This is a genomic window from Nonomuraea sp. ZG12 (genome assembly GCF_052068115.1).
Taxonomy (GTDB): Bacteria; Actinomycetota; Actinomycetes; order Streptosporangiales; family Streptosporangiaceae; genus Nonomuraea.
Genome location: NZ_JBQHCW010000004.1, coordinates 55,723 through 168,117 on the forward strand (window position 1 = coordinate 55,723; position 112,395 = coordinate 168,117).

The 112,395-nt window shown below is 71.5% G+C and carries 111 protein-coding genes and 1 riboswitch (1 of these 112 only partly in view); of the genes, 44 read left to right on the plus strand and 67 right to left on the minus strand.

Going from position 1 to position 112,395, the window contains the following annotated elements; genetic code table 11:
- Together ACTMTF_RS14520 and ACTMTF_RS14525 are read left to right on the plus strand one after the other, a co-directional pair.
- A protein-coding gene (locus tag ACTMTF_RS14520) for an ABC transporter ATP-binding protein (protein WP_441111083.1) crosses the window boundary here: on the plus strand, positions 1-508 show its 3' end. Its footprint begins 1,274 nt before the window's first position; the window shows 508 of its 1,782 coding nt (coding positions 1,275-1,782); the start codon falls outside the window, past its left edge; it ends in the stop codon at positions 506-508.
- A complete protein-coding gene (locus tag ACTMTF_RS14525; protein ID WP_441111084.1) occupies positions 505-2,349 on the plus strand; it encodes an ABC transporter ATP-binding protein in 1,845 nt (614 codons plus the stop codon). Before ACTMTF_RS14520 ends, ACTMTF_RS14525 begins: the two co-directional genes overlap by 4 nt.
- Position 2,350: 1 nt before the next feature.
- On the opposite strand, the gene ACTMTF_RS14530 is transcribed toward ACTMTF_RS14525, so the two are convergent.
- From ACTMTF_RS14530 to ACTMTF_RS14550, 5 genes are all read right to left on the minus strand, one after another.
- Positions 2,351-2,770 carry a hypothetical protein gene (locus tag ACTMTF_RS14530; RefSeq protein ID WP_441111085.1) on the minus strand — a complete coding sequence of 140 codons (420 nt, stop codon included), beginning with the start codon at positions 2,768-2,770 and terminating at the stop codon, positions 2,351-2,353.
- A gap of 112 nt (positions 2,771-2,882) precedes the next feature.
- The gene (locus ACTMTF_RS14535; protein WP_441111086.1) at positions 2,883-3,194 is read right to left on the minus strand and encodes a hypothetical protein; all 312 of its coding nucleotides are present in this window, start codon (positions 3,192-3,194) and stop codon (positions 2,883-2,885) included.
- Positions 3,195-3,251: 57 nt separating this feature from the next.
- Positions 3,252-3,581, minus strand: coding sequence for a DUF202 domain-containing protein (locus ACTMTF_RS14540; protein WP_397002374.1), 330 nt, complete (start codon positions 3,579-3,581; stop codon positions 3,252-3,254).
- Between the two features lie 2 nt (positions 3,582-3,583).
- Positions 3,584-3,910 (minus strand): YidH family protein, encoded by a 327-nt coding sequence (locus tag ACTMTF_RS14545; protein WP_441111087.1) that lies wholly within the window; start codon positions 3,908-3,910, stop codon positions 3,584-3,586.
- Between the two features lie 45 nt (positions 3,911-3,955).
- Positions 3,956-4,345 (minus strand): hypothetical protein, encoded by a 390-nt coding sequence (locus ACTMTF_RS14550; protein ID WP_441111088.1) that lies wholly within the window; start codon positions 4,343-4,345, stop codon positions 3,956-3,958.
- A gap of 99 nt (positions 4,346-4,444) precedes the next feature.
- Between ACTMTF_RS14550 and ACTMTF_RS14555 the strand changes: the two genes are divergently transcribed.
- Positions 4,445-4,702: a ubiquitin carboxyl-terminal hydrolase 14 gene (locus ACTMTF_RS14555; protein ID WP_441111089.1), complete on the plus strand. Its 258-nt coding sequence runs from the start codon at positions 4,445-4,447 to the stop codon at positions 4,700-4,702.
- 10 nt (positions 4,703-4,712) lie between these two features.
- Here ACTMTF_RS14555 and ACTMTF_RS14560 read toward each other — a convergent pair whose 3' ends face one another.
- Entirely contained in the window at positions 4,713-5,918 is a 1,206-nt protein-coding gene (locus tag ACTMTF_RS14560; protein WP_441111090.1) for a hypothetical protein, read from the minus strand.
- 227 nt (positions 5,919-6,145) lie between these two features.
- Between ACTMTF_RS14560 and ACTMTF_RS14565 the strand changes: the two genes are divergently transcribed.
- The gene (locus ACTMTF_RS14565; protein WP_397002384.1) at positions 6,146-8,137 is read left to right on the plus strand and encodes an ATP-dependent DNA helicase; all 1,992 of its coding nucleotides are present in this window, start codon (positions 6,146-6,148) and stop codon (positions 8,135-8,137) included.
- Between the two features lie 392 nt (positions 8,138-8,529).
- On the opposite strand, the gene ACTMTF_RS14570 is transcribed toward ACTMTF_RS14565, so the two are convergent.
- The 5 genes from ACTMTF_RS14570 to ACTMTF_RS14590 form a co-directional block, all read right to left on the minus strand.
- Positions 8,530-9,288, minus strand: a complete 759-nt coding sequence (locus tag ACTMTF_RS14570) for an SGNH/GDSL hydrolase family protein (protein WP_397002388.1) — start codon at positions 9,286-9,288, stop codon at positions 8,530-8,532.
- A 132-nt stretch (positions 9,289-9,420) separates the two neighbouring features.
- A complete protein-coding gene (gene aroB / locus ACTMTF_RS14575; RefSeq protein WP_441111091.1) occupies positions 9,421-10,497 on the minus strand; it encodes a 3-dehydroquinate synthase in 1,077 nt (358 codons plus the stop codon).
- Positions 10,494-11,006: a shikimate kinase gene (locus ACTMTF_RS14580; protein ID WP_397002392.1), complete on the minus strand. Its 513-nt coding sequence runs from the start codon at positions 11,004-11,006 to the stop codon at positions 10,494-10,496. Before ACTMTF_RS14580 ends, aroB begins: the two co-directional genes overlap by 4 nt.
- Positions 11,003-12,184 carry a chorismate synthase gene (aroC, locus tag ACTMTF_RS14585; protein ID WP_397002394.1) on the minus strand — a complete coding sequence of 394 codons (1,182 nt, stop codon included), beginning with the start codon at positions 12,182-12,184 and terminating at the stop codon, positions 11,003-11,005. Before aroC ends, ACTMTF_RS14580 begins: the two co-directional genes overlap by 4 nt.
- Positions 12,185-12,228: 44 nt before the next feature.
- On the minus strand, positions 12,229-12,864 hold the full coding sequence (locus ACTMTF_RS14590) for a prepilin peptidase (RefSeq protein ID WP_441111092.1): 636 nt from the start codon (positions 12,862-12,864) through the stop codon (positions 12,229-12,231).
- Positions 12,865-12,959: 95 nt separating this feature from the next.
- Between ACTMTF_RS14590 and ACTMTF_RS14595 the strand changes: the two genes are divergently transcribed.
- Positions 12,960-13,949: a hypothetical protein gene (locus tag ACTMTF_RS14595; protein ID WP_441111093.1), complete on the plus strand. Its 990-nt coding sequence runs from the start codon at positions 12,960-12,962 to the stop codon at positions 13,947-13,949.
- Positions 13,928-15,010: a hypothetical protein gene (locus tag ACTMTF_RS14600; protein ID WP_441111094.1), complete on the plus strand. Its 1,083-nt coding sequence runs from the start codon at positions 13,928-13,930 to the stop codon at positions 15,008-15,010. Before ACTMTF_RS14595 ends, ACTMTF_RS14600 begins: the two co-directional genes overlap by 22 nt.
- On the opposite strand, the gene ACTMTF_RS14605 is transcribed toward ACTMTF_RS14600, so the two are convergent.
- Positions 14,927-15,454 (minus strand): SseB family protein, encoded by a 528-nt coding sequence (locus tag ACTMTF_RS14605; protein WP_397002402.1) that lies wholly within the window; start codon positions 15,452-15,454, stop codon positions 14,927-14,929. The genes ACTMTF_RS14600 and ACTMTF_RS14605 overlap by 84 nt on opposite strands.
- A 100-nt stretch (positions 15,455-15,554) precedes the next feature.
- On the opposite strand from ACTMTF_RS14605, the gene ACTMTF_RS14610 reads away from it, so the two are divergent.
- Positions 15,555-15,755 carry a hypothetical protein gene (locus ACTMTF_RS14610; RefSeq protein ID WP_441111095.1) on the plus strand — a complete coding sequence of 67 codons (201 nt, stop codon included), beginning with the start codon at positions 15,555-15,557 and terminating at the stop codon, positions 15,753-15,755.
- Positions 15,756-15,810: 55 nt separating this feature from the next.
- Here the strand turns inward: ACTMTF_RS14610 and ACTMTF_RS14615 are convergent, their stop codons facing one another.
- From ACTMTF_RS14615 to ACTMTF_RS14625, 3 genes are all read right to left on the minus strand, one after another.
- On the minus strand, positions 15,811-15,969 hold the full coding sequence (locus ACTMTF_RS14615) for a hypothetical protein (RefSeq protein ID WP_397003893.1): 159 nt from the start codon (positions 15,967-15,969) through the stop codon (positions 15,811-15,813).
- Positions 15,970-16,053: 84 nt separating this feature from the next.
- Complete coding sequence (locus ACTMTF_RS14620; protein ID WP_441111096.1) at positions 16,054-17,139, minus strand: FUSC family protein; 1,086 nt, start codon at positions 17,137-17,139, stop codon at positions 16,054-16,056.
- 142 nt (positions 17,140-17,281) lie between these two features.
- Complete coding sequence (locus ACTMTF_RS14625; RefSeq protein ID WP_441111097.1) at positions 17,282-17,956, minus strand: alpha/beta fold hydrolase; 675 nt, start codon at positions 17,954-17,956, stop codon at positions 17,282-17,284.
- Between the two features lie 129 nt (positions 17,957-18,085).
- Here ACTMTF_RS14625 and ACTMTF_RS14630 point away from each other — a divergent pair, with 129 nt between their 5' ends.
- A complete protein-coding gene (locus tag ACTMTF_RS14630) occupies positions 18,086-19,204 on the plus strand; it encodes a ring-opening amidohydrolase (protein WP_441111098.1) in 1,119 nt (372 codons plus the stop codon).
- On the opposite strand, the gene ACTMTF_RS14635 is transcribed toward ACTMTF_RS14630, so the two are convergent.
- On the minus strand, positions 19,201-20,367 hold the full coding sequence (locus ACTMTF_RS14635) for a pyridoxal phosphate-dependent aminotransferase (protein WP_441111099.1): 1,167 nt from the start codon (positions 20,365-20,367) through the stop codon (positions 19,201-19,203). The genes ACTMTF_RS14630 and ACTMTF_RS14635 overlap by 4 nt on opposite strands.
- Positions 20,368-20,423: 56 nt before the next feature.
- On the opposite strand from ACTMTF_RS14635, the gene ACTMTF_RS14640 reads away from it, so the two are divergent.
- The 4 genes from ACTMTF_RS14640 to ACTMTF_RS14655 are packed head-to-tail and all read left to right on the plus strand — an operon-like array spanning position 20,424 to position 23,001.
- Positions 20,424-21,404 carry a DUF418 domain-containing protein gene (locus tag ACTMTF_RS14640; RefSeq protein ID WP_441111100.1) on the plus strand — a complete coding sequence of 327 codons (981 nt, stop codon included), beginning with the start codon at positions 20,424-20,426 and terminating at the stop codon, positions 21,402-21,404.
- On the plus strand, positions 21,364-22,155 hold the full coding sequence (locus ACTMTF_RS14645) for a carbon-nitrogen hydrolase family protein (RefSeq protein ID WP_441111101.1): 792 nt from the start codon (positions 21,364-21,366) through the stop codon (positions 22,153-22,155). Before ACTMTF_RS14640 ends, ACTMTF_RS14645 begins: the two co-directional genes overlap by 41 nt.
- A gap of 10 nt (positions 22,156-22,165) precedes the next feature.
- The gene (locus ACTMTF_RS14650; RefSeq protein ID WP_441111102.1) at positions 22,166-22,612 is read left to right on the plus strand and encodes a hypothetical protein; all 447 of its coding nucleotides are present in this window, start codon (positions 22,166-22,168) and stop codon (positions 22,610-22,612) included.
- Entirely contained in the window at positions 22,609-23,001 is a 393-nt protein-coding gene (locus ACTMTF_RS14655; RefSeq protein ID WP_441111103.1) for a hypothetical protein, read from the plus strand. Before ACTMTF_RS14650 ends, ACTMTF_RS14655 begins: the two co-directional genes overlap by 4 nt.
- On the opposite strand, the gene ACTMTF_RS14660 is transcribed toward ACTMTF_RS14655, so the two are convergent.
- On the minus strand, positions 22,998-24,491 hold the full coding sequence (locus tag ACTMTF_RS14660) for a carboxyl transferase domain-containing protein (RefSeq protein WP_441111104.1): 1,494 nt from the start codon (positions 24,489-24,491) through the stop codon (positions 22,998-23,000). The two genes, ACTMTF_RS14655 and ACTMTF_RS14660, sit on opposite strands and share 4 nt — an antisense overlap.
- Before the next feature lie 70 nt (positions 24,492-24,561).
- Positions 24,562-25,719 (minus strand): CaiB/BaiF CoA transferase family protein, encoded by a 1,158-nt coding sequence (locus tag ACTMTF_RS14665; protein ID WP_441111105.1) that lies wholly within the window; start codon positions 25,717-25,719, stop codon positions 24,562-24,564.
- A 72-nt stretch (positions 25,720-25,791) separates the two neighbouring features.
- Between ACTMTF_RS14665 and ACTMTF_RS14670 the strand changes: the two genes are divergently transcribed.
- Positions 25,792-26,322, plus strand: coding sequence for a uridine kinase family protein (locus ACTMTF_RS14670; protein ID WP_441111106.1), 531 nt, complete (start codon positions 25,792-25,794; stop codon positions 26,320-26,322).
- Between the two features lie 91 nt (positions 26,323-26,413).
- Here the strand turns inward: ACTMTF_RS14670 and ACTMTF_RS14675 are convergent, their stop codons facing one another.
- Positions 26,414-27,091, minus strand: coding sequence for a histidine phosphatase family protein (locus ACTMTF_RS14675; RefSeq protein ID WP_441111107.1), 678 nt, complete (start codon positions 27,089-27,091; stop codon positions 26,414-26,416).
- Between the two features lie 233 nt (positions 27,092-27,324).
- Between ACTMTF_RS14675 and ACTMTF_RS14680 the strand changes: the two genes are divergently transcribed.
- Together ACTMTF_RS14680 and ACTMTF_RS14685 are read left to right on the plus strand one after the other, a co-directional pair.
- The gene (locus ACTMTF_RS14680; RefSeq protein WP_441111108.1) at positions 27,325-30,096 is read left to right on the plus strand and encodes a heparinase II/III family protein; all 2,772 of its coding nucleotides are present in this window, start codon (positions 27,325-27,327) and stop codon (positions 30,094-30,096) included.
- Between the two features lie 193 nt (positions 30,097-30,289).
- A complete protein-coding gene (locus ACTMTF_RS14685; protein ID WP_441111109.1) occupies positions 30,290-31,072 on the plus strand; it encodes an SDR family NAD(P)-dependent oxidoreductase in 783 nt (260 codons plus the stop codon).
- Here ACTMTF_RS14685 and ACTMTF_RS14690 read toward each other — a convergent pair.
- The 6 genes from ACTMTF_RS14690 to ACTMTF_RS14715 form a co-directional block, all read right to left on the minus strand.
- On the minus strand, positions 31,054-33,066 hold the full coding sequence (locus ACTMTF_RS14690; RefSeq protein WP_441111110.1) for an outer membrane protein assembly factor BamB family protein: 2,013 nt from the start codon (positions 33,064-33,066) through the stop codon (positions 31,054-31,056). The two genes, ACTMTF_RS14685 and ACTMTF_RS14690, sit on opposite strands and share 19 nt — an antisense overlap.
- 90 nt (positions 33,067-33,156) lie before the next feature.
- Positions 33,157-34,320: a DegT/DnrJ/EryC1/StrS family aminotransferase gene (locus ACTMTF_RS14695; protein ID WP_441111111.1), complete on the minus strand. Its 1,164-nt coding sequence runs from the start codon at positions 34,318-34,320 to the stop codon at positions 33,157-33,159.
- A gap of 56 nt (positions 34,321-34,376) precedes the next feature.
- A complete protein-coding gene (locus tag ACTMTF_RS14700; protein ID WP_441111112.1) occupies positions 34,377-35,111 on the minus strand; it encodes an amidohydrolase family protein in 735 nt (244 codons plus the stop codon).
- A complete protein-coding gene (locus ACTMTF_RS14705; protein ID WP_441111113.1) occupies positions 35,108-35,833 on the minus strand; it encodes an amidohydrolase family protein in 726 nt (241 codons plus the stop codon). The genes ACTMTF_RS14700 and ACTMTF_RS14705 overlap by 4 nt, the downstream gene beginning before the upstream one ends.
- A gap of 32 nt (positions 35,834-35,865) precedes the next feature.
- Positions 35,866-37,830 (minus strand): outer membrane protein assembly factor BamB family protein, encoded by a 1,965-nt coding sequence (locus ACTMTF_RS14710; protein WP_441111114.1) that lies wholly within the window; start codon positions 37,828-37,830, stop codon positions 35,866-35,868.
- Positions 37,831-37,832: 2 nt separating this feature from the next.
- Positions 37,833-39,812 carry an outer membrane protein assembly factor BamB family protein gene (locus ACTMTF_RS14715; RefSeq protein ID WP_441111115.1) on the minus strand — a complete coding sequence of 660 codons (1,980 nt, stop codon included), beginning with the start codon at positions 39,810-39,812 and terminating at the stop codon, positions 37,833-37,835.
- 110 nt (positions 39,813-39,922) lie between these two features.
- Here ACTMTF_RS14715 and ACTMTF_RS14720 point away from each other — a divergent pair, with 110 nt between their 5' ends.
- The 4 genes from ACTMTF_RS14720 (at position 39,923) to ACTMTF_RS14735 (ending at position 44,617) form a co-directional block, all read left to right on the plus strand.
- A complete protein-coding gene (locus ACTMTF_RS14720) occupies positions 39,923-40,693 on the plus strand; it encodes an amidohydrolase family protein (RefSeq protein ID WP_441111116.1) in 771 nt (256 codons plus the stop codon).
- On the plus strand, positions 40,690-41,406 hold the full coding sequence (locus tag ACTMTF_RS14725; RefSeq protein WP_441111117.1) for an amidohydrolase family protein: 717 nt from the start codon (positions 40,690-40,692) through the stop codon (positions 41,404-41,406). The genes ACTMTF_RS14720 and ACTMTF_RS14725 overlap by 4 nt, the downstream gene beginning before the upstream one ends.
- 56 nt (positions 41,407-41,462) lie before the next feature.
- Positions 41,463-43,409 (plus strand): PQQ-binding-like beta-propeller repeat protein, encoded by a 1,947-nt coding sequence (locus ACTMTF_RS14730; RefSeq protein ID WP_441111118.1) that lies wholly within the window; start codon positions 41,463-41,465, stop codon positions 43,407-43,409.
- Between the two features lie 203 nt (positions 43,410-43,612).
- Positions 43,613-44,617, plus strand: a complete 1,005-nt coding sequence (locus ACTMTF_RS14735) for a S66 family peptidase (RefSeq protein ID WP_441111119.1) — start codon at positions 43,613-43,615, stop codon at positions 44,615-44,617.
- Here ACTMTF_RS14735 and ACTMTF_RS14740 read toward each other — a convergent pair.
- The 5 genes from ACTMTF_RS14740 to ACTMTF_RS14760 all read right to left on the minus strand — a co-directional run bounded on the left by ACTMTF_RS14740 (position 44,614) and on the right by ACTMTF_RS14760 (position 49,701).
- Positions 44,614-45,492, minus strand: a complete 879-nt coding sequence (locus ACTMTF_RS14740) for a dihydrodipicolinate synthase family protein (RefSeq protein ID WP_441111120.1) — start codon at positions 45,490-45,492, stop codon at positions 44,614-44,616. The two genes, ACTMTF_RS14735 and ACTMTF_RS14740, sit on opposite strands and share 4 nt — an antisense overlap.
- A gap of 10 nt (positions 45,493-45,502) precedes the next feature.
- Entirely contained in the window at positions 45,503-46,330 is an 828-nt protein-coding gene (locus ACTMTF_RS14745) for a carbohydrate ABC transporter permease (protein ID WP_441111121.1), read from the minus strand.
- A complete protein-coding gene (locus ACTMTF_RS14750; protein WP_397002456.1) occupies positions 46,327-47,193 on the minus strand; it encodes a carbohydrate ABC transporter permease in 867 nt (288 codons plus the stop codon). Before ACTMTF_RS14750 ends, ACTMTF_RS14745 begins: the two co-directional genes overlap by 4 nt.
- A 25-nt stretch (positions 47,194-47,218) precedes the next feature.
- A complete protein-coding gene (locus tag ACTMTF_RS14755; protein ID WP_441111122.1) occupies positions 47,219-48,463 on the minus strand; it encodes an extracellular solute-binding protein in 1,245 nt (414 codons plus the stop codon).
- Between the two features lie 86 nt (positions 48,464-48,549).
- Positions 48,550-49,701, minus strand: a complete 1,152-nt coding sequence (locus ACTMTF_RS14760) for a DegT/DnrJ/EryC1/StrS family aminotransferase (protein ID WP_441111123.1) — start codon at positions 49,699-49,701, stop codon at positions 48,550-48,552.
- Positions 49,702-49,759: 58 nt separating this feature from the next.
- Here ACTMTF_RS14760 and ACTMTF_RS14765 point away from each other — a divergent pair, with 58 nt between their 5' ends.
- Positions 49,760-50,965, plus strand: coding sequence for a hypothetical protein (locus ACTMTF_RS14765; protein ID WP_397002462.1), 1,206 nt, complete (start codon positions 49,760-49,762; stop codon positions 50,963-50,965).
- A 19-nt stretch (positions 50,966-50,984) separates the two neighbouring features.
- On the opposite strand, the gene ACTMTF_RS14770 is transcribed toward ACTMTF_RS14765, so the two are convergent.
- The 7 genes from ACTMTF_RS14770 to ACTMTF_RS14800 form a co-directional block, all read right to left on the minus strand.
- Positions 50,985-52,058: a dihydrodipicolinate synthase family protein gene (locus tag ACTMTF_RS14770; protein WP_441111124.1), complete on the minus strand. Its 1,074-nt coding sequence runs from the start codon at positions 52,056-52,058 to the stop codon at positions 50,985-50,987.
- Between the two features lie 13 nt (positions 52,059-52,071).
- Entirely contained in the window at positions 52,072-53,079 is a 1,008-nt protein-coding gene (locus ACTMTF_RS14775) for an NAD-dependent epimerase/dehydratase family protein (RefSeq protein ID WP_441111125.1), read from the minus strand.
- 130 nt (positions 53,080-53,209) lie between these two features.
- Entirely contained in the window at positions 53,210-53,881 is a 672-nt protein-coding gene (locus tag ACTMTF_RS14780) for a hypothetical protein (protein WP_441111126.1), read from the minus strand.
- A gap of 58 nt (positions 53,882-53,939) precedes the next feature.
- Positions 53,940-54,824, minus strand: a complete 885-nt coding sequence (locus ACTMTF_RS14785; RefSeq protein ID WP_441111127.1) for a Gfo/Idh/MocA family protein — start codon at positions 54,822-54,824, stop codon at positions 53,940-53,942.
- Between the two features lie 573 nt (positions 54,825-55,397).
- A complete protein-coding gene (locus tag ACTMTF_RS14790) occupies positions 55,398-57,320 on the minus strand; it encodes a hydantoinase B/oxoprolinase family protein (RefSeq protein WP_441111128.1) in 1,923 nt (640 codons plus the stop codon).
- Between the two features lie 73 nt (positions 57,321-57,393).
- The gene (locus ACTMTF_RS14795; protein ID WP_441111129.1) at positions 57,394-59,424 is read right to left on the minus strand and encodes a hydantoinase/oxoprolinase family protein; all 2,031 of its coding nucleotides are present in this window, start codon (positions 59,422-59,424) and stop codon (positions 57,394-57,396) included.
- Positions 59,425-59,430: 6 nt separating this feature from the next.
- The gene (locus tag ACTMTF_RS14800; RefSeq protein ID WP_397002476.1) at positions 59,431-59,802 is read right to left on the minus strand and encodes a hypothetical protein; all 372 of its coding nucleotides are present in this window, start codon (positions 59,800-59,802) and stop codon (positions 59,431-59,433) included.
- Between the two features lie 75 nt (positions 59,803-59,877).
- Here ACTMTF_RS14800 and ACTMTF_RS14805 point away from each other — a divergent pair, with 75 nt between their 5' ends.
- Positions 59,878-60,561 (plus strand): thymidine kinase, encoded by a 684-nt coding sequence (locus ACTMTF_RS14805; RefSeq protein WP_397002478.1) that lies wholly within the window; start codon positions 59,878-59,880, stop codon positions 60,559-60,561.
- On the opposite strand, the gene ACTMTF_RS14810 is transcribed toward ACTMTF_RS14805, so the two are convergent.
- The 3 genes from ACTMTF_RS14810 to ACTMTF_RS14820 all read right to left on the minus strand — a co-directional run bounded on the left by ACTMTF_RS14810 (position 60,546) and on the right by ACTMTF_RS14820 (position 63,044).
- Entirely contained in the window at positions 60,546-61,214 is a 669-nt protein-coding gene (locus ACTMTF_RS14810; protein WP_441111130.1) for a DsbA family oxidoreductase, read from the minus strand. The two genes, ACTMTF_RS14805 and ACTMTF_RS14810, sit on opposite strands and share 16 nt — an antisense overlap.
- Positions 61,215-61,262: 48 nt before the next feature.
- Positions 61,263-62,159 carry a hypothetical protein gene (locus ACTMTF_RS14815; RefSeq protein ID WP_441111131.1) on the minus strand — a complete coding sequence of 299 codons (897 nt, stop codon included), beginning with the start codon at positions 62,157-62,159 and terminating at the stop codon, positions 61,263-61,265.
- A 159-nt stretch (positions 62,160-62,318) separates the two neighbouring features.
- The gene (locus ACTMTF_RS14820) at positions 62,319-63,044 is read right to left on the minus strand and encodes an SRPBCC family protein (protein WP_441111132.1); all 726 of its coding nucleotides are present in this window, start codon (positions 63,042-63,044) and stop codon (positions 62,319-62,321) included.
- 98 nt (positions 63,045-63,142) lie between these two features.
- Between ACTMTF_RS14820 and ACTMTF_RS14825 the strand changes: the two genes are divergently transcribed.
- The 3 genes from ACTMTF_RS14825 (at position 63,143) to cydB (ending at position 65,898) form a co-directional block, all read left to right on the plus strand.
- Positions 63,143-63,439 carry a hypothetical protein gene (locus ACTMTF_RS14825; protein ID WP_441111133.1) on the plus strand — a complete coding sequence of 99 codons (297 nt, stop codon included), beginning with the start codon at positions 63,143-63,145 and terminating at the stop codon, positions 63,437-63,439.
- Between the two features lie 180 nt (positions 63,440-63,619).
- Positions 63,620-64,963: a cytochrome ubiquinol oxidase subunit I gene (locus ACTMTF_RS14830; RefSeq protein ID WP_441111134.1), complete on the plus strand. Its 1,344-nt coding sequence runs from the start codon at positions 63,620-63,622 to the stop codon at positions 64,961-64,963.
- 44 nt (positions 64,964-65,007) lie between these two features.
- Positions 65,008-65,898: a cytochrome d ubiquinol oxidase subunit II gene (cydB, locus tag ACTMTF_RS14835; RefSeq protein WP_441111460.1), complete on the plus strand. Its 891-nt coding sequence runs from the start codon at positions 65,008-65,010 to the stop codon at positions 65,896-65,898.
- On the opposite strand, the gene ACTMTF_RS14840 is transcribed toward cydB, so the two are convergent.
- The 5 genes from ACTMTF_RS14840 to ACTMTF_RS14860 are packed head-to-tail and all read right to left on the minus strand — an operon-like array spanning position 65,871 to position 70,400.
- Positions 65,871-66,602 (minus strand): ABC transporter ATP-binding protein, encoded by a 732-nt coding sequence (locus ACTMTF_RS14840; RefSeq protein WP_441111135.1) that lies wholly within the window; start codon positions 66,600-66,602, stop codon positions 65,871-65,873. The two genes, cydB and ACTMTF_RS14840, sit on opposite strands and share 28 nt — an antisense overlap.
- Positions 66,595-67,326, minus strand: a complete 732-nt coding sequence (locus ACTMTF_RS14845) for an ABC transporter ATP-binding protein (protein WP_441111136.1) — start codon at positions 67,324-67,326, stop codon at positions 66,595-66,597. Before ACTMTF_RS14845 ends, ACTMTF_RS14840 begins: the two co-directional genes overlap by 8 nt.
- Entirely contained in the window at positions 67,323-68,312 is a 990-nt protein-coding gene (locus ACTMTF_RS14850) for a branched-chain amino acid ABC transporter permease (RefSeq protein ID WP_441111137.1), read from the minus strand. The genes ACTMTF_RS14845 and ACTMTF_RS14850 overlap by 4 nt, the downstream gene beginning before the upstream one ends.
- Positions 68,296-69,174 carry a branched-chain amino acid ABC transporter permease gene (locus tag ACTMTF_RS14855; RefSeq protein ID WP_397002496.1) on the minus strand — a complete coding sequence of 293 codons (879 nt, stop codon included), beginning with the start codon at positions 69,172-69,174 and terminating at the stop codon, positions 68,296-68,298. Before ACTMTF_RS14855 ends, ACTMTF_RS14850 begins: the two co-directional genes overlap by 17 nt.
- A complete protein-coding gene (locus ACTMTF_RS14860; RefSeq protein WP_441111138.1) occupies positions 69,171-70,400 on the minus strand; it encodes an amino acid ABC transporter substrate-binding protein in 1,230 nt (409 codons plus the stop codon). The genes ACTMTF_RS14855 and ACTMTF_RS14860 overlap by 4 nt, the downstream gene beginning before the upstream one ends.
- A 99-nt stretch (positions 70,401-70,499) precedes the next feature.
- Here ACTMTF_RS14860 and ACTMTF_RS14865 point away from each other — a divergent pair, with 99 nt between their 5' ends.
- Positions 70,500-71,537 carry a LacI family DNA-binding transcriptional regulator gene (locus ACTMTF_RS14865; protein ID WP_441111139.1) on the plus strand — a complete coding sequence of 346 codons (1,038 nt, stop codon included), beginning with the start codon at positions 70,500-70,502 and terminating at the stop codon, positions 71,535-71,537.
- On the opposite strand, the gene ACTMTF_RS14870 is transcribed toward ACTMTF_RS14865, so the two are convergent.
- Genes ACTMTF_RS14870 through ACTMTF_RS14895 form a run of 6 tightly spaced genes read right to left on the minus strand, consistent with a single transcriptional unit; the run spans position 71,512 to position 78,123 of the window.
- Positions 71,512-71,940, minus strand: coding sequence for a hypothetical protein (locus ACTMTF_RS14870; protein WP_441111140.1), 429 nt, complete (start codon positions 71,938-71,940; stop codon positions 71,512-71,514). The two genes, ACTMTF_RS14865 and ACTMTF_RS14870, sit on opposite strands and share 26 nt — an antisense overlap.
- 32 nt (positions 71,941-71,972) lie before the next feature.
- Positions 71,973-73,007 carry a leucine-rich repeat domain-containing protein gene (locus tag ACTMTF_RS14875; RefSeq protein ID WP_441111141.1) on the minus strand — a complete coding sequence of 345 codons (1,035 nt, stop codon included), beginning with the start codon at positions 73,005-73,007 and terminating at the stop codon, positions 71,973-71,975.
- An 8-nt stretch (positions 73,008-73,015) separates the two neighbouring features.
- Complete coding sequence (cutA, locus tag ACTMTF_RS14880) at positions 73,016-75,367, minus strand: aerobic carbon-monoxide dehydrogenase large subunit (RefSeq protein ID WP_441111142.1); 2,352 nt, start codon at positions 75,365-75,367, stop codon at positions 73,016-73,018.
- Positions 75,368-75,386: 19 nt separating this feature from the next.
- Positions 75,387-75,869 (minus strand): (2Fe-2S)-binding protein, encoded by a 483-nt coding sequence (locus ACTMTF_RS14885; protein ID WP_441111143.1) that lies wholly within the window; start codon positions 75,867-75,869, stop codon positions 75,387-75,389.
- Entirely contained in the window at positions 75,866-76,768 is a 903-nt protein-coding gene (locus tag ACTMTF_RS14890; RefSeq protein WP_441111144.1) for an FAD binding domain-containing protein, read from the minus strand. Before ACTMTF_RS14890 ends, ACTMTF_RS14885 begins: the two co-directional genes overlap by 4 nt.
- Entirely contained in the window at positions 76,765-78,123 is a 1,359-nt protein-coding gene (locus tag ACTMTF_RS14895; protein WP_397002512.1) for a uracil-xanthine permease family protein, read from the minus strand. Before ACTMTF_RS14895 ends, ACTMTF_RS14890 begins: the two co-directional genes overlap by 4 nt.
- Positions 78,124-78,382: 259 nt before the next feature.
- Between ACTMTF_RS14895 and ACTMTF_RS14900 the strand changes: the two genes are divergently transcribed.
- Both ACTMTF_RS14900 and ACTMTF_RS14905 read left to right on the plus strand, forming a co-directional pair.
- The gene (locus ACTMTF_RS14900) at positions 78,383-78,808 is read left to right on the plus strand and encodes a hypothetical protein (RefSeq protein ID WP_441111145.1); all 426 of its coding nucleotides are present in this window, start codon (positions 78,383-78,385) and stop codon (positions 78,806-78,808) included.
- Between the two features lie 17 nt (positions 78,809-78,825).
- Positions 78,826-79,182, plus strand: a complete 357-nt coding sequence (locus ACTMTF_RS14905) for a YbaB/EbfC family nucleoid-associated protein (protein WP_441111146.1) — start codon at positions 78,826-78,828, stop codon at positions 79,180-79,182.
- An 81-nt stretch (positions 79,183-79,263) separates the two neighbouring features.
- On the opposite strand, the gene ACTMTF_RS14910 is transcribed toward ACTMTF_RS14905, so the two are convergent.
- The 3 genes from ACTMTF_RS14910 to ACTMTF_RS14920 all read right to left on the minus strand — a co-directional run bounded on the left by ACTMTF_RS14910 (position 79,264) and on the right by ACTMTF_RS14920 (position 82,134).
- Positions 79,264-80,184 (minus strand): hypothetical protein, encoded by a 921-nt coding sequence (locus tag ACTMTF_RS14910; RefSeq protein WP_441111147.1) that lies wholly within the window; start codon positions 80,182-80,184, stop codon positions 79,264-79,266.
- 73 nt (positions 80,185-80,257) lie between these two features.
- Positions 80,258-80,467 (minus strand): RNA-binding S4 domain-containing protein, encoded by a 210-nt coding sequence (locus ACTMTF_RS14915; protein WP_189143867.1) that lies wholly within the window; start codon positions 80,465-80,467, stop codon positions 80,258-80,260.
- An 11-nt stretch (positions 80,468-80,478) separates the two neighbouring features.
- Positions 80,479-82,134, minus strand: a complete 1,656-nt coding sequence (locus ACTMTF_RS14920) for a PucR family transcriptional regulator (RefSeq protein WP_441111148.1) — start codon at positions 82,132-82,134, stop codon at positions 80,479-80,481.
- Between the two features lie 129 nt (positions 82,135-82,263).
- Between ACTMTF_RS14920 and ACTMTF_RS14925 the strand changes: the two genes are divergently transcribed.
- From ACTMTF_RS14925 to ACTMTF_RS14940, 4 genes are all read left to right on the plus strand, one after another.
- On the plus strand, positions 82,264-83,121 hold the full coding sequence (locus ACTMTF_RS14925) for a DUF2877 domain-containing protein (protein ID WP_441111149.1): 858 nt from the start codon (positions 82,264-82,266) through the stop codon (positions 83,119-83,121).
- 116 nt (positions 83,122-83,237) lie between these two features.
- Positions 83,238-84,641 carry an FdrA family protein gene (locus ACTMTF_RS14930; protein ID WP_441111150.1) on the plus strand — a complete coding sequence of 468 codons (1,404 nt, stop codon included), beginning with the start codon at positions 83,238-83,240 and terminating at the stop codon, positions 84,639-84,641.
- Positions 84,642-84,693: 52 nt separating this feature from the next.
- The gene (locus ACTMTF_RS14935) at positions 84,694-86,118 is read left to right on the plus strand and encodes a DUF1116 domain-containing protein (protein WP_441111151.1); all 1,425 of its coding nucleotides are present in this window, start codon (positions 84,694-84,696) and stop codon (positions 86,116-86,118) included.
- Positions 86,119-86,227: 109 nt separating this feature from the next.
- Positions 86,228-88,396 (plus strand): protein kinase domain-containing protein, encoded by a 2,169-nt coding sequence (locus ACTMTF_RS14940; RefSeq protein ID WP_441111152.1) that lies wholly within the window; start codon positions 86,228-86,230, stop codon positions 88,394-88,396.
- Here ACTMTF_RS14940 and ACTMTF_RS14945 read toward each other — a convergent pair.
- Positions 88,370-89,197, minus strand: a complete 828-nt coding sequence (locus ACTMTF_RS14945; protein WP_441111153.1) for an alpha/beta hydrolase family protein — start codon at positions 89,195-89,197, stop codon at positions 88,370-88,372. The two genes, ACTMTF_RS14940 and ACTMTF_RS14945, sit on opposite strands and share 27 nt — an antisense overlap.
- Positions 89,198-89,264: 67 nt before the next feature.
- Here ACTMTF_RS14945 and ACTMTF_RS14950 point away from each other — a divergent pair, with 67 nt between their 5' ends.
- The 3 genes from ACTMTF_RS14950 to ACTMTF_RS14960 all read left to right on the plus strand — a co-directional run bounded on the left by ACTMTF_RS14950 (position 89,265) and on the right by ACTMTF_RS14960 (position 92,036).
- A complete protein-coding gene (locus tag ACTMTF_RS14950) occupies positions 89,265-89,858 on the plus strand; it encodes a TetR/AcrR family transcriptional regulator (protein ID WP_441111154.1) in 594 nt (197 codons plus the stop codon).
- Positions 89,859-89,882: 24 nt separating this feature from the next.
- On the plus strand, positions 89,883-90,698 hold the full coding sequence (locus tag ACTMTF_RS14955) for an MOSC domain-containing protein (protein ID WP_441111155.1): 816 nt from the start codon (positions 89,883-89,885) through the stop codon (positions 90,696-90,698).
- Between the two features lie 123 nt (positions 90,699-90,821).
- A complete protein-coding gene (locus tag ACTMTF_RS14960) occupies positions 90,822-92,036 on the plus strand; it encodes an MFS transporter (RefSeq protein WP_441111156.1) in 1,215 nt (404 codons plus the stop codon).
- Here the strand turns inward: ACTMTF_RS14960 and ACTMTF_RS14965 are convergent.
- A complete protein-coding gene (locus ACTMTF_RS14965) occupies positions 92,011-93,576 on the minus strand; it encodes a bifunctional 3'-5' exonuclease/DNA polymerase (protein WP_441111157.1) in 1,566 nt (521 codons plus the stop codon). The genes ACTMTF_RS14960 and ACTMTF_RS14965 overlap by 26 nt on opposite strands.
- 21 nt (positions 93,577-93,597) lie before the next feature.
- Positions 93,598-95,106, minus strand: a complete 1,509-nt coding sequence (locus ACTMTF_RS14970) for a metallophosphoesterase family protein (RefSeq protein ID WP_441111158.1) — start codon at positions 95,104-95,106, stop codon at positions 93,598-93,600.
- 121 nt (positions 95,107-95,227) lie between these two features.
- Between ACTMTF_RS14970 and ACTMTF_RS14975 the strand changes: the two genes are divergently transcribed.
- Positions 95,228-95,635, plus strand: coding sequence for a hypothetical protein (locus tag ACTMTF_RS14975; protein WP_441111159.1), 408 nt, complete (start codon positions 95,228-95,230; stop codon positions 95,633-95,635).
- A 131-nt stretch (positions 95,636-95,766) separates the two neighbouring features.
- Here the strand turns inward: ACTMTF_RS14975 and ACTMTF_RS14980 are convergent, their stop codons facing one another.
- Positions 95,767-97,323: an FAD-binding oxidoreductase gene (locus tag ACTMTF_RS14980; protein WP_441111461.1), complete on the minus strand. Its 1,557-nt coding sequence runs from the start codon at positions 97,321-97,323 to the stop codon at positions 95,767-95,769.
- 31 nt (positions 97,324-97,354) lie between these two features.
- On the opposite strand from ACTMTF_RS14980, the gene ACTMTF_RS14985 reads away from it, so the two are divergent.
- From ACTMTF_RS14985 to ACTMTF_RS15000, 4 genes are all read left to right on the plus strand, one after another.
- Positions 97,355-97,864, plus strand: a complete 510-nt coding sequence (locus ACTMTF_RS14985; protein WP_397002546.1) for a TetR/AcrR family transcriptional regulator — start codon at positions 97,355-97,357, stop codon at positions 97,862-97,864.
- The gene (locus ACTMTF_RS14990) at positions 97,857-99,338 is read left to right on the plus strand and encodes a glycerol-3-phosphate dehydrogenase/oxidase (RefSeq protein ID WP_441111160.1); all 1,482 of its coding nucleotides are present in this window, start codon (positions 97,857-97,859) and stop codon (positions 99,336-99,338) included. Before ACTMTF_RS14985 ends, ACTMTF_RS14990 begins: the two co-directional genes overlap by 8 nt.
- Before the next feature lie 53 nt (positions 99,339-99,391).
- Complete coding sequence (locus ACTMTF_RS14995) at positions 99,392-100,306, plus strand: sucrase ferredoxin (RefSeq protein WP_441111161.1); 915 nt, start codon at positions 99,392-99,394, stop codon at positions 100,304-100,306.
- 100 nt (positions 100,307-100,406) lie between these two features.
- Positions 100,407-100,718: a WhiB family transcriptional regulator gene (locus ACTMTF_RS15000; RefSeq protein WP_157245964.1), complete on the plus strand. Its 312-nt coding sequence runs from the start codon at positions 100,407-100,409 to the stop codon at positions 100,716-100,718.
- A 211-nt stretch (positions 100,719-100,929) separates the two neighbouring features.
- On the opposite strand, the gene ACTMTF_RS15005 is transcribed toward ACTMTF_RS15000, so the two are convergent.
- Together ACTMTF_RS15005 and ACTMTF_RS15010 are read right to left on the minus strand one after the other, a co-directional pair.
- On the minus strand, positions 100,930-101,163 hold the full coding sequence (locus tag ACTMTF_RS15005) for a DUF397 domain-containing protein (RefSeq protein ID WP_397002552.1): 234 nt from the start codon (positions 101,161-101,163) through the stop codon (positions 100,930-100,932).
- 133 nt (positions 101,164-101,296) lie between these two features.
- Positions 101,297-102,196: a DUF5753 domain-containing protein gene (locus tag ACTMTF_RS15010; RefSeq protein ID WP_441111462.1), complete on the minus strand. Its 900-nt coding sequence runs from the start codon at positions 102,194-102,196 to the stop codon at positions 101,297-101,299.
- A gap of 130 nt (positions 102,197-102,326) precedes the next feature.
- Between ACTMTF_RS15010 and ACTMTF_RS15015 the strand changes: the two genes are divergently transcribed.
- Positions 102,327-102,800: an ATP-binding protein gene (locus ACTMTF_RS15015; protein ID WP_441111162.1), complete on the plus strand. Its 474-nt coding sequence runs from the start codon at positions 102,327-102,329 to the stop codon at positions 102,798-102,800.
- Here the strand turns inward: ACTMTF_RS15015 and ACTMTF_RS15020 are convergent.
- Together ACTMTF_RS15020 and rsgA are read right to left on the minus strand one after the other, a co-directional pair.
- Positions 102,797-103,438: a phosphoribosyltransferase gene (locus ACTMTF_RS15020; protein WP_441111163.1), complete on the minus strand. Its 642-nt coding sequence runs from the start codon at positions 103,436-103,438 to the stop codon at positions 102,797-102,799. The genes ACTMTF_RS15015 and ACTMTF_RS15020 overlap by 4 nt on opposite strands.
- A gap of 45 nt (positions 103,439-103,483) precedes the next feature.
- Positions 103,484-104,581: a ribosome small subunit-dependent GTPase A gene (rsgA, locus tag ACTMTF_RS15025; protein WP_441111164.1), complete on the minus strand. Its 1,098-nt coding sequence runs from the start codon at positions 104,579-104,581 to the stop codon at positions 103,484-103,486.
- Positions 104,582-104,885: 304 nt separating this feature from the next.
- On the opposite strand from rsgA, the gene ACTMTF_RS15030 reads away from it, so the two are divergent.
- Both ACTMTF_RS15030 and ACTMTF_RS15035 read left to right on the plus strand, forming a co-directional pair.
- Positions 104,886-105,434, plus strand: coding sequence for a sigma-70 family RNA polymerase sigma factor (locus ACTMTF_RS15030; RefSeq protein WP_441111165.1), 549 nt, complete (start codon positions 104,886-104,888; stop codon positions 105,432-105,434).
- Complete coding sequence (locus ACTMTF_RS15035) at positions 105,431-106,144, plus strand: anti-sigma factor family protein (protein WP_441111166.1); 714 nt, start codon at positions 105,431-105,433, stop codon at positions 106,142-106,144. The genes ACTMTF_RS15030 and ACTMTF_RS15035 overlap by 4 nt, the downstream gene beginning before the upstream one ends.
- Positions 106,145-106,148: 4 nt before the next feature.
- Here ACTMTF_RS15035 and ACTMTF_RS15040 read toward each other — a convergent pair whose 3' ends face one another.
- The 5 genes from ACTMTF_RS15040 to ACTMTF_RS15060 form a co-directional block, all read right to left on the minus strand.
- Positions 106,149-107,045 (minus strand): siderophore-interacting protein, encoded by an 897-nt coding sequence (locus ACTMTF_RS15040; protein WP_441111167.1) that lies wholly within the window; start codon positions 107,043-107,045, stop codon positions 106,149-106,151.
- A gap of 140 nt (positions 107,046-107,185) precedes the next feature.
- On the minus strand, positions 107,186-108,436 hold the full coding sequence (glyA, locus tag ACTMTF_RS15045) for a serine hydroxymethyltransferase (protein ID WP_441111168.1): 1,251 nt from the start codon (positions 108,434-108,436) through the stop codon (positions 107,186-107,188).
- Between the two features lie 25 nt (positions 108,437-108,461).
- Positions 108,462-108,537, minus strand: a riboswitch (ZMP/ZTP riboswitch).
- Between the two features lie 61 nt (positions 108,538-108,598).
- The gene (locus ACTMTF_RS15050) at positions 108,599-109,432 is read right to left on the minus strand and encodes a YihY/virulence factor BrkB family protein (protein ID WP_441111169.1); all 834 of its coding nucleotides are present in this window, start codon (positions 109,430-109,432) and stop codon (positions 108,599-108,601) included.
- Between the two features lie 138 nt (positions 109,433-109,570).
- On the minus strand, positions 109,571-109,966 hold the full coding sequence (locus tag ACTMTF_RS15055) for a YccF domain-containing protein (protein ID WP_397002568.1): 396 nt from the start codon (positions 109,964-109,966) through the stop codon (positions 109,571-109,573).
- A 41-nt stretch (positions 109,967-110,007) separates the two neighbouring features.
- Positions 110,008-110,784 carry a TIGR03084 family metal-binding protein gene (locus tag ACTMTF_RS15060; protein WP_441111463.1) on the minus strand — a complete coding sequence of 259 codons (777 nt, stop codon included), beginning with the start codon at positions 110,782-110,784 and terminating at the stop codon, positions 110,008-110,010.
- Positions 110,785-111,320: 536 nt separating this feature from the next.
- Here ACTMTF_RS15060 and ACTMTF_RS15065 point away from each other — a divergent pair.
- Both ACTMTF_RS15065 and ACTMTF_RS15070 read left to right on the plus strand, forming a co-directional pair.
- A complete protein-coding gene (locus ACTMTF_RS15065; RefSeq protein WP_441111170.1) occupies positions 111,321-111,653 on the plus strand; it encodes an HNH endonuclease in 333 nt (110 codons plus the stop codon).
- A gap of 318 nt (positions 111,654-111,971) precedes the next feature.
- The gene (locus ACTMTF_RS15070; protein ID WP_441111171.1) at positions 111,972-112,346 is read left to right on the plus strand and encodes a CHAP domain-containing protein; all 375 of its coding nucleotides are present in this window, start codon (positions 111,972-111,974) and stop codon (positions 112,344-112,346) included.
- The last annotated feature ends 49 nt before the right edge of the window (positions 112,347-112,395 follow it).

A 112,395-nucleotide genomic window follows, 5' to 3' on the forward strand; every position in this document is an offset into this window, starting at 1 on the left:
GACGGCGTTCGAGGAGCCGACGCTGTTCTCCATGAGCGTGCGCGAGAACCTCACGCTCGGCCGCCAGGACACCACCGAGGAGGAGCTGGCCGGCGCGATCCGCACCGCCCAGGCCATGTTCGTGTACGACCTGCCCTGGGGGCTCGACACCCGGATCGGCGAGCAGGGCCTGTCGCTGTCCGGCGGCCAGCGGCAGCGGCTGGCGCTGGCGCGGGCCGTCCTGAGCAAGCCGAAGATCCTGGTGCTCGACGACACGCTGTCGGCGCTCGACGTGGAGACCGAGGCCCTGGTGGAGAAGGCGCTGCGCGAGGTGCTACGGGAGGCCACCGGCATCGTGGTCGCGCACCGCGCCTCCACGGTGCTGCTGGCCGACAAGGTGGCGCTGCTGGCCGACGGCGCGATCACGCATGTGGGCCGGCACCAGGACCTGCTGAACGAGGTGCCCGCCTACCGCGCGCTGCTGGCGCAGGACGCCGACCTGGATCCCACGGAAGGAGCCCTGCGTTGACCACCCCGACGACGCCCCCCACCCCATCGACCGGCTCGTGGCGGGGGGTGGCCTCCGAGGACCAGGACGAGCTGTCGGACAAGGTCAGCGGGCTGCTGCGGGTGCGCTCCCGCAGGCTGCTCGGCGACCTGCTCACCCCGCACCGCAAGGCCATCGCCCTGCTCACCGCGATCATCATCGTCTCCAACGGGGCGGGCCTGGCAATCCCCTACCTCGTGAAGGTGGGGATCGACGCCGGCATCCCGCCGATGCTGCGCGGCACCGGGCCCGGCACGTTGCTGACCGTGGTGGGCGTCATCCTCGCGGCGGCGGTCACCCAGGCGCTCACCCGGCAGGTGTTCCTCACGATGTCGGGCCGGATCGGCCAGGACATCCTGCTGGAGCTGCGCAGGCGGGTGTTCGACCACTTCCAGCGGCTGTCGCTGAGCTTCCACGAGAAGTACACCTCCGGGCGCGTCATCTCCCGGCTCACCTCCGACATCGAGGCCATCGCCGAGCTGCTGCACTCCGGCTTCGACGGCCTGGTCACCGCGGTGCTGACGATGTTCGGCACGGCCGCGCTGCTGCTGGTGCTGGACTTCCATCTCGGGCTGGTGGCGCTGATCCCGCTGCCGCTGCTGCTGCTGTTCACCCGCTGGTTCAGGCGGCAGTCGGCGATCGTCTACCGGCGCACCAGGGAGACGGTGGCGCTGGTCATCGTGCACTTCGTGGAGTCGATGACCGGCATCCGCGCGGTGCAGGCCTTCCGCCGGGAGCCGCGCAACCAGGAGATCTTCCGGGAGGTCAACGACGACTACCGGGACGCCAACGTCCGGGCCATGAAGCTCATCGCGGTCTTCATGCCGGGCATCAAGCTGATCGGCAACGTCACGATCGCCGGCGTCCTGTTCTACGGCGGCTGGCTGGCCTTCCACGGCGAGGTCACGGTCGGCGTCCTGACCGCCTTCCTGCTCTACCTGCGCGGTTTCTACGAGCCCATGCAGGAGATCAGCCAGTTCTACAACACGCTGCAGTCCGCCAGCGCGGCGCTGGAGAAGCTGTCGGGCGTGCTGGAGGAGGAGCCGGGTGTGCCGGAGCCGCGCGAGCCCACCCCGCTGCCGGAACCGCGCGGCAAGGTGCGGTTCGAGGCGGTCAGGTTCGCCTACGTCGAGGAGATGCCGATCCTGCCGGGCCTGGACCTGACGATCCCGGCCGGGCAGAGCGTGGCGCTGGTCGGCTCCACGGGGGCGGGCAAGACGACGCTGGCCAAGCTCATCGCCCGCTTCTACGACCCGACGGCGGGGCGGGTGCTGCTGGACGACGTCGACCTGCGCACCCTGGACGAGCCGACGCTGCGCACCGCCGTGGTCATGGTGACGCAGGAGAACTTCCTGTTCAGCGGCACGGTCCTGGACAACATCAAGTTCGGCAGGCCGGACGCCACCGACCGGGAGGTGCGGGAGGCGGCCAGGGCGATCGGCGCGCACGAGTTCATCTCGGCGCTGCCCGACGGCTACCGGACGGAGGTGGGCAAGCGCGGCGGCCGCATGTCGGCGGGGCAGCGCCAGCTCGTCGCGTTCGCCAGGGCGTTCCTGGCCGACCCGGCGGTGCTGATCCTGGACGAGGCCACCTCCAGCCTCGACGTGCCGAGCGAACGGCTGGTCCAGCGGGCGCTGCGCACGATCCTGTCGGACCGTACCGCGCTGATCATCGCGCACCGGCTGTCGACCGTGGAGATCGCCGACCGGGTGCTGGTCATGGAGCGGGGCGAGATCGTCGAGGACGGGCCGCCCAGCGACCTGATCACCGCCTCGGGCCGCTTCGCCGACCTGCACCAGGCCTGGCAGGACAGCCTCAGCTGAGTCAGTGCGGGGGCGTGACGGCCGCCACCACCCGGTAGATCTCGTACCCCGCGGCCAGCAGCACCGGCAGCCCGAGGGCGAGCAGCAGGCGGGTGCGTGGCGGCCCCGTCACGGGCGCCCGCCTCGCCTGGGCGGGGACCAGGGGGATCCTCGCCTCGGGCGCCGGCTCGGGCGCGGGCACCAGCTCCGGGTGCCGGCTGAGGTAGCCGGGCGGCAACGACGTCGTGTGGACCGTTCCGCAGCACGGGCACAGGGTGTCCGCCCAGGGCGGCTGGACGGCGACGCCGTTGCTCAGCCAGACCTCCGCCTCGCGGCCGCGGGTGCCGCTCAGCCGCCTGATGGTGTAGCGCACCTCCCAGACGTGCCGACAGCACAGGCATGCGTACGGCCAGAGCTGATGCGTGTCGAGTTCCTCGCGCACAAGACCACCCCCCGATCAGGGACCGCCACCGCAACCGAGTGTGCGCGCGGGTCCACATCCCTACAAGGGCGGCCTTGTGCGACCATGAGTTACTAAAAGGTCACTATCAGTGTCAGGTTAGGAGCCAATGGTTCCGGGCGGGAACCGGGCTGAGCAGCGGGGTCTCGTCGGGGACGCGAGGCTCGGCCGGGATGAGCTCCGGATGGCGGGCGAGATAGCCGCTCGGGAACATGGCCGCCTGCTGACAACCGCAGCGCGGGCAGACCACGTTCGCCGAGGGTGGCGGAACGGGCACGCCGCCCCGCAGCCAGATCTCGGTCTCGGTGCCGTCACGGGCGTCGACGAGCCTGACGAGATAGTCCTCTTCCCAGACGTGCAGGCAGCCCCGGCACTCGAAGGGCAGGCTCCTGTGCTCCTGTCTCATGAGGTCACCTCCTCACCTCCGAGTCTCCGCCTCCCTTCCCCGGCTCCGCAACCCGGGTCAGCGGACGGCCAGCACGAACACGAGCGCGGCCGCGACCACGGCGAGCGTGCCGAGCCAGGCGAACAGCGCGTCCAGGCCGTTGTTCAGCGGCGTGCCCGCGTGCAGGGCGCGCTGCACGCGGCGGAAGCGCGCCCCCGTCCTGATCAGCAGGACCGCGCCGCACAGGGCGGCCAGCGCGAAACCGGCCACGGCCGGCAGCGGCAGGCCGGCGGCCGCCCCCAGCCCGGTGCCTCCCAGCCCGCCGGTGGCCAGCGCCACCGCGGTGCGCACCCAGGCCAGCCGGGTCCGCTCGCTCTGCAGCCCCTTGTCCCAGACCTCCTGCGACACCTCTAGGCCGCCAGCAGGATGAGCACCAGGGCCAGCACCGCCACGGCGGCGACGCCGTACCCGAAGACGGGCGCCAGCGCCGGCGGCGGGAGAGAGGTCTGGGCGCGCAGCGCGCGCTGGATGCTGCGCCAGCGCGGGTAGGCCATGCCCGCGGCCAGTGCCGAGAGCGTCACGAGCACGACGGCGAGCGCGGTGCGCAGCCAGGGGACGAACACGTCGGCGGGCACGGCCGCCACGGCCAGCCCACCCGCGCTGAGCGCCAGGGCGGTGCTCAGCCAGGTGAGGAACGTGCGTTCGTTGGCGAGGGTGAAACGCGGGTCGGGCTCCATGAGAGAAACGGTAATTCGCACCCATTCTCCCTAGAGATAGCGGGATTAGCCTGTGCAGGCCTCGGTGACCTTCTGCACATAGGCGGCCGTGTCGGCGCCGACCTTCTGGGCGGCGTCCACCGCGTCGTTGACGTTCTGCACGTTGATGCCGGACAGGGTGGCGGCCAGGTCGTCGGAGGCTTCCTTGATCGTGGTGTTGGCGGCCTGGTCGGCGACGTCGTTGAGCTTGGCCGCCGTGTCGTCGAGCGCCTTCTCCATGGCTTGCGGGTCGTTGGCCAGGCTGGTCAGCTGGGCGGTCAGGTCGGCGACGATCTTCGGTGCCTCCAGGCAGGCCTGAGCCTTGTCGATCGTGGAATTGACCTCTCCGCATCCGGTGACGAACACGAACGCGGAGATGGCGGCAAGGGACGCGAACCGTCTATGAAGGCGACGCATGCCCCGACCCTACCCAACGGCCACGCGCCGGGGGCGCTACAACCGCGTGGATGACGGGCGCGCCGAACCTACCCGGATGGGCGTTCTAGGATCGATGTCATGACTACGTGTGAGCATCTTGCCAAGTCGGCCGACCCTGAGGCGCGGACCCCGGAGGGTTGCGAGGAGTGCCTGGCGGCCGGCGGCCGGTGGGTGCACCTGCGGCGCTGCCTGGAGTGCGGTCACGTCGGGTGCTGCGACTCCTCGCCCGCCAAGCACGCGACCGCGCACTTCCGCGCCACCGGCCATCCCGTGGTGCAGTCGTTCGAGCCCAACGAAACCTGGCGGTGGTGTTTCGTCGACAGCACCATGGGGTGACGCGCGGGCTTCACCACTCGCGGCGGTCGCTCCGGTCGTCGTACTGCTGGTCGGGGCGGAGCCGCTCGCCGGTGGAGAACATCGGGTCGCCCACGTACGGGCGGCTCAGGTCGCCCTCCGGGCCCCGGTAGGGCTCGGCCTGCTGGCCCAGCGCCAGCAGCGGGTCCACCGGGTTGGGCGGGGTCCGGTTGTCCGCCGGGCCGTAGGGGTCCTGGCCGTAGGTGGGGCTCTGCCCGTAGGTGGCCTCCGGGCTGCCGTGGAAGGGGTCGTGACGCCGGCCCGCGCCCGGGATGCCGTGCATCGGGGTGCCGAGCCCGGGCGTCGCCGCCGCGCCCGCCGGCGGCGGGCTCTGCGGGGGCGGCTGCTGCCGGTAGTGCTGGTCCTGGCCGCCGTAGGGGTCGGGCTGCCTGGACGGGAACGGCTCCGGCTGGGGGGCGGCGTAGGTCTCGCCGGAGTGGAAGGGCTCGGCGGCCTGGGAGGGGAAACCGAGCGGGTCGGTCGTCAGAGGCGCCTGGCGCCGCTTGTCGTCCGGCATCTGGTAAACGGGCTGGCCCGCGCTCGCGTGCTGCTCCTCGACGTACTGAGGGCCGGTGAAGGGGACGGCGGGAGGCGGCGGCTGGACGTACTGCGGCCCGGAGAGCGGGTCGCTGTAGCCGCTGTCGGTGTACTGCGGCCCGGAGAAGGGCTCGGCGGGGCTCGGGTCGGCATACGGCTGGGGCGCGCCGTAGCGGTCGCCACCACCCTGGTCGGCGTACTGGGGGCCGGTGAAGGGCTGCCGCTGCGGGGTGGGCGTGCCGCGCGGCGGGGTCGTCTCGCTGTAGGAGGCCACCAGCTTGTCCTGGGGCGGCGGCGGGGTCCCCCTGGCCACCAGCACGTCGTTGGGCGCCAGCGCGGCCGTGGGCCGCTCGTCCTGCGGCGGCTGCACGGGATTGGGCGGGCGCTGATACTGGCCGGTGCCGGGGAACACCTCGGTGCCGGCCTCCTGGTCGGGCACGGCGGGCTGCTCTCCGGAGGCCTCGGCGAACCCCTCGTCGAGCGTGTCGAGCAACCGGCCGACATCGTTCATCGGCATGCGGAAGCTCGCGGTGCACATCTCTCCTCGCCACAGGCTGAGGACCAGGGTGCCCTCATGCCAGGTGACCCGGAGGCACCGCTCCTGGCCTCGGGCATCGAAGAACACTTCGCCGAACGACGGCAACGGGACAACTTCCGACATGGCAGACATTATTGCTTCAACCAGCCTTTATCCGTCCACTCAACCCCGGAAAACCCTACCTAACCGGACTTCCCCTCCCCACCGGTGACCCCTCAGGCCACATCAGCAAGACTGGTTGACCGGTTGGAGTTCCGATCGCCCAGTGTGCCACGCGAGGCGGCGAAGGTCCCGGGGAACGCCGGGATGCGTTTGGCCGATCACTCGGCGTTCGGCGCGGCCACCCCGGAATGCGGGTAGCGTTTACTGCCGTGCCGGACTCCCATCTCCCGACCGCTGACTCACTGCTCAGCATCGCCGTCGACGCCCTCGGAGGCAGCGAACGGCAGGGCCAGATCACGATGGTGAAGGCCGTGCAGCAGGCCATCGACGACGAGGAGCACCTCGCGGTCCAGGCCGGCACGGGCACCGGCAAGTCGCTCGCCTACCTGGTGCCGTCGGTCCGGCACGCCATGGACACCGACACCCCCGTCGTGGTGTCGACCGCCACGATCGCGCTGCAGCGCCAGCTCGTCGACCGCGACCTGCCCAGGCTGGCGGAGGCGCTCGCCAAGGAGCTGCCGCACGAGCCGACCTACGCCATCCTCAAGGGCCGCCGCAACTACCTGTGCCGCTACAAGGCGACCGCGGGCTGGCCCGAGGAGGACGAGCAGGACCAGCTCTTCGACCCGCGCGAGGTCAGCGCCACCGGCCGGATGGTCCAGCGCATCCAGGAATGGGCCGACGAGACCGAGACCGGCGACCGCGACGAGCTGGTGCCCGGCGTCAGCGAGCAGGCCTGGCGGCAGTTCTCGGTCAGCGCCCAGGAGTGCCTGGGCGCGAGCCGCTGCCCCAGCGGCGCCGAGTGCTTCGCCGAGCTGGCCAGGGCGCGGGCCGGCGAGGTCGACGTGGTCGTCACCAACCACGCGCTGCTCGCCATCGACGCCATGGGCGACCTGCCCGTCCTGCCCGAGCACGACGTCGTGGTGGTCGACGAGGCGCACGAGCTCGTCGACCGGGTGACCTCGGTGGTGACCGGCGAGCTGTCGGAGACCTCCGTCTCGCTGGCCGTGCGCCGCGTCGGCCGCCTGATCGACCAGCCGGTCGCCGACCAGCTCCAGGAGGCGGGCGAGGACCTCAAGGCGCTGTTGTCCGCCGCCCCGCCCGGCCGCGTGGACGAGTTGCCGGAGGTGCTCGGCCTGACCCTCGCGCTGGTGCGCGACAGCGCCGCCCGTTGCCTGACCGCGCTCGGGCCCCGCGGCGGCGACAAGGACGATCCCGACAAGGCGGGCCAGCGCAAGGCGGCGTTCACCGCCCTGGACGAGGTGCACGACACCGCGGTGCGCATGCTGGAGGCCTACGGGCACGCCTCCGAGACCGACAGGTCCGAGGTCGTCTGGCTCGACGGTGCCACCGACCGGCGCCCGCCCATGCTGCGCGTCGCGCCGCTCAACGTGGGCGGCATGCTGCGCGACAAGCTCTTCGGCGACCGCACCGTGGTCCTCACCTCGGCCACGCTGGCTCTCGGCGGCACGTTCGACGGCATGGCACGCCAGTGGGGCCTCGGCGACAAGGGCTGGCAGGGCATGGACGTCGGCTCTCCCTTCGACCACCCCCGCGCCGGCATCCTCTACGTCGCCAAGCACCTCCCCCAGCCCGGCCGGGACGGCCTCCCGCAGGCCTACCTCGACGAGATCACCGAGCTGATCGAGGCCGCCGGCGGGCGCACCCTGGGCCTGTTCTCCTCCATGCGAGCCGCCAAGGCCGCCACCGAGGCGCTGCGCGACCGCCTCAAGGTCCCGCTGCTCTGCCAGGGCGACGACTCCACCATGCTGCTGGTCAAGCAGTTCGCCGAGGACGAGGAGACCTGCCTGTTCGGCACCCTGTCCCTGTGGCAGGGCGTGGACGTCCCCGGGCCCTCGCTGCGCCTGGTCATCATCGACCGGGTGCCCTTCCCCCGGCCCGACGACCCGCTCACCTCGGCCAGGCAGCGGCACGTGGCGGCCAAGGGGGGCAACGGGTTCATGACCGTGGCCGCCACCCACGCCGCCCTGCTGCTCGCCCAGGGCACCGGACGCCTGCTGCGGTCCCAGCACGACAAGGGCGTCATCGCCGTCCTGGACCCCCGGCTGGCCACCGCCCGCTACAGCGGCTTCCTGCTGGGCTCCCTCCCCCCGTTCTGGCGCACCACCGACCCGGCCGTGGCCCGCGCCGCCCTGAAACGCCTGTCCACCGAATCCTGACCCCCGCCTGCCCCGTCCGCTTCAACGTCCCGTCCAGCGGACGGCCCACCATCGCCGTCCCGCACGCGACCGCCCGTCGCGCTCAGCGGGGTCCCGCTGTCGGCGTGCCGTTCTGGGTGGGGGTCATTTTTTACGGCGCGGCCGAGTGGGCGCCGACCGCCGTCCTCCTGCGGGGCGCACGGGAGGCGTTGCCCAAGGGTGGGGTGGCGGGCCGCCGTAACGGCGCTTGCTTTCCCGGCTGAGGGGTGACACGTGGGCCGGCTGACGGTGACACGGGTACCGGTCGAAGGGTGAGGGGTGTCGCGGGGACCGGTTGAGCCGACAGGGGCGCTCACCCGTGTGGGCGGTCGCCGCTCTGGTGCCGGATCCGGTCCCCTGTGGGCCGGTGGGGGTCAGGATTCCCAGTGGGAGAGTTCAGGACGTTTGGGGGTGAGGCCGTCGCCGGAGGAGATGCCGCGTAGGCGGCGGCTCATCCAGGGGACCAGGTGTTCGCGCATCCACTGGGCGTCCTCGCGGCGCCGGGCGCGGGGGTCGACGGCCCTGTCCGGCCACACCTTGTGCCAGTCGTCGAAGGGCACCCCCAGGACGTCGAGGACCCGGGCCGCCACCAGGCGGTGGCCGTCGGCGTTCATGTGCAGGCGGTCCTCGCTCCAGGCTCGCCAGTCGCGCAGCCCCTGCATCGACCACTGATCCACCAGCCGGCAGCCGTACAGGTCGGCGATGGACCGTACATGCAGGTAGAAGATGGCGAAGCGGCCGCGCAGGCGCCGCATCAGCGGCATGTCGCGCGGGTCGACGCCGGTGAAGAGCAGCACGTCCGCGCCGCTGGAGCGGAGCTCGCGGACGGCGGCGGTGAGCTGCTTCGCCATCACGTCGGGGTCGCTGCCCGGACGCAGCAGGTCGTTGCCGCCGGCGCAGAGGCTGACCAGGTCGGGAGCCATCTGGACGGCCAGCGGGACCTGCTCGGCGACGATCTGGTCGAGCAGCTTGCCGCGCACCGCGAGATTGGCGTAGCGGAACGACGAGTCGTCCAGCGCGAGCCGTTCCGCGACCCGGTCGGCCCAGCCGCGGTAGTGGCCGTCGGTGCCGGGGTCGTTGAGTCCCTCGGTGAAGCTGTCACCAAGGGCCACGAAGGAGCCGTAATGCCTCATGACCTGCTGTTCATCTCCGCTTTGTGGGTGCTGCGGCGTGGGCCACGACTGTAGTGGGAATCCCGCGCCGTCACCCGGCGACACGCGTCAAGTCTTGGCGTGTTCTCGCCGGACGGCCGGTGGCCGCCCGGCTCATCCCGCGATGGCCCGATAGGCGGCTTCGAGCAGCTCCTCCGCCGGGCCTTCGAGCCGGCCGACCTTGGCCAGGCCGTCCAGGACGACGAAGCGCTGCTTGGCGCCGCGGTTCTTCTTGTCCAGCCGCATGTGGTCGCGCAACTGCGGCCAGGCGGCGAGGGGGTAGGAGGTGGGCAGGCCGACCGAGGTGAGGATGGAGCGGGTGCGCTCGACGAGGTCGGCGCCGATCCGGCCGTCGAGCCTGGACAGCTCCGCGGCGTACACCATGCCGATGGCCACGGCTTCACCGTGGCGCATCCGATAGTTCTCGGCGCGCTCGATGGCGTGACCGAGGGTGTGGCCGTAGTTGAGGATCTCGCGCAGTCCCGCCTCGCGCAGGTCCGCGCCGACGACGTCGGCCTTGATCTGGATCTTGCGCTCAACGAGCTCCCGGGTGTGCCGTCCCTCCGGCGTGCGGGCGGCCTCGGGGTCCTCCTCGATGAGGGTGAGGATGGCCGGGTCGGCGATGAAGCCGCCCTTGATGACCTCGGCGAGCCCGGCGACGTAGTCGGCGCGCGGCATCCCGGACAGCGTCGCCAGGTCGCACAGCACTCCGGCGGGGGGCAGGAAGGTGCCGACGAGGTTCTTGCCCTCGGGGGTGTCGATGCCGTTCTTGCCGCCGACGGCCGCGTCGACCATGGCGAGCAGCGTGGTGGGGGCGAGCACGACCTGCACGCCGCGCAGCCAGGTGGCGGCGACGAACCCGGCCAGGTCGGTGGTCGCTCCCCCGCCGACGCCGACGACGGCGTCCGACCGGGTGACGCCGTGGCGGCCGAGCGCGGACCAGAGCTGCGCGGCCACCTCGACGGTCTTGGCCTGCTCGCCGTCGGGCACCGGCAGCGGCACCACGTCATGGCCGGCCTCGGACAGCACGGCGCAGACGGGGCCGGAGAGCTCCGGCAGGCTCTCCGGGTGGATCACGGCGACCGTGCGCACGCCCGGCTTGAGCAGGCCGGGCAGCTCGCCGAGCACGTCGGTGCCGACCACGACCTCGTAGGGGCTGTCGCCGCGCACGGCGATCCTGGTCGCGGTCATCTGCCCAGCCCCTTGATGATCTCGTCGGCGAGCTCTTCCGGCTCCCGCTTGTCGGTCGCGACCGTCAGGACGGCCAGCCGCTCGTAGATGGGCCGCCGCTGCTCCATCAGCTTCTTCAGCTGGCTGCGCGGGTTGAGCACGAGCAGCGGCCTGGCGGCGGCGAGGCCCACCCTGGCGACCGCGTCAGCCAGGCCCACCTGCAGGTAGACGACCGCGTGGCCGGCGAGCAGGGCCTGGGTCTCCTCGTTGAGCACGGCGCCGCCGCCGAGCGACAGGACGCCGTCGTGCTCGCGCAGCGCCTGCCGCACGGCCTCCAGCTCCAGCTCGCGGAAGCGGTCCTCGCCGTCCTCGATGAAGATGTCGCCCACGGGCTTGCCCGCGACGGCCTCCACGTCGGCGTCGGTGTCGCGGAAACGTACGCCGAGCCGCTCGGCGAGCAGGCGGCCGAGGGTGGTCTTGCCGGACCCGGGCGGGCCGATCAGCACGGCCGCGGGCGTTGTGACGGTCATTTGATCACCATGGATGAGAGGTAGCCGGACAGGTTGCGGGCGACTTCCTCGACGGAGTCGCCGCCGAACTTCTCCAGCGCGGCGTCGGCCAGCACCAGCGCGACCATCGCCTCGGCGACGACGCCCGCCGCCGGGACGGCGCACACGTCGGAGCGCTCGTGGTGGGCCTTGGCCGCCTCGCCGGTCTTGACGTCGATCGTGGCGAGCGCCCTGGGCACCGTCGAGATGGGCTTCATCGCGGCGCTGACCCGCAGGATCTCGCCGTTGGTCATGCCGCCTTCGACGCCGCCCGCGCGGTTGGTGATGCGCCGGACCCCGTCCTCGGTGGTGTACTCGATCTCGTCGTGGGCGCGGGAGCCGGGCCGGTGCGCGGTCTCGAAGCCGTCACCGAGCGCCACGCCCTTGATCGCCTGGATGCCCATCAGCGCGGCGGCGAGCCGGGAGTCGAGGCGGCGGTCCCAGTGGGTGTAGCTGCCCAGGCCGGGCGGCAGGCCGAAGGCGAGCACCTCGACGACCCCGCCGAGCGTGTCGCCGTCCTTGTGGGCCCGGTCGATCACCTCGATCATGGCGGCGCTGCCCTCGGGATCGGCGCACCGGACCGGGTCGGCGTCGATCCTGGCCAGGTCGCCGGGGCCGGGCAGCCCTTCGGCGGGGGTGCGGGCGCCGCCGATGGCGGTGACGTGGCTGACGATGTCGACGCCGAGCGCCTGCTTGAGGAAGCGCCTGGCGACCTCGCCGAGCGCGACCCGGGCGGCGGTCTCGCGGGCACTGGCCCGGTCGAGCACCTGTCGGGCGTCGTCGAAGCCGTACTTCTGCATCCCGGCGAGGTCGGCGTGGCCGGGCCGGGGGCGGGAGCGGGGCGCGTTACGCGCCAGCCCTTCGAGCTCCGCCGGGTCCACGGGGTCGGCCGCCATGACCTTCTCCCACTTGGGCCACTCGGTGTTGCCGACCCGGACGGCGACGGGGCTGCCCATGGTGCGGCCGTGCCGGACGCCGCCGGAGATCGTCACCTGGTCCTGCTCGAACTTCATGCGGGCGCCCCGGCCGTAGCCGAGGCGGCGGCGGCGCAGCGCCTCGTCGATGGCGGCCGTCGTCACCTGGACCCCGGCGGGCAGCCCTTCGAGGATGGCAACGAGCTCGGGGCCGTGGGACTCTCCAGCGGTCAACCAGCGCAACATGCCTACAAGTCTTCCATGTGTGGCCTAGTGGGATGTCCGGCCGTTCACCTGCCGAGACAGAGCGCGGTGAGCGCGCCGAGCAGCATGAAGGGCCCGAACGGGAACTGCGTCTGGCGCGTACCCCGCCCGGTGACCAGCAGCAGGACCGCGTAGAGGGCGCCGAGGAGCTGCCCGCCGAGCGCCGCCACGGTCCACGCCTGCCAGCTCAGCGCGGCGCACGCCAGGCCGATGAGCCCGGCCAGTTTGACGTCGCCCAGCCCCAGGTCAGTGGGCCTGACCAGCCACAGGAGGCCGTACAGCGCCGCCAGCGCCAGCCCGCCGAGCAGCGCTCTGGGCAGCTCGCCGGTGGGGACGAGGGTCAGCGCCACGATCGGGTACGACGGCAGCGTGATCACGTCGGGCAGCCGGGAGGTGCGCCAGTCGATCGCGGCCAGGGCCGTGCCCGCCAGCGCGGCGTACACGTACGGCAGGCCCGCCCGCCAGGCGACCAGCACGATGACGGCGGCGGTCACCAGCTCGTAGAGAGGCGGCCACGCCGGGACGGGCACCGTACGCACGACGCTCGTGAACGCGGCGCGAGCCTCGGCGCGCGTGTCGGCGGGGTCGGCCCCGAACGCGCCGGCCAGGGTCCTGACGTAGTGGCCGGCCAGGAGCCCGAGGAGCGCCAGCAGTGCGAGCACGGGGCAGACTTTACGTGCGGCGCGAACGTTGCGCCATGGCGGCGGTCCACGCGGCACTGTTGCGGGCGAGCAGGTGTTCGACGGACAATTTCGGCGTGACCCGGGACAAATACGCAAGACTCGCGGTGATCATTGCGACGTTCGTCCTAGTTCCGGTGTTGCTGGAGATTCTGGCCTGGTACATCGAGGGTGAGGAGTACAGCGTCTCGCGCGCGCTGACCGTGATCTCCGTGCTGGTCGCGCTGGCGCTGGTGGCGCTCGTGGCCGGCAACGTCCGGGGCAGGCTGCCTGTGATGCTGGTCACCGCCCTGACCGTGGCCGCCGTCGTCGAGCTCGTCCTCGGGTTCGTCGCCGGTTTCGGGCCGGTGCTGTGGCGGTCCAGCCTGCCCGGCGAGCTGCTCGGGCTGACCATGATCGGGCTCAGCGTCTTCACCCTGCTGACCGGCTCCTACCTGCTGATCCTCTACCGGCGCGGCCTCTACCTGCCCTACCTGGACGCCACGGCGGGGCCCGCGCCCACCACGACCAAGCGCAAGGTGATAGGCGAGTCGGAGATCCTGATCCGGACCCTGCCGGAGCTGAGCCAGGCGATGGAGAAGGCGCTCGGCAGCTGCGTGTCCATGGTCGACCAGGAGGACCTGCACTTCGTGGCGTTCTTCGACACGCGGGGCTGCTGCTTCTACACCGACGTGCTCGACGACGCCGACCTCAGGCACTTCTTCCACGAGACCACCGCCGACGAGCGCCGCGACGGCTACCTCAAGATCGGCCGTCAGCTCGACTGGCTCGGTCAGCGGCTCGACTCCCAGCTCAGCACCATGGAGAGCGGCTCGGTCATCAGGACCGTCGTCGACCTGGAGCGCGGCGCCCTCTACCACTACTGGGTGGACCGCGGCCGCTATCTCGTCGGCGTCACCCTGGACCAGCGCAAGGTCGACATCGCCGACGACAAGATGGCCAGGCTCGTCGACATGATCCGCAGCCACTTCACCCTCCCGCCGATCAACCAGCGTCTCCCCCCGGAACGCGGCGGCGTCCTGCGTCCCCTCAAGAAAGAGCGCGAGTGGCCCGAATCCGGCTCCTGATCCTCGTCCTCCTCGCCGGCTGGGGCCTGGCGGAGCTGACCGGCCTCGACGGTCTCCAGCACTCGCCGGCGTACATGCTGGCGAGTTCACTGCTGCTGGCGGTCGGCCTGTACGGGAGCACGCACGGCATCGACCGGGCCGAGGCGCGCGCGAACGCCGGCATCATCGTGCTCGCGGTCACGGTCGGGGTGGTGCTGAAGGCCGCGTTCATCGCCGCCGTGATCTTCTTCTTCTACGACGACCCGTTCGCGCTGGTGCTGGCGGTGACGGTCGCCCAGATCGACCCCCTGTCGGTGGCCGCCGTGCTGACCGAGTCCCGGCTGTCGGCCAGGGCCAGGACGATCCTGGCCGCCTGGTCGTCGTTCGACGACCCGGTGACCGTGGTGCTGTCGGTGTACGCGGCCACGCTCGCCTTCTCCGGTGACGGCGTGGGGCTGGGCGAAGTGGCGGACCTCGGCTGGAACGCGCTGTTCGCCGTCGTCGCCTACCTGGTGTGGCGGCTGGTCCGCGGCGGCCCCCCGTGGCTGATCCACGCGACCGCGGTCACGGCGATCCTGGTCGGCGCGTGGACGTTCCTCATGCTGGGCCTGGCGATCGCGGGCCTGTTCCTGCGCCTGCCGGACAGCCGGCGGATCGAGCAGGCGGTGTCGGTGGCGTTCCCGCTGGCCGCCCTCCTCATGGGGATGCTGCTGGTCGGCGGCGTCGACGTCGCCGAGGGAATCGTGCTGGGCGTCACCGCGTTCGCCGCCCAGATGCTGGCCGCGGCGTTGCTCACCTGGCGGCTGCCGGTGATGGACCGCGTGCACCTGGCGCTGGCCCAGCAGAACGGCGTCACCGCCGTCATCCTGGCGCTGGTCTTCGAACGCTCACTGGACGGGTTCGTCGCGGTGGTCGCGCCGGCGATCGTCACCATCAACGTCATCCACGCCCTGGCCAACCATGCGGCCAACCGGGCGGTCAACGCGTGGGAGGCGCGGTCATCTCCTGGAGAACCAGCGCCGCTTCCTGACCGGCACCACCCGGGCGACGGTGACGCCGGAGAGACGGTCGACCGTGCCTGACTCGACCGCGGCCAGCGCCCGCAGCACCTCGCCCTCGATCACGAACGGCACCGGCCCGGCCACGTCCACCACCACGGCCGCCGCCTGCTCGCTGACGGCCGCCTGACACACCTGCAGGGTGGTCGCCTGGATGGGCCGCGCGTCGGCGCGCCACCGGGTCAGCGCCTCGGTGCCGGTGAAGGCGAGCACGGCCTGCCTGCCGTCCTGGCCGACGAGCTTGGGCAGCGCCATCTCGCTCTCCTTCTCCTGCCGCAGCCCGTGCTCGCCCACCTCGGACTCGGTCAGCAGGGCGACGACGGGGACGAGCAGGCGGGCGCCGCCGAGGGCGCCGAGCACCCGGTCGGGCCCGGCCGTGCCGTCCTGGTAGGCGGCCAGCGCGGCGGCCACGGCCGGGGCGGCGCCGCCGTCGTCGGTGGGGTCGAGAGGCTGAGGAATGCTCGGCACAACGCCCGAGACTACCCGCGCTCCGCCTCGCCCCCCGCACCAGCCTCGCGTAAACGATCGGTCACGCAAGGCAAGGTACGCCGCTCTGCTGCACTCCATCGTGGCCAATCGCCCCTTCGTCGACGGCGACAAGCGCGCAGGCTGGCTCACCTTGTACGTCTTCTGCGCCAAGAACGGCTTGGATCTCGAGCCGGTCGACGATGACGCGGCGTATGACCTGGTCGTCGCAGTCGCGTCCGGCAAACTGACGGAGGTCCGCGAGATCGCCGACATGCTGCGGAGCCTCACGCCGGGGCCTTGATCCCCGAGAGAGGGTGTGCGTCCCATGAAGGGACGTCCGTTCGGTACGGCGGTCGCTACGTGAGGTCGCTGAGGGCCTTGCCCGACGCCTTGAGCGCTGCCTCCATCGCCGCGCGACCCGGCGTCCTGGGCTCCTCGACGGGCTCCTGGTCGTCCTCGGCGTCCAGCAGGGGCTCGGTGTCGCTCTCGGGCACGTTCTCGTCGGGTGTGCTCATCAGGCAGAATCCTTCCTGGTCAGGGCTGTGATATCCCCGCCCTTACCCGGCACCCGGCGGGCGAACCGGCCCCGTCCGGGGCCGTCAGCCGGGTGGTGGGTCGTCCACCGGGGGGAGGGCGGTCTCCGCCTCCTCGTGGCCGGCGCCGGTGGCTCTGAGTAGGTCGACGACGATCGACCGGAGCTGCGCCACGATCACGGAGGCGGAGAAGCCGAGCTGCTCGGGCCGTTCCCGGTGCGCCACGGCCAGCAGGGCCTGCCGGGCGAGGACGGGCTCGCGGCCCGCCGCCAGTTCGAGCTGCAGCAGCAGCGCCGCCTCCGACACCTCGCGCATCGCCTCGGCCAGCACCAGCGGCGGCGGGCGCAACTCGCCGAGCGCGGCCAGCGTTCTGCGGGCGAGCACGCGGACGTTCCTGAGCGCGTGGTCCACCGGTTCGGCCGCCGTCTCGTACCTGGCCAGCCTGGCCCGGCGGTGCCAGTGCATCGGTGAGATCATGATGATCTCCTTGCTGGTCTGCAGCGCCTGCTCGAACTCCTCGACCGCGGCCTGGGTGCCGCGTGCCTCCTCCAGCGCCTCGGCGGCCAGGTCGGCGTCGCGTTTCTCGATCGCCTCGGCGGCCTGCTCCAACGCCGTGGACAGGGCGTCGAGCACCCCGGAGGCGTGCTTGGCGGCGAGGGTGAGCGGGCTGGCGGGCATCAGCGCCACGGCCGCGAGACCGACGAGGCCGCCGGTGAGCGCGTCGAGCATCCGGTCCAGCCCACCCGAGTCGTCGCCCGGCAGCACCGCCACGACCAGCACGGCGGAGGAGGCCACCTGCGCCACGAACAGCGCCCCGCTGTTCAGCAGCACGGCGGTGACCATCGCCAGCGCCACCACCAGGGCGATCTGCCAGGCTCCGGAGCCGATCCAGGCGACCAGGAGGTCGCCGACCCCCACGCCGAGGCTGACGCCCACCACCAGCTCGGCGACCCTGCGCAGCCGCTGGCCGAGCCCGATGCCGACGCTGATCAGCACCGCGATCGGCGCGAAGAAGGGTCGCGCGTGGCCGAGCACCTGCGTGGCGATCAGCCAGGCCAGCCCCGAGCCCACGGCGGCCTGCGCGATCGAGGGGGCCACCAGCCCGAACGACCTCAACCGCTCCCGTATGTGCTCGCCGAGCTTCGTTGCCACTCTTCCCACCTTGGCCGATCATTATGACATTCCGGTCACACCGTCCATGGAGGCCGAAAAGGACCGGTAGCCATCTACCTCGTTGGCGAGGCCTTCAACGTCGGCCCGCCGTACAAGATCTTCACGGGAGCCACTGAGGCGCTCAGCAGGGCGCGGCCAGGAAGTCGTCCACCGCATGCATGAACGCCATGCGCTCGGTGGTGTGGATCAGGTGGCCGGCCTCGATGGTGACCAGCTTGGCCCCGGGGATGCGCTCGGCCAGCTGGCCGGGGTCGAGGTGACTGGCCCGGCCGCCCGACAGCACCAGCGTCGGCGCCGAGATGGTCGCCAGGTCCGCCGCCCAGGCCGGGTCCGGCTCGCGGAACTGCCGTTCGGTGTCGTGCATCATGCGCCAGTCGAAGCCGGTGGAGCCGTCCTCCACCACGGGCTCGCGGCCCAGCAGCGGGACCGGCGGGACCGCGTCCTCCAGCACCAGCCGCTGGACGAGGCCGGGATGCCGGATCGCCAGGTGGTAGGCGACCGCGCCGCCCAGCGAGTGGCCCACCAGCGTGGCGCGCTCGATGTCGAGCTGGGCGAGGAGGGCGGCGATGTCGTCGGCCATCGCCGGGAGCGGGTACTCCCCCGGATGGCCGCTGGCGCCGTGGCCGCGCAGGTCGGGCACGATCACGTGGTGGCGGGCCGCGAAGTGCTGGGTGAAGCCGTTCCAGTCGTTGTGGTCGGCCGTCCGCCCGTGCAGCAGCACGAGAGCCGGGGCGGCCGGATCCCCCTCTTCGCGGAAGGAGAGCATGATCCCGTTCACGACTGCTTTGCGAATCACACCGCGACACTACTGCCGTCCCCTCCCACGTTGGCAGACATTGCCGGTGAAAGCCGGTTTCCCGCGTCAGTAACGTGAAGCCGGGTATGCCGATCAAGGGCCAGGCCAGCGGGTGCGAAGGGGCGAGGAATGCCGGATCCGATCGAAGTGCGCAAGGTGCCGATCGAGAGCGTCACGGACGCCTCCGGATTGGCGCGGCTGATCGACGACGGGGTGATCGAGGCCCGCCGGGTCCTCGCCGTCGTCGGCAAGACCGAGGGCAACGGCGGGGTGAACGACTACACGCGCATCCTGGCCGACCGGTCCTTCCGCGACGTGCTGGCGGCCAAGGGGCATCCCGCGCCGGAGACCGTGCCGCTGGTGTGGTCGGGCGGCACCGACGGGGTGCTGAGCCCGCACGCCACCGTCTTCGCCACCGTGGACCCCGCGCGCACGGTCGCCTCCGACGAGCCGCGCGTGTCGGTCGGGGTGGCGATGAGCGAGGTGATCCTGCCGGAGGACATCGGCCGGCCGGCCATGGTGGAGAAGGTCGCGGCCGGGGTGCGCGAGGCGATGAAGATCGCCGGCATCGACGACCCGCGCGACGTCCACTACGTGCAGACCAAGACGCCGCTTCTCACGCTGTCCACCATCACCGACGCCAAGAGCCGCGGCCAGGACACCGCCATCGAGGAGACCGGGCCGTCGATGGACCTGTCCAACTCCACCACCGCGCTCGGCGTCGCGGTGGCCCTCGGCGAGATCGACATGCCGTCGGCGGACCAGATCCACAAGGACCTGACGCTGTACTCGTCGGTCGCGTCCTGCTCGTCCGGCGTGGAGCTGGACCGGGCGCAGATCGTCCTGGTGGGCAACGTACGGGGCATCGGCGGCCGCTACCGCATCGGCCACAGCGTCATGCGCGACGCCCTGGACGCCGACGGCATCTGGGAGGCGATCCGCGACGCGGGCCTGCCCCTGCCCGCCCGCCCGCACCACTCCGACCTGGGCGGCCGGCTGGTGAACGTCTTCATGAAGTGCGAGGCGGACCCGTCGGGCCGGGTCCGGGGCCGGCGCAACATCATGCTCGACGACTCCGACGTGCACTGGCACCGCCAGATCAAGGCCACGGTGGGCGGCGTGGCGGCGGCCGTCACCGGCGACCCGGCGGTGTTCGTCTCCGTCGCCGCCGTGCACCAGGGCCCCTCGGGCGGCGGCCCGGTCGCGGCGATCGCCGACCTGTCGGAGGAGGAGAAGGAGGAGGGTTAGACGGACAGGCGCTTGAGCCGGGCCACGGCCTCGTCGATGACCTCGTCCTTCTTGCAGAAGGCGAACCTGACGAAGTGGCCGCCGCGCTCGGGGCGGTCGTAGAAGACCTGCGTCGGGATGGCCACCACGCCCGCCAGCTCCGGCAGCCGGCGGGTGAACTCCAGCCCGTCGGTGAAGCCGAGCGGGCGGATGTCGGTCTGCACGAAGTAGGTGCCCGCGGGCTCGAACACCTCGAAGCCCGCGGCCGACAGCCCGTCCATCAGCCGGTCCCGCTTGTCCTGCAGGGAGGCGCGCAGGGCGGCGACCCACTCCCGCTCGTGCCGCAGCCCGAAGGCGACCGCCACCTGCCAGGGCGCGCTCGCAGTGAAGGTGAGGAACTGCTTGACCGTCTGCACGGCCGTGACCAGCTCGGCGGGGGCGCACACCCAGCCGGTCTTCCAGCCGGTGACGGAGAACGTCTTGCCCGCCGAGGAGATCATCACCGTGCGCTCCCGCATGCCCGGCAGCGTGGCCAGCGGGATGTGCTCGACGCCGTCGAACGTGAGGTGCTCGTACACCTCGTCCGTGACCGCGACCAGGTCGTGCTCCTGGCAGAGCTCCGCGATGAGGGTCAGCTCCTCGCGTGTGAAGACCGTACCGGTGGGGTTGTGCGGTGAGTTGACCAGGATCATCCGCGTCCGCGGCGTGACGGCGGCGCGCAACTCGTCCGGGTCGAAGGCGAAACGGCCACCGGAAGGGCGCAGCGTCACCCCGACCAGCCGAGCCTGCGCCAGCGCGATCGAGGCGGCGTAGGAGTCGTAGTAGGGCTCGAAGGCGATCACCTCGTCGCCCGGCTCGCACAGCGCGAGCACCGAGGCGGCGATCGCCTCGGTCGCGCCGACCGTGACCAGGATCTCGCCCGCCGGGTCGTAGGCGAGCGCGTAGTGCTCGGCCCGGTGCTCCGACACGGCCTGTCTCAGCTCCATGACGCCGGGGCCCGGAGGATACTGGTTGGCTCCCGACCTGATCGCGTGCACGGCGCGGTCCAGCATCGCCGCGGGCCCGTCGGTGTCGGGAAAGCCCTGACCCAGATTGATCGCTCCGGTCTGGGTGGCCAGGGCGCTCATTTCCGCAAAAATCGTCGTGCCGAAGGAGCGCATCCGGGAGACAAGTGGTTCCGTCACATGTTCACACTAGTAGGCCGGGCCGGTGATCTTCGGACCGCTGGAGACCTCGTAAGGTGGTTTCTCTGAGCACTGGGACGCGTATACGCGAGCTGGACGCCCTCCGCGGCTTCGCGGTGGGCGGGATCATGCTGGTCAACACCTGGCAGCACGCCGGCCACGAGCCGGCCACCGGCATCGACTGGGCCATCGACAACCTCTTCCAGAGCCGCTTCTACCCGATCTTCTCCCTGCTGTTCGGCATCAGCTTCGTGCTGTTCCTGGAGCGGGCCGACCGGTGGGTGCTGCTGCGGCGGCTGTTCTGGCTGCTGATGTTCGGGCTGATCCAGCACACCTGGTACACCGGCGAGGTGCTGATCGACTACGCGTTCTTCGGCGCGCTGGTGCTCGTGCCCGCGTCGTTCCTGCCCGGCGGCGTCCCCGTGCTGGTGCTCGGCCTGGCGCTGCTCGGCTGGAGCTTGGTGAACGACGGAGGCGTCCTGCCGCTCGACGGCCTGCCCGAGATCGTCCCCACCGGGCCCCTGCTCATCCCCGCCGCGTTCCTGATCGGCATGGGGCTCATGCGGCTGCGGCCGTCCCGGCGGCTGCTGGCGCCCGCGTTCGCGGTGAGCGTGCTGACCTCCGCGCTGCTCGTCGCCGTCTGGGCGGCCACCGGCGACTGGACCGTCTACCTCACCGCCGCCATCGCCGGGGCCGCCGCCTACTCCACCGGGCTGCTGCTGGCGCTGCGGCCGTGGCTGTCGGCGGCGCTGGAGCCGCTCGGCAAGATGGCGCTGACCAACTACGTCTCCGGCACCCTGGTCATCTTCTTCGCCGAGCCACTGCTCGACACCGATCCGACCCGCTGGTCGGTGATCGCGGTGGCGGCCGTCACGCTGGCCGTGCAGGTCCTTTTCAGCAGGTGGTGGCTGGGGCGCTACAGGTATGGACCGCTTGAGTGGATCTGGCGATGCCTGACGTGGTTTCGGTACGTGCCGAACGGGTTAGAGTCGGGCCGTGACGAGAATCGCCCTCTGCCAGATCCCGGTGTCACCTGATCCGGCGGCCAACCTGACAAGGGTCCGCGAAGCTCTGGCCGGAGCCGAGGGCGCGGACCTCGCGATCTTCCCCGAGGCGACGCTCACCCGCTACGGCAGGCGCATCTCCGAGCTGGCCGAGCCGCTCGACGGGCCCTTCGTCTCCGGCCTGGCAGAGGCGGCCAGGGAGCACGGCCTCGCGGTGATCGCCGGGACGTTCGAGCCCGGCGCGGGCCGGGTGCACAACACCGCCGTGGCCATCGACCGCGACGGCGAGATCAAGGGCGCCTACCGCAAGATCCACCTGTTCGACTCCTTCGGCGCGAAGGAGTCCGAGCTGGTCGCCCCCGGCGCCGAGCCCACCGTGGTGGAGCTCGCCGGGATCCGCGTCGGGCTGGTCACCTGCTACGACATCCGCTTCCCCGAGCTGACCAGGGCGCTCGTCGACCGGGGCGCCGAGATGTTCGCCGTCATCGCCGCCTGGGGCTCCGGCCCGCTCAAGGAGGACCACTGGGTCACCCTGGTGCGCGCCCGAGCGCTGGAGAACACCATGTGGACCGCCGCCGTCGGCCAGGCGCCCAACCCGGCCGAGGCCAAGGACGGCTACGGCGTGGGCCACAGCATGCTCGTCGACCCATTGGGAGTGGTCCGGGCCGACCTCGGCGCCTCACCCGGCGTCCAGGTCGTCCATCTGGACCTGGAGGCGACCGCCTCCTACAGGGCCACCTTGCCCTGTCTCGAACATCGGGTTCTGGGGATCAGTAGATCGTAAAGTGGGAATCGTGAGCGGAACGCAGATGCAGAAGGTGGTCCCGCCGCGTCTGCTCGTGCCGTACCTTTCGGGCAAGCGCACTGTCATATCCGGCTACGTCTACCGCGTGCAGGACTGCGCCAGGCTGACCACGCCCATGCAGCTCTTCTCCGGGTTAGACCTGTCGTTCGACGGCTCGGAGCTGACCGGCGAGGTGCCCGAGCTCTACGTCATGCGCTGGCACGCGCGCGAGATCGACACCTACGCCGTGCCCTACGGCCCGCACATGGGCGGCGACTGGAGCGACACGCCGCCCTTCGCCGGCAACGGGTTCACCACCTCGCGCGACCACGTGGTGCCGCAGTTCCACACCATTCCGACGCCGATCCCGGCAGGGGCGCAGATCGTGCACATCACCGGCGAGGGCGAGCGGCCGTTCGCCGACTACGACGGGCTGACCTGGCGGCCCGCGGCATGAGCGAGGAGATCACCCCCGTCGCCTCCGGCTTCGTCGCCCGGTTCGGCGAGCGCACCCTCCCCGCCGCGCTCGGGCCCGACGACCAGGTGGTGCTGTTCAGCGAGGAGGAGCTGGACGGCTTCGAGCCCGCGGCCGGCTACTGGCGGCGCGCCATCGCCCGGCCTGAGTTGGAGGGGCTCGTGCTGATCCGCACCGTCGGCACGTTCGGCGGCGAGCCGTGCATCGTGCTCGACGAGGACGACGACGGCCTGCACATCGCCTACACCGGCCACAGCGGGATGAAGGCCGAGGCCCTCGGCTACTGGATGGTCGACCACGGCGCCTACGAGGTCGTGGTGCCGCGCGAGGAGGTCTTCTCGATCCGGGTCGAACGGATCCCCGTCCCCTAGCGGCGGCCCAGCGTGCGGTAGCGGGACAGGCGGGTGGCCATGCGGTCCGCCGGGGTCCGCTTCAGCAGGCCGGCGATCTCGTACTCCAGCGCCCGGCCCACCCGCTCGCAGAACGCCCGCTGCTCGTAGGCGGCGTCCGGCACCTCGGGGATGACCCGGTCCACGATGCCGTCGCGGCGCAGGTCGGTGGCGCGGATGCGCTGCGCCTGGGCGATCTCCGGCGCGAAGTCCACGCTGCGGTAGAGGATCGCCGAGGCGCCCTCGGGCGGCAGCGGCGACAGCCAGGCGTGCTGCGCGCACAGCACCCGGTCGGCCGGCAGCAGCGCCAGCGCGGCCCCGCCCGCGCCCTCGCCGAGCAACAGGCAGACCGTCGGCGCGTCGAGGGTGACGAGCTCGGCCAGGCTGCGGGCGATCTCACCGGACAGCCCGCCCTCCTCGGCGGACTTCGACAGCGCCGCCCCCGCCGTGTCGATCACCGTGACGAGCGGCAGCCCCAGGTCGGCGGCCAGCCGCATGCCGCGCCTGGCCACCCGCAGTCCCGCGGGGCCCAGCGGCGCATTGGCCCGCTGCCTGCGCCGGTCCTGGCCCAGCACCACGGCCGGAGCCGTGCCGAACCTGGCCAGGGCCAGCAGCAGGCCGGGCTCGTTCTCGCCCGCGCCACTGCCGCTGAGCGGCGTGACGTCGGTGGCGGCCAGCTTGAGCAGCGTCCGCACGCCCGGCCGGTCGTCGCGGCGCGAGCGGGTGATCGCCTCCCACGCCTCGACCGGCCGCAGATCCTCCTGCGGCGCCTCCCCCGCCACGGCCTTCGACCCGTCGTCGGACAGCACGGACAAGGCGCCGATCGCGGCGTCCCGCGCGTCGTCCGCCGCCACCACCGCGTCGATCAGCCCGTGCTCGTGCAGGTTCTCCGCCACTTGCACGTGCTCCGGGAACGGGTAGCCGTGCAGCGACTCGAACACCCTCGGGCCGACGAAGCCGATGAGGGCGCCCGGCTCGGCCGCCGTGACGTGCCCGAGCGAGCCCCACGACGCGAACACCCCGCCGGTGGTCGGATGGCGCAGGTAGACCAGGAACGGCAGGCCCGCGGTCCGGTGCGCCTGCACCGCCACCGTGATTTTGATCATCTGCACGAAGGCGAGCGCGCCCTCCTGCATCCTGGTGCCGCCCGAGGCGGGCGCGGCCAGCAGCGGAAGCCGCTCACGGGTGGCCCGCTCGATCGCGGAGACCATCCGCTCGGCCGCCGCCAGCCCGATCGACCCGGCCATGAAGGAGAACTCGCACGCCACCACGGCCACCCTGCGCCCGCCCAGCAGCCCCTCGCCGGTGACCACCGCCTCGTCATAGCCCGACTTGACCCGGGCCGCGGCCAGCTCCTCGGCATAGGAGGAGCCCGGCTCCGCAGGGTCGTCGGGCGGCGCGTCCCACGATATCCACGAGCCCCCGTCGAGGACCGTTTCGATCAGCGTACGCGCGTCCGGACGGCTCACCATCGCTCCTTTTCGTCCACCGGTGATCCCATGTTGACGCACGAGAGCGCCGATCGGTGCCCGTGAAACCCGATCATCGCTCTCGTTCTTCGAGCCAGCGGAGCACGTCGCCGCCGTCCTGGCCGAGCGCGGGCGGCGCGGTGTGCGTCATGCCCGTGAGGCCGTCGAAGCGCAGCGGTGGCCCTGGCAGCTCGATCGTGCCGAGCACCGGATGGTCCACCTCGACCAGCAGCCCCTGGGAGCGGGTCTGCTCCCAGGAGTAGACCTCGTCGAGTGAGCGGATGGCGCCTGCCGGGACTCCGGCCTCCCCGAGCCTGGCCAGCCAGTGGGCCCGGTCGTGGGCGGCCAAGGCCTTCTCCATGTCGGCGATCAGCTCATCCCGGTGCGCGAATCTCTCCCTGTTGGTCGCATATTTCGCTATATGCGGGTCAATGTCGAGTAGCGAGGCCACTTTCTTCCATTGGACCTCGTTCGCGGCGGCGATCTGTAGCATCCCGTCCGCGCACCGGAAAGCGCCGTAAGGGGCGATCGAGGCGTGATGGTTGCCGTTCGCGCGGGGTACCTGACCGCCCACGGTCCAGGCGGTGCCGTGGTAGGAGTGCACGCCGGTGACCGCCGCCAGCAGGGACGTCCGTACGACCCGGCCCCGGCCCGTGCGCTCGCGCTCGTACAGGGCCGCGACCACGCCGTACGCGCCGTGGATGCCGGCGAGCAGGTCGGCGACCGAGGCGCCCACCCGGTACGGCTCGTCGCCGGACGGGCCGGTCAGCGACATCAGCCCGGCCTCCCCCTGCGCGATCTGGTCGTAGCCCGGCCGGCCGCCCTCGGGGCCGTCATGGCCGAACCCGGTGATCGACAGGACGACCAGCCTGGGGTTGAGCTCGTGCAGCCGGTCGACCGGGAAGCCGAGACGGTCGAGCACGCCGGTGCGGAAGTTCTCCACCAGCACGTCGCTCTGGGCCACCAGCCGCTCGATGAGCTCCTTGCCGTCGGGTGACTTCAGATCGACGGCGATGGATTGTTTGTTGCGATTAGCCGCAAGGAAATAGGTCGATATTTCGCGATCTGGGCCTACGAAGGGCGGTCCCCAGTCCCGCGACTCGTCTCCCCCGTCCGGATGCTCCACCTTGATGACCCGGGCGCCCAGGTCCCCGAGCATCTGCGCGGCATGCGGGCCGGCGAGGGCCCTGGACAGATCGAGCACCACGATGTCACCCAGCGGTCCGAGCAAGATCGACCTCCAGAATGGTCCGAAACGGCCATTCTTTCAGGCTTAGCTCCACCGTCGCCTAACCTGGGCCCCGTGATCTCCCTGGCCCGTCGCATCCAGGCCCGCCCGCCCTCCTGCGGCCCGGTCCGCCTGGTGGCCGTCGACGGTCCCGCCGGCTCGGGCAAGACCACCCTCGCCGACCGGCTGGCGACCGCCCTGAGCTGCCAGGTGATCCACAGCGACGACTTCCCGGTGCCCTGGGACGAAGGGCCGGGCCCCTGGTTCGACGCCCTCGACCGGCAGGTCCTCCAGCCCTTGCGCCACGGCCGGTCCGGCTGTTTTCGCCGGTATGACTGGGTACGCGGCGACTACGGGGACCGTGTCGTGGTGCCGGTGGCGCCGGTGCTCGTCATCGAGGGGGTGGGGACGGCCCGGGCCTCGGCGGCGGGCCTGCTGGCGTACGTCATCTGGGTCGAGGCGGCCGAGGAGGTGCGGCTGCGGCGCGTCCTCGGCCGGGACGGCGAGGAGCTCGCGGCACAGTGGCGGAGCTGGTTCGCCGCCGAACGCGCCTGGTTCGCCGCCGACGGCACCCGCGCCAGGGCCGACGAGATCATCACCACCTAGGCCCGCTCGTCACTGGGTGAGCCACCGGAGCATGCTCGACCCACTGGAGGATGCTCGACCGCTGTGGCTCGCTCCCGGCCGGGGTGCGGGATCATGGCTCCAGGTGGTGAACGGCGTTGAAGTGCAGCAGCGTGAGCCGGCCGTCCGCCGCGTGCCAGGTCGAAACGGAGGCGTTCAGGATCGGGGCGAACTCCGCCAGACCGGCCAGCTCCGCGTCCGGGGACTCGGCGATCACGTGCCGCAGCACGAGCACCACGGAGTCGTGCGCGACGATCAGCACCCGCCGCCCGCGCGCCCGTTCGCGCAGGTCCGGGAGGAGGTCGCGCAGGCGGGCCGCCACGTCCGCGAAGGACTCCCCCTGCGGCGGGCGGTAGCGGTATTCGCCCTCCGCCCGCAGCCGGGCCAGCTCCTCGGGGAAGCGCAGTGCGATGGCGGCCTCGTTGTAGGGAGCCAGCAGGCCCCACTCCCGGTCCCTCAGCCGCTCGTCCACCGTGAGCGGGAGGGTGGCCGCATCCCATGTCTCCTGGGCGACGGCCCAGGTCTGGCGGGCCCGCAGGTACGGCGAGCACCAGACGAGCTCGGGCGCCTCGCCTGAGGGCAGGGCGGCCAGCAGGCGGCCGAGCGCGGCGGCCTGCGTCCGGCCGGCCTCGGTCAGCGCCACCTCGTCGTCGCCGCGCTCGTAGACCAGCGGATCGTCGCCCGCCTGCCGGTAGGCGACGTTGGCCTCGCTCTCGCCGTGCCGCACGGCGATGATCCGCGTCGGGCACATGACCTCATTCTCCAACAAACCCCTCAATCTTGTACGGTCGGCCGGAGGACTCAACCTTCGGCAGCACAACTTCAGCTCAGGTGCCGACGCCGGGTGGTGGGCGTCATGGGCTCGCGCTCCCGACGAAACCCAACCCGTCTTCATCCGGAACCTGCCGCCCGCTGGGCGTATCACCTGGCCCCTCCTGCGCCCGACATACCGCAGACATACCGCGCACCCCTACTTTGGTGTGCATGTCTTCCTCGCGGCGGTGGCTCGCCGTCCTGATTCTGGTCTCCGCGTTCCTGGTACCGGCCCCTCCGGCCGCAGCGGCCGCGTTGTCCGATGCGGGCTTCTTCGGCAGGTGGAGCGCCGGCGCCTGGACGGTGGGGCCGCGACTGAACTACGCGCACGCGGGCCTGAAGTCCGTGGAGAGCGCGGTGAAGGCGGGCGACTACGCGCTGGCCAAGCGGCGACTGCTGGATCACTACCGCGCGCGCCCGGCCATCGAGGCGGGCGGCTTCTCGCATACGACCTGGCCTGGCGCCCTAGAGCTGACCCCCAGCCACATCTGGACGCTGGGATCGGGCGAGGTCTACATCAAGACGCTGACCTTCGGCCCCGGGGAGAAGACGGTCACGGCGGACGTCACGAGCAGCATCGCCAGCGGCAAGCCCGGATTTTTCCTGATGAGCCGCTACAAGGACGCGGTCATCGCCCTCATCAACAGCAGGAGCAAGGGGTCGGGCAAGCCCACCCTCCGTCTGACCCTGGCCGACGGCTCGGTGAAGACCCTTCGCCCCACGCACGACACCTACATCTGGGCGGCCCACCCTGGCAACTTGTACGGCACGAAGTACTACATGCAGGTCAGCGACCAGGGCATCGGGCCGTTCACCGGCGAGACGCGCAAGGCGTACCTGCGGTTCGACCTCGGCGGCGTCACCGGCGTGAAGAAGGCGGAGCTGACGCTGACCGGCACGGCCGACACCGCAAAGGACATCATGCTGTACGGCAACGCCGAGACCTTCGACGAGGCCACCCGCGCCTGGTCCAACACTGTGCAGAACACGTTCTCCTGGGAGGGCGACCCCGGCGGCTTCGACTGGAAGCTCCCCGGCGATGTCGACAAGGAGTATCTTGTCGCCGACAAGGAGTACCTCTACCAGCTTCCCCGCTTCTACTTCGCCGGCCCGCTGGCCCTGGAGTACCAGAAGACAGGCGACGAGCAGCACGCCCGCACGCTCCTCGGCCTGATGACCGACTTCATCAAGGACGCCGACGCCTACGACGCCGACCAGGGCGCCGGTTCATACCCGGGCAACCTGCACGCCGCACGCCGCCTGCACAACTGGATCGCGGCCTACGAGATCCTGCGCAAGAGCCCGTCGCTGACCGCCGAGGCCAACACCGCGATCCTCAAGACGATGAACCGGGCCGGCCAGTACCTGCAGGTGAACGTCAACGGCACGCCGAACAAGATGCAGTCACAGAAGATCACGCTGCTGCACGCCTCCGTCTACTTCCCGGAGTTCAGCGCCGCGCCCGCGTGGCGCACCAACGCCGCCGACTTCCTCTCGGCCCAGCTCAACGACTCGACCTACGCCGACGGCGGCTACAAGGAGTCCACGGACGCCTACCTGCGGGGCTACCTCAGACAGTACGTGGACGTCGTCGCCTACATGCGGCGAAACGGCATCACGTTCACCGCCACCGCCAAGCTGCGGCAGTTGGCTCGCTTCCTCATGGACCAGAGCTATCCCAGCGGGTACGGCCCGGCCTACGGCGACAGCGACTCCCTCGACCTGCGTAGCACCCTCAGGAGCCTGGGCGAGCTGCTCAACGACCACGAACTCCGCTACGTCGGCACCTCCGGCAAGTCGGGCGAGAAGCCTGCGCACACCTCCGCCCTCTACCCGGACACTCGGGTCGCGGTCTCCCGCTCCGGCTGGACCGCCGACGACTCCCACCTCCGGATCAACGCCGACCGCGGCAACCACAGCCACCCGGACGAGCTGGCGATCACCGCTTACGCATACGGCCGGCCACTCCTGCCCGACATGGGCACCTTCACCTACAGCACGGACGCCCAGGCGCTGTGGCTGCGGCGCACCACGGAGGCGCACAACACGATCGAGATCGACGAGGAGCCGCAGACGTCGACGGCGTCGGGCGGGATCTCGCATCTGATCACCAACCCCGCCTTCGACCTGATCGGCGCGAACACCGAGAGTTCCGCCGGTGTTCGCCATGAGCGATCCGTCCTGTCGCTGCACTCGGGCCTGTGGGTGGTCTCCGACCGGCTCAAGCCGGTGAGCACCACCGCCAGGCACCGCTACGAGCAGAACTGGCACTTCGCCTCGGACGCCAACCCCTCGATCCGCTCCGGGACGGAGACCACGACCACCACCTTCGCGACGGGCGCGAACCTCACGATCGTCCCCGCCGACCCGGCCGAGGTCGACTCCGACCTGCGCGACGGCTACTACGCGCCGCGCTTCTACTCGGTGGAGAACGCGAAGTACGCCTCCTATGTCAAGACGGCCACCGGCCGGACGACCTTCGACACCATCCTGCTGCCGTCCAAGGGCACGGCCGACACCTCGGTGACGGTGGAACGGCTCCCTGTGGGCACCACCCCGTCGCACCAGGCGACAGCCCTGAGCCTGAACGGCGGCGCGGGGGTCTACTACAAATCCTGGACCACGAAGGCGCCGCGCGCGTTCGGCTCCTACGCCTTCGACGGCAAGCTGCTCTACGCCGACGCCGGGTCGATCGTGATGGTCGACGGCTCGTCGGCCGAACGTGCCGGCGCGACCCTGGTCAAGGCACCGGCCCCGGTCAAGGACCTGGCCGTGGCCTTCGGCGGAGACGGCACCGTACGCATCGATGGCAGTGGGCTGACCGCGAGCACCGACCCGGCCAAGGCCATCGCGATCGCGGCGCCGAATGCCGCCGAAGTGATCCTCAACGGTAAGGTCGTTCCCTTCGAACGCGCGGGCGCCCTCATCTACGCGGCCGCCTGAAGGAGACTCATGATCTTGTACAACCGGCCGGGTCATCATCGACAGGGGTGCTGGACAGCCGGTCCGGCATGCGGTGCACGCTCGGCTTGAGATGTGCGGGCACGCTGTCCGGCCCCCGGCGCTGCCTGGTACCAGCAGTCCCAGGAAAACCGGACGGCTGGCTGGTCACCTGGCCGTCGCGCACCCTTGAGGCATGAACCGACTCGCGCTCATCACCGGCGCCACCTCCGGAATCGGCAGGGCCTTCGCCGAGCGTCTGGCCGCTGACAGCCACGACCTGGTGATCGTAGGCCGGCGGAAGGAGCGCCTGGACGAGTTCGCCGAGGCGCATCCCGACGTCGACGTCCGGGTCGTAGCCGCTGACCTGTCCACCGGCGCGGGCATCGACGCGGTCGCCGAAATCTGCGCGACCGAGCCGCTGACCATGCTCGTGAACAACGCCGGGGTCGCCCACTACATGCCGCTCGCCGATCTTCCCGCCGACAAGGCCGCGGAACTCGTCAACGTCAAGGTCCTCGCGCCCACGATGCTCACCCGCGCCGTGGTCGCGGGCATGCGCGAACGCGGGGCGGGCACGATCGTCAACATGGCCGGCATGATCGCCTTCAGCGGGCCCGCCCCGCACTCCCAGATGCCCCCTCGCGTCGTCTACGCCGGGACGCTGGCCTACCTCGTCGCGATGTCCCAGACCCTCAACGCGGAGCTCGCGGGGACGGGGGTCAACGTCCAGGTCGTGTGCCCGGGCGTGGTGGCCACCGAGTTCCACGAGCGCCAGGGCCTCGACCTGAGCATGGTGCCCCGCATGTCGGCCGAGGACGTCGTCACCGCCAGCCTGCGCGGCCTGGAACTGGGCGAGACGGTCTGCGCCCCGGGCGTCGCGGACGCCGGCCTCCTGGAGGCGATCTTCCAGGCCGACCTTGCCGCGTTCGGGGCGCAGAGTCCGGAGCTCGCCCCGCGCTACCGCGTCAGCGGCTGATACCTGAACAGCTTCGGACCCTCGGAGAAGTAGACGTCACCGGACCTGTGCACCGCGAGATGGTGCACAGGTCCCTGCTTGAGCACGGCCTTCGCGCCCGTCCTCGGGCTGACCGTGAACACCTCCGTGCCGGCGTGCGCCCCGTACAGGAGCTTGTCCTCGGGGTTGAACGCGAGCTGGCCGCTCGCGCCGGCGTCGGCGGAGAGTGTGACGCGGGAGACCACCTTGCGGGTCGCGACGTTCACCCCGAACACCTCGCCGCCCGCGATGCCCCAGAGCCGGCCGCGATCGTCGAACGTCAGCGCGGGGACGGCCGGTTTGCCGGGGGCGGGGACGAACTCCCACAGAAGCCGGTCCTCCTTGACCGACCAGGCGAACAGTTTGGCCTCCGGCTGCGTCGGCGGGGTGGCCGACTGGCCGCTGTAGATCGAGGTGCCGCCGTAGAGCACGCCGTCGCGGTAGGCGAGGGAGACGATGCTCTGGTCCTTCACGACGTCGCGCCGGGAGTGCTTGAGCGTGCCCGTGGCGGGGTCCCAGATGGCCAGGACACCGCCGAGCTGACCGAGGTCGGGCATGGTGCCGGCGGCCACGTACCTGCCCGCGGAGGTCAGGGCGCGCGGCCTGATCTGCTTGTCGGCGGCCAGGTCGAAGAGCCGGGCGGGGTTCGGCACGGGGCCCGGCTCGGGGCTGGGCGAGTATTCGGGGCTGTGCCACGGCAGCTCGGGATCGTAGGCGTACAGGCGGGCCTCGGGGTAGGCGCCGACGTAGAGCTTGCCGCGATGCGTGGTCATGGCCTCCGTCTGGGAGAAGGTGTGGAATTCCCGCACCTCGCCCGTCTCCGGGTCGAGCGCCGCGAAGCCGCCGTTAAGGAAGCCGCCGGTGTAGACGCGGCCGTCGGGGCCGCCCGCGATGGCGGTGATGTCGATCGGCTCGCCCTTGATGCCGGTCTGGACGAACGACTTCGCGCCGGTCTGCGGGTTGTAGCGGAACATCAGACCACGCCAGAGCACCCCGACCAGGCTCTTGCCGGGGTAGTCGGGCAGGCCGAGCTCCGCCCAGCCGATGCCGCGGGTGTTGGCCACCCGTCCGGTGACGGGCACGCCGGTGGGGGTGACGGCACGGGTACGCGGGTCGTAGCCGATCAGTTCGCCCGCCTTTACAAAGTAGACCTTGCCCTGCTCGTCGGGCGGGGACACATCGAGTCCGTGCGCCGAGTCGAGCGCGTCCACCCACTGGCCGGCCGCGATGTCCCAGACGTGCAACGGCCCCGGGAACGCGCCGCCGAACCTGACGAACACGTAGCCCTCGGCCACATTGACGTCGTACGCCCAACTGTCCTTCACGTCCAGGCCGGGCGGCGTGGGCAACTGCTTGACCGTGCCGTCGGCGGCATCCACCTCGAAGAGGGCCGCGGGATTCTCGGTGCCGGCGTAGATCTTGCCGTCGGCGTAGGCGACGCTGCGGACGTAGGAGTGGGCCGCCGAGAGCTTGCCGTAGTCGCGCACCCCGGTGGCGGGGTCGTAGCCGAACAGCCGGCCGCCCGGGGAGGTGCCGCCGTAGACGGTCGCGCCCTGGCCTCCTGCCACGGTCCAGATGAAGTTCTCCGAGGGGAGCGGCCGGCCGAGGTCGGTGACGCCCGACTCGCGGGTCCAGCGGTAGAGGCGGCCGTCGCCGTAGGTGCCCGCGTAGACGCTGCCGTCGGGCGTCGCGTCCACCGCCCAGGCGCCGGCGGCGCCCGGCAGGTCGAACCGGGCGACCTCGGCGCCGGTGGCCGGGTCGACCGCGTTGAGCCGGGCCGGTGAGCCGGACGAGGCGCTCCAGAGCACCGGGGGGCCGTCCGGGCCGGGGGCGACGGTGCCGCCGAGGAGCAGCACGTCCTGGAGCGGCACGCCGAGATCCGTCACCCGGCCACCGGCCGCGTCCGCAGGGGCGGCCGGCGCGAGCAGGGCGAGCGCGGTCATGCCGGCGACGAGCACCCGTTTAATTAAGACCATGACCGAAACCTAAGAACAGGGCCACGGATAGGTCAAGTAGCCATTACGGTTAGGGCCGAAATCGTGATGTCCGCGATCACATTCAGCCGGTCAGGGCTTCTCGCGGTAGGCGAGCACCTTGGCCAGGGCCTCGGCGATGTCGGCGGCACGGGCCGGGTCGTCCATGAGCATGGCCTGGCGTACCCAGACCACGTCGGCCGCGGCCTTCTCCGCCGCCGGGCACGGCTCGGTCCGGGCGCCTTCGGCGGTCAGCGCGGCCATGGTGCCGAGCGGCGGGTACCCGGACTCCAGCGGCACCCCCTCGGCCGCCATCGCGGCCAGCAGGAAGTCCCGGTCCACCGGCGCGTCGACGCGCAGCATGAGCAGGTGGCGGGAGTCGCGCGTGGTGCCCGGAGGGCGCGGCACCACGGACACGGGCCCGGTCAGTTCGCGTTCCAGGGCGGCGCAGAAGGCGTTCCGGCGGTCGACCTCGTCGTCGAGCCGGTCCAGCCAGGGCAGCAGGAGGGCGGCCTGGATCTCGGTGAGGCGGAGGTTCCAGCCGACCTCCGGGTGGCCGTACCACTGGCCGCCCAGCCTGCGGCCGACGTTGCACACCGACCAGACGGCCTCGTGGTCGGCCTGGTCCCGGCAGACGATCAGGCCGCCCTCCCCGGCGGTCATCGCCTTGCTCGCCTGGAAGCTGTACACGCCGGCGTCGCCCAGACCGCCGACCGGCCGGTCCTGGTACGTGGCGCCGTGGGCCTGGGCCGCGTCCTCCACGACCTTCAGCCCGTGCCGGGCGGCGAGCGCGTTGATCGGGTCCATGTCGGCCGGGCTGCCCGCCAGGTGGACGGGCATGACGGCGGCGGTCCTGCTGGTGAGGGCGTCCTGTACGGCCTGCGGTGACAGATGCAGGTGCACCGGGTCGACGTCCACGATGACGGGCACGGCGCCGGTCAGCAGCACGGCGGTGGCCGAGGCGACGAAGGTGTAGGCGGGCACGATCACCTCGTCGCCGCGCCCCACGCCCAGCCCCTTGAGGGCGGCGAACAGGCCCAGGGTCGCGTTGCCGACCGCGACCCCGTACGGGACGCCGGACCGGCGCGCGAACGCCGCCGTCAGGTCCGCGACCACCGAGCCGCCCTGGGTGGCTCCCCAGAGCCCGCTCTCCAGCACGCCGGTGACGAGTTCGCGCTGGCGGGGGTCGAGAGGCGGCGGCCAGCCCGGCCACGGGGTGGCGCGGACCGGCGAGCCGCCGTGGAGTGCGAGGGTCACGGAAGCATCCCTTTCTCTGGGTACGGGCGGACGGGCGAGGCGGCGTGATGGGTGGGTCAGGGGGTGGGGAGGCCGAGGATGCGGGCCAGGTTGGCGCCCTGGATGAGGGTGCGGTCGGCGTCGGAGAGCGGGGCGAGGGCCACCCGGCCGTAGCCGGTTCTCAGGTCGAGGAAGCACGCGTCGGAGCCGAAGAGCACCCGCTCGGCCCCGGCCAGGGCCGCCAGGCGGGCGATCCAGCGGCCGGTCATCTTGGAGCCGCACACGTCCAGGTGGACGTTCGGGTGGTCGGCCACGACGCGGGCCGCGCGTTCGAAGCCGCTGGGCCACAGGCCGCTGTGGCCGAGCAGGAGCGGCACGCCGGGGTGCCGGGCGGCGACCGTGGCGAACTGCTCCGGGTCGCTCCACGGCGAGTCCGTCTGGCCGTGGGCGAGCACCGGCAGCCCCAGCTCCCAGATCGGGTCGTAGCGCGGGTCGTCGAGGCGGCACAGGTGGACGTCGGGGTGGATCTTGACGCCCCAGACGCCGTCGAGCGTCAGCGGGGTGCGGTGATGCGGGTTGTAGACCTGCCAGACGCCGAACCGGCCGGGGAACCGTGCGGCGATCTCCATGGCCAGCCGGTTGCCCCGCTCCGCGTCGGGGCCGACGGCGAGCAGGTGGCTGATGCCCATGGCGGTGACCCCGATGCGGTCCATGGTGGCCACGAGACCTTCGGCGGTCGGGTCGGGGATGAGGAAGTCCGGCCAGGTGCCGACGTGGCCGTGCGCGTCGAGGATCTGCGCGTCGCGGATCACCGGGCCGCTCCCCCGGACGAGACGGAGAGCAGCAGGTCGAGGGAGCCTGCCGCGATCAGGTCGGTCTCGGCGGGCGTCAGGGCGAGGTGGTCGAGCAGGAAGCGCGGGCCGCAGTCGTCGGCCACCGGGGCGCCGGTGCCGAACACCAGCCGCTCCGCGCCGAACCGCTCGGCCAGCCACTCCACGGCGCCCTGCGTGTTCACGGTGCCCATCTCCAGCCAGACGCCGGGCGCCTCGGTCATCAGGGCGGCGACCTGGCGCAGCCGGCGGTAGCCGGGGTTGAGCAGCAGGATCCGCTGTCCGGGCAGGTGCCGGGCGAGGGTGGCCAGCTCGGCGGGCGACGTCTCCTCCAGGTCGATCGCGAGGGGCAGGCCGATCTCGGCGAGCCAGCGCAGGGTCTCTGAGCCGGTCAGGTCGAAGCGGTGCCGCTGGGGACAGAGCCGGATCAGGCGGGCGCCCCACGCCGGCACCTCGCCGGGTGTGGCGGGCGTGGACGTCCCCGGCACGCCCGGCACCACGACGGGCACCGGGACGAGCCGGGGGTCGTCCAGCGCGAGAAGGGCGTCGTTGCCCGCCTGCGCGTCGGCGTAGAGGCTGAGCGTGTGGGTCACGAGGGCGCGATCGATGCCCAGGCGGTCCAGGTCGGCCCTGGGATCCACCGGCAGGTCGTCGAAGGGAACCGGACCGGCCAGCCGGTGGGCGTCCACTACCAATTTCGGCACAGACCGAAACTATCCTTGCTGCTCGATGACGGTCAAGCCGGGCAGGCCGGGTCCAGCCTGATCCTGGCCAGCTCCCTGCCCACCAGCCCCCAGGCGTACCAGGAGCGGGGCTCGAAGTGGACCTGCGGGTTGGTGTGCCATTCGTCTCCCAGGCCGGTGGCCAGCAGCGTGGCCCCGCTCTCGACGTCCAGTTCGTAGGCGTTGCCGCCCTCCCGGAACGCGGACAGGAAGATCCGGCTCCGCTGCACGGTCAGCTCGCCGTATCCGGACACCTTGCCCTGCCGGACGACCTGCCGCGTCGCCAGGTCCATGACCATCCAGGACCCGGAGTCACGCTTGTACGACCCGTACAGCAGGCCGTCGTGCACCTTGACGTCCTGGAACGTGCGATGGCCCGGCACCGGGTCCACCTCCCAGAGCACCGTGCGGGTCTCCAGGTCGAAGGCGGCGACCGAGGCGGAGGTCCTGGTGGGCGGGGTGCCTCCGCCGCCGAGCACGTCACCCCCTAGATAGACCACGCCCCGGTCGGCGTCGAGGGACAGGCTCATGATGCTCTGGTCGGCGATGACGCCCACGTGGACGTCCATCTTCCCGGTGTGCGGGTCGACCACGGACAGGGCGCCCTGCAGGTCGGCCGCCAACGGGGCGGTGGCGACCAGGAGCTTGCCGGTACGCGGGTCGTACTCGATGTCCCATGGCCGCTTCTGGCCGTGGCCGATGTGGCCGAGGGTGCGCACCTCGTCGGTGCGGACGTCGATGGAGACGATGCCACCCGTGGGGTACATGGCGGCGTAGATCAGGTGACCGCGCCGCACCATGGCCTTGGGCTCGCCCGGCACCCGGATCCTGCGTTCGCGGCCGGTGCGCAGGTCGAGGACCTCCAGCGAGAAGTGACCGCCGACGTACACCGCCTGGTGGGGGACGAGCAGCATGCTCTGTGGCCGTTCGGCGCCCGGTCGCATCCCGGCGTCGATCAGGTCGACGAACTCCGACGTGCCGGCGGCCGGGTTCAGCCACCACACGCCGCCGCTGCCCGCGAAGGCCAGCACGGTGTTCTCGTCGACGACGTGGATCAGCCTGGTCTCGTCGCCCTCCGACGGCGGGACGATGACCTTGGTCAGGGCGGTGTCGCCGGTCCGATAGCGGTACACGGTGCCGTCGGGGCGGGAGGCGGCGTAGACGGTGCCGTCGCTCGTCGGGGTCAGGGCGTCCAGGAGACCCGAGTCCACCTGGACGCGCCGCAGATCCGTGCCGTCCTTGCGCACGTCGATCAGCTCCCCGCCACTGGCGGCCAGCACCCGGTCACCGTTGACGGCGACCACGCCGATGCCGGCGTCACCGGCGGCCAGTTCCTGGACGGCGCCGCTGACGCGGTCGACGCGCATGAGCCGGTTCTTCTCCAGCAGGCCCGCGTACACGTACCCGGCGTCGGCCGCGACCGCGCGCACGTAGTGCTCGCCCTGGACGAGCACGTCGAACCTGCGGACCGCGCCCGTGCTCGGGACGTACTCCCACACCCGGCCGTCGGGCGAGGTGCCCGCGTAGAGCGTGCCGTCGGGGGCCGCCGCCAGGCTCCAGACGAAGCCGCCGTTCTTGCCGAAGGAGTGCAGGTGCTCGACCTCGCCGGTGGCGATGTCGAAGCTGTAGAGGTCCGGCACCGGGTAGGTGCCGACGTAGACCTTGCCCCCGGACACCACGATCGCCCAGCCGCCCTCCGGCTCGCCCTCCGCGGGGCCGTCGGGCAGGGTGACGCTCCTGATGACCTTGCGGGTCGCCAGGTCGAGCTCGGCGAGCACGGGCGGCTTCGGGCCACGGCTCACGACGTAGGCGCGCCCGTCGTGCACGGCGGCGCCGACGATGGCCGCCGTCACCGAGGCCGGGCCGTACGTGCGCACGGCCGGTCCCGCGCAGTCAGTGGGGGCGGCGGCCTGGGCGGCCGGAGCCGTCACCAGCGCGGGTAACAGCAACGTCAGGACGATCAGCAGGGATCGGAGCATGGTCAGGGCCTCGCGTTCACGGGCGGGCAGTCCGGGTCCAGCCTGATCCGGGCCAGGTCCCGGCCCACCAGCGCCCAGGCGTTCCAGGAGCCGGGCTCGAAGTGGAGCTGCGGATTGGTGTACCAGTCGTCGCCCAGCCCGGTCGCCAGCAGCTTGGCCCCGGTTTCGGCGTCCAGCTGGTAGGCGTTGCCGCCGCCGAAGAAGGTGGAGACGAACACCCTGCCCCGGTGCACGGTCAGCTCGCCGTAACCGGACAGCTTGCCCTGCTGGACGATCTTCCTGGTGGCCGGGTCGAGGGCGATCCAGCCGCCGGAGTCCCGCTTGTACACGCCGTACAGGAGCCCGTCGTGCACCTTGATGTCCTGGAAGGTGCGGTGGCCGGGGATCGGGTCGGCCTGCCAGAGCACCGTGCGGGTCTTCAGGTCGAAGGCGGCCACCGACGCGGCCGTCTTCGTCGGCGGGGTGCCTCCGCCGCCGAGCACGTCGCCGCCCAGGTAGACCAGGCCGGCGCGGCTGTCCAGGGACAGGCTCATCAGGCTCTGGTCGGGGATGACGTCCACGTACACGTCCATCTCGCCCGTGTCCGGGTCGACGACGGACAGGGCGCCCTTCAGGTCGGCGCCCAGCGGGGCGCTGGCGACGAGGAGCTTGTCCGTACGCGGGTCGTACTCGATGTCCCACGGCCGCTGCTGCCCGTGGCCCAGGTAGCCGAGGCTGCGCACGCGGTCGGTGTGGATGTCGATGGAGACGATCTGGCCGCTGGGGTAGATGGCCGCGTAGATCTTGTCGCCGCGTCGTACCAGGTCCTTGGGTTCGCCGGACAGGCGGAAGCGGCGCTTGTCACCGGTGCGCAGGTCGCGCACCTCCATGGAGAAGTGGCCGCCGACGTAGAGGGCGCGGTTGGGGACGAGCAGCATGCTCTGCGGGCGCTCCGAACCGGGCGTCAGGCCGGCGTCGATCAGGTCGGCGAACTGTGACTCGCCGGTGCGCAGGTCGAGCCACCACATGCCGCCGCTGCCGGAGAAGCCGAGCAGGGTGTGCTCGTCGAGCTGGTGGAGCCGCCGGGTCTCGTCGTCCTGGGACGGCGGGTCGGCGACCTTGGTCAGCGCGGTGTCGCCGGTGCGGTAGCGGTGGACGGCGCCGTCGGGGCGGGAGGTGGTGTAGACGGTGCCGTCGGCGGCGACGGTCAGCATGTCGAGGGTGCCCGTCCCCAGGCTGACGGTCCTGGCGTCGGTGCCGTCGTCGCGCACGTCGATGAGGGTGCCGCCGCTGAGCGCGAGCACGCGGTCGCCGTGGTCGGCGACGAAGCCGATGCCGGCCGGGCCGGTGGCGAGGTCGAGCTTCGCGCCGGTCGCGCGGTCGATGCGGACGAGCCTGGCCTTGTCCAGCAGGCCCGCGTAGACGTACTCGGCGTCGGCCGCGACCGCCCGGACGTAGCGTTCGCCGGCCGCCAGCACGCCGAAGTCACGCACCTCGCCGGTCGCGGGGACGTACTCCCGCACTCTGCCGTCCGGGTAGGTGCCCGCGTAGAGCGTGCCGTCCGGGGCCGCCGCCAGGCTCCAGACGAAGCCGCCGTTCTTGCCGAAGGAGTGCAGGTGCGCGATCTCGCCGGTGGCGATGTCGAAGCTGTAGAGGTCGGGCACCGGGTAGGTGCCGACGTAGACCTTGCCGTCGGAGACCGCGGTGGCCCAGCCGCCCTCGGGCTCCCCGGTGGCCGGGCCGTCGGGCAGGGTGACGCTCCGGACGACCTTGCGGGTGGCCAGGTCGATGTCCGCCAGGACGGGCGGCTTCAGGCCGCGGGTGACGACGTAGGCGTGCCCCTCGTGGACGGCGGCGCCGACGATGGCCCCGGTGACCGAGGCCGGGCCGTGGGTGCGCACGGCCGGTTCTGTGCACGTTCCTGGCACGGCGGCCTGTGCGGCGGGTGGCGCGATGAGGGCGGGTAACAGGAGCGTCAGGACGACCAGCAGGGATCGGAGCATGCCCAGGACCTCGCGTTCATTGCTGCTTGGTTTTGGCCCAGACCGTAACTAAACGAGCATCGCCCGTCAATGGCATGATGTCGCGCATGGCAATTAAGGAGGGGACCGGTATGGCATTCGACGCCTGGAGCCTGATCGGCGGGCTGGAGGTGGCCCTGGACGTGGACGTCCTGGTCGGGGCCTACCCGGACCGGGACGGGCCGCCCGGGACGCCCGAGTCCGTGGCGGGCCTGCTCGCGGCGCACCGCACCCGTGCGGGAGCGGTGGCGAGCCTGCGCGCGGCCCTGTTCGACATGCGCTCGGGCAACGACGAGGTGCTCGCCCTGGCTTTCTCGGCGTCACCCGGTGATCGGGCTTCTCCGGACCAGCCGTGGGTGCCCGTCGGGGTGGTGGACCTGCGTGACCCCTTGGGGGCCGGCCGGGAGCTCGACCGGCTGGCCGGGGCCGGGGTCCGGGCGGTGCGCCTGTTCCCGGACGAGCAGGGCGTGGAGGCCGGGTTCCCCTCGGTCCGGCATGTCGCCCGCCGGGCGGCGGAGCTCGGCCTGGTGGTGCTCACCGGCGGCGACGTGCGCAGGTTCTGGCAGCCGTTCGCCGGGCTCGGGGCCCGCGTCGTCTTCCTCGACACGCACTTCTACCACCTGGGCGACTTCCTGGTGGCGGCCGGCGAGGAGCCGGGGTTCCACACCTCCACCCGCCTGCTCAACTCCCCCGACGCGCTGGAGACCGTGGCGGCCGAGCTGGGCGCCGAGCGCCTGCTGCACGGCTCACGCGCCCCGCACTACGAGCCGATCGTCCCCCTGCTGCGACTGGCGACCAGCGGCCTGACGCCCGACGAGATCGCCGCCGTGGCCGGGGGCAACGCGAGGAGACTGCTGTCATGATCATCGATGTGCACGCCCACTGGGGCCCGTGGTTCTTCACCATGGACGTCGCCGAGGCGAGCCTGGCCACGATGGACCGCTACGGCATCGACCGGGCCATCGTGTCGGCCACCGAGGCCGTCATCTACGACGCGCCGGCGGGCAACCGTGCGCTGGCCGGGGTGCTGGCGGGCCAGGACAGGCTGTACGGGTACGTCACGGTCAACCCCCGGCGACTGCGCGAGGCGGCCGGGGACCTGCGCGAGCTGCTCCCGTCCGGCAGGTGGGTCGGAGTGAAGATCCACACGGACTACACCGGCTCCCCCGTCACCTCGCCCCAGCTGCGCGACGCACTGGAGCTCGCCGCCGAGGCGGGGCTCCCGGCGCTCGTGCACACCTGGGGGACCTCGGTGCTCGGGCTGGCCCAGCTCTGCCTGGACACGCCGGGCCTGCGGGTGATCGCCGGGCACATGGGCGCCGACGGGTTCGCGCACGCCATCGAGGCCGCGAACGCCTGCGACCGGCTCTACCTCGAACCCTGCTGGTCACATGCCCCGGCGGGCCGTATCGCCGCAGTCGTGGCGGCCGTGGACGACAGGCAGCTCCTGTTCGGCACGGACGCCACCCTGATCGACCCGTCCTCGGCGTACGGCGCGGTGGCGGCGGCCGGGCTGAGCGCCGAGACCGCCGAGCGGATCGCCTGGCGGAACGCGGCCGCCCTCTTCTCGATCTAGACATTACGGCCCAGCCCGTTATAGCGTGCGGCGAAACTCACCTAGGGAGCCCGCGCATGATCCCCCGCCGTCGTTTCCTGCTGGCGGCCGCCACCACCACGGTGGCCGCCTCTCTCCCTCTCACCGCCGGAGCCGCCCACGCGGCGACCGGCGTGCCCGAAGGCACCCTGACCGACCTCGGCCCGGCCAGCGTCGCCAGCCCGCTCGGCAACGCCGAGTTCGTGGGCGACGTCCTGTACGCCGGATCCCGCGGCCTGTCACCGAACGTCGTCGGCGCGTACGACCTGTCCGAGGACGCGGTCACCGCCCACTTCGACATCCCCACCGGCATCGGCGTCTGGGCGATGTGCAAGGTGGGCACCGACGTCTACGTCGGCACCCACTCCCGCTCCGACCTCTACAAGATCGACACGGTGGCGGACACGATCACCAAGGTCGCCGAGTACCCCGACCACTTCATCTGGACCCTGGCCGCCTCCCCCGACGGCAAGATCTACCTGGGCACCTCCGAGCCGGGCAAGGTCAAGGAGTACGACCCGGCGACCGGGGTCAGCCGCGACCTGGGCGAGGCCGCCCCCGGCGAGGCGTACGTGCGCAGCATCCAGGCCGACGACCGGTTCGTCTACGCGGGAGTGGGCGCCAACGCCCACCTCATCGCCATCGACCGGGTCACCGGTGAGAAGAAGGACCTCCTGCCCGCCGCCCTGGCCGACCGCGACTGGGTGTCGAGCATGCACGTCTCCGACACGCACATCGCGGGCGGCATGAACTCCCTGGCCGAGGTGGTCGTCCTGGACAAGGCGAACCCGGCGGACCACCAGGTCGTCAAGGCCACGGCCCCGGGCGAGAAGTACATCGTCTCGGTGCTCATCCACGACGGCTTCGTCTACTTCGCGGGCCGCCCCACCGGCACCTTCTACCGCTACGGCCTCGCCTCGGGCGAGCTCGAAGTTCTCGGCGTGCCGTACTTCGAGGCCGCCACCCACCGCATCCTCGAACACGAAGGCCGCATCTACGGCCTGCAGGACAACGCGGTGTTCGTCTACGACCCCGCCACGGGCGCCATCGACTACCGCAACCTGGTGCAGCGCGGCTTCAAGGCCGCGCCCGAGCAGCCGATGTCCGTGCACAGCGACGGCGAGCGCGTCTACGTGGGCGGCAAGAGCGGCGCCGACATCCACGACCTGGCCTCGGGCGAGGTCACCAGGCTCGCCATCCCCGGCGAGCCGAAGACCATGCTCACCCTCGGCGACACCACCTACCTCGGCGTCTACACCCAGGCCGCGCTCTACGCGCACCGCGCCGGCGAGCCGGAGGCCGAGCTGCTGGCCCGCGCGGGCAACCAGCAGGACCGCCCGCGCGACCTGGCCTACGACGCCAGGACGGGCCTGATCGTGATGCCCTCCCAGCCGGAGCCCGGCCACATGAACGGCGCCCTCACCCTCTACTCCCGCCGCACCGGCGAGCACACCACCCTGCGGCCCGTCGTGGAACGCCAGACCGTCTACTCGGTCGCCACCAAGCACGGCACCGCCTACCTCGGCACCCTGGTCCAGGAGGGCCTCGGTCTGCCCCCGGTCACCACCACCGCCCGCCTGGCCGCCTACGACCTCGTCCAGCGCAAGCTGCTGTGGGAGCTCGAACCCCTGCCCGGCGCCCGCTCGATCGTCTCACTCGCGCTCGGCGCCCTCACCCTGTACGGCATCTCCAGCACCGGCGAGGTGTTCGAGTTCGACCTGCGGCGCAAGAAGGTCACCCGGACGCTCAAGGTCAGCACCCGTGGCAGCGACCTGCATGTCGTCGGCAGGGTCGCCTACTGCACGGACGGCGACCAGGTCTACAAGATCGACCTGGCCGCGTTCACCGCCAAGCCGATCGTCTCGGACCTGGCGGGCCAGTGGTTCGGCGGCGAGCCGAAGCTGGCGCTGGACCCCTCCCGGGAGGCGCTGTTCGGGGTGAAGGGCCGCAACCTGGTCCGCATCGCCATCACCGGCCGCCGCTGAAGATCCCGGACGCCGGACACCCGCTCCGCCCGCCCGGGACGAGCCGTCCCGCCGTGTAGCCACCTCGCCTGGCGATCGCGGCGAAGACCGGCTGATCGGGTGCGGCGTCACCCGCGCGGAGGTCGCTCGCCGCTGAGAAACCGGGTGCCTGCCGGGCCGGCCCGGTGGTAGCCATGGGTATGGCCATCAAATACCCAGCCCCCTTGCGCCCCGGCGACCTCGTCGGTGTCACCTCCCCGTCCAGCGGGGTCGGCGCGGACCTGCGTCCTCGCCTCCAGGCCGCCGTCAAGGTGGTGGAAGCTCGCGGCTACCAAGTCGTCGTCGGCGACTGCATGGACGGCGCCCGTCATGTCAGCGCGCCGGCCGCCGAGCGGGCCCGCGAGCTGATGGCGATGCTCACCGATCCGCGTGTCAGGGCCGTGGTGCCCCCGTGGGGCGGGGAGACCGCGATCGACCTGCTGCCGCTGCTCGACTGGGACGCGCTGCGCGAGGCGGAGCCCACCTGGCTGGTGGGCTACTCCGACCTGTCGACGATCCTCACGCCGCTGACCCTGCTGACCGGGATCGCCACGATCCACGGCAACAACCTGATGGACACCCCCTACGAGCCACCTCCGGGACTGCTCTCCTGGCTGGACATCGTGGCGATGGAGCCGGGCACCACCTTCACCCAGATCTCCCCGAACCGCCACCGGGCTCACGGCTGGGACGACTGGGCGACCCAGCCCGAGGTGAGCGAGCTCACCCTCGACACCCCTGGCCGGTGGACGCGCCTGGACGGCGGAGGCGACGTCGAGGCCGAAGGCCGCCTGATCGGCGGATGCGTGGAGATGCTGTGCAACCTCACCGGCAGCCGGTACGCCGACACGACGGCCTTCGCACGAGCCGAGGCCCCCGACGGACTGATCCTCTACGTCGAGGCATGCGAGCATGACGCGGCCACCATCTGCCGCAACCTGCACGGCATGCGGCTGGCCGGGTTCTTCGACGCGGCCGGCGCGATCCTCGTCGGCCGCACGCGGGCCCCGGACCTGCCCTCGCTCACCCAGCACGAGGCGGTACTGGACGCGCTCGGCGGCCTCGGCGTGCCGATCCTCGCCGACGTCGACTGCGGTCACGTGCCGCCGTACCTGCCCATCGTCAACGGCGCGCGCGGCCGGGTGCGGCACACCGCCGACCGGGACGAGCTCACCCAGACCCTGGACTAGAGCACCGCTTTGAGCACCTGGTCCCGCTCGCCGGCGGGCAGGGGCGGGGCGAAGGGGTCGTGGGCGTGGGTGTCCGGGATGCGGCCTTCGGCCGCCGCCAGCCAGAGCATGCGCTGGACGTACCCCTCCATCGGCTCGGTGAAGGTGGCCTCGGCCAGCGTGTCCAGGCGGGCGGAGGCCTCGCGGAAGGCGGGCAGGTCGGTGCCGCGGAAGGCGCGCATGACCGCGTCCGTCAGGTCCACGTGCGCGGCGGCGATGCCGACCAGGGCCGCCTCGGCCCCCCACAGCAGCGACGGGCCGAACATGCGGTCCTCGCCGGTGATGGGCAGCCGGCCCGCCTCCCGGGTGTAGGCGATGGCCCGCTGGCAGGCCATCGCGTCCGACAGCAGGGCCGTCTTGAGGCCGGCGACGCCGGGGTGGTGGAGGATCTCACGCAGGGCCGGCGGCGGGCAGGGCCGGGTGTAGAGGTCGAAGGCGATCATCGGCAGGTGGGCCGCCTGCCAGACGGCTTCGTGCAGGGCCCGCCTGTCGCCCGCCTGCGGGAACACCAGCACGCCGTCGGCCCCGCAGCGGGCGGCCATCCTGGCCTGGTCCTCAGCGCTCTCCAGATCGCCTCCGCCCACCCCGACCAGCACCGGGACGCCGAGCGCGACCCCGCGCTCGATCACCGCGGCGCGCACGTCCGGCGCCAGGAACGGCCCCCGGCCGGTGTGGGCGAGCACCGCGAGACCTTCGGCGCCGTCCTCGACCAGGCCGGCGAGGTAACGGGCGACGACAGCCGGATCCACCTCCCCCGCCGCGGTCATGGGGGTGGCCGCGGCCGCGATGAGGCGGCCGCGCAGACGGTCACGGAGGGCTCGCGCGGAGGTGTCCACGCCGCAGAGCCTATTTGAACCCGGTCATCGCGATGCTGTTGACCAGATAGCGCTGCAGCAGGAAGAACACCAGCAGACACGGGACCACCGAGATGGTCGCCGAAGCCATCAGCAGGGACAGCTGCGTCTCCTCGGTGCGCAGCGTGGTCAGCCCGACCGTCAGGGTCCTGGTGGCGTCGCTCTGGCCCACGACCAGCGGCCAGAGGAAGTCGTTCCAGTGCCACAGGAACACGAACACGCCCAGCGTGGCCATGATCGGCCGGGTCAGCGGCACCACGATCGTCAGGTAGACCCGCAGCTCGGAGGCGCCGTCGACCTTGGCCGCGTCGAACAGCTCATCCGGCAGGCCCAGGATGAACTGCCGCATCAGGAACACCGCCTGCGCGTTGGCCAGCGTCGGCACGATCAGGCCCCAGAACGTGTCCACCCCGTCGAGGCCGTTGACCATCACGAACGTGGGGATGAGCGTCGCCTGGAACGGCACCATCATGGTGGCCAGGAACGTCCAGAACATCGCGTCGCGGCCGGGGAAGCGCTTCTTGGCGAACGCGTAGCCGGCCATCGACGCGGTGAGCAGGATGACCACCACCGAGACGACCGAGTAGACGACCGAGTTGAGGGTCCAGTCCACGAACCCGGACGACGACAGCACCCTGGTCAGGTTGTCGAGGGTGAGCGAGTCGGGCCACTGGGCGGGCACGGTCGGCTTGCCCGCGGGCGTGAGCGCCACGATCACCATGGCCGCGAACGGGCTGACGGTCAGCACCGACAGCAAGGCCAGCAGGGCGACGAGTGGCCACCTGACCCGGCGCCGCGCGCGCGGCGCGGTCGCCGTCACACCTCCCCCCGTCCCAGGAAGCGGCGCTGGATCAGCGACACGACCAGCACGATCGCGAACAGCACCATGCCCCAGGTGGCGGCGTAACCGAAGTCGAAGGAACGGAAGCCGTGGTCGTAGATGCCGTAGATGAGCGAGTAGCTGGCCCTGGCGGGGCCGCCGCCGGTCATCACGTAGATCGTGTCGAAGACCTGGAAGGCGCTGATCGTCTCGATCACCAGCACGAAGAAGAGCGTGGGCTTGAGCAGCGGCAAGGTGATCCTCCGGAAGCGCTGCCAGGCGCCCGCCCCGTCGACCGTGGCCGCCTCCAGGTAGGAGGCGGGGATGGACTTGATGCCGGCGAGCAGGATCAGCATCGAGTAGCCGAACCCCTTCCACACCGACACCACGGCCAGCGCGGGCAGCACCACCGAGGTCTGCTGCAGGAACGCCACCGAGCCGAGACCCGCATGGGCCAGCAGGCCGTTGATCAACCCGTCGAACTCGTAGATCCAGCGCCAGATGACGCCCGCCAGCACGAAGCTGGTGACGTACGGCAGGAACAGCATGCCGCGGAACAGCCCGCGCATGAAGACCACCTGGTTGAGCAGCAGCGCCGTGCCGAGCGACACCACGACGGTGAGCGGTACGTAGATCGCGGCGTACACCAGCGTGACCCGGAGGCTGATCCAGAAGTTCACATCGTCGAGCAGCCTGGTGTAGTTGTCCGCGCCGATGAAGCTCCACTCGCCGCCGATGTTCCAGTCGGTCAGGCTCATGCCCGCCGCCCCCAGTGAGGGGAAGATCCGGAAGATCAGGAAGAGGACGAGCATGGGGAGCACGAACAGCAACCCGGCGACCGGGTCACGCAAGCGATGGCGCACGGTTTTCCTTTCTCGCAGGTCCTGCTCAGCCACCGCTGCCGAGCAGCGTGGTGGCCTCCTTGGCCGCCGCGTCCAGGGCCGTCTTGGCGTCTTCCTTGCCGAGCAGGGCCGCCTGGATGTGCGGGGCGATGAGGCCCATGACCTGACGGGCCTTGGGGTGGGTGTCGCCGGGGAAGGCGTACGGGAGGGACTTGGCGAACTCCTTGGCCGCCGCCGACTGGTCCGGCACCGTCACGTCGGTGCGGGCCGGGAAGAAGCCGGACACCTTGGCCAGCTCGCCGGCGACCTCGGGCGAGGCGAGGAAGGTGGCGAACTTCTTGGCCGCGTCCTTGTTCTCGGTGTGCTTGGCCAGCACGAGCCCGCCCGGGATGCCGAACGCGACCCGCTTGGCGCCCTCCAGCGGCAGGCCGATGCCCACGTTCTCCGCGCCGATGGCGGCGCCGAGCTGGTCGGCCTGCAGGGCGGTGGCCGCGTGGTACATGGCGGTCTTGCCGGCGGCCAGCGCGCCGCCCTCGATGTCGTTGCCCTTGCTGGGGGCGTTCTCCGGCAGGCCGCCGGCGGCCTGGAGGTCGAGCAGGAGCTGCAGGCTCGCGACGCCCTCGGGGCCGTTGAAGGCCACGCCCTTGCCGTCGGGGGTGAAGACGGTGCCGCCGTTGGCCCACAGGAACGGGTAGAAGCTCTGGTTCAGGCTGACCTCGGGCTTGCCCGGGTAGTCGAGGATCGCGACCTTGTCGGCGGCCAGCTTGGGGGCGGCGGCCTTGAGCTCGGCCAGCGTCTCGGGCGCCTTGTCCACGCCCGCGTCGGCGAACAGCTTCTTGTTGTAGATGGGGGCGGTGATCGTCTGGTAGATGGGGACGCCGTAGAGCTTGCCGTCGACGGTGAGGGCGGTGAGGGAGTTCGGCAGGTAGGCGGCCTTGGCGGGGGCCACGACGTCGTCGACCGGCTCGATGGTGCCCTGCTGGGCGTACTGCGGGATCTGGTCGGGGCCGAGCACGACCAGGTCGAAGCCCTTCTTCGAGACCAGCGCCGTGGTGACCTTCTCCTGGCGGCCCTCCCAGGGCTGCTGGTCGATGGTGACGTCGACGGTGGGGTTCTTCGTCTCGAAGTCCTTCTCCACCTTGGCCCAGAACTCCTGGCTCTTGGCCTGGTCGCTGATCACGGGGTACATCCACAGGGTCACGGCGCTCTTGTCCGAACCGCTGTCCGATCCGCACCCGGCGGCGGCGACGCTCAGCGCGGCCGCGACGCCGACTGCCGTTATCTTCTTCATGGCGGGATCCCTTCGATGAATACCGGTCCTGACCGAAACCTAGTAACGCCATGTTGGCGCGGTCAATGCCTGATACCTGACCGTGACTACGGCCGAGGCCGGAACTTCGTCAGTTCGCGGGCCACGAGGTCGGCGTGGTCGGGGGTGTAGTTCTCGTTCCAGTCGATGATCAGCAGTGTCCCGGCGACCATCCGCTCGGCCTCCGGGCACGACCGGGGGGCGTAGCCCTCCAGAGGGTAGTGGGAGGCTCCGTACACCGGCGCGTCCCATACGGGGGCGCGGTTCAGCGGCTGCTCCAGATAGCCGGCGCGGGCCGGGATCCCGGCCTCCCGCAGCCGTTCGGCCAGCTCCGGGGCGCCGCCCCCGGGCAGCACCAGTGGGAACAGCCACCAGGAGTGCCCCTGCGGCCGGGGAAGCCGTACCCCTGGCAGTCCCTCCAGGGCCTCCAGGAGCCGCAGGGCGGTGCGGCGGCGGGCCGCGACCACCTCGGGCAGCTTGGCGAGCTGGGCCCGCGCGACGGCGGCCTGGAGCTCGGTCATCCGGTAGTTCAGGCCGAAGGCGACGTACGAGCGGCCGGCCGCGCGGTCCCAGCCCTTGTCCGAGAACAGCCGCATCCTCCTGGCCAGCTCGTCGTCGTCGGTCAGCGCCAGGCCGCCGTCACCGCAGGTGATGTGCTTCCACTGCTGCAGGCTCAGGCAGGCGACGTCGCCTGCAGTCCCGGCCAGGCTCCCCGTGGGAAGCTCCGTGAGCCAGGCCTGGGCGCAGTCCTCGATGAGGGCCAGGCCGTGCCGGTCGGCCAGCGCGCGCAGCTCCGCCACCCTGGCCGCGGCCCCGAACAGATGCACTGCCATGATCGCCCGGGTACGCGGCCCGATCAGCTTCTCGACGGCGTCGGGATCGAGATTGCCGTCCGAGGGATCCACATCGGCGAAGACAGGAACGGCGTTCTGCGCCAAGATGGGGGCCACAGTCCCGAAGTCCGTGATCGGCGTCGTGATGATCTCGTCTCCGGGGTCCGGCGCCGCGGCCACGACCGCAAGATGGAGGGCAGCGGTGCCGGAGCTGCACGCGACCGCATGGCGCACGCCGTACAACTCCGCGACCTCGCGTTCGAGCGAGCGCGCCTCGGTCCCCCAGACGGAGTTGAGCATGCCGGAGCGGATCACCCGCTCCGCGGCGGCCACCTCTTCGTCGCCGAGCGTGCGGCCCGCGGCCTCGGCCATGGACGGGAACTTCACTGAGTACCTCACAGGATATAATTGCGGTCTTGACCGTATTAAGCGATAGGAGGCGTGGGTGGCAATCGTCATCGGTGTCGTCGGTCCGCATGATCTGGTCGACCAGGTCGCGGCCACCTGCGAGGAGCAGCCGGGCGTCAGCACGCTGCGGCTCGACTACGACCACGAGGCGCAGGCGCCCGCGATCGTGGAGGCGCACGCCACCGCCGTCGAGGGCTGGCTCTTCACCGGCATCGTGCCGTACATGCTCTCCCGCGACGCCGACGTGCTGACCCGCCCCGCAGCGTTCGTCGACTATACGGGCGCGACGCTGCTCAGCGCCCTGGTCCGGCTCCAGCACCAGGGGCAGGACGTGACCCGCCTGTCGATCGACACGCTGTCGGCCGCCGACGTGACGGCCACGTTCGCCGAAGCGGGGCTGCCCACCCAGGACCTGCGCATCCTGCCCTACCGGCCGGAGATGACCTCGGCGAAGGCGGTCGCCTTCCACCGCCGCGGCCCCCAGCACCCGGTGATCACCTGCCTGAGCTCCGCGCACGAGGCGCTCCGCGACGGCCCGCACGTGCTGCGCCTGGCCCCCTCGGTGCACTCCGTGCGGGTCGCGCTGCGCCAGCTCCTGCTCACCGCCGAGGGGCAGGCCCAGGAGGACGCGCAGATCGCGCTCGGCCTGATCGAGGTGGAGAACGACGACGGCCTGCTGCGCGAGGCCACCGCGCTGGGCGGCACCGTCGCCGCCTTCCGCGGCGGCACGCACCTGCTGGTCACGACCCGTGGCCCGCTGTACGACGCCTCCGTCGGCTTCACCGGCCTGCCCATGCTGGCCCGTCTTGCGGTCCAGAACCAGGTGGTGCGCGTCGGATTCGGCCTGGGCCGCAGCGCCGCGGAGGCGGAGAGCCTGGCCCGCCGCGCCCTGGCCCGCGCCCGCCGCATCGGCGACGTCGCCGCGGTCCTGTCGCTGCGCGCCGACACCGACATCGTCCTGGAGTCGGTGCCCACCGGCTCGGCGGCCGAGCAGAACCTCTCGGTCATCGCCCGCCGGGTGGGCCTGTCGCTGCCCACCCTGGAGAAGCTCCTGGAGGCCCGGGCCGCCGTCGGCGACGAGCCGCTGACCACCCGCGAGATCGCCGACCGCCTCGCCGTCCAGCAGCGCACCGCGCGCCGCATGCTGCACCGCCTGGAGCTCGCCGGGCTGGCCGAGCGCACCGGCAACCTCACCAGCGGCTCCAGCGGCCGCCCCCTCACCCTCTACCGGCTCACGCTCTGATCCGCTGCTCACCGTCGGTTCAGGACAGCCAGCGGTCCAGGCCCTCGGCGACGAACTCGTCGTCGCGGAGCCAGGGGTAGGCCGCCCAGACGCGGTCGATCTCGGCGAGCTGCCCCGGGGAGAGCTCCTCCGCCGGGTCCAGGCACCAGCGGCCGGCCAGCAGGCCCTGGCGGCGCAGCACCTCGTGGATGCCGGGGATGCACCCGTGGAAGTCGTTGGCCGTGTCGAAGATGGCCGAGTTCGCGTCCGTCAGGTGGCCGTCCAGGCTGAGCAGGCGCCGGACCGCCGCGTCGTCGCCGGCGCGGGCCAGCTTGGCCTCCTCCAGGAGCTCCACCGCGCGCCGCACCCAGACCGCCCACTGACCCAGCAGGCCGCCGACGAACTCCACCTCCACCTCGCGCCCGTCCACCACCACCCGGTGCGGCGTGATGAGGTCCGCCAGGATGTGGTCGTCGTTGCCCGTGTAGAGGGCGACCTCGGCGGTCCGGCCCGCGCGCACCACGCCGTGCAGGACGTCGAGCGTGCGGTAGCGGTCGAAGGGGGCGACCTTGATGCCGACCACCGACTCGATTCCCGCCAGACGAGTCCAGAAATCTCGTGACAAGGGCCGGCCGCCCACCGCGGGCTGCAGGTAGAAGCCGATCACCGGCAGCACCTCGCCCACCGCGCGGGCCCGCTCGACCAGTCCGTCCTCGTCCAGCTCGCGGTACGGGCTCAGCAGCACCATGTGATAGCCGAGCGACCTGGCCAGCTCGGCCTCCGCCACCGCCTGGGCGGTGGTCCCGGTGGCGCCCGCCACGAGCACCACCTCGCGCTCGAACTCCCGGGCCGTCTCAGCGGCCAGTTCGAGCACCGGAGGCAGCAGCCCGGTGCCGTGGATGGCGAACTGCGTGGTGTGCACCCCCACCGCCAGCCCGCCGGCCCCGGCGTCCACGTAGTAGCGGGTCAGGGCCCGCTGGCGGCGCTCGTCCAGCTTCCTGTCCGCTGTCAGGGCCAGCGGATGGGCCGGAATCACCAGGCCACGCCTGAACAGGTCACGCACCGACATCTGCGCCTCTGGAACCGTGCTGAGCACGTTCGTCCCCCTCATCATGAAAAGCTGTCCGTCAGAAACTGCCGTCACGGCGTTCGAACTTGGTCGGCTTGCCCAGCGACGGCCCGCCGCCGGCCACCCAGCCGGCGGTGTGCTCGATCAGCTCCTGGGGCGTGATGTCCGGATAGCCGAACAGCCGGTGGCACTTCGCGGCGTTCGACAGCAGCGCCGTCGGCGCCTCCTCGCCGCTGAACACCGGCTGCACGCCCAGCTCGGCGCCGAGCGCCAGGGCCGCCTGACGGACCGAGAGCAACTCGGGGCCCGTGACGTTGAGCACGTACGGCGGCGTGTCGGCGAGCAGCAGCGAGCGGAGGGCGACCTCGTTCGCGTACCCCTGCCACACCACGTTGACCTGGCCCGTCGTCAGGTCGATCGGCTGCCCGGCCAGGATCTTCTGCGCCAGGTCGACCAGCACGCCGTAGCGCAGCTCGACGGCGTAGTTGAGGCGGATCAGCGACAGGCGGGTGCCGTAGGTCTCGGCGAAGTGCGTCAGCACCCGCTCCCTGCCGAGGCAGCTCATCGCGTAGTCGCCGACGGGGCCGGTCGGGTCGTTCTCGGTGCTGCCGCCGCTGGTGACCGGGACCAGGGGATAGACGTTCCCGGTCGACAGGGCGGCGATCCGGCTGCCCTTGAACCGGTCGGCGACCCGGCCCGGCAGGTAGGCGTTGGTGAACCAGGTGGCGTGCTCGCGCCCCTGGGTGCCGAACTTCGCGCCGACCAGGAACACCACGTTCGGCGCGTCGGGCAGCTCGCGCAGGGCCCGCTCGTCGGCCACGTCCGCGCGCACCACGGTCGCGCCCGCGTCCCGGAGCGCGTCGGCGAGCCCCGGCTCGGAGAAGCGGGACACCGCGATGATCCGGCGGTCGCGCCCGGCGGCGTTCAGCGCCAGCCGCACCAGGCTCGGGCCCAGCTTGCCGCCGGCGCCGAGGATCATGATGTCCCCGTCCAGCCCGGCGAGATCGCTCACCAGCCCGGCGCTCGGTCGCGCCAGCCGCTCCTCGAGTTCCGCTGTGGTCCGCACCCGGCCTCCTCCATCTGTCATTTACGGTCCAGACCGTAACTTGGTCAGATGGCGCCTGTCAACGTGACCAGGGAGAGGCGGCCCTCGCCGGCCGTGCCCGCACGACCGGCGAGAGAGTAACGGGCCTGGGTCAGCAGCCCGTCACGGGCAGGGAGCAGAGCTTGGCGGCCATCTTCGCGGCCTCCTTGAGCTGCTTGGCATAGTCACTGGAGCGGATGCTGCCGTACTCGCCCGACACGGCGTAGATGGCCACCGCGCGGGCCTTGCGGACCACGACCGCCCGTTCGCCGCCGATGGCGGGCTTGGCGCCGTGGTAGTTCTGGCTCGCGAAGCGGAAGGCCTCGTCACCGATGCGCACCGGAGTGGCGTAGGCGCGGGTGACGAACTCGCCGTCCGCGTCGCGGGCGCACCGCTTCACCTGGCCGCGCAGGCTCGCCATCGCGGCCTTGGCGGCGGCGCTGGAGCGGTAGACGACCACCTGCTCACCGGAGAAGTGCTCGGGCGCGGTGTAGCCGACCGTCCGCATCGCCACCGGTTCGCGCCCCTTGTCGCGCCGCCCCTTGTCGCGTGCGGGCTTGAGGTCACAAGGATTGACCAGGAGGGTGCGGGTCCGGCTCTCGCTGATGGTCCACTCCTCCTCGCCCGGGTACTTCACCGGCTCGCGGGCCGTCTTCTCGTGCAGCAGGAAGTTCGCCGGTATCGCCCACGCGGTGCCGGCGGACGCGACCGTCCCCCCACCCAGGACGACCGCCGCCGCGACCGCGCCCCCTGTCACTGCCTGGAGTGCCTTGCTCGTCATCATCGGATCTCCCCGTTCCCGGTGGTGTCGGGTAATGTGACGCCGCCGGGAAGGCAAAGGTTCAGGCGGCCTCGCGGGCGGAGACGAGGACCCCGAGGATGGCCCGGGTCTGCTCCCACGGCACCGGGCTCGGCGCGCCGTCCACCATCCGCAGGAACGCCTCGATCGTCCCGGCGTATCCCAGCCCGAGCACCGGATCGTCCCCGCCCTCGATCACGATGCGCTCGGACCCGCCGCGCCTATGCACGGTGACGCCGTACGACTCGCCCTCGGACACGCCGACGATCTCGACCACCCCGGTGATCCCGCTCCCCCACTGCAGGGCCAGCACCCCGGTGTCCTCGGACCTGAGCGTGTCGTAGTGCCTGGTGGCCCCGGCCGCACCCACCAGCCGCACGTCCGGCCCGAGCAGCGCCACCAGCAGCTCCACCCCGTGCACGCCCATGGTCACCATGGTCCCGCCACCCTCGGCGGGAGTGTCCTGCCAGGCGTTGTAGCCGGTCGCCCAGAGCCCCACGTCATGCCGTACGGTCGCGCGCACGGACAGCACGCCGGCCGGATCGACCTCCACCCCGGCGAAGGCCGGCGCGAACCGCAGCACCGAGGCCGACATCACCCGCTCGTGGATCGGCAGCCGGTCGAGTCCCGCCAACTGCTCCCGCGTCGCGGCGGCGGGCTTGTTCACGAAGCACGCCACCCCGGTCTTCAGCACCTCGCCCAGCGCCTCCGGCACCTGCGGGTTCGGCACCGTCAGCACCACCCCGTCGGGCCCGGTGTCCAGCGCCCCCGCGAGACTGTCCGCCACCCGCGCCCGCGGATACTCGGCGACGAACCGCCGCAACCGCTCCGCGTCACGCTCCCACACCACCAGCTCGGCATGCCGGGCCAGCGTCCGGGCGTCGGTGTACGGATGGCTGGTGGCGAGACCGGCGAGAACGATGCGCACGGCGTCCTCCATTCAGATCAGCGGCGGAAACGCAGACCATCATGACAGCCCCCGTCGAACCACCGTTCGGGGTGACACTGAGTGCTCGGCCGGGTACGATTGTGCTGCCGCCCATCGCTGATGGGAGTGGAAGTGAGCCCGGGTGGACTGCCGGACGACAGGAGCCCGGGCTGTGCGCTGCCCAGGCTCAGTCGACCACGACGTAGGTCATCTCGACACCGGCACCCACAGCAGATGCTCCAAGCACTTGCGCCGCGCCCTCTCCTGACGCTTGGGATCGAGCCCAGTGCCGACGGCCACGCAAGCGGACGGTCGCAGGGCAGCGACGGCCTCGATGATGGCACTCCTGCGCTTGTGGTTCTCATCACGCCAGTGCAGTCGTCGCTGGCGCCGCAGAAGCAGCGCTCGCAGCGCGGCCCTGTGACACTCTGCCCGTACCGGAGAAACCAGCACGGCGGCCATCAGGTCGAAACCATGCGAGAACCGCATGGACTCGTCCGACGTAAGCGGAGAACGGGGGGGGTTCACGAGGAATCATGCCAGCCCCGCCTTTCACGTACAGTGATAACCTCTTCACATTTCGTCCACCTCGGCGGAGGTGCGGCCGCCTGAGAGTCTGGCGTAGCCGGGGCCTCGGTCGAAGAAGCGGTCGGTGGTGGGGCGGAGGTTGGCGCGGAGTTCGGCGGTGCCCTGTTCGTCGATGCGGTCGCCGTCCAGGACCACGCCGTAGTCGCCGAGGGCGCCCGCGATCGAGACCTTGCCGTCGCGGACGTCGGCCGCCACCGCGCGCGGATCGCGGTCGTAGGGGGAGCCCCAGCCGCCGCCTCCCGTGGTGCGGATGCGGATGATCTCGCCCGCCTGCACCGGGTGGTCGTCCACCAGGCCTTCCATCTCCTTGCCCGCGATCTCCACCCGGAACGGACGGCCGGCCAGACCGCCGTTGACGCCCCAGCAGGACAGGATGGAACGGTCGGCGATGGACATGTACGACGCGTCCCGCAGCATGCGGATGTGCTTGTCGTAGCCGAGGCCGCCCCGGAACATGCCGGGGCCGCCCGAGTCGCAGGCCAGCGCGAGCCGCTCCACCCGGAACGGCCAGCGGGCCTCGGCGAACTCGACCGGGATGTTGCGGGAGTCCGGCACCACGTGGATGGTGTCCTCGCCGTCGGCGTACCAGCGCCCGCCGGAGCCGCCGCCGAGGACCTCTCTCATCAGGTACGGCTGCCCGTCGGCGTCGACGCCGTGCACGCCGGTGTAGCGGATGGTCTCCTGGTCGGCGGGCATCCGGCCGCCCGTGGCCTTGGCGAGCACGCCCGCCAGGACGCCCAGCAGGCGGAGGATGACGAAGGTGCGGGCGTTGGTGGGGGCGGGGAAGATCGGGGTGAGCAGAGTGCCCTTCTCCGGAAATATCATCTTGATGAGAGGTACGACCCCCTCGTTGACGTCGAGCTCGGCCATGCGCTCCGGCGAGTCGGCCAGGTTGCGCAGGATGGGCGCCAGCCACTTCTTCAGAAAGACACCGTCGGCGTAGTCGCCCGCGTGGTTGATCGGCCCCTTGGCCTGCGGTGACGTGCCGGTGAAGTCGATCGTCAGCGGTGCGTCGGCCGCGTGGTCGACGGTGAGCGTGATGCGCTGCGCGTGCAGGCGGGGCTCGTCGACGCCGTCGTGCTCGGCGTAGTCCTCCCAGGTGTAGACGCCCTCGGGGATCTTGGCCAGCAGTTCCCTGCGGAACGTCTCGGTGGTCTTGTCGATGATCGTGTCGAAGCACTCCTCGACGGCGGCCCTGCCGTACCTGTCGAACAGCTCGCTCAGACGGCGGGCGCCCATCAGGCACGCCGAGCACTCGGCGTCGAGGTCCCCGGCGAGCGAGTCCGGCATCCGGGAGTTGCGCGTCATGATGCGCAGCGCCGTCTCGTTCGGCACGCCCTCGTCCCACAGCTTGATCGGCGGGACCATCAGCCCCTCCTCGAACACCGACCGGGCGTGCGAGGGCATCGAGCCCGGCACGGAGCCGCCGATGTCGTCGTGGTGGCCGAACGCCTGCACGAACGCCACCACCTCGCCCTGGTGGAAGACCGGGACGGTGACGCACAGGTCGGGCAGGTGGCCGATGCCGCCCTCGGACAGGTAGACGTCGTTGTGGAAGTAGACGTCGCCCGGCTTCATCGTCTCGACGGGGAAGTCGCGGACGATCGGCTGGACGAGCGCGCTGTAGGACCGGCCGGTCAGCTTGCGCAGCCGTACGTCGTGGATGCCCGCGCGGAAGTCGTGCGCGTCGCGGATCATCGGCGAGCGGGCCGTGCGCGCGATGGCGGTCTCGACCTCCTTCTCCACCGAGGCGAGGGTGCCCTCGACGATCTCCACCAGAATCGGGTCCGCAGCCTTCACCCCACGACCGCTCACACCCCCCGCACGCGGATCCGTCCGCGCATCCACGTGCGGGTCCGCGAGCTGGTCCGTGGGCGCGTCGACGCCCGCGTCCACGTGCGGGTCCACTGGGTCCACCTGCGGGGCCGTTTCTGAGGCCGCCGCCGATTCGGGGGGTGCCTCTGAGTCGTTCACCGGAGCCTCACCGTTCACGCCGCACCTCCACGTTGCCGTACTCGTCCACCTCGGCGGTGAAACCGGGGTGGATGGGGATGGTGGAGCCGTACTCCTCGATGACCGCGGGCCCCTCGACGACGGCGCCGGGTTCCAGCGCGGCGCGCTGGTGGATCGGCGTGTCGTGCCGCTCCTCGAAGTGCACCTTCCTGGCCGCCGCCACGGGCTCGACCTTCTGGTACGGGCTGCGCCGGATGGCCGGCCGGGTGATGGGCCCGATGCCCGAGACGCGGAAGTTGACCCATTCGACGCCGTGGCGCTGATCGTCGCGGTAGGCGTAGCCGTACAGCTTCTCGTGGGCGTCGTGGAAGCGGCTCACCACCTCCTTCCGCCAGCCCTCGTCGATCGGCCCGGCCGGGGCGGGGACGCGGACCTCGTACGCCTGCCCGTAGTAGCGCAGGTCGGCGCTGCGGACGTGGACCGGCTGGTCGAAGCCCTCGCGGTCGAGCGCCTCGGCCGCCTCGGCCTCCAGCTCGGCGAACAGCCGCGCCGTCGTGTCCAGCTCCAGCTCGCGGGTGACGTGCGTACGGACGTAGTCGTTCTTGACGTCCACGGTGAGCAGGCCGAACGCCGACACGTTCCCCGGCTCGGGCGGGACGATCACCGCGGGCAGGCCGAGGATGTCGATGAGGCGGCAGGCCAGCAGCGGCCCCGAGCCGCCGAACGTCACCAGCGGGAAGTCCCGTACGTCCAGGCCGCGCTTGACGGTGAGCCGGCGGATCGCGTTGCTCTGGTTGAACGCGCTGATCTCCAGGATGCCCGTCGCGGTGCGCTCGGGGGTGAGCCCGAGCTTGTCGGCCAGCGCCTCGATGCCCGTCCGGGCGGCGTCGGCGTCGAGCGGGATCTCGCCGCCGAGCAGGTGCGGCGGGATGCGGCCGAGGTAGACGTGCGCGTCGGTGACGGTCACCTCGGTGCCGCCCCTGCGGTAGCAGAGGGGGCCGGGGTCGGCGCCCGCCGAGCGGGGGCCGACCTTGAGCGTGCCCTCCGGCGAGATCCACGCGACCGAGCCGCCGCCCGCTCCCACGGTGACGATGTCGATCATCGGGATCTTGCAGGGGTAGCGGCCGACCGCGCCCTCGGTGGTGATGGACGGCTCGCCGTCGATCACCACCGCCACGTCCGTGGAGGTGCCGCCGCCGTCCAGCGTGATCACCGACGGGTGGCCGGCGGTGTCGGCGATCAGCGCCGCGCCGAGCGCGCCCGCCGCCGGCCCCGACAGCACGGTGGTGATGGGCTGGTTGACGACCTCACGGGCCGACAGCACGCCGCCGTTGGACTTCATCACCGAGAACGTCCGGCCCAGGCGGCTCGACAGGTTGGCGATGTACCGGCGCATGCCGGGCTTGACCGCCGCGTCGACCAGCGTGGTGACGGCGCGCTCGTACTCGCGGTATTCACGCAGCACGTCGCTGGAGATCGAGACGACCGCCTCGGGGTGCTCGCGCGCCAGCACCTCCCGCATCCGCCGCTCGTGGTCGGGGTTGGCGTAGGAGTGCAGGAAGCAGACGCCGATCGTGGTGACGCCTCTGGTACGGAACCAGCGGGCCACCTCGACCGCCTGCTCCTCGGGAAACGGCCGGACCTCGGCGCCCAGGTGGTCGAGCCGGCCGCCGACGGTCCGCACCAGGTGCACCGGCACGATCCGCGGCGGCTTGACCCAGAAGTAGGAGTTGCCGTAACCGTCGGGGACGCTCTGCCTGCCGATCTCCAGGATGAACTCGAAGCCCTCGGTGGTGATCAGCCCTAGGTCGGCGATGCGCTCTTCGAGCAGCTGGTTCGTGGCCACGGTGGTGCCGTGCACGATCGAGGAGACGTTGTGCTCTCCCAGGTGCTCGCCCAGATGCTCGCCCAGCTTGCCGAGGCCGGTGACGAACCCGTCGGCCGGGTTGGCGGGGGTGGAAGGGGTCTTGGTCGTGACGATCTCACCGGTCTGCTCGTCCACGGCCACCACATCGGTGAACGTGCCGCCGGTGTCGACTCCAATACGGACGCTTCGCATGGCTCCTCAGCTTCGGCGCCGGCCGAGCACTTCGTGGATGACCTTTGGCGCGTTCTCGGTGCCGACGTAGGCCGCGAGTCGCACCACCATCTCCTGCGATTTGGCCAGCTCGGCCTCCACCCTGGCCTTACCCGACTGGCCGGCCTGCACGCCGAAGTAGGCGCCGATGATGGTGCCGACCACTCCGGCGACGCCGGCGAACAGCGCGGCGAACTCGCCGGTGGCGAACACGGCCGCGCCGAACGCGACGAGCACGGCGATGATGCCGGTCACCACCACGAGGAAGCCGTAACGCCATCTGGCCGCATCGGCCTGCGCGGCCGTGACATCGTCCGGCGTCATCATGGCGTCGAGTGTGGGCGGTTTGTCGGTGACCACAGATTCCTCCTGTTGTTTCAGAGGAGAAATCTCCCATGAGGTCATAGAACTAGCCAAGCGATAAGGTGGCACCCCGTGACTGATCTGTCTGCCTTGTCTCCTGTGCCCTCGGGGTCCCGCGCCGCTGTGCTGAAGTTCTACTTCGGCCCCATGGACTGCGGGAAGTCCACGCTGGCGCTGCAGATGAACTACAACCACAGCCGCCAGGGCAGGCGTGGGCTGGTGCTGACCAAACATGACAGGTCGGGCGGCCCGAGGGTCACCAGCAGAATAGGGCTCGGCCGGGAGGCCGTCGAGGTGGTCGACGGCCTCGATCTGGTGGAGCTGGTACGCGGACACGACCGGATCGACTACCTCATCTGCGATGAGGCGTGCTTCTACGCCGTGGAGCAGATCGAGCAGCTCGCCGACCTGGTCGACGAACACGGCGTCGACGTCTACGCCTTCGGCCTCGCCTCGGACTTCAGGTCGGTGATGTTCCCTGCGGCGCAGCGGCTGTTCGAGCTCGCCGACGAGGTGTGCCGGCTGCAGGTCGAGGTGCTGTGCTGGTGCGGGCGGCCGGGGCTGCTGAACGGCAGGATCGTCGGCGGGCGGCTGGTGCGCACCGGCGAGCAGGTGGTCATCGGCGACACCGACGCCTCCCCTGTCCGCTATCAGGTGCTCTGCCGCCGCCACCACCGCACGGGGCTGCTCGGCGAGGGCATGCCGCAGGGAGCAGGGGAGCCCGGGGAATCCGTCGTCGGTCAGACCGCGCAGTAACCGTCGTCGCATCCGTCGGCGGGGGCGGCGAGCTGGGTGATCGGCTTCTGGCCGGTGCGTTCGGCGACCTCGTCGATCGCGGCCTCGAACGTCTCCACCGGCTGCGCGCCCGACACCGCGTACTGGCCCTCGAACAGGAACAGCGGCACCCCGGTGACACCGAGCGTGCGCGCCCTGGCGATCTGCTCGCCGACCTGCTCGGCGCCCTCCCCCGTGTCGCGTACGCCGACCTCGGTGGCGAGCTGGGCCAGCACCTCCGGGTCGCTGACGTCCAGCCCGTCGGTGAAGTGCGCGCGGAACAGCCGCTCGGCCATCTCCATGCCGAGCCCCTGCCGGGACGCCACCTCGACCAGCCGGTGCGCCTGCAGCGTGTTGGCGCTCAGCGCACGGTCGTAGCGCAGGTCCAGGCCCTCTTCGGCGGCCACGCCGATGACCCGGGAGGCCATCTGCCCGGCGTTGGCGCCGAACTTGCGGTCCAGCATCGCGAGCACCGGCTCGGCCTCGGCGGGCGTGCTGGGATCGAGCTGGAAGGGACGCATCGCCACTTCGATCGTGCCGCCCTTGGCGCGGAACGCCTCAGCCGCCCGGGCGAAGCGGGCGTGGCCGATATAACACCAGGGGCAGACCACGTCGGAGAAGATTTCAACTTTCACGTTCGATGACAACCTGTGGCGCGGCTGCGGCATTCCACTCCTGTACGGTCAGCCGGAGGCGAGCTCCTCCAGCCTGTAGGGGAGGTAGGCCGAGCCGTCCACGAGGGCCGACGCCCCGCGCCACCAGCCGAACCACTCGGCGCTGCGCCACATCCAGTCCACCCGCTCGATCGCGGCCACCACGTCGCCGACGTCCGCCCAGCGCTCGCCCAGCTGCTCGGCGGTGGCGCCGTGGCGCAGCGCCCAGTCGCGCAGGATCCGGGCCGCCGCCGCCTCCACCGGCTTGGTGTACGGGTCGGGCTCGTCACCCGGCAGGCGGTGCGGGCCCAGCCCGGCGGCCACCCCCCAGCTCCACTGCGCCTCGGCGGGGCGGGAGTAACGCAGCGAATGGAAGTCCAGGTTGGAGCCGAGGTCCTCGTCGGCCCGCCGGGTGACCACCGCGTCGAGCCGTCCGCCGGCGTCGAAGTGGACGACCAGCCGCTGGCCCGGCCGCACGCCCTGGGGCAGGTCGAAGCGGTCCTCCGCCTGCCAGGAGTTGAGGTCCACCTCGGCGGCCGGCTCACCCCACAGCTCGTCGGCGGCGTCGTCGGACACCCAGGCGGCCAGCATCTCCAGCGCGGTCAGGTCCGTCCACGGCTCGATCGCGACCGCCGTGCGCAGCACCTCGTCGGGCGCGGGCAGCTTGCCGCCCCTGGGCCGCGTCCACCACTCGACGCCCAGGTCCCGGGTGCCGACGAGCAGCGCGGCGATGGCGGCGAGCTCGGACGACCGCCGGGTGAGCGACGCGCCCACCGCCAGGCCGACGCAGCGGTCGGCACGCTCGTCACCGATGACCGGGCGCGCGTCGGCGATCAACGCGTCGGCGGTCGGGTGCTCCTCTCCGAGCAGGTCTCTGACGACTCGTCTGGCCTCGGTCCGTGCGTCTTCAGCATGTGCCTGCCGCATACCGTCACGCTACGCCGGGAGATCCTTTTCCGCGAGACCCGGCACGTCCGGGCCTGGGCCGCTCGCCTCCGGCCTGCGGCCGGCCCCGCGAATCCTGCGGGCCACGGCCAGACCCCGCGAAGCCGGCGGCCCCTCCGCCCCCTGAGCGCCGCCGAAGCGTTAGCGGCGGCCGCGACCGAGCAGCCAGCCCACGGCCGCGCCGGTGAGCGCCACGCCCGCGCCCATGCCGAAGGCGGCCAGCATCACCCAGGGGCGCGTCTCGGTGCGTTGCTTGACCGGTCGCTCGTAGACGGCCGGGCCGGCGACCGCCGCCCGGCCCGGCCATGGCTCCCGTGGTGCCGCCTCGGAGACCGGCCGGCGCAGACCCCCTTCCCCGGTTGCTCCGGGGACCGGCAGGTCAGGGCTGCCTTCGCCGAACTCCCCGACGGGCGCTCCCGTGGGGCGGTCGGGGGCGCGGAGGTGGTCCTCCACGGCCGCGAAGAACTCACCGGCCGTCTTCTTGGCCACTGAGCCGAGCATGCGCTGACCCACTCCGCCGATCATGCCGCCGATCACCGCGTCGGCGTCGTAGTCGACCCGGGTGCCGCTGTCGATCTCGCTGAGTCGTACCAGCACGGTGGCGTCCACCGTGCCCGGCGCGCCCTGTCCCCGGGCTCTGAGCACGAAGCTCTCCGGTGCGGAGGGGTCGGCCAGCGCCACCTCCCCCTGGTAGACGCCCTTCAAGGACGCGATCCCCGCGTTGACCGTCATCCGGTAGGTGTCCGGCCCGCACGCCTCCAGGCGCTCACAGCCCGGGATGGTGCGCACCAGCACCGCCGGATCCTGCAGCGCGGCCCACACACGGTCTCTTTCGATGCCGATCACGGCACTGCCTGCGACTTTCACACAGCCACTCTAGAAAGCGATCTCCCGCCGCGATAAGGGCAACACCTGCCCAACCGGTTCCCGATCCCTCAGGAGGGCTGGCAGGATGGGGCGGCATTGTGCGGGGGGACGACGGGGGCGGCAGAGGTGGGCGAGGCGAGGGCGGCACCCTGCGGGCGGCCAGGAGCTGCGGCCTGACCTCGGTGCTGCTCTGGACCGCCTCCGTCCAGCCGGGCGGCAGGATCGCCTACCAGTCGCCGGACAAGAAGCTGCACCCGGGCGACATCCTGCTCCTGCACTTCCGCCCCGGCCTGGGCAGGGACTTCCGCGTCCTGGTCACGAAAATCAAGCGCCGGGGCTTCGAGCTGGGCAACCTCCAGGCGTACCTGGAAGCCGCCACCTCCGCGCGCAGGTAGGCCCCCGTCCGCCCTGAGGCGTAGGCGGCGGTCAGCCGCGCGGGTGACGCGCCGGACCACCGCCGGGCGCCATCGTTGAGCCTCGTGTGACCAAGGTCGCATCGCATTGCTCTACAGGCTGTAGTACTACTTTGAGTAGATGTACTACAGCCCGTAGAGCTCAGGACCGGCGAGGGGAAAATGGACGCACTAGATCTTGCGCGGTGGCAGTTCGGGGTGACCACCGTCTACCACTTCCTGTTCGTGCCGTTGACGATCGGCCTGGGCGTCTTCGTGGCAGGACTGCAGACCGCCTGGCACCGTACGGGGAAGGAGCACTACCTCCGGCTGACGAAGTTCTTCGGCAAGCTCTTTCTGATCAACTTCGCGATGGGCGTGGTCACCGGCATCGTGCAGGAGTTCCAGTTCGGCATGAACTGGTCGGAGTACTCCACCTTCGTGGGTGACGTGTTCGGCGCGCCACTGGCCATGGAGGCGTTGCTGGCGTTCTTCATGGAATCCACGTTCCTGGGCCTGTGGATCTTCGGCTGGGACCGGCTGCCGAAGAGGGTGCACCTGGCGTGCATCTGGGCGGCCGCGATCGGCTCGAACCTTTCCGCCTACTTCATCCTGGCGGCCAACGCGTGGATGAAGCACCCGGTCGGCTACGAGGTCGTCGACGGCAAGGCCCGGATGACCGACCTGTGGGCGGTGCTGACCAACTCGACCGCCCTGGCCCAGGTGCCGCACGTGATCGGCTCGGCGTTCGTGGTGGCGGGCGGGTTCGTGCTGGCGGTGTGCGGCTACTGGCTGCTGCGGACGCGCGCCGACATGTGGCGCGGCGCCGCGCGGGCGGCGCTGGTGATGACGGCCATCGCGGGGGCGGTCGTCGCGGGCACCGGCGACACGTCCGCCAAGCTCCTGTACGAGCAGCAGCCGATGAAGCTGGCCTCCGCCGAGGGGCTCGAACGCGACACCGCCGGCGCGGCGTTCTCGGTGGCGCCCGGCATCGAGATCCCCAAGGTGCTCAGCTTCCTGTCCACCAACGACTTCGACGCCACCGTGCAGGGCACCGAGGACCTGCAGGCGCGCTTCGAGAAGGAGTTCGGCCCCGGCGACTACCGGCCGAACCAGACGATCGTGTTCTGGTCGTTCCGCGTCATGATCGTGTTCGGCCTGGCCACCGTCGGCCTGTCGGTGCTCGCCCTGTGGCTGACCCGGCGCCGCCGGCCGATGCCGCGTTGGCTGTCCCGGCTGTTCGTGCTGGCCCTGCCCGCGCCGCTGATCGCGGTGACCGCCGGCTGGCTGCTGAGCGAGATGGGCAGGCAGCCCTGGGTGGTGGCGGGCGAGCTGCTCACGGCGGCCGGCGTCTCCCCCGGGGTGAGCCTGACCGAGGTGGCCATCTCGCTGACGATCTTCACCCTGCTGTACGGCTCGCTCGCGGTGGCGGAGGTCGTCCTGCTGACCAGGCATGTGCGCAAGGGCCTCGACGAGCCCGAGCCCGTCCGCGCGGCCGAGAAGCTCGAACCGTCGCTCATGTATTGAGACGCGGACAATTCTGAGGTGCGGACAGTCATGAGGTGCACACAATGATCGACCTGTGGTTCGTCATCATCGCCTTCCTGTGGACCGGGTACTTCGTCCTTGAGGGCTTCGACTTCGGTGTGGGGTTGCTGGCGCCGTTCGTCAGCGCGGACGGCGAGGAGCAGCGGCAGAGCCTGCAGACGATCGGCCCGGTCTGGGACGGCAACGAGGTCTGGCTGATCACCGCCGTGGGCGCCATGTTCGCCGCCTTCCCGGCCTGGTACGCGGGCATGTTCAGCGGCTTCTACCTGCCCGTCGTGCTGGTCCTGGTCGGCCTGATCGTGCGCGGCGTCGGCCTGGAGTGGCGCGGCAAGGTGGCCGACCCCGCCTGGTGCGACCTGGGCATCGTGGTCGGCAGCGCGCTGCCGGCGTTCGTCTGGGGCACGGTCTTCGCCGATCTGCTGTACGGCAGCGCCGGGGCGGCACTGCTCGGTGGGGCGTTCTCGCTCTCGGTGTGCCTGTTGCACGGCGCGGTGTTCCTGGCGCTGCGGACCGAGGGTCCGGTACGCCGGCGCGCCAGGACGGCCGCGCTGGCCGCGAGCGTCGTGGTGATCCCGGTGGCCGTGGTGGCGCTGTCGAGCATGGGCTCCGCGCCGGCGCTGGTCGCCTTGGGCCTGCTGGCGGCGGCCACCGTGCTGGTCTTCATGCGCAGGGAGGGCTGGGCGTTCACCGCCATGGCGGCGGCCATCGTGCTGGTCTCGGTGGCGGTCTTCAGTCAGCTCAGGGGCGCGCCCCTGCCCGGCCTGACGCTGGCCGAGGCGGCCTCCGGCCCCTACACGCTGACCATGCTGACCTGGATCGGGCTGATCGCGCTGCCGTTCGTGCTCGGCTATCAGGGGTGGACGTACTGGGTGTTCAGAAAGCGTGTTCAGGTGGCGACGGTGCCGCCGAGGTAGAGGCGGCCCAGACGGGGGTCGGCGGCCAGCCTGCGCGCGGGGCCGGAGATGTGCACCCGGCCGAGGTCGAGCACGCAGCCGACGTCGGCCATCTCCAGCGCCCGGCGCGCGTTCTGCTCCACCAGCAGCACCGCGACCCCGGCCCGGCGCATCAGGTCGATCTGGTCGAAGACGGTCTGAGTGGTGCGCGGGTCGAGCCCCATCGACGGCTCGTCGAGCAGCACCACGGCGGGTTCGAGCATGAGGGCGCGGGCGAACTCGACCTGCTTCTGCTGCCCGCCGGACAGCAACCCGGCCATGCTTCCCCACCTCTCGGCGACGACCGGGAACAGCGCCTTGACCTCCTCGATCCGCCGCTCCAGCCTGGCCGTGTCGCGGACGGTGTAGCCGCCGAGCCGGACGTTCTCGGCCACCGTCATCTCGCGGAAGACGCTGTGCCCCTGCAGCACGTGGGCCAGCCCGAGACCGAGCAGCCGCTGCGGCGAGCGGCCGGTGACGTCGTGGCCGTTCAGCAGCACCCGGCCCGACCTGGGCGCGAGCAGTCCGCTGGCGACTCTGAGCACGGTGGACTTGCCCGCGCCGTTGGGGCCGACCAGGCAGACCACCTCGCCGGCTCTGACCGTGACGGACAGGCCGCGCAGCACCGGCGCCGCCCGCCCATAACCGGCCACGACCTCTTCCAGGCAGAGCACGATCTCAGACACCTAGGTACGCCTCCAGCACACGAGGGTCGTTGCGCACCGCCGAAGGCGGCCCTTCCGCGATGGGCCTGCCCCGGTCGAAGACGATCACATGGTCGCTCATGCCCATGACCATGTCCATGTTGTGCTCGACGACCAGGAACGTGCGGCCTTCGGCGTTGAGGTCACGCACCAGCGTGACGATCCGGTCGATGAGCGCCGGGTTGACGCCGCCCGCCGGCTCGTCGAGCAGCACCAGCTCGGGCTCGGCCATGAGGACGGCGGCCAGCTCCAGCAGTTTCTGCTGGCCGTAGGAGAGGTTGCGGGCCTCGGCCCGCTCCAGGTGGTCGATGCCCATCCGGCGCAGCCAGTGGCGGGCCCGCTCCACCTCACCCCTGTCGTGCAGCCCGGCCAGCAGCTCGCGCAGCCGGGTGCGGCGGACGGCGACGAGCATGTTCTCCAGCACGGTCAGGCGGGGGAAGATCCGGCAGAGCTGGAAGGTGCGGCCGAGGCCGGCGTGCGCCACGCGGTGTGGCGAGTGTCCGGTGATGTCGCGGTCGCGGTAGGTCACGCGGCCCGAGTCCGGCATGATCATTCCGGTGACGAGGTTGAAGAAGGTGGTCTTGCCGCAGCCGTTCGGGCCGATCAGGGCGTTGATCGCGCCGCCGCGGATCTCGACGGACGCCCCGTCCACGGCCAGCACCCCGCCGAAGGCCTTGGTCAGCCCCTCCGTGCGCAGCGAGATCATCGGGCCGCCCCTTCCAGCCGCTGCCCCGCGCTCTCCTCGGGGATGGATCCCGTGTCCCGTTTCCTGGTGAACCTGGCGATGATGCCCTCCGGCATGAAGAGCACCACCAGGATGAGCAGCAGCCCGGTCGCGGTCAGGTGAATCTGCGTCTCGCCCAGCGCGACCAGGAAGTACTCGCCGGCCGGGGCGACGATGAGCGCGCCGAGCAGCGGGCCGAGCAGGTGCCTGGCCCCGCCGAGCAGGCTCATCAGCACCATGTACGAGCCGATCAGGATGGAGAAGACGAAGATCGGGTCGAGACTGCCGAACCAGAGCGCGTACAAGCCTCCCGCCAGGGCGACGAACAGGGCCGACAGGGCGAAGGCGGCGACCTTGTAGGCCGCCGTCGGCACGCCGAGCGACTCGGCCTTGTCCTCGTCCTCCCTGATCGCCCGCAGTCCGGCGCCGAAGCGCGAGCGGCCGATGAACCACCAGGCCGCCAGCACCAGGGCGAGCAGCGCCAGGAACAGGTAGAAGAACACCAGGTGCGTCTCCCCTCGGTGCAGATCCGGGAACGGCGAGGGCACCTGCAGGCCGGTCGAGCCGCCGGTCAGCGAGCGCCAGCCCTGGACGAGCAGGTTCATCATCGACACCAGCGCGATCGACACGATCACGAACGACGCGCCGCGCACCCGCACCGCCGCGATCCCCACGGCCACGGCGAACCCCGTGACCAGCACTGCCGCCGCGAGCAGCGCGACGAGCCAGGGCACGCCCAGCCGGGTCACCAGCAGCCCGGTGCCGTACGCGCCGAGCCCGAAGAACGCCGAGTGGCCGAGCGAGACGTAGCCGGTGAACCCGCCGAGCAGGTTCCACGAGGTGGCCATCGCCGCATACATCACGGTGAGCACCCCGGCGTAGACCAGGTAATAGTTGGGCACGAGCCACGGGTAGCCGATCGCCAGCGCGGCGGCGAGCGCCAGGAGTCCTCTAGAAGCGATGCGCAAGCCGGCCTCCGAAGAACCCCTGGGGACGCACGAGCAGGGTCAGGAAGAGGAATACGTAGAACATCATCGTCGCCCAGGTGGCGTCGACCGTCACCAGCACGAGGCCTTCGACCACGCCGAGCATGACCGCCGCGAGCGCGGCGCCGAGCACGCTGCCGAGGCCGCCGACCACGATGATGGCCATCAGCTTGCCGATCCACACCCAGTGCGAGGCGGGGAAGAACGGCGTGATCAGGGCCAGCACCGTGCCGCCGACGGCGGCGGTCGCCAGCCCCAGCCCGAATCCGTAGCCGGCGACCCGCTCGGTCTGGATGCCGACCAGCCTGGCCGCCTCCCGGTGCTGGATGGTGGCGCGCAGCGACCGGCCGAACCTGCTCCTGATCAGCACCGCGAACAGCACGCCGAGCGTGACGGCGGCGACCCCGAAGGCGATCAGCTTGTCGTACGGCAGGTGCACCCCGCCCACGGTGAACGACCGGGTCGCGTAGTCCATGCTGATCGACTTGTAGGACCCGCTGTAGACGGTGCCGAGCAGCCCTTCGATGGTGAGCGCGAGGCCGAAGGTGAGCAGCACCGACATCATGGCCACGTTCTCGGGGTCCAGCCGGGCGATGAGCAGCCGCTGCACCGCCACCCCGAGCGCGAAGAAGATCGGCACGGTGAGCGGCAGCGTCAGGAACGGGTCCACGCCGAGCGCGGTGTGCAGCGTGTACGTCAGGTAGGCGGCCAGGAACAGGAAGGCCGGGTGCGCCACCATCACCACCCGCATGACGCCGAAGTACAGCGACAGCCCGGAGGCGAGCAGGGCGTACAGGCCGCCCGTCAGCACGCCCAGGGCCAGCCCCTGCAGGAGCAGGCTCACCACTGCTTCTTCGGGTAGACGAGCTCGGTCGTCTGGGCCTCGGACCCCTCGGGCAGCACGATCTCGACCTTGCCGTCCACGTACTGCTGGATCATGTGCGCCTGCTCGGGCCGGCCCTTGTCGTCGAAGGAGAGCGGGCCCACGACGGTGTCGAAGGTGGCCTGCCGCAGGTGGGCGGTCAGCTTGTCCTGGCACTCCTTGGCGGGCTCGACGCATTTGACGGCGTTGACGGCCGCCTCGACGACCTGGCCGACGGTGTAGCCGTTGGCGGCGTCCTCGTTGGCCTCTCCGTCGAACATCTCCTGATAGCGCTTGACGAGCTCGTCGTTGCCGGTGAAGCCGGAGCGGGCGGACCAGCCGACGGGCGAGACGATGTGCTCGACGGCGCCCTTGACCGCGTCGGGGAACTCCGACAGCGTCGGCCCGGTGGAGAAGGCGGCCAGCTTGGGCTGCACCTTCAGCTCCTGCAGGGCGCGCACCAGGCCCACGGAGTCCTCGAACTGCGTGCCGCCGACCACGATGTCCGGCTTCGCGGCGGCGATCTTGGCGGCGATGGGCGAGAAGTCGGTGGTCTCCGGCGGGTAGACCTCGTCCACCACCGTCTCGATCCCGGCGGCGGCCAGCTTGTCCCTGAGCCCGTAGGCCGTGCCCTGCGCGAACGGGTCGTCCAGGCTGGCGTACGCCGCGGTCTTGGGCCGTTGGTCGGCGGGCAGCTTGACGAGGTAGTCGGCCAGATAGTCGTAGTGGTCGTCCGCGATGGCGGGAGCGGCGTAGAACAGTCGCGTGAAGCCCTGCTCGAAGACCTCCTTGGCGGCCCCTGCGGGCTCCACGAAGAGCATGTCGTACGACTCCGCGACCTTGGCCGCCGGGATGACCAGCCGCGAGGAGAACGGCCCGAAGACCAGGTTGACCTTGTCCTGGGTGATGAGGGACTCGTAGTCGGAGCTGACCCTGTTGGGGTCGGAGGCGTCGTCGCGGAAGATCAGCTCGACCGGCCTGCCGAGCAGCCCGCCCTTGGCGTTCACCCGGTCCGCCCAGACCTGGTAGCCCTCCTGGATACCCTTGCCAGGCTCGGAGAAGTCGCCGGTCAGCGGGAGTGAGATGCCGATCTTGACTGGTCCCTGTCCCGGCTGCGGCGCCGCGCCGGGCTCGTCCGTCTTCGCGCAGGCGGCCAGTCCCAGACTCACTATCGTGATGATCGCCAGGCCGTTGAGAACTCTTGCCATGGGGGGCACCTCCGTGAGAAGAGGTAGTACGTAAGCGCTTTCGCAAGCGCTTTCGGTCACGATTACACGCGATTCACCGCCAGACAAGGGGGATGTGCGATGCCGTCTCCGCCCCGGCTCATCGATGTCGCCAGAGCCGCCGGGGTCTCACTGGCGACGGCGTCGCGGGCCATGACGGGCAGCGCCGGCGTACGCGCGGAGGTCGCCGCGCACGTGCGGGCGGTCGCGTCACAGGTCGGCTACGTGCCCAACAGCCATGCCAGGGCGCTGGCCGGCGGGCAGGCGTCGATGGTCGGGCTGATCGTGCATGACGTGGGCGACCCCTACTTCGCCGAGATCGCCAGGGGCGTGCTGCGCGAGACCGACCGCCGCGGCTATCTGGCGCTCATCAGCCAGACCGAGCGCGATCCGCGGGCCGAGCTGGCCAGGATCCGGGCGCTGAGGGCGCACCGGGTGACCTCGATCGTGCTGGCCGGCTCGGGTTACGTCGAGGCGGACGCGGAGGCGGGCACCGCCGCCGAGGTGCGCTCGTTCACCGCGGCGGGCGGCCGGGTGACGGTGATCGGCCGCCATCACCTCCCGGTGGACGCGGTGCTGCCCGACAACGTCAACGGCGGCGCCACCCTCATGCGGCACCTGCTGGAGCTGGGCCACCGCCGCATCGGCGTGCTCGGCGGCCCGGCGAGCCTGACCACCGTCGAGGACCGGCTGGCCGGGCTGCGGTCGGCCGCCGACGCCGGCGGGCTCGGCTGGCAGGCGATCCCCGTCGTGCACGGCGACTTCACCCGCGAGGGCGGCGCGGCGGCCGCCGCGAGGCTGCTGGCGGCACACCCGGCCCTGACGGCCGTGGTCGCGCTGAACGACCCGATGGCGGTAGGCGCGCTGTCATGGCTGCTCCACAGCGGGCGCCAGGTGCCCGAAGAGATCTCGCTCGCCGGGTTCGACGACGTGCCGGTGGCCGCCGACGTCTACCCGGCGCTCACCACGATCAGACTGCCGATGATCGCGATGGGCCGGCAGGCCCTGGAGCTGGCGCTCAAACCTCCCGCCTCCCGGCCACGCCGCCGCCGCACCACGCACGAGCTGGTCGTCAGGGCGTCCACCGCGCCGGTCAGCCGGCCGTCGGGGTCGGGCTGACGCGGTGGTCCGTCAAGTGCAGGTCGCCCTTGAGCGGACCCTGAATCGTCTTCAGCACCTTGAGGTCGCCCAGCACCGTCCACAGCGGGCCGACCAGGTGCGGCTTGTACTCGGGCGCCTGGTCCATCCAGGCGTTCTTCCCTTCCTCACTGGTGAAGGTGTTCACGAAGAACTCGCCGGCGTCGGTCTTGCAGTAGCCGGTGCGCAGGTCGCTCGCGTCGACCTGCATGCGGGGTTCGCAGCCCACCTGGGCGGAGAGGTCCTCCACGGTGAGCGGCACCGCGGGGGCCTTGTTGTTCGCGGCGGCGACATAGCCGCCGCCGCTCTCGTCGCCTCCTGGCGCACATGCTGCGACGAGCCCGACCAGCAGCGCGAAAGCGGTCAGACGTGAATAAGTCGTCATGTGCGGAGGTACGCAGGCTTCGCCGCCGGGGTTCAGCGCAAAATGACACAACCGCGTTCGGCCAGCCGGCGCAGCACCGGAGGGTCGCCGTCGAGCTTGTTCCAGCGCAGGTCGAGCCGGTCCAGCGCGGGCAGCTCGGCCGGCAGCTCGCGCAGGCGGTTGTTGCGCAGGTCGAGGTGGGTGAGCCGGGGCAGCCGCGTCAGCGCGTCGGGCACCGAGCGCAGCAGGTTGTCGCGCAGGTCCAGCACGCGCAGCTCGCCCAGCTCCGCCATCGAGCCGGGCAGCGCCGTCAGCCGGTTGCCCCGTAGGTGCAGCTCACGCAGGCGGCCCAGCGCGCCGATGGAGTCGGGCAGCGCCTCCAGCCGGTTGTTGTAGAGCCGGAGCTCCACCAGCGACCTCATCCGGCCGAGGCTCCCGGGCAGCCGGGTGAGGCGGTTGTCGGTCAGGTTGAGGTAGGCGAGCCGGTCCAGCCTGCCGAGCGCCTCGGGCACCTCGGTGAGCCCGTTGTCGCTGGCGTACAGATAGTCCGTGAGAGGTAGGTCGGCCAGTTCGGGCGGGAGCGAGGTGAGCCGGTTGTGCCCCAGGTCGAGCATGCGCAGCGCGCTCAGCCCGCCGATGGCGGCGGGCACCTCGGTCAGGGCGTTCTCGGCGAGGTTGAGTGATGCGAGACCGGTCAGCTTCCACAGCCCGCCGGGCACCCCGGTCAGCCCGTTGCGGCCGGCCGAGAGGTGCCGGAGACCGCGTGGCAGCCCCTCGGGCAGGGTCCGGACGGCGTTGCCGTACAGGAAGAGCGTTTCCAGGTGCGGCGGGCAGCGCGGGAACTCCGTCAGCGCGTTGCCGTCCAGATGGAGTGCGCGCAGCGCGGTGAGGCCGGACAGGTCGGGCAGCGCGCGCAGGCGGTTGCCGTCGAGCCTGAGCTCCTCCAGCGAGGGCAGCCGAGCCACCCAGGGCGGCAGCTCGGTGAGCTCGTTCCAGGCCAGGTCGATCAGTCGCGCACGGGCCAGTTCGGCGGCCGTGCCCGGCATCGCGGTCAGGCGCTCGCCCGGCGCCCGTAGTTCGGTGTTCACCTACGAGATCATGCCCTTCGGAGGTCGAACAGCTCCGAGGGGGAGATCGGCATCCGGTCGATGTCGATGCCCTCGGCGTCCTCCAGGGCCGAGGCGATCACCGCGGAGACCGGGATCACCCCGGCCTCGCCCGCGCCCTTGATCCCCAGCGGGTTCAGCGGGGACGGCGTCTCCAGGTGGCCGGTCTCGATGTGCGGGACCTCGGTGGCGTACGGCATCAGGAAGTCCATGAAGGAGGCGTTCTGCAGCTGCCCGTCCGCGTCGTAGGCCATCCGCTCGTACAGGGCGCCGCCGATGCCCTGCGCCACTCCCCCGTGGATCTGCCCCTCCACGATCATCGGGTTGATCAGCTTGCCGCAGTCGTGCACGACGACGTAGCGCACCACGGTGATCTCGGCGGTCTCCGGGTCGGTCTCCACGATGGCCGCGTGCATGCCGGCGGCGAAGGTGGACCTGATCGGCGAGTAGTAGCCGCGCCCTTCCAGCCCCGGCTCCTCCCCCTCGGCGACCGGCGGCCGGTCGGGCGAGGCGACCCCGGCGAACTGGGTGGCCTTGGCCGTCTCCTCGTCGAAGGCGTACCGCAGCGGGTTGGCCAGCACCGCGACCGTGGACAGCGGGATGGACGCCGACGGCGAGCCCGCCACGTGCACCAGCCCGTCGCTGATGGTCAGGTCGGCCGGGTCGGCCTCAAGCGCGTCCCCGGCGATGCGCAGCGCCTTCTCCCGCACCTTGGCGCAGGCCAGCGCGATGGCGTTGCCGCTCATCACGGCCGCGCGGGAGGCGAAGGTGCCCACCGCGTAGCCGAAGCGGCGGGTGTCGCCGGTGACGACCGAGACCCGCTCGATCGGCACGCCGAGCCGGTCGGCGGCGATCTGCGCGAACGCGGTCTCGTGCCCCTGCCCCTGCGAGGTGAGCCCGGTCGAGACGTGCACCCGCCCGTCGGAGGTGATCTGCACGTGCCCGCCCTCGTACGGCCCGACGCCGGTCCCTTCGACGTAGCAGCCGATGCCGATGCCCCTGCCGGGCGCGGGCCGGAAGTCGTCCCAGCCGATGAGCTCCTTCACCATGCGCAGCATCCGGGGGTAGTCGCCGCTGTCGTAGATGAGCGGCCGCCCGTCCTGGAAGATCATCCCCTGGTCGTACGGGAACTCGTCCGGCTGGATGAAGTTGACCTCCCGCACCCGGGTCCGATCCTTGCCCAGGTGGCGGGCGATCTTGTCCATGGTCCGCTCCATGCAGAACACGCCCTGCGGCCGTCCCGCGCCCCGGTAGGGCGTGACCTGCACGGTGTTGGTGTAGACGGCGGTGAACTCGACCCGGTAAGCCCCGATCCGGTAGGGGCCGAGCAGCTGCGTCGAGGTGACGATGGGCACGATGATCCCGTACGGCGTGTAGGCGCCGTGGTCGTGCAGGATCGTCACGTCCAGCCCGAGCACCCGCCCCTCGTCGTCGAACCCCACCCGCACGTGCTGCACCTGGCCACGCTCGTGCGCGGCGGAGATGAAGTGCTCACGCCGGTCCTCGGTCCACTTCAGCTCGCGGCCGAGCAGCATGGCCGCCCACGGCACCAGGATCTCCTCCGGCCACGGGTGCACGATCTTCACGCCGAACCCGCCTCCCACGTCCGGGGCGATCACCTCGACGTGCGGCAGCGGCAGGCCGAGCGCGGCGGCGATGGCCATGCGGACGCTGGTGGAGGTCTGGGTGCTGGAGTAGACGCGCAGGTCGGTGCCGTCCCAGCGGGCGTGGACGCCGCGGCCTTCGAGCGGCGTGCTGGCGCTGCGCTCGATGTCGAGCCGGAAGGCCAGCGTGTGCGGGGCCGCCGCGATGGCCTCCGCCGCGCTGCGACCGGTCTCCGACGGGACCTCCTGCACCAGGTGCGCGCCCACGTTCCCCGGCACGTCCTCGTGCACCAGCGCCGAACCGTGCGCCGCCTCCTCCAGCCCGACGACCGGCTTGAGCGGCTCGTAGTCCACCTCGATCAGCCCGCAGGCGTCCTCGGCGAGATAGCGGTCGGCGGCCACCACCATGACGACGGGCTCGCCCACGTGCCTGACGACCTCCCTGGCCAGCGGGTAGGCGGTGCGCCCGTGGGTGAGGGCCGGATGCGGGATCAGCAACGGCAGCGGGCGGCCGACCCGCTCCGGCAGGTCCTCCCAGGTGTAGATGGCCACCAGGCCCGCCACGTCCAGGGCCGCCGACACGTCGATGTCCCGGATGCGGGCGTGCGCGTGCGGCGAGCGTACGAACGCGACCGCGAGCGCGCCGGAGCCCAGGTCGTCGAGGTAACGGCCGTGCCCGGCGAGCAGCCGGGGGTCCTCACGGCGGCGCACCGGCTCCCCGAACAGCCTGGTGGTCACGGGCCTCGCCTCCTCGTGGTCACGCCTCTTCGGCGAGCAGCTCGGCCGCCCGGTGGACGGCCTTGGCGATGTTCTGGTAGCCGGTGCAGCGGCACAGGTTGCCGGAGATGGCCTCCAGCACCTCCTCGTCCGTGGGCGCCGGGTTCTCCTTCAGCAGCGCGGTCACCGTGCACAGGAAGCCCGGCGTGCAGAACCCGCACTGCAGGGCGTGGCAGTCGGCGAAGGCCCGCTGCACCGGCGAGAGCCCGTCCGGCCCGGCCAGCCCCTCCACCGTGGTGATCTCACGCCCGTCCACGGTCACCGCGAACGTCAGGCAGGAGCGCACCGGCTGCCCGTCGAGCAGCACCGTGCAGCAGCCGCACACGCCGTGCTCGCAGCCCACGTGGGTGCCGGTCAGCCCTAGGTCGTGGCGCAGGCAGTCGGACAGCAGCCTTCGGCCCGGCACCGTGACCCGGCGCGCGGTGCCGTTCACCGTCAGGGTGATCTCGTGCTCGGCCGTCACGCCGCCGCCTCTCTCGCCGCTTCCCGCAGCGCCCGCTCGGCCAGTACACCCACCAGATGCAGCCGGTAGGCGGGCGAGGCGTGCACGTCGCCCTCCGGATCGGTGCGCTCGCGCACCGCCGCGGCCACCGCCGGCCAGTCGACGCGCGCCGCGGGACGCCGCTCGCACGCGCCGCTCACGTCCACCACCACCGGCACCGGCCCGACCCCCACGCACGCCACCCGCGCGGAGTCGACGCGCAGGTCCTCGTCCAGCCGCACCACGGCGCAGACGCCGGCCAGCGCGTAGTCGCCGTGCCTCCTGGCCACCTCGCGGAACGCCGTCCCGGTCCGCGCGCCCAGCGCCGGGAAGTGCGCGGACACGGCCAGCTCGCCCGCCCGCACCGCCGACTCCATCGGCCCGAGGAAGAACTCGCGGGCCGGCACGTCACGCACCGCCGTCCCCGGCGGCAGCGCCACCACCCCGCCGCTGTCCACGCCGTCCCCTCCGGTACGCGCCAGCCGTACCGAACCTTCCAGTACGGCCAGCACGGCGGGCAGCTCCGCGGCCGGGTCGGCGTGCACGAGACTGCCCACGACCGTGCCCCGGTTGCGGATCACCGGGTGGGCGACCAGCCGCAGCGCCTTGCCGAGCAGCGGGTGCGCGCCACCCCGCTCCACCTCGGAGTGCCGGGCCAGCGCGCCCACGGTGACGCCCGCCGGAGTGTCGCGCACCACGGCGAGAGCCGGCAGCCGGTTGATGTCGACCAGGTGCGCGGGCGCCGCCAGCCGCATGTTGAGCATCGGGATCAGGCTCTGCCCGCCCGCGAGCACCTTGCCGCGCGCCCCGACGGCGGCCAGCGTCTCCAGGGCCTCCCCGAGGTCGCGGGGGCCGTGGTACTCGAACGGCGGCGGCTTCACCCGGTGTCGCTCCTGACCGTCTCGGGGGTCCGCCCGGCGATCACCCGCAGCAGGTGCCAGCCGCCGACCACCACGATGGTGCCCAGCGCGATGCCCTCCAGCCTGAAGTCGTCACTGATCACGTGCTTCACCGGTCCGATCGCCAGGATGATGCCCGCCCCGATCGGGACCATGTTGACCGGATCGGCGAAATCCACCCGGTTCTCGATCCAGATCTTGGCTCCCAGCAGCCCGATCATGCCGTACAGGATGACCGTGACGCCGCCCAGCACGCCGGACGGCGTGGCCGACACCAGCGCGCCGAACTTGGGGATCAGCCCGAACGCGATCGCGATGACGCCCGCGATGTAGTAGGCGGCCGTGGAGTAGACCTTGGTGGCGGCCATGACGCCGATGTTCTCGGCGTAGGTGGTGGTGGGCGAGCCGCCGACCGCGCTGGTCACCACGGTGGCGATGCCGTCGGCGGCGATGGCGCGGCCCACGTACGGGTCGACGTCGGTCTCGGTCATCTCGCCGACGGCCTTGACGTGGCCGATGTTCTCCGCGACCAGCGCGATGACGGCGGGCAGCACCAGCAGCACCGCCGAGGTCTCGAAGTCCGGCCAGTGCGTGTCCGGCCAGCCGAACCAGGGGGCCGCGTCGACCTTGCTGAGATCCACCCGGAAGTGCGCCGCGACCTGGATGGTCCCGTCGTCGTAGGCGGGCACCATGCCGAAGATCCGGTCGGCGCCCCAGGAGAGCACGAACCCGGCCGCCAGCCCGATGAGGATGCCGATCCGGCCGACGAACCCCTTGAACGCCACCACGAGCACGAACGTCACCAGCATCGTGACCAGCGCCATCCACTGGTCCTGCGGCCAGTAGACGTCCGCCACCACGTACGCCAGCCCGAACCCGATGAGCATGACCACCGCGCCGGTCACCACCGGCGGGAAGACCTTGTTGATCACCTCCACGCCCAGGAAGTGCACCGCCAGGCCGACCAGCGCCAGCACGAACCCGACGACCAGGATCGCCCCGGTGACGATCGCGTCGGCGCCGGCCGTGTCACCGCCGAACAGCGCCCTGATGGCCAGCACGCCGCCCACGAACGACGCGCTGGTGCCCAGGTAGCTCGGCACCTTCCCCTTGACGATCAGCAGGAACAGGATGGTCGCGACCCCCGACATCATGATCGCGACATTGGGGTCGAGCCCCATCACCAGCGGGAAGACGAACGTCGCCCCGAACATCGCCACCACATGCTGCGCCCCGAACCCCACCATCCGAGGCCAGCTCAACCGCTCATCAGGCCGTACGACCTCGCCGGGGGCCAGGTGTTTGCCGTCGCCGTGTTTGGTCCATCCCAAGGCCATGTGAGCCCCTCTTCGCCCGGACCGGGTGATTGCGTTGCGGGCAGATTAGGCCCACTGGCGAGCGCGTACACGGGCATGATCTGCCAAATCTGGCCCGCTGACCAGAGCTCTTCTCGCGCACACCTTCCCCAGCGGCTCGGTGATCAACCGGGAGGCGGCAGGGACGGCGCCGTCCCTGCCGCCCGATCCGATAAAGTACCAATTTCGGCCAGACCGAATAGCTAATACGTCCTGGACCTTAGCGACAAGGAGAGCGTTCATGTCCGCAACGGCCGACGCCATTCCGCCCTCGTCCCCGTTTCCGGCCTCACCTGGCCGCACGCCCCCAGGCGTGCCCGACGTCGACGTCCGGGGGAGTGATTTCACGCAGGCGGCGGGCGGATTCGCCGCCGAGCACGAGGACCTGTCGGAAGATGCCCGTTGGATTCTCGACGCCATCGCCGCCCTGGGCGACTTCGCCGGCACAGATGAGACGGCGAACACGTTCAGGCAGGGCTATGCCACCGCATTGCAGTCGACCATCACCTATGTCGACGCACTACGCGACATATATCCGGGGATCGCCGATCGGCTGGCCGGGATGAGGACCGGCTTCGACGTCGCGAACTGGGTCAGCATCCAATCGCTGCCGAAAGTGTCCGACCTGCCCGAGTTCTCGGCGCCGGACGAGAAGCCCAACCCCTGACGATCTCTGGAGACCCGATGACCACACCGGACGACGGCGCCCCCTTCCTCGACGAGGAGATGCATCGCTTTCTCGGCCAGTTCCAAGCCACCACTCGGCCGCTGGAAGAATTGCAGGAGAGCCTCGGTGCCGTTCGCGGCCGGGGTGCGGCGGCCCATGGCCAGGTGGAGGCGGAGGTGCTGGCGAGCGGTGCGCTGGGCGGACTCCGGATCGATCCTCGGGCCATGCGCCTCGGCGCGGACGCTCTGGCGGAGGCGGTGCTCACCGCCGCGAGCAACGCCGCCGCGGATCTGACCACACAGCTGACCGCGATGATGACGGACGGCCTGAACCCGTTCGCCGACGAGGTCAGGCGTTCCAGCCAGAAGTGGTGACCTCGCGCGCACGGTCCTGGCCGGCCCGCGTCGACACGGTGAGCTCGGGTCTGGCCGGAGGTCGTCCGCACGTGGTGGACATCAGTAGCCGCGCAAGCGCCTGAACTGGTCCTGGCCCGCGGCGACACCCAGCTTGGCGAGCATCTGCTCCCACGTGGGCAACAGGCTGGCCGGATCGTCGATCACGTCGCCGGGCCTGTTGAGCGCGTTTCCGGTCATGGTGAAGATGGAGGATCCGATGACGAACATGGTGGCGTTCTGCGCCGCCTTGTTCTTCGGCAGCAGCTTCGCGGCCTTCCCGAAGTTGGCCGGATCCACATGATAGAAGACCATGGCCGCCGCGAAATTCTTCACCATGTAGGCGCCGCGGTCACCCCACGACCCCAGGTCCTCGCCCCTCGCCAACTTGACCCCGTCAACGATCACCTGGTCGAGGGCCGTGTACGTGAGACTGCCTCCCACAGCGCCGAGCAGCCGCTTGCCGACCGCATGCTCGTACATCTTGAGCAGCAGTCGCGCCTGCGACCTGCGCGTCGCCCAGTTGATCAGCACCTGGATCTTCTTGTCGATCGCCGGCCAGCAGAAGAACATCAGCAGCTCGAGCCATTGGATCAAGGCCATCGTCCGGAGCGCGTGCTGCGTCCGTGCCAGCATCTCGGCGTAGTCGTCGATCGCGTCGGCCAGCCCGCGGACGTACGCGGAGACCAGCGGCGGATACGGCGCGACCTCGTCCTTGAAGTAGGTTTTGAAGGCATCGATGCCCGCGCCGGAGTTGGGCGGCCGCCACAGTCTGCCCGCGACCTCCTCCACGTCCTCCAAGCTGATGTTCACTCGCCGGGCCAGCTGCCGCAGCAGTCGCGCGACCTCGCGCGCCTTGGCCGGGTCGCCGTCCGGGTAGGCGACGTGCAGCATCTGCAGGACCACGGCGCCGACGCCGGCGGCGGACAGCACCATCCCGCCCGCCGGGAAGAACTTCGAGAGGGACTTGGGGGACGGACTCACGTAGCGGACCCTTTCTCCAAACCGGATCATGCTCAATTTGCCCGATCATCCCATGATCTTGTCCGTAAGACGGTCAGGCGACGTGGATGGTGAAGCCGTCGCCGCTGACCACCTGGCCGGTGCGGATCTTGGCCCTCTTCCTGAGCTCCACCTCGCCGTCCACCAGCACCATGCCCTCGGCGATCAGGTGCTTGGCCAGGCCGCCCGTCTCGGTGACCCCGCAGTACTTCAGCAGGTCGCACAGCGGGATGTAGTCGGAGCGCAGCTCGAAGTCCAGGTCCACGAGGACCAAGCCTAGATGCCGCGCATCCTCAGCACGTGCAGGGCCAGGGTGAGGTTCAGGCGGAGGTGGGGATCGTCGGTGAAGTTGCCGAGGAGGCGTTCGAGCTTGCCGATCCGGTAGCGCAGCGTGTTGTAGTGGAAGTGCAGCCGCCTGGCCGTCTCCGCGACGTTCAGATTGGTCTCCAGCAGGACCTGCAGGGTGCGCCTCAGGTCGGCGTTCTCGGCGTCGGCGTCGGCGGCGAGCGGGCCGAGGGTCTCGCGGACGAAAGCGTGCAGCTCGTCGGTGTCGTTCACCAGCGACAACAGCCGGTAGACGCCGAGCTGGTCGAAGTGCGCGACCGCGCCCCTGCCGTGCAGCTGGCGGCCCACGCGGGCCGCCTTGAGCGCCTGGGAGTACGCCTCCGGCAGGGTCTGCGCGCCCTGGCAGGGCCGGGAGGTGCCGGTCGAGAACGTCGCGGGCGGCACGTCGGCGAAAGCGGAGGCGGCGTCCTTGGCCACCCGGTCGGCGTCCACGGCGGCGTCCAGCACCGCCACCACCTCGTGCGAGAAGCCCGCGACCGCGCCGCGCTGGTCGTGGCGGCGCATCGCGGCGGTCCAGCAGGTGACCAGGCGGTCCTGCGCGGTGCGCTCGTCGCCGTCGGGGTCGAGCTCGGCCACCAGTACGGTGACGGGCCGCTCCAGGTCCCAGCCGAACGCCCTGGCCCTGGCCGTGACCCGCTCGGCCGTCCCGGCCCGGCCGGTGAGCACGTCGCGCAGGAAGTCGGCCCGGTACTTGCTCTCGACCGCGTTGACCGCCTCCTGCCGGGTGACGGCGAGCGCGGCGACGGTGGCGGCGCGTTCGAGGATGCCCACGTCGCTGTCCTGGATCGTCCCGGCCGCGCTGTAGGCGACGATCCGCCCATGGTGGTGGCCGCCCGCGACCACCGGCACCGAGGTCATCGCCCCGCCCCGCGCGCCGGGGTCGTCGGAGGTGTCCGTCGGCGGCAGCCGGACGGCGGAGCCCGTCGCGCCGGCGGGAGGCGGCGGCGGGCCCTCGCGGGCGATCGACTCGCGCAGCAGCGCGACCTGCTCGGGCGGCCCGGCGACGGCCAGGATCCGGCCGCCGCCGTCCACGGCCGCGACCGACACGTCGAGCAGCACGGCGACCTCGGCGGTGACCTCGTCCAGCCCGCCTCCGGCCAGCACCACCTGGACCAGCGCCCGGTGCGCCTCCTCCGCGCGGACCAGCGCGGCCGCCTGCCGGTTGAGGATGTCGGTCAGCACCTGGTTGAGGATGTCGTCGAAGCCGACGTCGTTCGGCAGCAGGATGAGCGGGAAACCGAGCCGGTCCGCCTGCTCGGTCATCTCTTCCGGCAGCTCGTCCACGTAACGGCCGAGCTTGATGGCCAGCGCGGCCAGCCCGCGCTCGTCCAGGTCGGCCACCAGGCGGCCGAGCGACTGCGGGGTGTTGCGCAGGGGGTAGCCGGTGGTGAGCAGCAGCTCGTGCGGCTTCACCCAGGCCAGGATGTCGGGCACCTCCATGACGTTGAGGCGCTGCACGATGCGGCCCAGGCCGCTCTTCCCCGCGAGCAGCCGCGCCCCCGCGAGAGTCGACACGCCCAGCACCTCCCCCACGGACACGCCGTGGATGATCGTTCCGGTGCTGGCGAGACGGACGGGGGGCTCCATGGGGTGATTGTCACCTGGGATCGGTCTGTCAGGAAGAGCCAACCTTCCCGCCGACTGTTGGCAAATTTCTCCGTACGGGAGGTTGCCGGGGCCGTTCTACGGTCAGGTCAGGGTCCGTAGGGAGGTCCGGTGACGGTCGGTACTCACGCTCGGCGGGTTCGCGTCCACGTCACGGGCGCCGCCAGCACGGCGGTACGTCCCGTCCTGGAGTCGCCCCGGTGTCCCGCCAGGGTGCTCGCCGCGTTCTCCGCCGGGATATACCTCGAGGTCAGGACCGAGCTGGAGCCGTCGGTGATCGCCGTGATCAGCGGCGCGGGCATCCGGCTGCCCAACTCGCTGCTGCTCGCCACCGAGCTGCCGCACGTCACGGTGGGTGACGAGACGTACGTCGGCGACGGGACGGTGGAGGTGGGGCGGCTGAGCCTGCGGGCCCGCCGCTGGTGGGATCCCGCGCCCCCGCTGGGCGAGGTGGATCGACGAGCCCTGGCGTCGCTGAGCCGGGCTTTCCAGGTCGAGCGGGGCGCCCCTGGGCTGGCGGGCCACGACGCGGTCGAACTGCTGGCCGCCAGTTGCGCCTCCGGGTGGCTGCTGGGCGCGGTGACGGCGGCGGAGCGGCTGGTGGGCCTCGGCCCCGGCCTCACCCCGAGCGGGGACGACGTGCTGGCCGGACTGCTGGTGACGCTCCGGCACCTGGGCGCCGCGACCGGGGTCGAGCGCGCGGTGCGGCTCGGCGGCTGGCTGGCGGCGGCCGTCACCTTCGACGCCCGCACCCGTACGACGCCGCTCTCGGCGACGCTGCTGCACTGCGCCGCCCGGGGGGAGGCGTGCCCCGAGGTGATCGCGGTGCTGCGCGGCCTCGCCGGGCGTCAACCCCTCGAACCCGCGCTACGCCGCCTGCACGGCCTCGGCCACACCTCCGGCGCCGACCTGGCCCAGGGCATCGCCATCGGCCTCGAAGCGGTCCTCGCCCTGGGCGAGCACCGATGAGCGCCCCGGACGAGCCCCGCGACCCGGGCACAGACCTCGACGCGGGTACGGAATCCGGCACTGGCGCGGTGCCAGACGGAGGGGCGGGGCCAGGCGCGGGTACGAGGTCCGACGCGGTGTTCGTGCGGCGGGGGGCCTACTACGACTCGGTGACGCTCATGCGGGTGAGCGGCGCCCTGGCGGAGTTGCCCGGCACGGAGGTGGCCATCGTCGCCATGGCCACGGAGCTGAACCTCGGCCTCGCTCGCGACCTGGGCTTCGACGTGCCCGGCGCCGATCCGGGCGATCTGCTCGTGGCGCTGCGCGGGGCAGACATCGAAGCGGCGGTGGCCGAGCTGGACCGCCGGTTGCAGGCACAGGCGGGCCGGCCGGCGCAGGGGAGCCAGGCGGCGGAGCAGCCGCCGCTCACCACCCGATCGGCGGCGGCCAGGTCGGCGGCGGATCTGGTGCTGGTGTCGGTGCCTGGCGAGCACGCGTTCTGTGAGGCGCTCGACGCCATCGAGGCCGGGCTGCCTGTGATGATCTTCAGTGACGGGGTGCCCGTCGCGCAGGAGCGCCTGCTCAAAGAGCTGGCCGACGAGCGCGGCCTGCTGGTCATGGGCCCCGACTGCGGTACGGCCGTCGTCGGCGGCGTCGGTCTCGGCTTCGCCAACGTGCTCAGGCCCGGCCCGGTCGGCGTGGTCGCCGCCTCCGGCACCGGCGCTCAGCAGGTCACCTGCCTGCTCGACCTGGCCGGCGTGGGCGTCAGCCATGTGCTCGGCGTTGGGGGCAGGGACCTGTCCGCGCCGATCGGGGGCCGCGCCACGCTGCGGGCGCTGCGGATGCTCGACGACGATCCGGGCACCGAGCTCATCATGCTCATCTCCAAGCCGCCCTCCCCTGATGTGGCGGAATCCGTACAGAAAGTCGTCGCGACGCTGCGCACGCCGGTCGTGACGGCGCTGCTCGGGCAGGGCGAGGACCTGACGGCGGCGACCGAGACGGCGCTACGCGCCCTCAACCGCCCGGTGCCGCAGTGGCCGCACCACCCCGCCGACACGTCGACCAGGCCGGGCAGGTCGGACGGGTCGGCGGAGGGGGTGCTCGTCGGCATCTACTCCGGTGGCACGCTGTGCGCCGAGGCGGCGTCGGTCGCCGGGCGAGGTGAGTTCACCGACTACGGCGACGACGCCTACACCCGGGGCCGCGCGCATCCGATGATCGACCCGACGCTCCGGCTGGAGGCGCTGCGCCGGGTGCGGCCGGGGGACGTGGTGCTCATGGACGTCGTGCTCGGCCACGGCGCGGACCCTGACCCGGCCGCCGGCCTGGCCCCCGTCATCGCGGGCGTCCCGGCGCCCGTCGTGGTGGCGCTCATCGGCACCGAGGCCGACCCGCAGGGGCTGCGGCGGCAGCGCGCCGCGTTCGGCCAGGCGGGCGCCGCCGTGTTCGCCTCCAACGCGCAGGCCGCCCGTCACGCCAGGAGCCTGCTCGGCGATCCCCCGGGCACGGGTGACCAGGGACAGGGGAGAACGCGATGACGCTGCTCGGCGATCCCCCGGGCACGAGAAACCGGGGGTGAAGGGAAACACGATGACGCTGCTCGACGGCCCGCCCCAGGTGATCACTGCCGGCGTGAGCCTGCTGGCGGAGTCGCTGCGTGAGCAGGCGACCGAGGTCACCGCCGTGGCCTGGCGTCCGCCTCTGGCGGGCACGGCCGGCGCCCTGGCCAGGATCCTCGCCGACCCGCGCAGGCGCGCGGCCAACGAGCTCGCCGTCCGCAGGCTCACCACCGCCCGCCCGTACCTGGTGGGGGTGCGCAGGGCGTCGGAGGTGCTGCGGCTGCCGGCGCGGACGTTCCTGCACGCGGGCCCACCCATCACCTGGCAGCGGGCCTCGGGCCCGATGCGGGGGGCGCTGATCGGCGCGATGCTGCTGGAGGGGTACGCCCGCGACGAGCGGGAGGCCACCACCGCCCTGGCCGGTGGCGACGTCAGGCTGGAGCCGTGCCACCAGCACGCGACCGTGGGGCCGATGGCGGGCGTGGTGAGCCCGTCGATGTGGATGTTCGAGGTGCGCGACGCCGAGCACGGCGGCACCGCCTACTGCTCGCTGAACGAGGGGCTGGGCAAGGTGCTGCGCTACGGCGCTTACGGGCCCGAGGTGCTCGACCGGCTGGGCTGGATGGACGACGTGCTGGGGCCGGTGCTGTCGGCGGCGGTCGAGCTGGCCGGGCCGATCGACCTGCGGTCGCTGATCGCGCAGGCGCTGCAGATGGGCGACGAGCTGCACAACCGCAATCGGGCGGCGACCTCGCTGCTGTTGCGCGAGCTCGCGCCCGCGGTGGCCGACGCCGCTCCGGCGGGCGCCTCCGAGGTGCTGCGGTTCATCGCCGGCAACGACCATTTCTTCCTCAACGCGGGCATGGCGGCGGCCAAGGTGAGCACCGACGCGGCCCGCGACATCCCGGGGTCGTCGCTGGTCGTCGCGATGGCGCGCAACGGCACCGACTTCGGCGTGCAGGTCTCGGGGCTCGGGTCGCGGTGGTTCACCGGGCCGGCGGGCGTGCCTGACGGGCTCTATCTGGGCGCGTACGGTCCAGCGGACGCCAATCCGGACATCGGCGACTCCACGATCACGGAGACGTCGGGGCTGGGCGGGTTCGCGATGGCTGCGGCCCCGGCCATCGTGCGGTTCGTGGGCGGCGAGGTGGCGGACGCGGTGGCGGCGACCCGGTCGATGTACGAGATCACGCTGGCCGAGCATCCCGCCTACCAGATTCCTGGGCTGGGCTTCCGTGGCACGCCGGTGGGGATCGACGTGACGCTGGTGGCCAGGACCGGGGTGCTGCCGGTGGTCAACACCGGGATCGCCGGGCGGGTGGCGGGCACCGGGCAGGTGGGCGCGGGTCTGGTGAGCCCGCCTCCCGAGGCGTTCACCGGCGCCCTGCTGGCCCTGGCCGATTCCGTATCAGATCCCTTCGTAGGTGGACATATCACCACGTCAGATCCTCTATAAGGACTCTTCAGCTTTCCCTCAGAGTGATGCGCCGATATCGTGGCGAACCTCATAATCTGGAGCTGTCACGCAGTGCGTGTGGCGGACGAGGCTGAAGATGGGGGCGGACATGGCAGCGGACCGCGTGCTCAGCGGCCCCGGCGCCGAAGGCGGCGCTCCGCAGAGCCAAGGCCGCCTGATCGGCCGGCGCTACCGCCTGATGTCGCCGGTCGGCAGGGGCGGCATGGGCATGGTGTGGCACGCCCACGACGTCCTGTTAGCCCGTGACGTGGCGGTCAAGGAGCTCATCCTGCCGTTCGGGCTCGACCACGCGGGCAAGCAGGTGGCATACCGGCGGATGCTGCGCGAGGCCAGGTCCGCCGCGCGGCTGACCCATCCGGGCATCGTCACCGTGCATGACGTGGTCGAGGAGGACGGCCGGCCCTGGATCGTCATGGAGCTGGTCCGGGCCTGGTCCCTGGAGCAGGCGGTGCGGCAGAGCGGCCCGCTGCCGGTGATCCAGGCGGCCGAGATCGGCATCCGGGTGCTGGACGCGGTCAGGCACGCGCACGCGGCCGGCATCCTGCACCGTGACATCAAGCCGGGCAACGTGCTGCTCACCTCCGACCGGGTGGTGCTGACGGACTTCGGCATCGCCGCGATCGAGGGCGATGTGACGATCACGCAGACCGGGCTGCTCATGGGCTCGCCGGCCTACGTCCCGCCGGAGCGGTTGTCCGGGCAGCCGCTCACCCAGGCGGCCGACCTGTGGTCGTTCGGGGCGACGCTGTACGCGGCGGTCGAGGGCCGCCCGCCGTACGAGGGGCCCGACGCGATCGCGGTGCTCGGCGCGGTGCTCACCCAGGAGCCGAACCCACCGCAGCGCGCGGGCGCGCTGGGGCAAGTCATCGAGGGCCTGCTCCGCAAGAGCCCGGCGGACCGGCTCACCGCCGAGCAGGTCGAGGAGCTCCTGGAGCGGGTGCTGAGCGCGCACGGCGCGGTGCGGCCGCGCAGCAAGGAGCCGCCGCAGCAGCCTCTGCCGCCGCAGCCCGACCCCGGCCCCGGCAGGGGAATGGACACCTCCTCCGGGCCGCTGCCCTCGCGGATCGTGGAGACGCCCTCAGGTCCGGTACGCGTGCCGTACGACCCGATGACCAGCCCGTCCGGCGGCTACTCGATGCCGTTCGACGGGGATTCGACCCCGTCGGGCAGCCACCGCACCGACCAGCTGCCGCCGTCGCCGCGTCCGGACAGGTTCGACGCGTTCACCAGTGCCTCGGGCTCGCAGCGGATGCCGGAGGACACCTCCGGCGCCCGCAGCGCCTCGGGTGCGCATCCTCTGCCGGGGCGGGCGCCGGACGAGCCGTTCGTGTCACGCGGCCTGCTGGACAGCTCGTCGAACCCGCAGCAGCCGCTCAGCGCACCGCCGGAGCCCTACTCCAGCCTGCGCGGCCATCTGCCCGATCCGGACGGGCCGTCGGCGCCGCCGATCCTCCCGCTGACCAGTGACAGCCGGAGCGCGAGCCGCCCCACTCCGTGGCCGCTCGCCTCGGCCGACGACCTGCGCGACCACTCCCGCGGCCTGACGCGGGAGTCCGCGCACAACCGCCTGTCGACCCTGCCGGGCGTGGCGCACCGCAACACCACGAGCAGGCGCAGGCCCGAGGAGACGGGCAACGCCTGGGTGCGGGACGGACGGCCGACGCCGCTGCTCATCGTCACCGCCGTCGCGTCCGTGCTCACCGTGGTGGCCGTGCTGATGTTCATCGCCTCCGGCAGCGGCTCGCCGGCCCCGGCGCCGAGCGTGGCGAGCAGCGCGCCGCCCACGGCCGGGGCGCTCCGCACCGAGCCGAAGGCCTCGCCGGTGCCCGATGGCTATCGGGAGCAGACGCCCGCCGGGTTCACCGTCGGGGTGCCTCCGGACTGGAAGCTGGCGTCGTCGGAGGGCGAGGCCACCTTCTCCGGCCCGAAGGACTCAGGCGCGCGCATCGTGGTCGAGGACGTGACGCCGCAACCGGACGGCGGGCTGGCCGAGCTCAGCCGTGAGGAGTCCGACGGCGGCGTGGACGGCTACATCCAGGTGCAGCTCCAGGGGGTGCGCTACCGGGCGTGGAAGGCGGCCGACTGGGAGTACACCTACACCACCGAGAACGGTGTCCCCATGCACGCCCTGTCCAGGTACGTCACCATCGACGACAGCACCGCCTACAAGATCACCTTCGACATGCCGGAGCTGACCTGGGACGACCAGGCCAAGACCCGCAAGGTGTTCCTAGACACCTTCCGCCAGACCACCTGACGCGCCCTCCGGCACCGGGGCCCTCCCGCCGATCGCGCGGTCGAGGAAGTCGCGGACCGTGTCGGCCAGCTCGGCCCTGCGATCCGACAGGGCGTGGTCGGTCGGCCATTCGTGATGCTGGAGCCGGGCCGCCGCGAAGGCGCTCACCAGCGGCCGGTGGTGCACCTCGGCGGGTGTGACGGGGTCCAGCCCGGTGCCGATGAGCAGCACGGGCCGCCCGGCGAACGACGGCGCCAGCGCCGCCAGGCTCCACCGCTCCCCCGCCGCCTCCATCTCGCCGACCAGCGCCTCGCCGCTGGTGCCCCGCAGCGGGAGCAGGTCGGCGTCGAAGGCCGCCACGTACGCGCGCCGCCCGGCGGGGTCGAGCCGGCGGGTGACCGTACCGAAGTCGAAGCCGGACACCGAGACGGTGGCGGCGACGCCCGGATCGCCGGCGGCGGTCATCAGCGCCGCGAAGCCGCCGAAGCTGTGCCCGAAGACGGCCAGCCGTCCGGGGTCGAGCCGGTGGGCGGCCGCGAACGCCTCCTCCCGCACCGCGCGCAGCACGCGGGCGACGTCGTCGAGCGCGTTCGCCCAGGACCAGTTGCCGCCGACGCCCCAGGAGCCGCGGTAGTGGAAGACCAGGGCGGCGTATCCGGCCCGGCGCAGCGACTGGGCCAGGTCGAAGTTGCGCTCGTTGCCCGGGAAGCCGTGGCACAGGACGGCCACCGGGTGCGGGCCCTCCCCCTCGGGCAGGTGCAGGACGCCGAGCAGCGCGACCCCGTCGCTGTCGAACGTCACCGCGGTTGTGGCGGCTCTCATGCCGATCTCCCCTCTGTTCAGGGCCGAACGTTAACAGCTCATCGAACCAATCGGTACTATCACCTTCATGCCCGTCCCCAAGGGAACCGCGCTCGACCCCGCCCGCACCCGCGCCGCCATCCTGGAGGCCGCCACGGCCGCCTTCTACGACCACGGCCTCGACGGCGTGGGCGTGGCCGACCTGTGCGCCCGCACCGGGGTGTCGAAGGAGACCCTCTACCGCCACTTCGGCTCCAAACAGGGCCTCATCGAGGCCGTGCTGGAGGCGCGCAGCGACCGGGTCACCCGGTGGCTGCGGGCCGCGGCGGACGCCGCGGGCCCCGACCCGGCCGACCGGCTCGCGGCGATCTTCGACGCGCTGGCCGGCTGGCACGCCGAGCCGGGCTTCCGCGGCTGCGCTCTGGTCAACGCCGCCACCCAGCACCACGAGGGCTCGGCCAGGGCGGCGGCCGCCAGGCATCTCGACCGCCGCCTGGCCCTGCTGGAGGACATCGCCGTCCGGGCGGGCGTGCGCGAGCCCGGGGCGCTGGCCTACCAGCTCCTGCTGCTCGTCTCGGGCAGCACCACCGCGGCCGACCTGCACCCCGGCGGCGGCGCGGCCGCGCGCCACGCCCGGCAGGCCGCCCTCACGCTCCTCCGGGCCGCCACGCCGGCCGGCTGATCCGGTGCGGTACGGTTTTGCCGCATGGAGCTGGGGAGCATCTACTTCTATCCGGTGAAGTCGACGAGCGGACACGAGGTCGGCGAGGTCGAGGTGCAGCCCTGGGGCCTGGCCGGCGACCGGCGCTACCTCGTCGTCGACGAGGGCCGCCGGCCGATGAGCGCTGGCGAGCATCCCGTCATGCTGGCCTGCGTGGCCGAGCCCGACGGTGACACCATCACGCTCACCGGCCCGCACGCCGCGCCGCTGCGCGTCACCCCCACCTCCCGCCGGTTCGTCGCCGACGTCTGGGGCACGCCGGTGGAGGTCACCGACTGCGGCGACGACGCCGCCGGCTGGATGTCCGCGTTGATCGGGCGGCCCGGCAGGCTGGCCTGGCTGGACGATCCGACCCGCCGTCCGGTCAATCCCGCCTATGGCGAGCCGCAGGACCGGGTCAGCCTGGCCGACGGCTACCCACTGCTGCTGACCTCGACGACGTCATTGGCCCAGGTCGACGAGTGGGTAGCGCAGACGGCCGCATCACTCGGCGAGCCGCCGCCCGCGCCGCTGTCGATGCGCAGGTTCCGGCCGAGTGTCGTGGTGGACGGCGTGGACGTCCCGTTCGCCGAGGACGCGTGGCAGCGGCTGCGGATCGGCAAGGTGGAGTTCCGGGTGGTCAAGCTGTGCGACCGGTGCGTGATGACCACCGTCGATCCCGAGACCACGGCCAAGGGCAAGGAGCCGATCCGGACCCTGGCCAGGCACCGCAGGTGGGACGGCAAGACCTGGTTCGGCATCAACCTCATCCCCGACGGCACCGGCAAGATCGCCAAGGGTGACCCGGTGACCGTGCTCTGACGCGAAAGACAGCTCGAAAGGACATCTGTCCCCTTTGGGGGGCCTTGCGGATTATGCGAGACTTCGCAGGTGACCAGCGCCCCCACAAAGCCCGCTATCTCCCCACCTGACCGCATCCGCCGTGTGCAGCTCCGTACGCTGGGCGTTCTGTCCGGCGCGCAGATCGTGGGCGGGGTGGGAGTCGCCGTCGGGCTCGCCCTCAGCTCGGTGGTCGTGGACGAGCTGTCGGGCTCGACGGTGATCAGCGGGTTCGCCGGGACCGCCACCGTGCTCGGCGCCGCACTGCTGGCGCTGCCGATCGCCAAGGCCGCCGGCCGGGGCGGGCGCCGGGTGGGCCTGGCCCTGGCCTACCTGGCGGCGCTGCTGGGCTGCGTGATCTCGGTGACGGCCATCGGCATGGAGAACTGGCCGCTGCTGCTGGCCGGGCTGGTGCTGGTGGGCGGCGGCAGCGCCGGCAACCTCGCCGCCCGCTACTCCGCCACCGACCTGTCCCCGCCCGGCCACGCCGCCAGGCACCTGTCGCTGGTCGTCTGGGCCGCCACGATCGGCTCCGTCGCCGGTCCCATGCTGGCCGAGCCCACCGACCGGATCGGCCTGGACGCCGGGCTCGCGGGCAAGGCGGGGCCGTTCGCGTTCGCCGCGCTCGCCTTCGCGGGGGCGCTGGTGATCGTCCTGGCCGGGCTGCGCCCCGACCCGCTCAAGCTGGCCCGCGAGCTGGACGGCACGCCACCCGCCGCCAAGGGCGGGACCCGGACGATCAGGACCGGCTGGCTGAGCCTGCGCGCCGCCCCGATGGCCCGCACGGCGCTGGTGATGATCGCGGTCAGCCACACCGCGATGGTGTCAATCATGTCGATGACCCCGGTGCAGCTCCACCACGACGGCTCGTCGCTGGACGTCATCGGGATCGTGATCAGCCTGCACATCGCCGGCATGTACGTGTTGTCGCCGGTGGTCGGCTGGCTGGCGGACAAGGTGGGCAGGGTGCCGGTGCTGCTGCTCGGCATGGCCCTGCTGCTGGCCTCCGCCGTCCTGGCGGGCACGGCCGGGCACCGCGTCTGGCAGGTGAGCGTGGCGCTGTTCCTGCTCGGCCTGGGCTGGTCGTGCGGCCTGGTGGCCGGCTCGGCGCTGGTCAGCGAGTCGGTGCCGATCGAAGGGCGGACGGCGGTGCAGGGCCTGTCGGACCTGCTGATGAACGTCTGCGGCGCCACCGGCACGATCATCGCCGGGGCGATCGTGGGCGGCCTGTCCTACGGCGTGCTCGGCCTGGTGGTCGGCGTGATGGTGACGGCGGCGGGGCTCTGGCTGGCCGTCACTTGGCGTCGGCGTAGCAGCTGACCGCGACCGCCTCCATCGGGAACCGGACCGGTGTCCGGCCGAACAGCAGTCTGCTGGCCTCGGCGGCCGCCGCCGAGACGCTCGCCATCACCTCTTCGGCCTGGTCCAGCGGGCAGTGCACGATGACCTCGTCATGCTGGAAGAACACCAGCCGGGCGGGGTCGGGCAGGGTCCCGCGCAGCACCGCCATCAGCGACAGCGCCCACTCGGCGGCCGTGGCCTGCACCACGAAGTTGCGGGTGAACCGGCCCCGGTCGCGGAGCGCCCTGGCGCCCTCCGGGCCGGAGACCAGCTCCTTCCACCGCCCGGACGGCGGCGGGCTGGTGCGGCCCAGCCAGGAGCGGACCAGCCGCCCCTCCTCACCCCTCTTGGCCGCGTCCTCGACGAACCGGTAGGCCTGCGGGAAGCGCTGGCGCAGGATGGCCAGCAGCTTGGCGGCGTCGCCGCTGGTGCCGCCGTACATGGCGGACAGCATCGCGATCTTGGCGTTGTCGCGCTCGCCGCCGAACGACTTGGCCAGCGCCGAGTAGAGGTCGATCTCGCCGGCCGCGGCGGCCAGCCCCGCGTCACCGGCCATCGCGGCCAGCACCCGCGGCTCCAGCTGGGCGGCGTCGGCGACGATCAGGGTCCATCCGTCGTCGGCCACCACCACCCGCCGCATCACCTTGGGGATCTGCAGCGCCCCGCCGCCGTCGGTGGCCCAGCGCCCGGACACCACGCCGCCCACCACGTATTCGGCGCGGAAGCGGCCGTCGCGCACCCACTGGTCCGCCCAGGTCCAGCCGTGGAAGCTGTGCAGCCGGGCCAGCTCCTTGTAGGCGAGCAGCGGCCCGACCGCCGGGTGGTCGATCTGCTTGAGCTCCCAGGACCGGGTGGACTTCAGCGCCACCCCCGCGGCCTTGAACGCCTTGACGAGCTGCTGCACCGAGTCGGGGTTGACCGGATGGCCGAACGCGGCCGACACCTCGTCGGCCAGCGCCTGCAGCTTGGCCGGCCGCATGCCGTGCACCGGGCGCGGCCCGAGCATTTCGGTGAGCAGGGCGTCGTGCAGATCCGCGCGCCACGGCAGACCGTCGTGGCCCATCTCGGCGGCGATCAGCGCGCCCGCCGACTCGGCCGCCACCAGCAGCCGGAACCGGCCCGGATCGGGCAGCGCCTCGATCCGGCGCAGCTGGTCGGCCAGCACCTCGGCCACCGCCTCGGCGCCCAGCGGCTCGGGCGCGAACAGCGTGCCGGGCTCGTCGGGCCGCTCGGCCGGCACGGGCAGGCCGTGCAGCCGGGCGTGGGCGGCCCGGGCCGAGCGGGGCTCGCCGTAGCGGCCCTCGTGGGCGAGCAGCAGCCCCTCGGTGAGCGCGAGGTCGTGGCAGCGCCCCACCCGCAGGCCGGCGCGCAGCAGGGCGGGGTAGCTCTCGCGGGTGTCGGCCCACACCCAGCGCGGCCGCGCTGCCTCGTGGTCGCGCACGGCCGCCACCAGGTCGCCGGCCTGCTCGGCCGTCCCCCCGGCGGGGAGGATCGTCTGTCCTGCCAGGACCGTGTGCACGTCTCCAAGAGTGCCAGGCGACTACGACAACTCCGACAGATCGATCACCACCTCGTCCTCGACCGGCGGCTCCAGCTCCTGCCGCAGGCAGCCGGTGGCGGCCAGGCACCGCACGGTGAGCCGGTCCGGGGTGACCGACAGGTGCAGGAACTGCTTGAAGAACGGCGGGGTGTCCCAGTCCGACAGCTCGGACAGGTAGCGGTGGAACACCGTGCCCACCGGCAGCCGGAACGGCCACGGCCAGGAGCCGAGCAGCCGCGCCGCCCACCGCATCCGCGCCGTCACCTTCACCGGCTGCCCGATGGGCCTGACCGGGGTGTTCTTGATCTGCTCGGCCATGATGCAGGCCGCCTCGTCGGGCGTGAGGCCGATCCACTTCATGCGCAGCCGCTTGGCGTAGAGCTGGCTGTAGAACGACAGCGAGTCCCCGCGCAGCGGATAGCTCCGGTAGTCGTCCTCGTGCACCCCGCCCACGTCCACCCGGCGGATGGTGTGGGTGGCGTGCATGAAGGCGCCCGCGCCGCCCGAGACGATGTACTGGATCACCCGGTCGCCGACCTTGACGGGGTAGCGCTGGTAGTTGTGCACGTCGCCGCCGATGGCCGCGACGTAGCGGTGCCGGGGGTCGCGGACGATGTCGTCGACGGTGCCGCCGTCCTGGAGCTTGGACGGTTTGTACTCGTTGCGGGTGTAGATCGGCTTGCCGGTGACCAGGATCTTCGGGCGGGGGTCGAGCGACACCTGGCGCAGCCACGCGGTCTGCTCGCGGTCGATCATCCCCCCGATGCCGGTGTCGACGCCCACGACGAGCAGGCTCGGGCTCTCGATCACCCAGTACGGTCCCGGCTGCGCGGCCTGCTCGGCCGGTTGCTGCGACGGCCGGCTCCTGAGCTCGCGCGCCTCGGCGAGCACCCGCTCGTCGATGGTCTCCGGCCGCCGCCACAGCAGCCCGCGCGGCCCCCGGTCCGGTCTGGGCTTGAGCGGCGGCGCGTCACAGAACACCCGCATGAACCCGCCCAGCCCGTCGTACCAGTCGTGGTTGCCGGGAATGGCGTAGATCGGCGCGTCGTAGTCCTGGTACGGCCGGAAGAACTTGTCGCCGTACTCGTTGCCCGACCCCGCCGGATAGAGCACGTCGCTGGCGATCACCGCGAAGGCGGTTCCCTGGCCCGCCTTGAGCATCCCCGGCACGACGGCGTACTGGGAGGCGTCGCCCTCGCCGGTGTCGCCCAGCAGCAGGAAGTCGAAGCTCTCCCCGAGGCCCGGCCTGATCCGGAACCCGGCGTCGGCCCCGCGCTCCCGTTGCGCGGCGACCCACCGCACGCGCACCTCCCCCGACGGGTCGCCGAACAGCCCGGCGAGGATCTCGTTCCTGGAGCGCCACAGGGTGCGTAAGTTCAGCCAGCTGAAACCATTCTTGTCCGGGCGAAGCCGGGTGAACGTGCCGATCTCCTGACAGGCCCACCCGGCGCCCTCCTCCGACACGCGGGACGACGCCCGCTTCCCCCGCTCTGCCGTGATTTCCACCATGACCACATCTTTGCCATGTCGCCCCGGAAGCGCACCCTGAAACGGAGAGTGCCGCCATAAGCACGGATGGTGTAGCGTCTACGCCCCAAGCAAGCGGTTGGCGTCCGCTAGGGAGGCTTCGATGCCCCGCAACGGTTCCGATGACGCACTCCGGCGAAGCTCCACGGCGGTGACGGCCGTCGAGGGCCTGCTCGCTTACGCGCAGACCCAGCGTCGTTGGGGACGGGGCGCGATCAGGAGCGCCGACCGGGCGATCGCCATGAGCCGTGCCCTGGTCGCCGAGGCTCCCGAGCACACGCCGCTGCTGGCCCGCGCGCTGCGCACCGCGGCCCGCCTGCACCTGCGACGCGGCCGGCCGGGCGACGCCCTCCCGCTGGCCGAGGAGGCGGCCGGCCTCGCCAGGCAGTCGGGCGGCGCCCAGCTGACGCTGTGCCTGCACTGCCTGGCCGAGGTCTACCGGTCACTCCACCGCCACGCCGACGCCGTCGCCCTGATGTCCGAGGCGGACGACCACCCACCCCCGGAGTGACCCACCGCGACGCCCCCGGCCAGGACCCTGCACGGGCCCGCCTCAGCCGATGCCGGGGTTCGGGATTCGGGATTCGGTACGGATCTCGCCTCAGGGGATGCCCGGGTTCGGGATTCTGGACGGATCCCGCCTCAGGGGATCAGGACGCCTGGGTTCAGGATGCCGGTGGGGTCGACCTCGTTCTTGACCGCGCGCAGGATCGCCGTGCCCAGGGGGCCGATCTCGGTGGCGTAGGCGTCGCGGTGGTCGCGGCCGACGCCGTGGTGGTGCGAGATGGTGCCGCCGGCCCCGACGATCGCCTCGTTCGCCGCCGCCTTCGCGCGCTCCCACTGGGCCAGCGGGTCGGCGTCCTGCGCGGTCACCACGGTGAAGTACAGCGACGCGCCGGTCTCGTACACGTGCGAGATGTGACACATGACCAGCGGCGAGCCGAGCGAGCCGAGCATCGCCAGCCGGACCGCGTCGTACAGGCGGGGCAGGCCCGCCCAGAAGCACGCGGTCTCCAGCGTCTCGACGGTGGCCCCGGCGGCGAGCAGCGAGTCGCGCAGGTAGGGGGCCGAGAAGCGGCCGCGCGCCCAGGCCTCGCCGGGCTCGGCGCCGAGCGGTTCGCCGCCGTGGCCGGACAGGACGGCCGAGGCGGCCGCCCGGCGCTCGGCCACCCGCGAGCCCTCGTAGCCGGTGATCACCAGGCAGCCCGGGTCGCCGCCGCCGATGGCGTCCGGGCGAGCCAGGCCGATCATGGTCTCGGTCTCGTCGGACAGGCGCAGGACGGTGGGCGGCGGGCCGTCCTGGGCGAGGGCGCGCAGCGCGGCGGCGCCCGCCTGGAAGCCGGGCAGCCGCCAGCCTTCGTAGAGGCGCTCGGCGGGCAGGCGGCGGACGCGCAGGCGGAGCCCGGTGATGACGCCGAACGCGCCCTCCGAGCCGAGGACGAGCTGGCGCAGGTCTGGGCCGGCGGCGGACTTGGGCGCCCGGCCCAGGTCCAGGGAGCCGGCCGGGGTCGCCACGGTGAGGCCGACGACCATGTCGTCGAAGCGGCCGTAGCCGGCCGACGCCTGGCCGCTGGAGCGGGCCGCCGCGAAGCCGCCGAGGGTGGCGTACTCGTAGGACTGCGGGAAGTGGCCGAGGGTGAGGCCGTGCGCGGCGAGCAGGCGTTCGGCCTCGGGCGCGCGCACGCCGGGCTCGAAGGTGGCGATCATCGACTCGGTGTCCACGTCGACGAGCCGGTCCATCCGGCTCAGGTCCAGGCAGACGACGCGGGTGAAGCCGGCGCGGGAGGCCGCCAGGCCGCCGACGACCGAGGTGCCGCCGCCGAAGGGGACGACGGCGACGCGTTCGGCCGCGCACAGCCGCAGCAGGCGCGTCACCTCGTCGTGGGTGCCGGGCAGCACCACGGCGTCCGGCGCGTCCGCGCCGTCGCCCGCGCGGATCCGCATCAGGTCGGGGGTGGACTTGCCGCGGGTGTGCCGGACCCGCGCTTCATCAGATGTCAGGACATGTTCGGCGCCGACCAGGTCCGTGAGCGCCCGGATCTGCCGGGGCTCCAGCGCGACCGGCGGAAGGCGTACCGACTCCAGGGTGGCGGCGGGAGCGGTCGGCGCGCGCACGCCCAGCAGGTCCCGCAGCAGCGCGTGGATCTGTTCGGGGAGCTCGCGGGCCTGGGCGGGATCGCCCCAGCCCGACCAGAGCATGGGTTCGGAAGGCACGCATACACTGTGACACATGCCGTCGATTCGTCACAATGAGGGTGTGCTCGACGCCGCCCGGGACTGCGTGCTCGCCTATGGCGTGCGCCGCACCACGCTCACCGACGTGGCCCGCCGGGCGGGGGTGTCGCGGATGACGATCTACCGGCACTGGCCGGACGTGCGCGCGCTGGTCGCCGACCTGATGACCCGCGAGTGGGTGAAGATCATCAACGGGCTCGACCTGTCGGAGCCGGTGCCGGCCGTGGTGACGGGGGTGCGCCGGATGCGCGAGCACCCGCTCTGGCGCAAGATCGTCGAGGCCGACCCCGAGATGCTGCTGCCCTACCTGCTCGACCGGCGGGGCACCAGCCAGGAGGCGGTGCTGGACATGCTCGAGCCCGTGCTGGGAGACACCCGCAAGGCCAGGGCGGTGCTGCTGATCGCCCAGTCGTTCCTGGTGTCGGCCCCGACCATGCTCGGCCCGCCGACGCTGGACGACCTCGACGCCGAGCTCGCCGCGATCCTGGAGGCCTACCTTGGATAGCTCGCTGAACGCCGCCAGGAGGACCAGGGAGCTGGCACGGGCGGCGGAGGAGACCGCCGATGTGCTCGTGGTGGGGCTGGGCGCGACGGGCGCGGGCGCGGCGCTGGACGCCGCCGCGCGCGGGCTGAGCGTGGTCGCGATCGACGCGCACGACCTGGCGTTCGGCACGTCGAGGTGGAGCTCCAAGCTGATCCACGGCGGCCTGCGCTACCTCGCCAGAGGCCAGGTGGGCGTGGCCTACGAGAGCGCGATGGAGCGCGGCCTCCTGCTCACCCGCACGGCCCCGCACCTGGCCAGCGCCTTCCCGTACGTGCTGCCGCTCACGCCCGCCGTCTCCGGCCGCCAGGCGGCCCTGGTGATGACCGGCTACCGCCTCGGCGACGGCCTGCGGGCCGCCGCGCGCACCCCGCGCCGCCTGCTCCCCGGCCCCTCCACCCTCAGCGCGGCCCGGGCGCGCGAGCTGGCGCCCGCGCTGATCCGGTACGGCCTGCGCGGCGGACTGCTGTCCTGGGACGGGCGGCTGCTGGACGACGCCCGGCTGGTCGTGGCCGTGGCCAGGACGGCGGCCGGGCACGGCGCCCGGATCCTGACCCGCTGCCGGGCCCTGGAGCTGTCGGGGACGGGCGCGCGAGTGCGTGACGAGGTGACGGGCGAGGAGTGCGCCGTCCGCGCCCGGGCGGTGGTCAACGCGACGGGGGTCTGGACCGGGACGCTGGACCCCGCGGTGCGGCTGCGCCCCTCGCGCGGCACGCACCTGGTGCTGAGACCCGGCGCGCTGCCGGGGCTGCGGGCCGGGCTTCACGTGCCCGTTCCCGGGGAGAGCAACCGGTTCGCGCTCGTGCTGCCCCAGCCGGACGGTCGCGTCCACGTGGGGCTCACGGACGTCGCCGTGGACGGGCCGGTCCCCGATGTGCCGGAGGCACCGGAGGAGGACATCAGGACGCTCCTGGACGTGCTGAACACGGTGCTGGAGGCCGGCCTGCCGCGCACGGCCGTGGCGGGGGCCCACGCGGGCCTCAGGCCGCTCCTGGCGGCCGACGGGCGCTCCGCGGACCTGTCGCGCAGGCACGCGGTGCTGGCGCGTGACGGGATCGTCACGGTCGTGGGCGGCAAGCTGACCACCTACCGGCGGATGGCCGAGGACGCCGTGGACCGGGCGGTCGCGGTGCGCGGCCTGCGCGCGGGACCGAGCCGGACCGCCACGCTGCCGCTCGTGGGAGCCGGGCCGGTGCCCGCCGGGGCGCGGCCGGGACTGGTCCGCCGCTACGGCGCCGAGGCGGCGGCCGTGGGGCGGCTGGTGGCGGCGCACCCCGAGCCGGTCGGGCTCGGGCTGACCCTGGGCGACCTGGTCTGGTCGGTCCGGCACGAGGGCGCGCTGGACGTGGACGACCTGCTCGATCGCAGGACCAGGATCGGTCTGGTCGCCGAGGATCGGGAGCGGGCCGCAGGGGTAGCACTCGGGGCATTCCGCTGAAATAGCACCCTTCCGTTAGGTTAGTCTTACCTAATCAGCGGAAGGGGGCCGGTGTGGCGAAGGGCTGTGAGCACGCGGAGGGTTGCCACACCGGTGGCATACCCACCCTGGCGAGCGCCACGGTGGGCGCCCGGCTCTGGCTGCTCATCGAACACGAAGGCCCGTGGCCGTCACATCTGGAAAACTCCGAGCTTCCTGAGAACGTCGCCAAACTGGTCACACGGGCGCTCGAACGCGGTATCCGCCCGCAGCTGATCCGCCGCCCGGGAAAGCGCACCCGCCCGAGACAGCAGGGGATCCGTGTGCTACTGGGCTACGCCGTGGGCGACGATCCGTGGCTGGCCGGCGGTGTCGTCGCAGGTCCTGACGATCTTGACCTGGACGCGCTGGTGGCCGGAGTGGTCCCCGAGTCCTGCATACTTGAAGACGAGCCGGTATTTCTGGTCTGCACGCACGCCAAGCGCAATGTGTGCTGCGCCCGCATTGGATTGCCCCTCGCTCGTTCGCTGGCAGATTTCTTGCCGGACAGAGTATGGGAAACGTCACACGTTGGCGGCGATCGGTACGCCGCCAACCTCGTGTGCTTGCCACACGGAATTTTCTACGGCAGCATGTCTCAGGCCGCTGCGATCGCAGCGGCTGACGCGTACCGGTCGGGCGAGATCATTCTCGACCGTTACCGGGGACGCGCAGGCATCCCTGAGCCATTGCAAGCCGTCGAGCATTTCGCCCGAACCCATACGGGAGAGTGCTCTGTCGGCGCAGTGGCCGTGGAATCCTCAAGGTCGGACGGCGACGTCACCGAAGCCATCGTGCGCTGCGGAGACGTCCGGTTCCAGGTTGTGATCGAGCCATCGGCGTTCCAAGCGCCGTGTGGCACGGCTTGCGCCGAGAAGATCACCACCTACCGGCTGGTTTCGCTGGACAGGCTGACCCCTGTGCGGTATGCCACGCCTGCCCTCAGCTGACCAAGGGAACATCACGGTCCTGGATTGCGTTGGAACAGATAAGCCAAGCGTCCAATGCGGCTTCAATTACCGAAATACCTCTCACGAAGGTGGTTTTCTCATGTCTCAGGTACGTCGGCAGCTCGCCCGCCCGCGCCCCAGCTGGGGTTGGCAGGATGATGCCGCGTGCCGGGGTGAGGACCTCGTGCTCTTCTTCGGCCCTGACGGAGAGCGGCAGCCCGAGCGCGATGTGCGCGAGCGCAAGGCCAAGGCGATCTGCGGCGGGTGTCCCGTCCGCAACGAGTGCCTCGACTACGCTCTGTCCCGTCCGGAGAAGTACGGCACGTGGGGTGGCCTCAACGAGGACGAGCGCGCCTCGGAGCGTCGCCGTCGCATGCGCCGCGCGGCCAGCGCCGGCATCTCCGCCGCCTGACCCCCGGCCACAGCAGTCGCAGAGCATCGCGTGATCCCGCAGTTGTCCCGATGATCCGGAGTCTGGCCAGCCAAGCCCAGACTCCGGCGAACCCGGTCGGGACAACTGCTTGATCAGGCGGACCTCAGCCCCCGCACCAAAAAGCCGCCGTCCGATTTCGGACGGCGGCTTTCGCATGCCCGCCGAGCGGGCCTGGCTCTAACTCATCCCCCTAGACGAGCAGGTCGTCGAACTCCCCGTCCTTGGCTCCCAGGACGAACGCGGTGATCTCGTCCTGCGTGTAGACCAGTGCGGGACCGTCGGGGAAGCGGGAATTGCGCATCGCCACCTCGCCCGTCGGCAGGGGCGCCACCTCAACACAGTTGCCGCTGGGATTGCTCCGCGCGCTCTTACGCCAGACGACGGGCAGGCGACGAGCGGGCGTTCCGTTCCGGAACTCAGGCATGAGTGCGACTCCTTGGCCTTACGGATGCACGTGCATCCGTGCTTACGGCCAGAGGATACGGGGGCGCGCTGATCTGCATATACGGGTTGACCAAAATTCCGGTATGCCGTGGATCACAGGGTTCAGGGGGGATTCACCCGTTGAGCAGGCGCTCCAGGAACCGCCTGGTCTGCTTGGGCTGCTCCGCCTGGACGCTCAGCCGGTCCATCACGCGGATGTAATGCTCGGTCTCGGCGGTCTTGTCCAGATAGAGGGCACTGGTGAGCTGCTCCATGTACACCACGTCGGGCAGCTCGCGCTCGGGAAAGCGCAGAATGCTGAACGGCCCGCCCGCCGCCGCGTGACCGCCCCGCTCGAACGGCATGATCTGCACGGTGACATTGGGCTCGGCCGTCATCGCCACCAGGTGCTCGATCTGCTCCCGCATGACGCCGGGCCCGCCGAGCATCCGGCGCACCACCGCCTCGTCGATGACCGCCCACAGCGTGAGCGGGTCCTCCCACGAGAGCCTTCCCTGCCGGGTGGTGCGCAGCCGGACCCGGCGATCGAGCTCCGGCTCCGGCGCCCTCTCGTGGGCCAGCGCGATCACCGCCCGGGCATAGCGGGGCGTCTGGAGGAGGCCGGGGACGAACTGGTTCTCGTAGGTGCGGATGATCGAGGCGGCGCCTTCGAGCCCGATGTAGACCTCGAACCAGCCGGGCAGCAGGTCACCGTACTTGTGCCACCAGCCGGGGGCGTTGGCCTGCCTGGCCAGGGCGAGCAGCGGCGCCTGCTCGCCGGGGTCGGTGACGCCGTAGAGCGACAGCAGGTCGGCCACGTCGCGCTCCTTGAAGCTGACCTGGCCGAGCTCCAGTCTGCTGATCTTGGCGTGCGAGGCGCGGATGGAGTAGCCGGCGTCCTCGCGGGAGATGCCGCGCCTGGTGCGGAGCCTGCGCAGTTGCGTGCCGAGCATGATCCGCAGCACGGTCGGGCTACCCGGCGCGTGCTTCAGGATGGAGCTGCTCCGCACACTTTCGGCGCGCTCTTGGCTCAACGTCATCTCTCCCAGATCATCTGCACGTGCAGATGCGATTTGCATCCGTAAACGCGGAAAAGTCTTGCATCACCAAGCGCTCCCCGTAAAGATGGGCTCTTGGATCACCAGACCGCGTTTCGGGGGCCACATGACGACTTTCGACGCCCGGCCGGAAGCCGCCAGCGGCACCCGGCCGCCGGGATGGCTTTCGGCCGTCCTGATCGACGGTCGCCCCAGTGACTGCGACGCGGTCTTCACCTTCCATGATCTCAGTGCGTTCGAGCCCGGCTGCGTCTCCATGGCCAGACGGTTCATCGACCAGACGTTCGGCTCGTGGGGGGCCGAACGGGTCACGTTCGACACCCAGCTGGTGGCCTCGGAGCTGGTCACCAACGCGATGCGGCACGGAGGCGGGGCGATCCAGCTGCGGCTGCTCCGCCACGACGCCGAGTTCGCCTGCGTGGTCGCCGACCACAACCAGCGGGCGCCGATCGCCGCGGTGACGGACATCTTCGCGGAGTACGGCCGCGGGCTCCGGCTGGTGGACGCGCTCTGCGCGGACTGGGGCTGGCTCACCCCCCGGGGGCCGCGCAAGCTCGTCTGGGCCGTGCTGCGGGGTTAGCCCTCAGGCCGGGTTCTGGCCAGCACGTCCAGCACGTCGCCGTCGGTGAGCTGGTCGAAGTGCTCGTACCACTGCCCGACCGCCCGGAAGTCGATCGGCGCGCACAGCACCACCACCTCGTCGGCCTCCCGCCTCATCGCCTCCACCGTGTCGGCGGCGCCGACCGGCACCGCCAGCGTCACCCGCGCGGGCTTGGCGGCGGTGACCGTCCGCAGCGCCGCCCGCGCGGTCGCGCCGGTGGCCAGACCGTCGTCGACCACGATCACCTCGCGGTCCTCCAGGGCGGGCAGCGGCCGGTCTCCCCGGTAGACCCTGACCCTGCGGGCCAGCTCCCGCCGCTCGGCCGCCACCACGCGCGCCAGTGCCTCGGGGGTGAGGCCGAGCCGGGCCAGCAGGTGCCGGTCGAACACCGGCTCGCCACCCTCGGCTATCGCGCCGACGCCCAGCTCGGGCTGCGGCGGATAGCCGATCTTCCGGGTGACGAGCACGTCGAGCACGCCGCCCAGCCTGCGCACCACCGGTTCGGCCACCTCCACCCCGCCACGCGGCAGCGCGAGCACCACCGGGTCACGGATGGCGAGCAGCCGCTCGGCGAGCAGCGCTCCGGCTTCCTCACGGTCGACGAACACGCGCTCCATACGGTGGTCGTACCCGCTGGCCCGCGCTTCGCACGACCAGCCGGGCTACGGCCGGTTGCGGCCCGTGCGGCGCATCTCCTTGTGGATGACCTTCCACTTGTTCTGCATGTCCTTGCGCAGCCGCGCGTCCGTGCGCGAGGCCATCCAGGCGGCCTCCCGCTGGAGCTTGCGCCAGCTCTGCAGCCGCCGCTCGGGCAGCTCACCGCTCTCCACCGCCTCCTGTACGGCGCAGCCGGGCTCGCTGTCGTGCCCGCAGTCGTCGAACCGGCAACCGGCGGCCAGCTCCTCGATGTCGGCGAACACGAGGTCGACGCCCTGGCTCATCTCGTAGAGCCCGACCCGGCGGATGCCGGGCGTGTCGATGATGAGCCCGCCGCCGGGCAGCGGGATGAGCTCCCTGTGCACGGTGGTGTGCCGGCCTCGGCCGTCGCCCGCGCGCACCTGCTGGGTCTCCATCACGCCGTCGCCCGCCAGGGCGTTGACGAGGGTCGACTTGCCGGCGCCCGACGGGCCCAGCACGACGGCCGTGCGGGAGTCCTCCAGATAGCCGCGCGCCAGCTCGACGCCCTCGCCCAACAGCGAGGACACCGCGTGCACGTCCACTCCCGGCGCGGCGGTGCGCACGTCGTCGAGCAGCTCCTCCAGGCCCTGCTCGAACAGGTCGGACTTGGTGACCAGGACGACCGGGGTGCCGCCGGACTCCCAGGCCAGCGCCACCAGCCGCTCGATGCGGCCGAGGTCGGCGTAGTCGGTGGAGTGCATGGACGGCTCGGCGACGAAGACGACGTCGACGTTGGCGGCCAGCACCTGGCCCTGGCCGTCGCCCGACAGCCCGCCCCGTGAGCCGCGGCTCACGCCGCCGCGGACGAACGCGGTGTGCCGGGGCAGCACCTGGTCGAGCTCGTAGCGGCCCTCGGGCAGCTCGGTGAGCGCGGCCCAGTCGCCCACGCACGGCAGCGCGACCGGATCCTCGGCCGACGCCCGACGCACCCTGGCGCCGTACTTCACCCGGTGCCTGCCGTCGGCGGCGATGACTTCGGCGGCCCCGCGGTCGACTCGGGAGACGCGGGCCGGGACGGTGCCGTCAGGCAGCTCGGCGGCGCGGGACGCGGTCCAGCCGAGCAGAGAAAGATCGAAAAGCAACGGAGTTACACCCTTTGGGTTGAGAAGGAACCCGGGTGGTCTAAGCGCGCACCCGGAGGCTGATGGACGGCATGCCGAACAGCACAGTCCGCATGGTCCCCACCTCCTCGCTCAGTCGCTGAGGTGACTCTACGCATCCGCCCCCGGGGGACGCAATCCGATTTTCGGCCCGTCGCGCTCATTCACACCCGATCGATTGAACCCGGACGGGTATGCCGGCCGTACTTCCTGCCGACGGACTCGAGAAAGGGGAATGATGCGACTGAGCACGTATCCCCCACCCTCGGCCGAGGGAGCAGCCCCCATGGGCAAGCCGCGGTTACGCCACTGGCTGAGGCGCGTGCGCCCCGACCCCGACGTGATCGTGTCCGCGCTCTACCAGCAGTACCACCGGCCGTTGCTGGCCTTCGTGATCCGTCTGACCGCGGGTGACAGGCAGTGGGCGGAGGACGTCGTACAGGAGACCATGATCCGCGCCTGGCGCAGCGCGGAGCGGCTCGATCCGGAGGCGACCTCGCTCATGCCCTGGCTCGCGACGGTGGCCAGACGTATCGTGATCGATGACCGGCGGCGACGCGAGGCCCGGCCCCAGGAGTCGGGCGACGGACCGCTGGCGAGTTTGCCCGTGCCCGACGAAATGGAGGGGCTCCTGCACCAGGTGGTCGTGTCCGAGGCGCTCAAGGCGTTGTCACCGGCCCATCGCGAGATCCTCAACGAGACGATCCTGCGCGACCGGTCGGTCAACGACGCCGCCCAGACGCTGGGCATCCCCGTGGGCACCGTGAAGTCCCGGGTCTACTACGCGGTCCGCGCCCTGCGGGTCGCGCTCGAGGAGAGGGGGGTGACGGCGTGACCTCGCGAGTGGAGCACACCGACGTGGGCGCCTACGCCCTGGGGCTGCTGGACGAGGACGACCGGCTGGCCTTCGAGGCCCACCTTCTCCGCTGCCGGTCCTGCGAGGTGGAGCTGTCGGAGCTGTCCGGCGTGGCCAGCGCGCTGACCGGGCTCGGGCCCGTGGAGACCGCCCCTCCTACCCGGGAACGGCCGGCCGAGGTGATCGACCTGCTCCGCCGCAAGCAGGCCGCCGACCGGCGCACCCGCAGGAGCACGTTTCTGATCGGCGTGGCGGCCTCCATCGCCCTGGTGGTGGGCGGACTCACGGTCGGCGCCCAGTTCGGCGGCCAGAGCGCGACGCCGCCCGCCGCGCACAGCGCGCAGATGGGGCCCGCCGAGCAGTTCTACGCCATGGGCACGCCCCTGCCCGGCGTCGGCGCCGACGGGGTGAGCGGCGGGCTGGTGCTGGAGTCGAAGGGCTGGGGCACCCACGCGGCGCTCGAACTGTCAGGCGTCAAAGGGCCGCTGGAGTGCGAGCTCGTGGCCGTGGGCAAGAACGGCGAACGCCGGATCATGATGGGCTGGGCGGTGCCGACCCCGGGCTACGGTGTGCCGGGCTCCCCCGACCCGCTCTACATGCACGGCGCCGCCGCCCTCACGCAGGACGAGATCGACCGCTTCGAGGTCGTCACCACGGCGGGCCGCAAGCTTCTGACCGTCGAAGTGTGACGCTTCAGGAGTCGTTCTCCGCCCGGCCCATCCGCCAGTAACCCATGAAGGCCACCGAGCGCCTGTCCATGCCGCGCTCGGCGACCAGGTGCCGCCGGAGCGTCCTGATCATCGAGGCCTCGCCGGCCAGCCAGGCGTAGAGCGACCCGGACCGCGCCGGCTCCTCGGGCACCTCCCACAGCTCGTCCACGTCGACGTCGACGTCCTCGACGGGGCCGGTCGGCACCGGTGCGGTGAGCAGCCGGCCGGCCGCCGACCGCACCTCGGGCACCAGCCGGCCGCCGTGCTCGGCGCCCTCTCTGGCCAGCCACGTGATCTTCACCCGGCTGGGCGAGTCGACCGGCAGGAAGTCGGCCTGGTGCGGCACCTCCAGCAGAGCCTCGCCCTCGGTGTCCGCCGGCAGGCGCTCCAGGATGGCGAGGATCGCGGGGACCGCGGTCTCGTCGCCGGCCAGCAAGATCGTGCCCACGTCGGCCGCGGGCTTGAACTCCACGCCGCCGTGGCCGCCGTCGTGGCGGGCGTCCGGGCCGAACAGCACGGCCTCGTCCCCCGGCCGCGCGGCGCCGACCCACCGCGCGGCGGGCCCGCCGCCGTCGCCGTGCAGCACCACGTCCATGTCCACTTCACGCATCGACGGGCGTACCGCGCGGACGGTGTAGGTGCGCATGGGATTACGCTGATCATCGGGCAGTGCCTGCCAGCGCTGATACCAGCCGGGCCCGTTCGGCAAGCGGGTCAGGCCGTGCTCCGCGATCGGCATGATGAGCTTGATCCGCTGGTCGAACCCGTTGTCGGCGAAGAATTGAAGATCGTCGCCGGTGAAGGTCACGCGGGCGAAGGACGGGCTCAGGGGCGCCAGATTTCGTACGCGCACGTCGAACATCCGGAAAGGCTCGGTCATCAGGACTCCAACAGTAAGGTTAGGCTAACCTACTTTAGATGGGGCGGCCTGGCCGACAAGGGTGCGCGTTTGCCCGTACATGAGCGCCGGGACGGCGACGCCCCGCCGCACGGCTGTGCGGCGGGGCGTCGTGGCGGGGCCTACAGGCCGGGGGCGGGGAACTGCGCGGTGAGCTCGCTCACCTCGTGGTGCACGCGCGTGATGACGTCCTCGGCGTCGCCCTTGGCCAGGGCGCTGACCACCTCGTCCATCCAGGCGCCGATCTGCCGCATCTCCGCCTCCCGCATGCCGCGCGAGGTGACCGACGGCGTGCCGATGCGGATGCCCGACGGGTCGAACGGCTTGCGGGTGTCGAACGGGACGGAGTTGTAGTTGGTCTCCAGCCCGGCCCGGTCGAGCGCCTGGGCGGCGGGCTTGCCGCCGATGCCCTTGGGCGTGAGGTCGAGCAGGATCAGGTGGTTGTCGGTGCCGCCGGAGACCAGGTCGAAGCCGCGCGCGGCGAGCTCCTCGGCCAGGGCCTTGGCGTTGGCGACCACCTGGTGGGCGTAGGCCTTGAACTCGTCGGTCGAGGCCTCGCGCAGCGCCACCGCGATGGCCGCGGTGGTGTGGTTGTGCGGGCCGCCCTGCAGACCGGGGAAGACGGCCTTGTTGAGCGCGGTGGCGTGCTCGTCGCTGGTGGCCATGAGCATGGCGCCGCGCGGGCCGCGCAGCGTCTTGTGGGTGGTGGTGGAGATGACGTCGGCGTGGCCGACCGGCGACGGGTGCGCGCCACCGGCGACGAGGCCGGCGATGTGCGCGATGTCGGCGGCCAGCACGGCGCCCACCTCGCGGGCGATGGCCGCGAAGCCCTCGAAGTCGATGGTGCGCGGGATGGCGGTGCCGCCGCAGAAGATGAGCTTGGGCCGGTGCTCCAGGGCCAGCTCCCTGACCTCGTCGAGGTCGATGCGGCCGGTGTCCTGGCGGACGCCGTAGCGGACCGGGCTGAACCACTTGCCGGTGGCGGAGACCGACCAGCCGTGCGTGAGGTGGCCGCCGAACGGCAGGCCCATGCCCAGCACGGTGTCGCCCGGCTGCAGGAACGCCATGTAGATCGCCAGGTTGGCGGGCGAGCCGGAGTAGGGCTGGACGTTGGCGTGGTTGACGCCGAACAGCGCCTTGGCCCGCTCGATGGCCACGGTCTCGACCTGGTCGATGACCTGCTGGCCCTCGTAGTAGCGCTTGCCTGCGTAGCCTTCGGAGTATTTGTTGGTCAGGACGGTGCCGGTGGCCTCCAGCACGGCCTTGGAGACGTAGTTCTCCGAGGCGATCAGCTTGACGGTGTCGGCCTGGCGGCGCTCCTCCGCCTGGATGAGCTCGGCGATCTGCGGGTCGACGCTAGCGAGAGAACTCATGACTCTCCTGTCATCATTGACATCTTGCGAAGACCCAGGCGCACGGCCTCCGCTCCTTCCGCTCCCCGGTGGTCGATCCCACCCAATGCGCCAGTCGCGTCGCCTCCGACGATATCGGAAGTGGGACCGGCTCGATCCTGGAGCGGGGGCGTCCTCGGCCGGCTACCTCGCGCGGCCGACGCCGCCGGAGAGGCGGTCCACCTCGGCGTTGAGGATCGCCCCGATCAGCACGGCCAGCGCGGTGATGTAGAGCCACAGCAGCACCGCGATGGGCGCGGCCAGCGAGCCGTAGACCGAGGCGGGCGAGAACCAGGCGGCCAGCACGGCCCGCAGCACGCCGGCGCAGAGGATCCACAGCAGCAGCGCCAGGATGGCCCCCGGCAGCTCCCGCCACCACTTCGTCCGCACCGGCACGCTCACGTGGTAGAGGACGGTCAGGAAGAGCACCGAGCCGACGATCACCACCGGCCAGTAGAGCAGCTCGATGAGGCCGCCGTACTGCGCCGGCACGCCGCTCTTGAGCAGGGTGGGGCCGATGACCAGGATGGGCATCACGATGATGCCGATGACCAGGCCGATCAGGTAGAGGCCGAAGGACATCAGCCGGGTGCGGATGATGCCGCGCTCCTCGCCCAGCCCGTAGGCGACGGAGATGAGGTCGACGTAGACGTACAGGGCGCGCGAGCCCGACCAGAGCGACAGCAGGAAGCCGAGCGAGATGATCGACACCTTGCCCGCGTCGTCCCTCAGCACGTCACTGAGGAGCGGCCGGACCACACTGGTGATCGTGTCCTCGGTGAACAGCAGGCCGGCCCGGTCGATGACCCAGGCCTCGATCTCCCGCACCTGCTGCCCGCCGATCCAGGTGCCGATCTTGGTGAGCACGCCGATCAGGCCCAGCACGAACGGCGGCAGCGACAGCAGCGCGAAGAACGCCGCCTCACCGGCCAGACCGGTCACCCGGTAGGTCACGCCGGCATTCGTGGTCGCGCGCACAAGCGCCCACGACGTCGTACCGTTGATCCAGCTCAAGCCGGCTCGGGCAGTAGCGGCGAGCCGCCTCTTGGACCGGCTAGGCGCATCCGTGGACGTCATCGCACCCAACGCTGTTTCGCAGTTAGTCGTCGGTTCAGCTTACGTCCCGGACGTCCTGCTCTGGTCGTTGTCGACGATGCGTGCGCCGAGCGGTAGCAACGACACGGGAATCATCTTGATGTTCGCCACGCCCATCGGGATGCCGATGATCGAGATGAACAGCGGGATGGACGTGACCACATGCCCGATGGCCAGCCAGATCCCGGCGACCACGCACCAGATGACATTGCCCAGCAGCGAGAAGACGCCGGCGTCCGGGTCGCGCTCCACGGTCCTGCCGAACGGCCACAACGCGTAGGCGGCGATCCGGAACGACGCCACGCCGAACGGGATCGTGATGATGAGGATGCAGCAGATGATCCCGGCCAGGGCGTAGCCGAGGGCCAGCCAGATCCCGGCGAAGACGAGCCAGATGACGTTGAGGATGGTGCGCATGCTGTCAGCATGTCACCGCGTGTGTCCCGGCTCATCAGGGATCACCCCGATCGTGGCCCTCGTCCTTCCCCGGGTGGCCCCGCGAAGGCCTGGGCGATCCGCATCCACGCCCGTGCCGTCTCGCCGGTGATCCGCAGGGCGGTGTCGGCGACGTGGATGCGCTGCGTGACGGCGAGGCAGAAGTCGAGCATCGGGCCGCTCACCACGTCCGCGGCGTCCTGCGGGCCCGCCGTCCACTCCCCGCCGCCGGGCATGGTGAGCTCGGCCCGCACCGGCCGGTCAGGCACCGGCAGGCCGCGTACGGCGAAGGAGTAGGGCAGGGCCATGAACCCGATCCGCGCGACGTGCCGCAGCCGGTCGGTGGGCTCGCGGGTGACGCCGGCCGCGTCGGCGACGTCCTGACCGTGGGCCCAGGTCTCCATCAGGCGGGCGGTGACGAAGGAGGCCGCCGACATCTCGATGCCGTACCAGGGCAGGCGGCGGCGCGGCTCGATCGGGGCGAGCGTGCCGATGAGGCGGGCCCGCGCCGTGCCGAACCACGCGCGCAGCTCGGCCGGGGACATCCCGCGTGCCCGCACGGCGAGGTCGTCCACGGAGGTGCCGGTGTCGAGCATGTCGGCGAGCATGGCCTGGAAGGCGGCCGGGTCGGTGGCCGCGGTGCTCGCTGCGTCGTCGAACCAGGCCAGGTGGCTCACCTGGTCGCGGACGGCCCAGCCCGCGGCGGGGGTGGGCAGCTCCCAGTCCGGTGGGCGCAGCCGATCCAGGAGGGTTTCGAGGCTCGCGGTTTCGGCGTGCAGGTCGTCGAGCAACTCGGCCATGAGATCCACGCCCGAAGCCTAACGCGAGCCCTGTTCGGGGAGAATAATGCAGGTGTGATCTGCGAGAACTGCAAGGAACGACGCCATGAGGAGTGCCGGGGCGGCTCCTGGTGCGACTGCCAGCACCAATCAAATACCCACCAACATGATACACCAGCGGGGCAGGATCTGACCATGGAGGCCGGCGAGCCCAGAGTGAACTGGCTCCGGGAGGGCTAGCATCGATCCATGTGATGAAGGTCACACTGTGTGGGCCTGGACGCTCCGGGAAACCCGTGAAAGCCCGGTCAATATACATACAGAGAAGGGGGAGAGAGGGAGCCGCGCAGTTGAGCGGGCTCCCCTCCCTTCTCCTAAAGATCTTGGGGGGTAGGGGGGTAGTTACCTACTAACTACCTACTTAACAAGACCAGGACGAAGTCCTGGTCTCTAGTTACTCACCTACCAAGTTAGGACCGACTCCGTCGGTCCCTAGAGGGTTCTTCCTTCTTCATCACCTCCAGTTCCGAGGCCAACCTCCTGGAGGTGATCCCCTCATGCCCAGAGCACCTCAGACGTGCATCGAGGCCGGCTGCCGGAAGACAGCCACCAAGAGGGGTCGCTGCGACACCTGCTACCAGCCCTGGGCTCAGCAGAGCCCAAGGAACCGGGACAGACCCTCCAACGCCGCGGCGCTGATACGCCGCGCCAGACGACGAGACCGGGACACCTGCTACAAGTGCGGGGCCCACGGCCCACTGGTGGACCACAAGATCCCAGTCGCCGAGGGCGGCTCCTGGTCCCTGGAGAACATGGCCTGCATCTGCGACCCATGTCACCGCTCCAAGTCCCGAGAGGAGGCCGCGCGAGGGAGAGCGCGTCGCCCATGAATGAAGATCTCAACTCGACTTGCAGCCCAGGTCGCTGGTGTGGCTCTTGTCCCACTCCTTGCTTCCTTAACGGTGAAGGCGACGCCTTCGACTCCCTCCTCGACCAAGATCCCGACTCCGAGTTCGACGAGCTCTCCGAGGCCGTCAACGACACCGACACCTTCGCCCTCGGATGCTCCCGCTGGGAAGACCCCGAGGCCGACTGCGACGCCTGCGCTGGAAATTTCTTTTGTTTCGCGGACGCTGAATCGGCCGTCTAAGACCAAGCAGATCAACGCGCTTCTGCGCGCCGCGAAGCAGGAGGTTGGTACCGCTGGGGTGCCCAACAAGTACACCCGGTGGTACTCCAAGCTGAAGGGCTCTGAGTACCTCTACGCCGAGTGGTGCGCCATCTTCCTGGCCTGGTCAGCGGAGAAGGCCCACGTACGGGCCAAGACCGGCACAGCGGCGTACACGCCGGCCTGGGCCGCCTGGTTCGCCAAGAACGGCAAGTGGGGCACCAAGCCGAAGCGCGGCTCGATGGTCTTCTTCGACTGGAAGGGCGGCAAGAGCCGCTCCGGAATTGACCACGTCGGGATCGTCGAGAAGGTCCACAGCGACGGCACCATCACGACCATCGAGGGCAACCACAGCAACACGGTCGCTCGCGTGAAGCGAGCCGCCTCGATCGTCGGTTACGGCCATTGGGCCTGAAGGACTCGGGATGCCAGCAACGATCCGGCTAAGGGCTGGGGGGCTGGTG

Bases quoted from the DNA above. Each gene is read 5' to 3' on its own strand.
- ACTMTF_RS14535 (WP_441111086.1), bottom strand. From the start codon at position 3,194: ATGAGACAGGAGCACAGGAGCCTGCCCTTCGAGTGCCGGGGCTGCCTG.
- ACTMTF_RS15020 (WP_441111163.1), bottom strand. From the start codon at position 103,438: ATGGAGCGCGTGTTCGTCGACCGTGAGGAAGCCGGAGCGCTGCTCGCC.
- ACTMTF_RS14795 (WP_441111129.1), bottom strand. From the start codon at position 59,424: ATGCGAAGCGTCCGTATTGGAGTCGACACCGGCGGCACGTTCACCGAT.
- ACTMTF_RS14680 (WP_441111108.1), top strand. From the start codon at position 27,325: ATGTCTTCCTCGCGGCGGTGGCTCGCCGTCCTGATTCTGGTCTCCGCG.
- ACTMTF_RS14565 (WP_397002384.1), top strand. From the start codon at position 6,146: ATGCGGGTAGCGTTTACTGCCGTGCCGGACTCCCATCTCCCGACCGCT.
- ACTMTF_RS14975 (WP_441111159.1), top strand. From the start codon at position 95,228: ATGCCCCGCAACGGTTCCGATGACGCACTCCGGCGAAGCTCCACGGCG.
- ACTMTF_RS14580 (WP_397002392.1), bottom strand. From the start codon at position 11,006: ATGACCGTCACAACGCCCGCGGCCGTGCTGATCGGCCCGCCCGGGTCC.
- ACTMTF_RS14615 (WP_397003893.1), bottom strand. From the start codon at position 15,969: ATGAGCACACCCGACGAGAACGTGCCCGAGAGCGACACCGAGCCCCTG.
- ACTMTF_RS15055 (WP_397002568.1), bottom strand. From the start codon at position 109,966: ATGCGCACCATCCTCAACGTCATCTGGCTCGTCTTCGCCGGGATCTGG.
- ACTMTF_RS14860 (WP_441111138.1), bottom strand. From the start codon at position 70,400: ATGGCAAGAGTTCTCAACGGCCTGGCGATCATCACGATAGTGAGTCTG.
- aroB (WP_441111091.1), bottom strand. From the start codon at position 10,497: ATGACCGCGACCAGGATCGCCGTGCGCGGCGACAGCCCCTACGAGGTC.
- ACTMTF_RS14675 (WP_441111107.1), bottom strand. From the start codon at position 27,091: ATGTGCCCGACGCGGATCATCGCCGTGCGGCACGGCGAGAGCGAGGCC.
- ACTMTF_RS14830 (WP_441111134.1), top strand. From the start codon at position 63,620: ATGGACGCACTAGATCTTGCGCGGTGGCAGTTCGGGGTGACCACCGTC.
- ACTMTF_RS14870 (WP_441111140.1), bottom strand. From the start codon at position 71,940: ATGACGACTTATTCACGTCTGACCGCTTTCGCGCTGCTGGTCGGGCTC.
- ACTMTF_RS14655 (WP_441111103.1), top strand. From the start codon at position 22,609: ATGAGCGAGGAGATCACCCCCGTCGCCTCCGGCTTCGTCGCCCGGTTC.
- ACTMTF_RS14720 (WP_441111116.1), top strand. From the start codon at position 39,923: ATGGCATTCGACGCCTGGAGCCTGATCGGCGGGCTGGAGGTGGCCCTG.
- ACTMTF_RS14895 (WP_397002512.1), bottom strand. From the start codon at position 78,123: ATGGCCTTGGGATGGACCAAACACGGCGACGGCAAACACCTGGCCCCC.
- ACTMTF_RS14935 (WP_441111151.1), top strand. From the start codon at position 84,694: ATGACGCTGCTCGACGGCCCGCCCCAGGTGATCACTGCCGGCGTGAGC.
- ACTMTF_RS14730 (WP_441111118.1), top strand. From the start codon at position 41,463: ATGATCCCCCGCCGTCGTTTCCTGCTGGCGGCCGCCACCACCACGGTG.
- ACTMTF_RS14945 (WP_441111153.1), bottom strand. From the start codon at position 89,197: ATGAGAGCCGCCACAACCGCGGTGACGTTCGACAGCGACGGGGTCGCG.
- ACTMTF_RS14630 (WP_441111098.1), top strand. From the start codon at position 18,086: ATGCCGGATCCGATCGAAGTGCGCAAGGTGCCGATCGAGAGCGTCACG.
- ACTMTF_RS14725 (WP_441111117.1), top strand. From the start codon at position 40,690: ATGATCATCGATGTGCACGCCCACTGGGGCCCGTGGTTCTTCACCATG.
- glyA (WP_441111168.1), bottom strand. From the start codon at position 108,436: ATGAGTTCTCTCGCTAGCGTCGACCCGCAGATCGCCGAGCTCATCCAG.
- ACTMTF_RS14770 (WP_441111124.1), bottom strand. From the start codon at position 52,058: ATGATGAGGGGGACGAACGTGCTCAGCACGGTTCCAGAGGCGCAGATG.
- ACTMTF_RS14780 (WP_441111126.1), bottom strand. From the start codon at position 53,881: ATGATGACGAGCAAGGCACTCCAGGCAGTGACAGGGGGCGCGGTCGCG.
- ACTMTF_RS15030 (WP_441111165.1), top strand. From the start codon at position 104,886: ATGGGCAAGCCGCGGTTACGCCACTGGCTGAGGCGCGTGCGCCCCGAC.
- ACTMTF_RS15065 (WP_441111170.1), top strand. From the start codon at position 111,321: ATGCCCAGAGCACCTCAGACGTGCATCGAGGCCGGCTGCCGGAAGACA.
- ACTMTF_RS15015 (WP_441111162.1), top strand. From the start codon at position 102,327: ATGACGACTTTCGACGCCCGGCCGGAAGCCGCCAGCGGCACCCGGCCG.
- ACTMTF_RS15005 (WP_397002552.1), bottom strand. From the start codon at position 101,163: ATGCCTGAGTTCCGGAACGGAACGCCCGCTCGTCGCCTGCCCGTCGTC.
- ACTMTF_RS14685 (WP_441111109.1), top strand. From the start codon at position 30,290: ATGAACCGACTCGCGCTCATCACCGGCGCCACCTCCGGAATCGGCAGG.
- ACTMTF_RS14980 (WP_441111461.1), bottom strand. From the start codon at position 97,323: ATGCTCTGGTCGGGCTGGGGCGATCCCGCCCAGGCCCGCGAGCTCCCC.
- ACTMTF_RS15000 (WP_157245964.1), top strand. From the start codon at position 100,407: ATGTCTCAGGTACGTCGGCAGCTCGCCCGCCCGCGCCCCAGCTGGGGT.
- ACTMTF_RS14985 (WP_397002546.1), top strand. From the start codon at position 97,355: ATGCCGTCGATTCGTCACAATGAGGGTGTGCTCGACGCCGCCCGGGAC.
- ACTMTF_RS15060 (WP_441111463.1), bottom strand. From the start codon at position 110,784: ATGGCCGAGTTGCTCGACGACCTGCACGCCGAAACCGCGAGCCTCGAA.
- ACTMTF_RS15040 (WP_441111167.1), bottom strand. From the start codon at position 107,045: ATGACCGAGCCTTTCCGGATGTTCGACGTGCGCGTACGAAATCTGGCG.
- ACTMTF_RS14865 (WP_441111139.1), top strand. From the start codon at position 70,500: ATGCCGTCTCCGCCCCGGCTCATCGATGTCGCCAGAGCCGCCGGGGTC.
- ACTMTF_RS14570 (WP_397002388.1), bottom strand. From the start codon at position 9,288: ATGAGGCATTACGGCTCCTTCGTGGCCCTTGGTGACAGCTTCACCGAG.
- ACTMTF_RS14715 (WP_441111115.1), bottom strand. From the start codon at position 39,812: ATGCTCCGATCCCTGCTGGTCGTCCTGACGCTCCTGTTACCCGCCCTC.
- ACTMTF_RS14950 (WP_441111154.1), top strand. From the start codon at position 89,265: ATGCCCGTCCCCAAGGGAACCGCGCTCGACCCCGCCCGCACCCGCGCC.
- ACTMTF_RS14710 (WP_441111114.1), bottom strand. From the start codon at position 37,830: ATGCTCCGATCCCTGCTGATCGTCCTGACGTTGCTGTTACCCGCGCTG.
- ACTMTF_RS14755 (WP_441111122.1), bottom strand. From the start codon at position 48,463: ATGAAGAAGATAACGGCAGTCGGCGTCGCGGCCGCGCTGAGCGTCGCC.
- ACTMTF_RS14940 (WP_441111152.1), top strand. From the start codon at position 86,228: ATGGCAGCGGACCGCGTGCTCAGCGGCCCCGGCGCCGAAGGCGGCGCT.
- cydB (WP_441111460.1), top strand. From the start codon at position 65,008: ATGATCGACCTGTGGTTCGTCATCATCGCCTTCCTGTGGACCGGGTAC.
- ACTMTF_RS14920 (WP_441111148.1), bottom strand. From the start codon at position 82,134: ATGGAGCCCCCCGTCCGTCTCGCCAGCACCGGAACGATCATCCACGGC.
- ACTMTF_RS14900 (WP_441111145.1), top strand. From the start codon at position 78,383: ATGTCCGCAACGGCCGACGCCATTCCGCCCTCGTCCCCGTTTCCGGCC.
- ACTMTF_RS14970 (WP_441111158.1), bottom strand. From the start codon at position 95,106: ATGGTGGAAATCACGGCAGAGCGGGGGAAGCGGGCGTCGTCCCGCGTG.
- ACTMTF_RS14815 (WP_441111131.1), bottom strand. From the start codon at position 62,159: ATGCGGCAGGCACATGCTGAAGACGCACGGACCGAGGCCAGACGAGTC.
- ACTMTF_RS14845 (WP_441111136.1), bottom strand. From the start codon at position 67,326: ATGATCTCGCTGCGCACGGAGGGGCTGACCAAGGCCTTCGGCGGGGTG.
- aroC (WP_397002394.1), bottom strand. From the start codon at position 12,184: ATGTTGCGCTGGTTGACCGCTGGAGAGTCCCACGGCCCCGAGCTCGTT.
- ACTMTF_RS14545 (WP_441111087.1), bottom strand. From the start codon at position 3,910: ATGGAGCCCGACCCGCGTTTCACCCTCGCCAACGAACGCACGTTCCTC.
- ACTMTF_RS14560 (WP_441111090.1), bottom strand. From the start codon at position 5,918: ATGTCGGAAGTTGTCCCGTTGCCGTCGTTCGGCGAAGTGTTCTTCGAT.
- ACTMTF_RS14555 (WP_441111089.1), top strand. From the start codon at position 4,445: ATGACTACGTGTGAGCATCTTGCCAAGTCGGCCGACCCTGAGGCGCGG.
- ACTMTF_RS14660 (WP_441111104.1), bottom strand. From the start codon at position 24,491: ATGGTGAGCCGTCCGGACGCGCGTACGCTGATCGAAACGGTCCTCGAC.
- ACTMTF_RS14905 (WP_441111146.1), top strand. From the start codon at position 78,826: ATGACCACACCGGACGACGGCGCCCCCTTCCTCGACGAGGAGATGCAT.
- ACTMTF_RS14690 (WP_441111110.1), bottom strand. From the start codon at position 33,066: ATGGTCTTAATTAAACGGGTGCTCGTCGCCGGCATGACCGCGCTCGCC.
- ACTMTF_RS14955 (WP_441111155.1), top strand. From the start codon at position 89,883: ATGGAGCTGGGGAGCATCTACTTCTATCCGGTGAAGTCGACGAGCGGA.
- ACTMTF_RS14550 (WP_441111088.1), bottom strand. From the start codon at position 4,345: ATGCGTCGCCTTCATAGACGGTTCGCGTCCCTTGCCGCCATCTCCGCG.